Consider the following 82,919-nt stretch of genomic DNA (forward strand, 5'->3'; position numbering starts at 1 on the left):
GCGGCGGGCGGCGTCGCGGAGGAGCTGGACATAGCCGCTGTCCGGGGGCGTGTGGCCATCGCCCACGAACGCCTCGACAGTGACTTCACCTGCGGCTTCGAGGTCCTCTTCGAGTGCGCGGCGGATGAGTATGTCCATCCGGACAGTGTGCCCGAAGGGCGGGCGGAGGCGGCGGGCAGGGTGCCGTACAGGCGGTCGGGAAGAATCGGGGCCGCAGGGTGGTTGGGGCCGGGGTGATCATCAGGCCCGTCGCCGTGATCGGGCCTGCCGCGGCCGGGGCCGCCGGTGCTCGGCAGTTCACGGCCAATCAGGAAACCGAGCAGGCCGAAGCCGCCGATGGAGCCGATCAGGCCGAGGGAGGTCGCAAGGGTCTCGGAGGTCATGATCTCCACCCTCGTCCGAGCGGGCCGGCGTCACGAGTGGCAGGGAAGGCCGATTGCATCGAAATCCTGCCAACGGCATGCTGGGGGCCATGCTGAAGAACGTCGCCGCGGTGGTGCTGGAGCCGGTCCATCCGTTCGAACTCGGCGTGGCCAGCGAGATCTTCGGCCTCGACCGGGCCGAGGACGGCCTGCCGGTGTACGACTTCGCCCTCGCGGCCGACCGTCCCGGACGGCTGGCCACCCACGCCGGCTTCGACCTGGACGTCCCGTACGGTCCCGAACGGCTGGCCGAGGCGGACCTGGTGGTGGTCACCGCGGTCGGACGGCGCAGCGAGTACCCGTCCGAGCTGGTGGAGGTCCTGCGCGCCGCCGTCGCGCGCGGGGCGCGTGCACTGTCGATCTGCAGCGGCAGCTTTCTGCTCGGTGCGGCCGGACTGCTGGACGGCCGCCGCTCAACCACGCACTGGAAGCACACCGAGGAGCTGGCCCGGCGCTTCCCGCTCACCACCGTCGAACCCGATGTGCTCTACGTGGACGAGGACCCGGTGATCACCTCCGCCGGGACGGCCGCCGGGATCGACGCATGTCTGCACCTGGTCCGCAAGATGCAGGGCGCGGAGGTGGCGAGGGCGATCGCCCGGCGGATGGTGGTCGCCCCGCACCGGGAGGGTGGCCAGGCGCAGTTCGTCGACCGGCCGATGCCGGTGTGCGACGCGGACTCGCTCGGGGGCCTGCTCGACTGGCTGCGGCGCCACCTCGACCGGGAGCTGACGGTCGATCAACTGGCGGCCCGCGCCCATATGTCACCCCGCACCTTCGCCCGCCGCTTCCAGCAGGAGACCGGTACCACCCCGCACCGCTGGCTCACCAACCAGCGCCTGCTGCTGGCCCAGCGCCTGCTGGAGGGCACCAACGAGCCGGTGGACGCGGTCGCCGCCCGCTGCGGCTTCGGTAACGCGGCCACCCTCCGGCACCACTTCGGCCGCTGGCTGGGCACCACGCCGCAGGCGTACCGGCGGGCCTTCGCGGGCAGTTGGCCGAGCTCCGAGCCGACGGCCCGGGTCTGATCGGTGTACCACCAGGGGCGCGAGGCCGTGGTGGTGCACCGGTCAGGCCAGGTGGGAGACCGAGTTCCAGTGTTCTGCGTGGAGTCGGCCGGAGTGGGAGCGCCAGAGGCTGGTCGAGCAGTTGCGTACCGCCTGGAGTTCCAGCAACTGGGGCTCGGTGAGCCGGTCCAGCACATAGCGGAGCATCAGCACCGTGCAGTCGTGGGCCACCACCAGTACCGGCCGGCCCGCCTCCTCCTCGCAGAGGTCGCGCAGCAGGCCGCGCATCCGCAGTGCGACGTCCAGGGGCGATTCGCCACCGGGCGGCCGGTAGTACAACTCGCCCATCTTGCGCCGCCGGGCGGCCTCGGCGGGGTGCTCCTTCTCGATCGCGGCCGCGGTCAGCATCTCCAGGACACCGAGCTCTCTGTCCCGCAGCCGTTCGTCGTACCGGACGGGGAGTCCGACCGGTACCGTGCCGATGCCGGCGGCCTGGGCGAGCGCGATCCTGGCGGTCTCGGCGGTGCGGACGTACGGGGAGCACCAGACGGCCCGGGGGCGGTCGGCCGCGGGCAGCCCGGCCCACCACCGGCCGAGGTCGTGGGCCTGGCTGCGGCCGTGCGGGGAGAGCGGTATGTCGGCGTCCCGGCTGGTGATGGGGACGGTCAGTGCCCCGGTCTCGGCGGCGAGCTGGAACTCGACGTTGGCGATGCTCTCGCCGTGCCGGGTGGCGATCAGGACGGAGGGCAGTGGCCGCCCGGGCGCTGCGAGGCGGTGTCCGTTCAGGATGCTGGTGAGCTCTGCCATGGCTGGTTCTCCCCGTTGGTGTCCGTGACTCGGGCGGGCCGCGCAGACCAAGCGCACTCCCATGGTCGCGCCCCCGGGTGATTGCGCCGCCTGTGATCGCGCCGCCACCCCAGTGTTGACCGAGGTGACGGCGCGATCACAGGGCGCACGAGTCGGCGACGAATGCGCCCGCGGGGGTCAGTGCGCCGCCATGGGCTCCGGAGCGTCCTCCAGGGCCTTGTCCCCGGCCTCGGCGCTGTAGTCCGCCCGGCTGGTCTCGTCGACGCCGTCGGGGGCCTTGACGGCCCGCAGGACGAGGGTCAGCACCACGGACACCAGCAGGTTGAGCACAAAGGCGGTGAGGCCGATGTACCCGATCTCGCCGATGCCCGGGATCGCCGCCGAGCTGCCGCCGAAGTGCTTGGTGGCGGGGGAGGCGACCTGGTACGCCTCCCAGGTGCCGTACACCATGCCGACCGCCCAGCCGGCCAGCAGTGCCCAGCGGTGGAACCAGCGGGTGAAGAGCCCGCCGACGATGGAGACGAAGGTCTGCAGGATCCACAGGCCGCCGAGCAGCTGCAGGTTGATCGCGAACTGCTTGTCCATCAGCAGGACGAAGGCCAGCGCGCCGACCTTCACCAGCAGTGAGGCGAATTTGGCGACCTGGGTCTCCTGCGCGGCCGTCGCGTCCGGCTTCAGGAACTCCTTGTAGACGTTGCGGGTGAACAGGTTGGCCGCCGCGATCGACATGATCGCCGCCGGGACGAGCGCGCCGATGCCGATCGCCGCGAAGGCGACACCGGTGAACCAGTCAGGGAACATGTCGGCGAACAGCTGCGGCACCGCGAGCTGTGCGTTGTAGCCCTTGACGCCCTTGCCGACGCCCGCCGCGATCGCCATGAAGCCGAGCAGCGCCAGCAGCCCCAGCATCAGCGAGTACGCGGGCATGATCGCCATGTTGCGGCGCACCGTGTTGCGGGACTTGGAGGCCAGCACCCCCGTCACCGAGTGCGGGTACATGAACAGCGCCATCGCCGAGCCGAGCGCCAGCGTGGCAAACGTCCACTGGGCGTTCTCGCCCGTCACCAGCGAGCCGGCCGGTTTGCCGGTGGCCGGGTTGACGGTGGAGAACTTGTGCGCCGCCGAGTCGAAGATGTGCCCGTAGCCGCCCAGCCGCATCGGGATGTAGATCACCGCGACGATGATCACGATGTAGACCAGGGTGTCCTTGACGAACGCGATCAGCGCCGGGGCCCGCAGGCCCGAGGAGTAGGTGTAGGCGGCGAGCACCGCGAAGGCCACGAAGAGCGGCAGGTCCTTGACGAACCAGTTGCTGTCGGCGCCACCGCCCACACCCAGCACGTCCAGCACCGCCTGGATGCCGACCAGTTGGAGCGCGATGTACGGCATGGTGGCCAGGATCCCGGTCAGCGCCACCGCCAGCGACAGCCCCTTGGAGCCGTACCGGCCGCGCACGAAGTCCGCCGGGGTCACATAGCCGTGCACCCGGGAGACCGACCAGAGCCGGGGCAGGAAGAGGAAGACCAGCGGGTACGCGATGATCGTGTACGGCACCGCGAAGAAGCCCGCCGCGCCCACGCCGTAGATCAGCGCGGGGACGGCGACGAAGGTGTACGCGGTGTACAGGTCGCCGCCGAGCAGGAACCAGGTCACCCAGGTGCCGAAGCTGCGGCCGCCCAGGCCCCACTCGTCCAGGTGCTGGGCGTTGTCCGCCCGGCGCCAGCGCGAGGCCAGGAAGCCCATCACGGTGACCAGGACGAAGAACAGAATGAAGATCGTCAGAGCGGGGACGTTCACACCGTGGCTCATGCCTGCCCACCGTCCTGCACGGCCGCCCTGCGGGCCTTCTCGTCGCGCTGGAGCAGCAGGTAGGCCGCGACCGTGAAGACGGCCGAGACGGGCACCCAGAGCAGCTGGTACCAGTAGAAGAACGGCATCCCGCCGGCCTCGGGGGCCACCTTGGCGTACGAGGAGACCCAGAGCATCGCGACGATCGGGACGAGCAGGGAGATCCCGGCCAGCACCCGCTCGGGGGTGACGACCGGGACGGTACCCGGGGATGCGCCGGTATCGGGCTTGGAGGCTTCGGACGACGACATGTGTGCTCCGGCTGATGAGGGCTCACCTCGTCGGCGCCGCAGCGCACGGGGGACGTGCGCCCGCCGAGCAGCACCTGCGGTGATCGGCAGTCAGTACGGCAGCGAAATCTAGGCCCTGGAGTGACCTGTGTCACTACCCCGGACCGAAGATCCCGGATATCGGACGCACAACCGGATACCTCGTCAAGTCGAGCCACGGGAAGCTGTGCGCCGGCTGTGCACCGCCTCGCTGGGGAACCGTGCGCCAGCCATGCAGTGCCTCGGGGCCCCGCGCCCCTGGGTGGCCCGGGCGGACCGGGTGCCCCACGCCCCCGGTGCTATGCCGGGCGCTTGAGGCGGGTGATGAACTTGTAGCGGTCGCCGCGGTAGATGGAGCGGACCCACTCGACCGGGGCACCGTCGGCGTCGAAGGAGTGACGGGAGAGCTGGAGCATCGGCAGGCCCAGGTCGGAGCCGAGCAGTCCGGCCTCGCGCGGGTTGGCCAGGGTGGTCTCGATGGTCTCCTCGGCCTCGGCCACCGTGACCCCGTACACCTCGCGCAGCGCCGTGTAGAGAGAGGTGTGCTTGGCCAGGTTGCGCCGCAGGGCGGGGAACCGCTTGGCGGACAGGTGGGCCACCTCGATCGCCATCGGGTCGCCGTTGGCCAGGCGCAGGCGTTCGATCCGCAGCACCCGGCTGCCGGGCTTGATGTCCAGCAGTGGGGCGAGGTGCTCGTCCGCGCCGATGTAGCCGATCTCGATCAGCCGGGAGGTCGGCTCCAGGCCCTGGGCCCGCATGTCCTCGGTGTAGGAGGTGAGTTGGAGCGCCTGGGCGACCTTGGGCTTGGCGACGAAGGTGCCCTTGCCCTGGATGCGCTCCAGGCGGCCCTCGACCACCAGCTCCTGGAGGGCCTGGCGCACGGTGGTGCGGGAGGTGTCGAACTGTGCCGCGAGCGCCCGCTCCGGCGGGACCGGGGTGCCGGCCGGCTGGGTCTCGGTGAGCTGGAGCAGGTGGCGCTTCAGGCCGTAGTACTTGGGGACGCGGGCGGTCGGGTCGGCCGCTACCTGCGTCGGCAGGCTCTTCGCCTGGGGGTTGTTCACCTGGGCAGTGCTGCCCCCGTCGCTGGTCATCGGCCGTCTCTCCTGCTACTCGCGGGGTCGTCCCTGACCCTGCCGCCTCGTTAACGGCACACATCGTTGCACGTATGTCCTGTCAACGGGGACCTCATCACACGATGAACGATGGGCGGTGTCGGCTTGATAACGGGTGGTCCGGATTGCTCCGGCTACCGTTGACACGCCCATTGGTCTAGGCCAAGCTCCAGGCATCTGGTCTACACCACTGCAGACCACCCATGAATTCCAAACCCCGTCCCATGGGTTTGCGACACCAGTTCCTGCCGATATATGCCGGTCTGTCGCTGCCACCGTGGGGGCACCCGGGCATCCCTCAGGAGGATGGCGTGAAGCGTCAGCTCATCGCGGCGGTCGGCGTCGCAGCTATGGCCGTCGGCCTCGCGGCTTGTGGTTCGGACGCCAAGACGGACGGTGGCAACAGCGCTGCCCCCACCAGCCTCACCGTCTGGCTCACCGTCGACGCCCAGCAGAACTGGCCTGATCTGGTCAAGTCCGCCGACGACCAGCTGACCGCCAAGTACCCGGGCATCAAGATCAACCACGAGTACTACGGGTGGAAGGACAAGAACCCGAAGCTGGACTCGGTTCTCGCCACCAACCAGGTGCCGGACGTGGTCGAGATGGGCAACACCGAGATGCTGCCCTACATGATCAAGGGTGCGCTGGCTCCGCTGGACACCTCGAAGTTCGAGAACAGCGGTGCCTGGCTGGACGGCCTCAAGGCCTCGGTCACCTACAACGACAAGGTCTTCGGCGTGCCGTACTACGCCGGTGCCCGCGTCGCGACCTGGCGCAAGGACGTCGCCGCCGACGCCGGCGTGACCGCCACCCCGAAGACCTACGCCGAGCTGACCGCCGACCTGGACAAGATCCAGGCCAAGCAGGGCGACAAGTTCTCCGCCTGGTACCAGCCGTCGCGCGACTGGTACACCGCGATGTCCTTCGTGGCCGACGCCGGCGGCTCGATCGCCACGCAGGACGGCGGCAAGTGGAAGGCCAGCCTGGAGAGCCCGGAGGCGATCAAGGGCCTGACCGCCTGGAAGGACGCCCTCGGCAAGTACATGAAGGGCGACCTGACCAAGGACGACGCCGACCGCTACATCGTCTACGGCCTGGGCCAGTCCGGCATGATCTACGGCGCCGGCTGGGAGGGCGGCTCCGCCGCCGACCCGAAGTTCGACAAGACCGGCGGCAAGCTGAAGGACAACCTGGTCTCCTTCGTGATGCCCGGCCCGTCCGGCAAGAACCTGAGCACCTTCCTCGGCGGCTCCGACCTGGCCGTCCCGGTCAAGTCGAAGGCCAAGGACGTCGCCTCGGAGTGGATCAACTTCTTCACCAACTCCAAGGCCCAGGACGCCCTGGTCAAGGCAGGCAACCTGCCGAACAACAAGACCCAGCTGGCCCCGCTGAAGAGCGACCCGAAGGTCGGCGCCTCGGCCGAGGCCGCCGAGCTCAGCTGGTTCGTCCCGACCGCGCCGGGCTGGCTGCAGGTCGAGAAGGCGAACATCCTGCAGAACGCCCTGCAGGACATCGCCCAGGGCAAGAAGACCGTCGAGGCCGCTGCGAAGGACGCCGACACGGCCATCGACGCCGTCATCAACAACGCCTGACGGACGGTCGGCAGCCCGCCGGTCCCCTCCACGCCGAGGGGGCCGGCGGGCCCAGGCCGTGAGGCCACTTGAGAACCTGCAAGCGCCAGGCGTAGCTGAGGAGCACGTGATGAGTGCCGAGACATCCACCGTGAAGGTGCCGCCGCAGCGGCCCTCGTCATCCACGGGGGCGCCGGCTCCCAGAGCCGAGCGCCCGGCGAGGAAGAGCGGCCGGTTCTCGGGTCAGGCCGCGCCCTGGCTGCTGCTCGCGCCGACCCTGGTCGTCCTGGCCGTGGTCCTCGGCTACCCGCTGGTGCGCCTGGCCACCCTCTCCTTCCAGAAGTTCGGCCAGTCCCAGCTCTGGGGCTTCCAGCCCACCGAGTGGGTCGGCTTCCAGAACTTCACCACCGTGCTCGGCGACAGCGTCTTCTGGGACGTCGTGGTGCGCACCATCCTCTTCGCCGTCGGCGCGGTCGTGTTCACCATGGTGATCGGCATGGCCCTCGCGATGCTGCTGATGCGGGTCTCCGGCTGGGTGAAGACGCTCATCAACGTCGCCCTGGTGGCGAGCTGGGCGATGCCGATCGTGGTCGCCGTCACCGTCTTCAAGTGGATGTTCGACTCCGACTACGGCGTCGTCAACTGGCTGCTGAGCCGTATCCCGGGCCTGGACTTCGACCGCCACAACTGGTTCATCGACTCCACCCAGGGCTTCACCATCATCATGGCGCTGGTGGTCTGGGGCGCCGTGCCGTTCGTCGCGATCACCCTGCACGCAGGTCTCACCCAGGTGCCCAAGGAGCTGGAGGAGGCCGCGCGGATGGACGGCGCCGGAGCCGTCAAGGTCTTCCGCTACGTCACCCTGCCGGTGCTCAAGCCCATCATCGTCATGCTGGCCACCCTCTCGGTCATCTGGGACATGGGCGTCTTCCCCCAGGTCTTCCTGATGCGCGGCGGTCACCCCGAGCCCGAGTACCAGCTGCTCACCACGTACTCGTACGACAAGGCGTTCGTGGTCAACGACTACTCCATGGGTTCGGCCATCGCCCTGCTCACCGTGCTGCTGCTGCTCGGCGTGATCGCCGTGTACATGCGGCAGATGCTGAAGATCGGAGAGGTCGAGTGACGACCGAAGTGAAGCAGCCGCGTCCCAAGGGCCGCGCGGTCTACAACCTGATCGGCCTGCTGGTCGCCGCGGTCATGGGCTTCCCGGTGTACTGGATGATCAACACCGCGCTGAAGCCGGCCAAGGACTCCATCTCGCCGACGCCGAAGTTCCTGCCCTTCCCGCTGTCGCTGGAGAACTTCCACCGGGCGCTGCAGATCTCCGACTTCTGGGGCCCGGTCACCCGCAGCCTGATCATCGCGGGCTCCACCGTGGGCATCGGCCTGGTGGTCGGCCTGCTGGCCGCGCTGGCGATCTCGCGCTTCGCCTTCCGCGGCCGCAAGGTGGTCATCGTGGGCATTCTGACGGTGCAGATGGTGCCGCTGGTCGCGATGATCATCCCGGTCTTCCTGCTGCTCAACGACCTCGGCCAGTACAACAAGCTGACCGGCATCATCCTGACCTACCTGACCTTCGTGCTCCCCTTCACGGTGTGGACCCTGCGTGGCTTCATCGTGAACATCCCCAAGGAGCTGGAGGAGTCCGCGATGGTCGACGGCTGTACCCGTACCGGGGCCTTCGTCCGCGTGGTCTTCCCGCTGCTCGCGCCCGGCCTGGTCGCCACCGCGATCTACGGCTTCATCCAGGCGTGGAACGAGTACCTGTACGCCCTCCAGCTGCTCAGTCAGCAGAACACCACCGCCACCGTCTGGCTCGGCAACTTCACCACCACCCGTGGCACCGAGTACGCGCCGATGATGGCCGGCTCGACCATGATGGCGATCCCCGTGGTGATCTTCTTCCTGCTGGTCCAGCGCCGTATCGCCTCCGGCCTAACGGCCGGTGCCGTGAAGGGGTGACCCGAGCCGTGAGTATTCTCGTTCCGGCGGTCGCGGACAGCGACCAGCTGCACCGCGACGCCCTGACGGTCCTTCAGCCGGGCTTCGTCGGCACCGCTCCGCCCGAGTGGCTGCGCCGCCACCTGGCGGCCGGTCTCGGCTCGGTCGCCCTGTTCGGACGGAACGTCACCGACCCGGAGCAGCTGGCCGCGCTCACCGCGGCGCTGCGCTCGGAGAACCCGGACGTGCTGGTCGCCATCGACGAGGAGGGCGGCGACGTCACCCGTCTGGAGGCCGGCTCGGGGTCCTCCTGGCCGGGCAACCTCGCCCTCGGCGCGATCGACGATCCGGCACTGACCCGCGATGTCGCCCGTGAGCTCGGCCGGGCGCTGGCCGCCTGCGGCGTCAACTACAACTGGGCGCCCTCGGCCGACGTCAACTCCAACCCGCGCAATCCGGTGATCGGGGTCCGCTCCTTCGGCGCCGACCCCGGGCTGTGCGCCCGGCACACCGCGGCCTGGGTGGAGGGCCTGCAGTCGGTCGGTGTGGCCGCCTGTGCCAAGCACTTCCCCGGCCACGGTGACACCGCCGTGGACTCCCACCTCGGCCTGCCCGTGGTGGACGTGGACGTGGACCTGCTGCGCTCGCGCGACCTGGTCCCGTTCATGGCCGCGATCGAGGCCGGCGCCAAGGCCGTGATGACCGCTCACATCATGATCCCGGCGCTGGACCCGACGTTGCCCGCCACCCTCAGCCGGGCCGTGCTCAGCGACCTGCTGCGCGGCTCGCTGGGGTACCAGGGCCTGATCGTCACCGACGGCATCGAGATGGGCGCGATCGCCGACACCTACGGCACCGGCGAGGGCACCGTCCTGGCCCTGATCGCCGGAGCCGACGCGATCTGTGTCGGCGGCGGTCTGGCCGACGAGGAGACGGTGCTGCACCTGCGCGACGCCATCGTGGAGGCGGTCCGCGCCCGCCGGCTGAGCGAGGAGCGCCTGGCCGACGCGGCCCAGCGGGTCCGCGGTCTCGGCAACTGGGCCCGGATCGAGGCCCAGGGCGAACTGGCCGAGCCGGACCTGGCGATCGGCCTGCGGGCCGCCCGCCGGGCACTGCGCGTGGTCCGGGCGCCGGGTGCGGCCGTCGCCCCGGTGACCGAGCGCCCGTACGTGGCCTCGTTCTCCCCGCAGGCGAACATCGCGGTGGGCGACGAAACGCCGTGGGGCGTGGCCGGGATGCTGGCGGCCCGCTTCCCCGGGACGCGAACCGCGAGGTTCGGCCCGGACATCGAGCTGGACGAGGTGGAGGCCGGGGTGCTCGCCGGGGCAGCCGGCCGCCGCCTCGTCCTGGTGGTCAGGGACGCCCATCGGCACACCTGGATGTCCGCGGCCCTGGACCGGCTGGTGACGGCCCGTCCGGACGCCCTGGTGGTCGAGATGGGTGTACCGCAGGCCGTCCCGGTCGGGGCGCTGCACGTCGCCACCCATGGCGCGGCCAGGGTCTGCGGACTGGCCGCCGTCGAGGTGCTGACCGGGCAACAGGTCTGAGTCGCGCTCATGGCCCGGGGCCCGCTGGAGAGTCAACTCCGGCGGGCCCCGGGCCTTTTGTGACCATGTTCCCGAACGGCAAGCCGCTGCCCTCCTTCATCGGCGGCTCGGACCTGGCGGTGACCGCCGAGTCGCCCGTCGCCGAGCCGGCCAAGGACTGGATCCGGATGGTCACCAGCACCGGGTCCGAGCAGACCCTCGCCGACAAGGGCACCCTCCCGAACAACCTGACCCAGCTGGAGCCGCCGAAGACCAGCCCACCACGGCCGCCGCCAACGCCGTGCCGGATGCCTGGTTCACCCTGCCGGCGCCCGGCTGGAGTGCGGTCGAGAAGCAGAACGTGCTGGTCGACATGCTGAACGGCATCCCGGGCGGCAAGGCGGTGGACGCCGCGACCAAGGACGCGGACGCGGTGATCGACAAGCTGATCAACAACCCGTCCCGAGACCGGCCCCGGTGCGCCGTTCCCGGTCCGGACGGCGCACCGGGTGTGCTCCACCCGGGCTGTCCCCGTAGGATCGTCACAGGGCGCCGACCATCCCACCGGCGCCCGCAGCGAGTGTGCGGACTCGCCGCCGTAGAGGTCCCCGTCAGGCATCCGTCCGACCGGGGTATCACCATCTCATCGGAGGCACATTCAGATGTCCGACCCGCAGACCACTTCCGTCCCCGGCCGGATCATGGCGGCGGAGATGGCCGAGCAGCCGGCCGTCCTGCAGCGCATCCTCGACGAGGGCGCCCCGAAGATCCGCGAGATCGCGTCCCAGATCGCCGCCCGCAACCCGCGCTTCGTCCTGCTGACGGCGCGCGGCACGTCCGACAACGCGGCGCTGTATGCGAAGTACCTGATCGAGGTACTGCTGGGCAAGCCGGCCGGCCTCACCTCGATGTCCACCACCACGGCGTACGGCGCCAAGCCGGACCTCACCGACGTGCTGGTCATCACCGTCAGCCAGTCCGGCGGCTCGCCCGACCTGGTGGCCTCCACCAAGGCCGCCCGCGAGGCCGGTGCGATCACGCTGGCCGTCACCAACAACGCCGACTCGCCGCTGGCCGAGGTCTCCGAGTTCCACATCGACGTCCTGGCGGGCCCGGAGAAGGCTCTGCCGGCCACCAAGACCTACACCGCCGAGCTGCTCGCCCTCTACCTGCTGATCGAGGGCCTGCGCGGCAGCGACGGTGCGGCCGCCAAGGTGCTGCCCGAGCTGGCCGCACAGATCCTGGCCCGCCAGAGCGAGGTGAAGGCCCTGGCCGAGCGCTACCGTTTCGCCCAGCGCCTGGTCATCACCTCGCGCGGCTACGGCTACCCCACCGCCCGCGAGGCGGCGCTGAAGCTGATGGAGACCACCTACATCCCGGCCTCCCCGTTCTCCGGCGCCGACCTGCTGCACGGCCCGCTGGCCATGGTGGACAACGTCTCCCCGGTCATCGCGATCGTCCCGGACGGCAAGGGCGGCGAGGCCCTGCAGCCGGTCCTGGACCGACTGCGCGGCCGTGGCGCGGACCTGGTGGTCGTCGGCCAGCGGGACCAGGTGGAGGCCGCCTCCGCAGGCTTCGCCCTGCCCGCCGGGGTGCCCGAGGAGGTCCAGCCGATCCTGGAGATCCTCCCGCTCCAGCTGCTGGCGTACGAGGTCACCATCGCCCGCGGCCAGGACCCGGACGCCCCCCGCGCGCTCGCCAAGGTCACCGAGACCCACTGACGCAGACGCCAGGATGCCCCCGGCCGTCCAGAGGACAGCCGGGGGCATCCCCACACCCGGGCACCCCGACAAGGGGCACGGGGGTCGTCGGTGGGCACCGAGATCACCTGCGCCCCTGTCGGGGCACCCAGTTGCCCGATGTGCCGGACGGCATAAAAGCACTACGGGCCACGGCGCCGACACAGGACCCTCAACCCGTGCGGCACCGCAGCCCGGAGCTGTCGTCGGGCGCCTGTGCCGACCGATGGCTGTGCGGGGCCCTCGGGCGTCGGCGTCCGACCGAGGAGCTGCCTCGCGCGGTCAGGGCAGTTGCGCGGGGGCGGCTCCTTGGTGCTTCTTCATTGTGGACTAGACCAATCTGGCTTGTCCAGGGAGGGCCCAAAATTGGTCTGGACAACTTGGAGCGGGTGGTTGCCGGAGCCGGTGCGGCCTCCTCCGGTTACGCTCACAATGTGCCCTCGCTGAACGAACTCGTCCGCCGCCACACCACGCTGACCGGTGCCGATGTGGAATGGCTCCACATGCTGGTCTCGGAGTGGCAGCTGCTCTCCGACCTCTCCTTCGCCGACCTGGTGCTCTGGATCCCCACCTGGGACGGCATCCGGTACGTCTCGGTCGCCCAGATGCGCCCCAACACCGGGCCGACCTCCTACCAGGACGACATGGTCGGCCACCTGGTCCCGCGTGGCCGCCGCCCGCTGCTGGACGCCGCCTTCGACGAGGGGCGGATCGTGCGCGAGGGCGATCCGGAGTGGCGCGAGGAGGTGCCGGTACGGGTCGAGTCGATCCCGGTCCGGCGCGAGGGCCGGGTACTCGGGGTGATCGCCCGCAACACCAACCTGCTGACCGTCCGCACGCCCAGCCGGCTGGAGCTCACCTATCTGCAGAGCGCCTCCGACCTGGCCCAGATGATCGCCGCAGGAACGTTTCCGTACCCCGCCGAGCAGACCGATATGGACGCCGCCCCCCGGGTCGGCGACGGTCTGATCCGCCTGGACGCCGACGGCATCGTCACCTACGCCAGCCCCAACGCGCTCTCCGCCTACCACCGTCTCGGGCTCACCACTGACCTGGTCGGCAGTCATCTCGGCTCCACCACCGCCGAGTTGGTCCCTCCGTCGCGCGGCGCGGTGCACGAGGCACTGGTCAAGCTGGCCAGCGGCTGGGCCCCCCGGCAGACCGAGGTCGAGGTCCAGGGGGGAGTGGTCACCCTGCGGGCCATCCCGCTGAAGCCCAAGGGGGTGCTCACCGGCTCGCTGGTGCTCTGCCGCGACGTCACCGAACTGCGCCGCCGCGACCGCGAGCTGATGACCAAGGACGCCACCATCCGGGAGATCCACCACCGGGTGAAGAACAACCTGCAGACGGTGGCGGCCCTGCTGCGCTTGCAGGCCCGCCGGATGGACTCGGAGACCGGGCGGGCCGCGCTGGACGAGGCCGTCCGCCGGGTCGGCTCGATCGCCATCGTGCACGAGACGCTCTCGCAGGCCCTGGACGAGAAGGTGGCCTTCGACGAGATCGCCGACCGGGTGCTCGCGATGGTCAAGGAGCTGTCCCAGGACGGCAGGGTGGCGACCAGGCGCACCGGCAGTTTCGGCATCCTCTCCGCCGAGGTCGCCACTCCGCTGGCGATGGTGCTCACCGAACTGCTGCAGAACGCCCTCGAGCACGCCTTCGGCACGAAGTCCGAGGGAAACCTGGAGGTCAGCGCGTTGCGCGGCCGGGCACCCGCCAGCGGCAAGGGCTGGTCGGACAGCTGGAACGGCGGTGCGAAGCCGGCCGAGTACCTGCTGATCACGGTGCAGGACGACGGCAAGGGCATGCCCGAGGGCTTCGACCCGCAGCAGGCGGGCAACCTGGGTCTGCAGATCGTCCGTACGCTCTGCACCAATGAGCTGGGTGGCACCTTCGACATGGTCGCCGCACCGGACGGCGGCACGAAGGTGATCCTGGAGATCCCGGTTCGCTAGCTCCTCGCGAGCCGAGGAGCGTCGGCACCGGCTCAGAGTGCCCGGTGGCGAGCGAGGGGTCAGAAAAGAGAAACGAGGCCCTGTCGACCGGGGGGGTGGGTCGACAGGGCCTCTCAACCCGTTCCGGCCGTCGGGGGGAGTCGGCCGGAACGGGGGCTCTTTGGTGGTGCGACGCCGGGCCCGTGTGTTGCACACGGTGAGCGGCTCAGGTCCACAGTATTGCTCTAAGTGAGCAGTAGCAAGTGGCCTGGCCGCTCGGCGTGGTCCGGGTCTCGCCGAAGCGTGGCCCGTTCTGCGGAAGGCTCGGCCGGTGCTGCGACAGTCGTCGCGGGGGCGGAGCCCTTGATCATGGGTTGATCAGGTCCAGCTGAGTGTGTGTCAGGCGGTGCGGGCGCGGTTGCGGGCGGCACGGCGCTTCATCGCGCGACGCTCGTCCTCGCTCATCCCGCCCCAGACACCGGCGTCCTGCCCGGTCTCCAGCGCCCACTGCAGGCACTGCTCCATGACGGGACAGCGGCGGCACACGGCCTTGGCTTCCTCGATCTGCAGCAGAGCGGGACCGGTGTTCCCGATCGGGAAGAAGAGCTCCGGGTCCTCTTCGCGGCAGACAGCGCGGTGGCGCCAGTCCATGTTCGTCCAACTCCTCCGGTCGGTGGGCGGGGGCCCGGCCGACACACTCGATGGTGGCTTGTGAATGTGAACGCTTTCACGAATCCCACAACAGCAAAAGAGACCAAAGGCCCGCCGGGGCCCGGGTGGTCTGTGCTGGGGTGGGGTTCGGGCGGATCAAGGGAGCCGTCGCGCGCCACGCCCGTCAGGGCTGAACCTGCGGGGTTGCTGCGACGTGTCCCGATCGCCATGTAGAGGTTCGCAAACCTCGGGCTGGGATACAACCCCCTTCGGGTAGGAATTTTTGATTCTTCGGTGTCGCCTAGCTCACAGCCCGTACTTCTATGGGGTGAAGGGGGCTTGTGCGTTCGAGAAGAAGGGGGAAACCCCCTTCTGGTCACACAATCACACGCAGTGCCCGCCGAACGCCTGTGAAACTGACGCGACTCCTGTCTCCAAGGTGGTCCCCATCGACCTGAAATGGGGCCGGTTCCTGTGAAACCAAGGTGAAGTGTCTGACGTCGTGATAGGTGACGACGTACTTTCCGCGTGGGCCAACGGGTCCCGCAGGGCCATTCGCAGGAGTGTGCGAGCGCAGAATCTGACGGACCGTTCGAGCCGTTCCGAACGCCGTCATTCGAGTGATGCCGAAAACATCAAGATCAGTATCGAAGGACGCGGAGGGCGAAGGCACCACCGGGCGATTACCCAGGAAGGTCCATGGTGAGGTGTTGGACACTATCGCCATCACCAGCCCCGGCACCGTCTCCTGGCCATTGATCTCCAGGGAGATCGGGCCCTTTCGGCGATGATCACGCTCCGTGATGTAGTGCCTGAGTGCCTGGTTGATGTAGAGCGCGTGCGTGGACCGGCGGCCCGACTTGCGCTGCTCCTCCACCCGGCCGACCACACCGGCGTCGAAACCCAGGCCCGCGGTGAAGGTGAACCAGCGGTCGGGCAGGCCCTCGGTCATCGCCTTGCCCAGGCCGATCGCCTTCTCCCGGCCGGACTCCACCGCGTCCAGCAGTACGCTCGTCGCCTCCACCGGGTCGTTCGGCAGACCCAGTGCGCGGGCGAAGACATTGGTACTGCCCCCCGGGACCACCGCCAGCCGGGGCAGGCGCTCGGACGGGCCGTTCGCCAGCAGTCCGTTCACCACCTCGTTGACGGTGCCGTCGCCGCCCAGCGCCACCACGAGGTCCACCCCGTCGTCGACGGCCGCCTGGCCGGCCAGATCGCGGGCGTGCCCCCGGTACTCGGTCTCCACCACATCCAGCTTGAGATCGCTGCGCAGAGCATGGATGAGTACATCGCGGGTGCGTCCACTGGTGGTGGTGGCCTTGGGGTTCACGACCAGGAGAGCGCGCATGTCGATCAGCCTACGGGGCCGTACGGATAAGGCGGCGGTTACCCTGCTGGAGTGACCGCAGAAACCATCGCCCAGACCCCCGCCAGGCCCACCCTGCTGCTCCTCGGCGCGGCGATCACCGCGCTCGAAGGCGCAGCACTGGCCGGCTGGGGCAGCTACGACATGATCTCCGGACTGACCGGTGACTCGGCGGCGCTCGGCCGGAGCGAGGCCGGCGGTTTGGTGCTGCTGCTGATGGGGCTCTTCCCGCTGCTGGCCGGCTGGGCCCTGCTGCGGCTGCGCCGCTGGGGCCGCAGCCCGGCGGTGCTGACCAACTCGATCTGCCTGCCGGTGGCCTACTACATGTGGCAGGGCGGCGGCGCGATGAAGGGCGTCGCGGTGGTGGTGGCCCTGCTCGGACTGGTCGCCATCGGCTCGCTGCTCAACCCGAAGGTCACCGCACTGCTGTACCGGTCGCAGGGCGACTGACGCCGACTCGGGTCGCCGGCGCCACGGGGACGGCACAGGGCGGGAAAACGTACGGCCGGAGAGCTGAGCTCTCCGGCCGTCGGCGTTCGGCGCCCGTCACTCCTCGACGAGCAGCTTCTCCCGCAGCTGGGCGAGCGTCCTGGCGAGCAGCCGGGACACGTGCATCTGCGAGATGCCCACCTCGGCGGCGATCTGGGACTGCGTCATGTTCCGGAAGAAGCGCAGCACCAGGATCTTCTGCTCGCGGGGCGGCAGTTGGGCGAGCAGCGGCTTGAGCGACTCCCGGTACTCGACGCCCTCCAGCGCCTCGTCGGTCGCTCCCAGGGTGTCCGCCACCGCCGGCGACTCGTCGTCGCTGTCGGGTACGTCCAGGGAGAGGGTGGAGTACGCGTTGGCGGACTCCAGGCCCTCCAGCACGTCCTCCTCGGAGATGCCGAGATGCTCCGCCAGCTCGTGCACCGTGGGGGAGCGGCCGTGCCGCTGGGAGAGCTCGCTGGTCGCCGTGGTGAGCGAGAGCCGCAGCTCCTGCAGGCGGCGCGGCACCCGGACCGCCCAGCCCTTGTCGCGGAAGTGCCGCTTGATCTCGCCGACGATGGTCGGCGTGGCGTAGGTGGAGAACTCCACCCCGCGCTCGTGGTCGAAGCGGTCCACCGACTTGATCAGACCGATGGTGGCGACCTGGGTGAGGTCGTCCAGCGGCTCCCCGCGGTTGCGGAACCGCCGGGCCAGGTGCTCGACCAGCGGGATGTGCATCCGGACCAGCTGGTTGCGCAGCTCGACCCGCTCCGGCGACCCCTCGGGCAGGGCCGCCAGCCGGACGAAGAGCGCTCGGGCGGCCTCCCGGTCCGGTGCGCCGGAGCGGTGCCGGTCCTGCGCGGGCACCGCGCTGCGGACCGCCTCGGCGGCGGCCTTGAGCTCCTCCGCCGTCAGCTCCTCATCGGCATCGTCCTCGGCCGGTCCTTGGCTGGTCGGCGCCTGGGCGTCCGGCTGCTGCTCCGGCGTCGGGTCGGTCGGCTGGCTCATCCGATGGTTGTCCTTCGGGTGCACGTCGGCTGCGGCGGTTCGGTCGCCTGCGGCGGTTCGGGAGTGGTACGGGGCGGCGGTGCTCGCCTGGGGCGGCACGGCCACGTCGGCGGTGGCGGCCGGGGTGCCGGCAACACCTGTGCGGTCCAGATCACTCATGGCGATCACCCGTTCCGTTCCGGGAGCACTTCACATTGGTTGTACCGCAGTGCGGTACGGGGGAGCCGTACGCGCGGCAGACCGCGCGTACGGCTTCACGTCCGGCGCTTGCCGGCCGGTACTGGCGCGCCCTTCGGCTCGCTGTCACACCGCAGCGGGTGCACCGCCACGCTTCTTGTGCAGGCTGATCGAGACCGTGTTGTCCGCCCCGACCGAGGATTCCACCTCTCCGGCCAGTGCGGAGAGCACCGTCCAGGCGAAGGTGTCCCGTTCGGGCGCCTTGCCGTCGGTGGTCGGCGCGGCGACGGTGACCCTGAGCGAGTCCCCGACCAACCGGAACTCGCAGCTCAGGACGGAGCCCGGCACAGCCTGCTGGAGCAGGATGGCGCAGGCTTCGTCCACCGCGATCCGGAGATCCTCGATCTCGTCCAGGGTGAAGTCCAGCCGGGCCGCGAGGCCGGCGGTGGCCGTTCGCAGCACCGAGAGGTAGGCCCCGGCCGCGGGCAGCCTGACCTCCACGAAGTCCTTCACTCCGGGCTCGCCGTCGATCTGGGACACCCTCACCTCCTGGGTGACGCGCGGTGCTTGCGGCCCTGCGGCCGCGGCACTTCCTGTTGCTTGGCTCAACTGCTTCGCCCCAACTGTCCAGAGGGGTGGTGCGGTACGTACCGGTCATACCCACCCGGGAGAGGCCGGAACGCCGCGCATCCGCCCGAGACGTTACCGCGAGAGGTGGGCCCATGTCGCGATCCGGGCCCGCCGTCACGGGAACGAGCGAACGTACAAGATCAGCTGCCGAGTTCCCGGAGGGCGTCGTCGGTGAGCCGGAAGACCGTCCACTCGTCCATCGGTACGGCCCCCAGCGACTTGTAGAAGCCGATCGAGGGCTCGTTCCAGTCCAGCACCGACCATTCGAGCCGGGAGTAGCCGCGCTCCACGCAGATCCGCGCCAGCTCGGCCAGCAGGGCCTTGCCGTGGCCGCCACCGCGCTCGGTCGGGCGGACGTACAGGTCCTCCAGGTAGATGCCGTGGGTGCCGCGCCAGGTCGAGAAGTTGCGGAACCACAGTGCGAAACCGACCGGCTCGCCGCCTGCGTCGTCCTCGGCGATCAGGCCGAAGACGGCCGGGTTCTCGCCGAACAGGGCGTCGCGCAGTTGCTCCTCGGTCGCCTTCGCCTCGTCCAGGGCCTTCTCGTACTCGGCCAGCTCGCGGATCATGGCGTGGATGACGGGGACGTCGGTGATGACAGCGCTGCGGATCATATGGCGAGCGTACTCGCGGACCGGGTGCCGACGGGATGGTGTTTTCGCGGCGTGAGACGGCTCGCCGGACCGGGCCTGGGCGGGATGCCGACCGGGGACGCCCGAGGGCCCGGCCGCTGAACCAGGGGAACAGCGGCCGGGCCCTCCAGGGTGCCGATCGTGATCAGGCAGCCTTCTTGGTCTCCCAGAAGATCGCGTCGATGTCGGCGATCAGGTCGAGCAGCGCCTGGCCGGTGGCCGGGTCGGTCGACGCCTTGGCGGCCGAGGCGGCCTTGCCGGCGCGGTTGAACAGGTCGTGCAGCTGCGGGTACTTCTCGAAGTGCGGGGCCTTGAAGTAGTCGGTGTGCAGCACCGAGAGGTGGTGCTTGACCAGCTCGGCGCGCTCCTCCTTGATGACGATGGCGCGCGCCCGGAAGTGCGCGTCCTCGTTGGCCTGGTACTTCTCCTGAGTGGCCTTCACGGACTCGGCCTCGATGCGGGCCTGGGCCGGGTCGTACACACCGCAGGGCAGGTCGCAGTGGGCGTGGGCGGTGGCGCGAGGTGCAAACAGACGAGAGAACATGGGAGTCCTTCCTTAGATCGTCTTCCCGCGCCTGAGATTACCCCGCCACCGGTCCTGTTTCTCGGCTGGGCCGGGGGCCTAGGGCAAAAGAAGGAGGTCCAACCGGTCGATATCGGACGGGCCCGGGCCCCTCGCCCGATCGGAGGGAGGCCGAGGGCGTCGCACCGGGACAGGGGAGAGTACATGACGGAGAGTAGGGCGGGCGGGCAGCCGCCGTTCGGGATGATCGACGTGGCCGGTCCGTCGATGCGCCCCACCCTGCTGGAGGGCGACCAGGTGCTGGTCCGGTACGGCGCGCGGATCAGACCGGGTGCGGTGGTGCTGTTCCGTCACCCGCTGCGGCAGGACCTGCTGGTGGTCAAGCGGGCGGCCGGACGGCGGCGCGGCGGGTGGTGGCTGCTGTCCGACAACCCGCTGGTGCTGACGGACAGCCGGGAGTACGGCGCGGTACCGGACGAACTGGTGCTCGGCCGGGTGCTGCTGCGCCTTCGCCCGCGCCCGGCCTGGCTGGCGCCGTCGGCCGCGCTGGAGCGGGCCCTGACGTACGGTCCGCTGGCCCGCTTCGGGTGGCTGGCGGCCCGGTGCGGGGTCTACCGGCCGGTCAGCTTCGAGCTGTGAGTGCGGCGACGGCTACCCGGCGAGCGCGACCCGCTGGGCCTCCTCGCGCTTGCGGGCCCGGTAGGCGGCGACGTTGGCGCGGGTGGCGCAGCGGTCGGAGCAGTAGCGGCGCGAGCGGTTGGTCGAGGTGTCCAGGTAGGCGTTGCGGCAGGGCGCGGCCTGGCAGATGCCGAGCCGGTCGACGCCCATCTCGGTCAGATGGATGGCCAGGCCCATGCACGCGACGGCGGTGAAGTTGGCCGCGGCGGTGGGCGCGTTGTCGGCCAGGTGCAGGTGCCAGCGCGGCTGCCCGGCCTCGTTCAGGTCGTCGTGCCCGGAGATCAGCGGGCTGACCGGGTACTCGACCATCAGGCTGTTCAGCAGGTCCACCGCCCGGACCTGGTCGCCCTCGGCGGCCGACTCGAAGACCCCGCGCAGCCGGACTCGGACGCCCCGCAGCCGGGGCAGGTCGCTCTCGTCCGCCAGCGCGGAAGCCCGCGAGGGCGAACCGAACAGGGCGCGGACGGCATCCACCGAGGTCAGCGCGTCGGTGCCGCGGTCCGGCTCCTCGCTGTTCACCAGCCGGACTGCATAGTCGGCGTACGAGGCGAGCTCCACGGTGGTCCTTCCAGGGCCGGTAACGGGCGAGCTGCGTCCAGGGTATTACCTGGCGGCGGAACGCGTCAGCGCCCGGCAGGAACGGAACCTGCCGGGCGCCGGACGGTGGAGGTCAGAGCACCTTGGAGAGGAATGCCTTGGTGCGCTCGTGCTGCGGGTCGGTGAGGACGTCGCGGGGGTGGCCGGACTCGACCACGACGCCGCCGTCCATGAAGACCAGCGCGTCGCCGACCTCGCGGGCGAAGCCCATCTCATGGGTGACGACGATCATCGTCATGCCCTCCTCGGCGAGGCCGCGCATGACGTCCAGGACGTCGCCGACCAGCTCGGGGTCGAGCGCCGAGGTGGGTTCGTCGAAGAGCATCAGCTTGGGCTTCATGGCCAGCGCGCGGGCGATCGCGACGCGCTGCTGCTGGCCGCCGGAGAGCTGGGTGGGGTAGTTGCCCGCCTTGTCGGCCAGGCCGACCCGCTCGAGCAGGGCCATCGCCCGCTCCTTGGCGTCGGTCCTGTTCTCCTTCTTGACCTGGACGGGCGCCTCGATGACGTTCTCCAGGGCCGTCATGTGCGGGAACAGGTTGAACCGCTGGAAGACCATCCCGATGTCGCGGCGCTTGAGCGCGACCTCGCGGTCCTTGAGCTCGTGGAGCTTGTCGCCCTTCATCCGGTAGCCGACCAGCTCGCCGTCGACGGACAGGAAGCCGCCGTTGATCTTCTCCAGGTGGTTGATGCACCGCAGGAAGGTCGACTTGCCGGAGCCGGAGGGGCCGATCAGGCAGAACACCTCGTTCCGCCTGACCTCCAGGTCGATGCCCTTGAGCACCTCGACCAGGCCGTAGGACTTGCGGACTCCCTCGGCCTTGACCATCGGCTGGTCGGAGGTCGGGGGCTGCACCAGGCCGGTCATACGTGACCACCTCCCTCAAGGCCGGGGACGACGTCGGACTTGCCGCTCGGCACCGGCTTCCCGGTGAACAGGTTGCGCAGCCGCCCCAGCGGAGTGGGTGGGAGAGTCCGGTTCGCACCACGAGCGTAGTACCGCTCGATGTAGTACTGGCCGATGGTCAGGATCGAGGTCAGCAGCAGGTACCAGATGCTCACCGCGATCAGCACCGGAATGGTCTGGAAGGTCCGCGAGAAGATGTTGTGCCCGGCCTGGTAGAGCTCCTCCAGTGCGATGACGCTCGCCAGCGAGGAGGTCTTCAGCATCGAGATGGTCTCGTTGCCGGTCGGCGGGATGATCACGCGCATGGCCTGCGGCAGCACGATCCGGCGCAGCGTGGCGGCGCGGCTCATGCCGAGGGCGTGCGCTGCCTCGGTCTGTCCCTCGTCCACCGACTGGAGACCGCCGCGGACGATCTCCGCCATGTAGGCGGCCTCGTTGAGGCCGAGGCCGAGCAGCGCCGCGACGAAGACCGGGATCAGCGTGTTGGTCGAGGTGGAGACGAACTCCGGGCCGAACGGGATGCCGATCGACAGCTTGGCCCAGATCGCGGCCAGGAAGTTCCAGAACACCAGCTGCACAAGGACCGGGGTGCCGCGGAAGACCCAGATGTAGAACCAGGCGGTGCCGGACAGCAGTGGGTTGGGGGACAGCCGCATCACCGCGAGGATGATGCCGCCGAGCACGCCCATCACCATGGCCAGCGCGGTCAGTTCCAGGGTGACCACGAGGCCGTGCAGGATCTGCGAGTCGAAGAGGGTGTCGCCGACGACGTTCCATTCGAAGGCGGGGTTGTAGATCAGGGCGTGCAGCAGCATCAGTGCGAGCACGATGACGACGAGGGCTCCGGCCCATCGTCCGGGGTGGCGGACCGGGACGGCCTTGATGTTCTCGTGCCGTCCCGGCGTCACCTCCCCGCGATCGGAAGAGTTCACGGTGAGTCGCCTCAGTGGGTCTCGTTCGGCGGGGGTCAGCTCTTGGCGGCGTTGATTTCGGCCTTGTCGATGGCCCCGGCCTCGACGCCCCACTTCTGCAGGATCTGCTTGTAGGTGCCGTCGTCCATCAGGGACTGGACGGCGCCCTGGACGGCCTTGGCGAGGGCGGAGCCCTTCGCCACCACGACGCCGTACGGGGCGCTGTCGGTGGTCGGGCCGAGCTTCTCCAGCTGGCCGTTGGTCTGCTTGAGCGCGTAGTCGACGACCGGGGAGTCGGCCAGCATGACCTGGTCGCGGCCGGCCACCAGCGACTGGGTGACGTCCGTCTGGAGGGAGAACTTGTCACCGTCGTTCGGGATGGCGGGCTTGCCCGCCTTGATGCAGGCCGGGCTCAGGGTGTCCTTGACCAGGCCGGCCTGGGTGGTGCCGGTCTGGACGGCGACCTTCTTGCCGCACAGGTCGTCGGCGGCGATCTTGTCCGGGTTGCCCTTCTTGACCGCCATCGCGGTGCCCGCAGTGAAGTAGCTGATCATGTCGACCGTCTTCTCGCGCTCCTTGGTGTCGGTGAAGGAGCTCATGCCCAGCTGGTACTTCTTCGCGTCGATGCCCGGGATGATCGAGGTGAAGTCGGCATTCTGCACATCGGCGGTCAGGCCCAGCTTCTGTGCGATGGCCTTGGCCAGATCGACGTCCATGCCGACGATGTTGCCCTTGTCGTCCTTGAACTCGTTCGGCGCGTAGGAGGCGTCGGCACCGACCACGAGCTTGCCGCTCGACTTCACGTCGGCGGGGACGAGCGCGGCCAGCGACGGGTCGGCGGAGACGGCCTTGGCCGTGGCGCTCGGAGCGCCGCCGGAGGAAGAGCTGGTGCTGCTGCCGCAGGCGGTCAGGGCCAGGGTGGCGGTCGCGAGGACGGCGCCGGCGGCGAGGAGGCGGGAGCGCGAGGTGCGGACGATCATGGGGGGAGAACTCCTCCTGTGCGAGAGGTCGGGTGGAGGTCGTGCCAGAGGTCCTGTCTGTCGCCACCCTCCGCCGGGATCGACGAGTGATCGAACAGCCTCGACGAGGGTGACTCCTCCCAGCTGCCAGGCCGGGGTGGGCAGTTGCGATCCGAGTTGGGGGAATCCTGCCACCCGGTGTAGCTGATCGGGTCCATATTCAGATCAAAATCGGATAACGGGGACTCGACATGTCCGCTATTCGGACGAATTCCGCGCTCCTGTCACCCTGCGTATGAGTATGCAGACCTTGAGGCACAAATCCGGGTAATCCGACCTCTCCCTGACCAGGCGTCAGAATCCCCCGTTGATCACCGCGTTCTGTGCCGCACCGGCCGAAACGTTCCACTTGGCGAGAATCTTGTCGTACGCGCCGCTGCGGATCACCCGGTCGAGCGCCTTGGCCAGCAGGTCCCGCAGCGCACTGTCGGACTTTCGCAGCGCGATTCCGTACGGACCCGGCTGAAGCTGCGCGCTGGCGACCTGGAACTGACCGGCATTGGTCGTCGCGGCATATGCGGCCACCGGGAAGTCGTTCAGGTCTGCGGTCGCCTTGCCCGAGGAGACTTCCGCCAGTGCCTGCTCGTCGGTGTCCACCTGGTGCACGGTCAGCGGCTTCTTCAGCTTGGTACAGGAACCGGTCTGCCGGTCGGCGACCGCCGCCTGGGTGGTGCCGCGCTGGAGTGCGACGGTGTGACCGCACAGATCGTCCAGGGCCCTGATGCCCTTCGGGTTGTCCTTCTGGACGAGGATCGAGGTGCCGGCGATGAAGTAGTCGACGAAGTCGACCCCGGGAGCGACCGCCTTGCCGCTGTCGTCGGTGCCGTCCCGGCGCTGGCGGTCGTCGCTCAGCGCGGACATCGCCACGTCGAAGTCCTTGGCCTGCAGGGCGTTGAACAGCTTGTCGAAGGAGGTGTCCACGAACTCCACCTTGAGCCCGAGCTCCTTGCCCACCGCCTCGGCGATGTCCGGGTCGAGCCCGGTCGCCTCGCCGTTCTGGCCCTTGAACTCCACCGGCGCGTAGTTGAGGTCCGAGCCGATCCTCAGAACCCCGGCGGACTTGACGGAGTCGGGGAGCTTTCCGTGCAGGTCCTCGCTGCCCGCCTTGGGCGACGGCGAACCGCCGCCGCACGCCGTGAGCAGCAGTGACCCGGCCGCCAGGGCCACGCAGGCCCGTGCGGCGCGGCTCGAGGTCAGTGGCGTCGTTCGGTGCATGCTGGCTCCTCCTGTTGGGAGAGGTCGTGCTGTGCCACCGGGCGCGCGCGGTGTACGGATGGACCGGGGGCCGTGTCCCGCAAGGGTCACGGCCCGGGACCGACCGGTGGCCGAAAGTGGGATCCTCCCATCCCGGCCTGCCGGGCCAGAGGGCGGGTGTGTCAGAATCTGGTATCGGGTGACCCCCGAACAGAACGCAGACCGCCGGGCCCACTCCGTCGATAGGGCGGGGAAGACCCGGGGTGCGCAGGACCGGAAGTCGAAGACGCCGACTCTGGATCCGAGGCGCCGACTCCCCTCCGTGTCTGTGTTCACCCGTGCGGGTGCGCGTGCTCAGTCGCCGTTGTCGACACCGGCCGCCAGGTTCTTCCGAAACCGGTGGCTGTCAAGTGGTGATCAAGCGATGACGAGCACGTTAAGAGGACAAAAAGGCATAGGTGCGATGCCTTGGTCCGACCTAGGCTCGACGTCCGGCCATGGCCGGACGACGCTCTGGCAGACCGGAAGCACAGCGTAGAAAACCCATACCCTCACCCAGAGGGCGCGCCCGACGGCCGCGCCCCGACCCGGCTCCGGGCACGCTCTCGTGTACCCGGGGTTCCCGCTTCCCCTCCCGGGAGGCGGCAGGGTCGAGAGCCCGTCGGCCGAGCGCCCTCGCCGATCATGACGAAGAGGTCATCGTGGCAGCGGAGATCATCCACCCGAACACCCAGGACACCGACGACCCCGTCGACGCCGTCTTCGCGCTGCATCGCGGCGGCAAGATGGAGGTGCGCGCCACGGTGCCGGTGCGCGACGCGGACGACCTGTCCCTCGCCTACACGCCGGGTGTGGCCCGGGTCTGCACGGCCATCGCCGAGCAGCCCGAGCTGGTCAACGACTACACCTGGAAGTCCAACGTGGTCGCGGTCGTCACCGACGGCACCGCCGTGCTGGGTCTCGGTGACATCGGCCCCGAGGCGTCGCTGCCCGTGATGGAGGGCAAGGCGATCCTGTTCAAGCAGTTCGGTGGCGTGGACGCGGTCCCGATCGCGCTGAACTGCACCGGAGTCGACGAAATCGTGGAGACCGTCGTCCGGCTCGCCCCGTCCTTCGGCGGCGTCAACCTGGAGGACATCTCCGCTCCGCGCTGCTTCGAGATCGAGCGCCGGCTCCAGGAAGCCCTGGACATCCCGATCTTCCACGACGACCAGCACGGCACCGCGATCGTCAGCACCGCCGCCCTGTGGAACGCCGCCAAGGTGACCAACCGTGAGATCGGCGACCTGCGCGCCGTCATCTCGGGTGCGGGCGCGGCGGGTATCGCCATCGCCAAGATGCTGGTCGCGGCCGGTATCGGCGACGTGGCGGTCTGCGACCGGAACGGCGTGGTCCACCAGGGCCGCGAGGACCTGACCGACGTCAAGGCCGAGATCGCCGCCCTGACCAACAGGACCGGGCTCAAGGGCTCGCTGGCCGAGGCGCTCGCGGGCGCCGACGTCTTCATCGGCGTCTCCGGCGGCACGGTGCCCGAGGAGGTCGTGGCCACCATGGCCGAGGGCTGCTTCATCTTCGCGATGGCCAACCCCAACCCCGAGATCCACCCCGAGATCGCGCACAAGTACGCGGCCGTGGTGGCCACCGGGCGCAGCGACTTCCCCAACCAGATCAACAACGTGCTGGCCTTCCCCGGGATCTTCGCCGGTGCGCTCCAGGTGCGGGCCAGCCGGATCACCGAGGGCATGAAGCTGGCCGCCGCCAAGGCGCTGGCCGCCGTCGTCGCCGACGAGTTGACGCCGCAGAAGGTCATCCCCTCGCCCTTCGACGAGCGGGTCGCCCCGGCGGTCACCAAGGCCGTCGCCGAGGCCGCCCGCAGCGAGGGCGTCGCCCGGCGGTAACGGCAGCAGGGCCGTCAGGGGCGCGGGCGTCGCGCGATGGTGACGGCCACAGGCTGTCAGGGGCGCGGGGCTCTGCCTGATCGACTGCGTGCGCGAAGCGGAAGGCGACTCCGTGCAGCCGGGGGCGGTGGGCAGGTTGCACGTGGTGGCCTCCCGGTGGGGCGGTGCAACTTGTCCACCGGAGGTCCGTGCGGCCCGAGGCCTTCCGCGGCGCGCAGTTCCCCGCGCCCCTGGGGTTGCCCCTTGCTGCTGGGGGTTGCCCCTTTGCGCCTGGGCCTCTTCTGCGTCCGGGGGTGCCTGTCCGTCCTGGGCCGGCCGGCGGAGCCGGGGACACGCGGTGGAGGTCACATCCGCGCGTGGTTCCGAGCCACGGCCGGCGCGGCTATCGTCCGGGACATGTTCGCTGCCTACGCCGCACGTACCGACGCCGACGATCCGCTGAGCGCACTGGAGTTGGGTGAGCTCCCCGAGCCGCAGGCCCGCCCCGGCTGGAGCGTGGTGACGGTCAGAGCCGCCACCCTCAACCACCACGACCTCTGGTCGCTGCGCGGTGTGGGACTCCCCGCCGAGCGGCTGCCGATGATCCTCGGCTGCGACGCCGCCGGGGTGGACGAGCACGGCAACGAGGTCGTCATCCACTCCGTGATCGGCCAGAGCGGCCACGGCGTCGGGCCGGACGAGCCGCGCTCTCTGCTGACCGAGCGCTACCAGGGCACCTTCGCCCAGCGCGTCGCCGTACCGACCTGGAACCTGCTGCCCAAGCCCGCCGGGCTCTCCTTCGAACAGGCCGCCTGCCTGCCCACCGCTTGGCTGACGGCCTATCGGATGCTCTTCACCAAGGCGGGCGTGAAGCCCGGTGACACCGTCCTGGTCCAGGGTGCCGGGGGCGGGGTGGCCACCGCACTGGTGGTGCTCGCCAAGGCCGCCGGACTGCGGGTCTGGGTGACCGGACGGAACGAGGCCAAGCGTGCCCGGGCCGTCGAACTGGGCGCGGACGCGGCCTTCGAGAGCGGCGCCCGGCTGCCCGAGCGGGTGGACGCCGTCATGGAAACCGTCGGCGCGGCCACCTGGTCCCACTCGGTCAAGGCGCTCAAGCCCGGCGGCACCATCGTCATCTCCGGCGCCACCTCGGGCTACCACCCGCCCGCGACCGAGCTCAACCGGATCTTCTTCCTGGAACTCAACGTGCTCGGCTCGACCATGGGTACCAAGGACGAACTGGCCGGACTGCTCTCGCTCTGCGCCAATACCGGCGTCCGGCCGGTGATCGACAGCGTGCTGCCACTGACCGAGGCGCGGGAGGCCTTCGCCCGACTCGCCAAGGGCGACGTCTTCGGCAAGATCGTCCTGACCCCCTGACCCCCTGACCCCCTGACCCCCTGACGCACTCGGCCAGCCACCAGGACTGTGCGCAACCGGGCAGAGCTCCACGCCCCTGATGAGCTACCCCGTTCTCCTGAGCGGCCCTCCCGTCACTTGCCCAGAAGGCGCCGCAGGCGTTCCGCTGCGGTGGCCAACGTGCTGCGGGCACCGGCCAGTTGGGCGGGTGTCACCCCGGTGTCCCGGGCGGTGTCCCTGACCTGGTCGCGGAAGCGGTCCAGCAGGCGCTCCAGCTCGCGGGCCGGGTCCGCCGCGGGGTCGGTCTCCGTCCACGACGGCAGGTCCGCCGCAGGCTCCGCGGTGCCGGGCTGCGCCGCGGCCTCGCCGCCGTCCTTGTCCAGGTCGATCCTGGTGACCCGGACCTCCTCCTCGGGCGCCGGGGGCTGGCCCCACTTGGCCGCGTCGGCCAGTCCGGCCAGGCCCCTGGTCAGCTCGGAGAGCCCTTCGGCGAGACCGGTCGACCAGTCGCCGCGCGCCGCGGCCTCGCGGACCTGCTGCTCGACCCGGCGCTTGATCCGCAGCGCCTCCTGCTGCGCGGCCGACCTGGCGGCCCTGGACTGCTCGCGCAGCTTGCGGGCCTCCTCCTCGGCCGCCTTGGCCTGCGCCTTGGCAGCCCGCTCCTGCTCCTTGGCCCGCTTGGCCTGCTCCTTGGCCTGCGCCTTGAACTGGGCGAACTCCTCCTTGGCCCGTTGCCAGGACTCCTTGTCGCCCCATGGGCCCTCCCACGGGCTGCCGCCCTCGGCCTGCGGCCTGGGTGCCTGCTTCGCCGCACCCCAGAGCTCCTCGCGCAGGTCCTTGGCGCTGTCCCGGACGTCCTCACGGATCGCCCCGGCCAGCTGGGCCACCGACTCGCGGATCTCCACCTCGAGCTCGGCCAGCTCGTCCTGGCGGAGTGCCAGCTCGCTGCGTCCGGCGTCGGTGAGCCGGAAGACCTTGCGGCCGCCCTCGGTGCTGTGGGTGACCAGGCCCTCCTTCTCCAGCTTCGCGAGTCGGGGGTAGACGGTGCCGGCCGAGGGCGCGTAGAGGCCCTGGAAGCGCTCCTCCAGCAGGCGGATCACTTCGTAGCCGTGACGCGGGGCCTCGTCCAGCAGCTTCAGCAGGTACAGGCGAAGTCGGCCGTGGCCGAAGACCGGGGCCATCTCAGGCGTCCTCACTCTTGTCGGTCGGGGTGGGGGCGGCGGGCAGTTCCTTCACCAGGCTGGTCCGGTCGTCCGCGTCCGGGCGGCGGAGTACCGTCACCGCGCCGGACACCGTGGTGACCTGGAGCTTGCCGCTCCCGCTGCCCAGCTGGCCGGAGAGCTTCTTGGCGCCCCAGGTGCCGCCGAGCTTGAGTTCGTCGAAGGTGCTGGTGAGATCGCCGCTGGTGGTGCCGGCCTCGACCTTGGTGTCGGCCAGCGAAGGCAGGCGGACGCCGACCGGGCCGCTGACCGTGGCGACGCGGATGTCGGCGGCGGTCTCGACGTCCAGGTCCAGGGTGACGGCGCCGCCGACGGAGTTGGCCTGCACCTTGTCGGCGGTGCCGGCGATCAGCGTCAGATGTCCGGAGACGGTGTTGACCCGCAGCTCACCGGCCACCGACTGGGCGTTCACATTGCCCGAGACGGTGTTGGCGTCCGTCCGGCCGGAGAGGCCGACCAGGGTGGTCTCGCCGCTCGCGCCGTTCACCGAGACCTTGCTGTTGATCCCGGAGACCGTGACATCGGCCGAGACCGTGCCGACCCTGACCTCGGCCGTCGCCGGGACGGCCAGCGAGACCACGGCCCGGCGCTTGCGGCGCAGCGAGGCGAAGAAGTACTTGACCGACTGGACGGACTTCACGGACTCGCCGAACTCGTTCCAGCTGAGGTCCTTGTACGCGACGGTGAGAACTCCGTCCTCCAGGGTGACGAGCAGCGGCTCGCCCTCCAGCTCGGTGACCTCCAGCCGGGCCGGGCCCTCGGTGGCGACGACATTGGCCGCGCCGCCGACGATGCGCACGTGCAGGGTGTCGACCTGCTGTCCGTCGAAGCTGATCTTCTCCGGCTCGCTGACCGTCCACTGGCTCATGGTGCTGCCTCCCGTTGTGGTTCGCGATGTATCGCGTCTCCCTTGCTAAAGACGATATATCGCGTGCTGGCGAAGTCAAGCACCCCGCGACCCTGGCCTTTCCCGTAGGGGTGTTCCCGTACCGACCGCTCTTCGGGCCGCCGAAGGCGACTCGTCCTTCTGTGCTGCCGAAGGCGACTCGTTCCTTTCTGCCGCCGAAGGCGACTCGATTCCTTTCTGCCGCCGAAGGCGGACATGCAAAAGGGCCCGGTGGGCGGTCGCCTCCCGGGCCCTGGGCGGTGCTGCTCAGTCCTCGTCCTCGTCGTCCAGCCTGGCCAGCCAGGTGGCCAGCCGCTCGACCGGGATCTCGAAGTCGGGGTTGAGGTCGACGAACTCCCGCAGTCGCTCGGCCAGCCACTCGAAGGTGACCTCCTCGTCGCCGCGCCGGCTCTCCAGCTCCTCGATGCCTCGGTCGGTGAAGTACACGGTTCTGCGCTCCGCTGAGATGGGGGATTGACCTGGTCAGGATAGACGCGGCCCGGCCCCCGCCGAAGCGGGGACCGGGCCGTCGGTGCCTTACCGGCGCACCTGCGTCAGAGGCTGAAGACCTCGTCGAGGAGGGCCTGCTGCTCGGCGGCGTGGCGCTTGGCCGAGCCGACCGCAGGGGCCGAGGAGGCCGAGCGGGCGACGCGGCGCAGGCGCGAGTCGCCCCCGCTGCGGCCGATGACGACCTGCAGGTGGTCGACCAGGTTCATGGCGATGAACGGCCAGGCACCCTGGTTGGCCGGCTCCTCCTGCGCCCAGATGAACTGGACGTCCGAGCCGTAGCGACCCAGCTCCTCCTGGAGCTCGGCCACCGGCAGCGGGTAGAGCCGCTCGACCCGGACGATCGCGGTGTCGGTGACGCCGCGCTCGGTGCGGGCCGCCTCCAGGTCGTAGTAGAACTTGCCGGCCGTGATGACCACCTTGCGGACGTTCGCCGGGTCCACGGTGGTGTCGCCGATGACCGGGCGGAACGAGCCGGAGAGGAACTCGGAGGTGGCCGAGGCCGCAGCCTTCAGACGCAGCATCGACTTCGGGGTGAAGACGACCAGCGGCTTGTGGTGCGGGTTGTGCGCCTGCCAGCGCAGCAGGTGGAAGTAGTTCGACGGCAGGGTCGGCATGGCCACCGTCATGTTGTTCTGCGCGCACAGCTGGAGGAAACGCTCCGGGCGCGAGGACGAGTGGTCCGGGCCCTGGCCCTCGTAGCCGTGCGGCAGCAGCAGGGTGACGCCGGAGTGCTGGCCCCACTTCTGCTCGGCGGAGGCGATGTACTCGTCCACCACGGTCTGCGCGCCGTTGACGAAGTCGCCGAACTGCGCCTCCCACATGACCAGCGAGTTCGGGCGGGTCAGCGAGTAGCCGTACTCGAAGCCCATCGCCGCGTACTCGGACAGCAGGCTGTCGTAGACGGTGTAGCGGGCCTGGTCCTCGGTCAGGTACAGCAGCGGGGTGTAGTCCTCGCCGCTGACCCGGTCGATCAGGACCGCGTGGCGCTGGCCGAAGGTGCCGCGACGGCTGTCCTGGCCGGCCAGGCGGACGGGGTGGCCCTCCATCAGCAGCGAGCCGATGGCCAGGGTCTCGCCCATCGCCCAGTCGATGGTGTTGTCCTCGACCGAGGCGGCGCGGCGCTGCAGCTGCGGCAGCAGACGCGGGTGCACGGTCAGCCAGTCGGGCAGGTTGACCTGCGAGGCGGCGATCCGCTTCACCATCTCCTCGGAGATGCCGGTCTGGATGTTGACCGGGAAGTCGGCGACCGGCTTGCCGCTGGCGGCGGGCGCCGGGGCGGTGGCGGCCGCGCGGACCTCGGAGAAGACCTTCTCCAGCTGGCCCTGGAAGTCCTGGAGCGCCTGCTCCGCCTCTTCCATGGTGATGTCGCCACGGCCGATCAGGCCCTCGGTGTACAGCTTGCGCACCGAGCGCTTCTTGTCGATCAGGTCGTACATCAGCGGCTGGGTGAACGACGGGTTGTCGGCCTCGTTGTGACCGCGGCGGCGGTAGCAGATGAGGTCGATCACGACGTCCTTGTGGAACGTCTGGCGGAACTCGAAGGCGAGCCGCGCGACGCGGACCACGGCCTCCGGGTCGTCGCCGTTCACGTGGAAGATCGGGGCCTCGATCATGCGGGCCACGTCGGTGCAGTACATCGAGGAGCGGCTGCTCGCCGGGGCGGCGGTGAAGCCGACCTGGTTGTTGACCACGACGTGCACGGTGCCGCCGGTGCGGTAGCCGCGCAGCTGCGACATGTTCAGGGTCTCCGCGACGACGCCCTGGCCGGCGAAGGCCGCGTCACCGTGGATCTGGATCGGCAGCACCGGGAAGGAGGTGCCGCCCTGGTCCAGGATGTCCTGCTTGGCGCGGGCGATGCCCTCGACGACCGGGTCCACGGCCTCCAGGTGGGAGGGGTTCGCGGCGAGCGAGACCTTGATGGTCTCGCCGTCCAGGCCGGTGAAGGTGCCCTCGGAGCCCAGGTGGTACTTGACGTCGCCGGAGCCGTGCATCGACTTCGGGTCGAGGTTGCCCTCGAACTCGCCGAAGATCTTGCCGTACGGCTTGCCGACGATGTTGGCCAGCACGTTCAGGCGGCCGCGGTGGGCCATGCCGATGACGGCCTCGTCCAGGCGGTGCTCGGCGGCGGCGTCGATGGTCGCGTCCAGCAGCGGGATCAGCGACTCACCGCCCTCCAGCGAGAAACGCTTCTGCCCGACGTACTTGGTCTGCAGGAACGTCTCGAACGCCTCGGCCGAGTTCAGCCGGCGCAGGATGCGCAGCTGCTCCTCGCGCTCGGGCTTGGTGTACGGCTTCTCCAGGCGCTCCTGCAGCCACTTGCGCTGCTTCGGGTCCTGGATGTGCATGTACTCGATGCCGACGGTGCGGCAGTAGGTGTTGCGCAGCAGGCCGAGGATGTCGCGGAGCTTCATCATCTTCTGGCCGCCGAAGCCGCCGACCGCGAACTCGCGCTCCAGGTCCCACAGGGTGAGGCCGTGCGAGACCACGTCCAGGTCGGGGTGCTTGCGCTGCTTGTACTCCAGCGGGTCGGTGTCAGCCATCAGGTGGCCGCGGACCCGGTAGGAGTGGATCAGCTCCATGACGCGGGCGGTCTTGTTGACCTCGTCGTCGTGGGTGGTGGCGACGTCGGTCGCCCAGCGGACCGGCTCGTACGGGATCCGCAGGGACTCGAAGACCTCGTCGTAGAACCCGTGCTCGCCCAGCAGCAGCTGGTGGATGGTGCGCAGGAACTCGCCGGACGCCGCGCCCTGGATGACCCGGTGGTCGTAGGTCGAGGTGAGCGTCATGATCTTGGAGATGCCCAGCTTGGCCAGGGTGTCCGGGGAGGAGCCCTGGAACTCGGCCGGGTACTCCATGGCGCCGACGCCGACGATGGTGCCCTGGTTCTGCATCAGGCGCGGCACGGAGTGCACGGTGCCGATGCCGCCGGGGTTGGTCAGCGAGACGGTGACGCCGGTGAAGTCGTCCATCGTCAGCTTGTTGGCACGGGCCCGGCGGACGATGTCCTCGTAGGCCTGCCAGAAGCCGAAGAAGTCGAGCGTCTCGGCCTTCTTGATGGCCGCGACGACGAGCTGGCGGTCGCCGTTCGGCTTCACCAGGTCGATGGCCAGGCCGAGGTTCACGTGCTCGGGCTTCACCAGGTAGGACTTGCCGTCCTTGACCTGGTAGCTGTGGTTCATCCCCGGGCTGGCCTTGATGGCCTGGACGAGGGCGTAGCCGATCAGGTGGGTGAAGGAGACCTTGCCACCACGGGCGCGCTGCAGGTGGTTGTTGATGACAATGCGGTTGTCGATCAGCAGCTTGGCCGGCACGGCGCGGACCGAGGTCGCGGTCGGCACCTCCAGCGAGGCGTCCATGTTGGTCGCGACGGCCTTGGCCGGGCCACGCAGCACGACCAGCTCGGGGCCCTCGGCAGCCGGCGCGGGCGCGGCCGGGGCAGCGGCCTTGGGCGCGGGCGGCGCGGCAGGAGCTGCGGCGAGCGGCGCGGCCACGGCCGGCGCGGCCACGGCCGGTGCCGGCGGGGCCGGAGCGGCCGGTGCAGCGGGCGCGGGCGCCACCACAGCAGCAGGGGCGGCAGGAGCAGCAACGGTGGTCGGCGTGGGGCCGGCCTGGGTTGCGGCCTGGGTCACTGGAGTCACCTCGGTACCGGGCTTGTAGTCGGCGAAAAAGTCCCACCAGGCTCGGTCGACCGAGTTGGGATCCTGGAGGTACTGCTGGTAGATCTCGTCGACGAGCCACTCGTTGGGGCCGAAGCCAGTGGAGCTTGCCGAGCTGACGGGGGTTTCAGGGTGTGGCGACACGGGGCAACCGCCCTCTTCCGCTTCCTTTTGGGATGGTGGACAGCGGGGATTAAGGCTACGCCTCCGAGCAGTGATCGCGCAGTCCTCAGCCGGTCGGCGTCGTCCAGATCACAGTGCCGACCTGCAATATGGCCGAAAACGTGCGTTAGAAATGTCGACCGGCGGGTACACGGGTGCCTGCCCGTTCGGTCGATATCCCCACAAAATCGGACAATACTGCAGGTCGGCGCTCAGTGAGACATGACCTGACACATGCTCGGATTCTTTGTGTCCCAGTTCTGTGACAGATCGGGGCAACTAGGCCGGAGCTGGTGCGGTGTCCTCCTCGACCGCTCCGGTGCCCGGCAGGGCGACCTCGATCAGGCAGCCCTCGGCCGCCTCGGCCACCGTGATCCGGCCACCGTGCAGGTCAACCGCCCAGCGGGCGATGGCGAGGCCGAGGCCGGTACCGCCGTCGCTGCCGGGTCCCTGGGCGGTCGCCGTACCGCTGCGGCCGAAGCGCTCGAACACCTGGCTGCGGTCCTGCACCGGGATGCCGGGGCCCTGGTCCTCGACCTCCAGCAACAGCGCACCGGGTTGCTCCCCGGCCCTGGCGCGGACGGTCACGGTGCCGCCGGTGGGGGAGTGCTTGCAGGCGTTGTCCACCAGGTTGGCGACCACCTGGTGCAGCCGCTCGGTGTCGGCGACCCCGGTCAGTGCGGCCGGCTGGACGTCCAGGCGCAGCGCCACGTCGTCGCGCCGGGCGTAGGCGCCGCCGGCCGTGGCACCGTCCACCGTGACACCGCGCAGCACGCCGTCCAGGAAGGGCCGCACCTCGAAGGGGCGGGCGTCCAGCGGTACCACCCCGTCGTCCAGTTTGGAGAGGTCGAGCAGGTGCGTGACCAGGCGGCCGAGCCGCTCGGTCTGCTCCAGTGCGGCACCCAGGGTCTTCGGGTTGGGCTGGACGACGCCGTCCACCACGTTCTCCAGGACGGCGCGCAGGGCGGCGATCGGTGTGCGCAGCTCGTGCGAGACATTGGCGACCAGCTCGCGGCGGTGCCGGTCGGCGGCCTCCAGATCGGCGGCCATCCGGTTGAAGGTGGCTGCCAGCTCGCCGACCTCGTCCCGGGAGGAGACCTCCACCCGGGCGCTGTAGTCGCCGCTCGCCATGGCCCGGGCGGCGGCGGTCATATCGCGCAGTGGCGCGGTCAGCCCGTGCGCCAGGAACTGCATGAAGAGCAGTGAGGCGATCATCGAGAAGATCATGATGATCCGGATCTGGGTCTCGGACCGGATCGCGACCACCGCCATGCCGGTGGCGAGGAAGACCGAGACGCTGACCAGAAGGGCCAGTTTGCCCTTGATCGAGCGGACCGGATCGAGGGGCCGGATGTCGGCCCAGACACGGCTCGCGGCGCGCGCGGCCAGGCCGCGGCGCGTTCCCGCGGCGGCGCTCGCCTCGGTGAGCCGGGGCGGAGTCACCCCGTTGCGTTGCTGTGGAAAGGTCATGTTGTCCCTGAGTCGTCCCCCCACCTGCCGGACCTGGGCCCCCCGGTGGCCCAAGTGCCGGGAGCTGCTACGAGAGCGGTGCCTCCAGGGCGTACCCGACGCCGTGCACCGTACGGATCCAGCTGGCACCGATCTTGCGGCGCAGCGCCTTCACATGGCTGTCGACCGTGCGGGTGCCGGAGGCGTCCGTCCAGTCCCAGACCTCGGCGAGCAGCTGCTCGCGGGTGAGTACGGCGCGCGGCTGGGCGGCCAGGCAGGCCAGCAGGTCGAACTCGGTCGGGGTGAGGTGAACGTCACCCGAGCCGAGCCGCACCCGGCGCTGGACATGGTCGATCTCCAGCTCGCCGAAGCGCAGGCTGCCGAGCGCGGGCGTCCGCGCCGCCTGCTGGGCGCGTTCCACCCGGCGAAGCAGCACATTGACCCGGGCCGCCAGCTCGCGCATCGAGAACGGCTTTGTCATGTAGTCGTCCGCGCCGACGCCGAGGCCGACCAGCAGGTCCGTCTCGTCGTCGCGGGCGGTCAGCATCAGGACCGGCACCGGGCGCTGGGCCTGGATCCGCCGGCACACCTCAAGGCCGTCGAAGCCGGGCAGCATCACGTCGAGGACCACCAGGTCGGGCTGCCAGGTGTGGAAACCGTCCACCGCGCCCGGCCCGTCATGGGCCACAGCGACCTTGAAGCCCTCGGCGCCGAGCCGGGCCGCGATCGACTCGGCGATCGTCGGCTCGTCCTCGACGACGAGTACCCGTCGTTGTGTGGTCACCGGACTGCCAGTGCCGGTGCTCTCCTGCTGAATTTCTGTCACGGTCACGCCACCGCCCCCAGGGCTGCGGGCCGACTGCCTGTGGGGACAGCGGGCTCCGCTCGTAGTCGTCTTGTTCCGTCATTGGGCCGTGCCCGGCCCGCCGTCTTCCCGAAATGCCGTCCGCCGTCGGCACCGGAAGGAAGACCCGCAGGTGTGGGTCCGCGCGTCTTCCGCGCTTATCGCAGCGTACGGACACTGCGAGCATCCCGGCAGGTGAACCGGACATATCCGGCCTGTGGGCCGGTGCCGGAAAACCGCCCGGGACGGGGCACGGGGCGATACCTTACCCGGCAAAAATATCGCCCGTAACGGTGCGTATGCCCTCGAACGGATGGCAGACTGCACAGCGAAGTGACTACTTGTCCGTAAACAAAGGGATGGTCCGGACCAAGGTGGGGAGGGTGTCACGGCCCATTTCGAAGCGATCTTCACAGGTCTCTCTCAGCGGGCTCTCAGGACCTCGACGTACCGTGGGCACGACAACCGTCACCGACCCGTCGCTGAACCTGGAGTGGAGACGGAATGCCGGACCTGCGAGGCGGTGTGACCGGTGCCGCCCACGGGCGGGGTTCAGGCCTGCTCGCGCTGACCGGACTGCTGGACGTCGTGCGCCGGGCGGTGCCCACGCCGCGCCGCAATCCCTTCGCACTCGGCTATCTGCTGGTGCTGCTCGGCACCACCGTGTTCTCCCACTTCGGCGACCCCGCCCTGGTGCACCGGTTGCAGGCGATCTCCAGCACCGACGGGCACAACCTGCTGCACCGCCCCCTCCTCGCCCTGCTGCTCAGCGGGCTCTGGGTGGCCGGGCCGGTCTGGATGCCGTACCTGTGGGCCTTCGCCTTCACCGTGGCGCCCCTGGAGCGGCGGGTCGGCGGTCGCGGGGCGGCGGCCGTCTTCGCGGCCGGGCACATCCTGGCCACCCTCCTGTCGCAACTGGTCGTCGCGCTCAGCGTGGCCGCCGGACGGCTCGGCCCCGGTGCGCTGGACGACCTCGACATCGGCGTCAGTTACGGCGTGCTCGCCAGCCTCGGCGCGCTCGCCGGACTGCTGCGGCCGGGCGGGCGGGTGCTCGTCCTGGCCGGGGCGAGCGGCATGATCGGCCACCAGATCCTGGCCGACCAGGACCTGGTCACCGGCGTGGGCCATCCTGCGGCCCTGCTGGTCGGCATCTCCCTCTGGCGCTGGCTGCGCCGTGGCCCGGGCCGCCCGCTGCGCCTGCGCCGCCCCTTCCCCGGCAGGGTCGCGCCCTCGGAAGTCTGAGCCGCCGTGCGGCCGGTCGGCCGGGCACGACGCCGCGCCGACCCTCTGTCGGGCAGTTGCACCGGCCCCGCCGGCAGGTCGCGACGCCGCCTTGCGCCGCCCCCTGTGCCCCTGACCAGGTGCTGTCCCCAGACCGCGCCCTGATCGCTCAGGGCGAACATCAGCTCGGGAACATCCGGGGCTCCGCAATCCTTAGTCAGGTCAGCTCAACTTCGCTGACTGGGGAGAGATAATGGCATCGACGTCCGCTTCGCTCACCCTGCCCGTGCTGCCGCTCGACGACGAAGTAGTACTCCCGGGCATGGTGGTCCCGCTGGACCTGTCCGACACCGAGGTGCGTGCCGCCGTCGAGGCGGCCAGGGCGGGTGTCGCCGGTGGGGCGAAGCCGCAGGTTCTGCTGGTGCCCCGACTGGACGGCTCGTACGCGGCCGCCGGCACGCTGGCCACCGTGGAACAGGTCGGCCGGCTGGCTGACGGGGACCCAGCGGCTCTGGTCCGTGCCGTGCGCCGGGTACGGATCGGCGCCGGCACCACCGGCCCCGGCGCCGCGCTCTGGGTGGAGACCAGCCCGTTCCGTGAATCCGACCCCGGGCTGCCGGTGGCCGGTCGCGCCGCCGAGCTGGTCAAGGAGTACAAGGCGCTCTCCACCCAGTGGCTGCGCAAGCGCGGCGCCTGGCAGATCGTCGACCGGGTCGCCCAGATCGAGGACGTCGGCGAGCTCGCCGACAACATCGGGTACGCGCCCTTCGCCACCGCCGAGCAGAAGCTCAAGGTGCTGCTGGAGGCCGACCAGCTGGCCCGACTCGAGTACGCGCTGACGCTGCTGCGCGACCACCTCGCCGAGGAGGAGGTCAACGACACCATCCGCAAGGACGTCGAAGAGGGCGTGGCCAAGCAGCAGAAGGAGTTCCTGCTCCGCCGCCAGCTGGAGGCCGTCCGCAAGGAGCTCGCCGAGCTGAACGGCGACCCGGCCGACGAGGAGGGCGACTACCGCGCCCGGGTCGAGGCCGCCGAGCTGCCCGAGAAGGTCCGCGAGGCCGCTCTCAAGGAGGTCGACAAGCTGGAGCGGGCGAGCGACCAGTCGCCCGAGGGCTCCTGGATCCGCACCTGGCTGGACACCGTCCTGGAGCTGCCGTGGAACGAGCGCAGCGAGGACGCCTACGACATCGCCGGCGCCCGAGCGGTGCTGGACGCGGACCACGCGGGCCTGGCGGACGTGAAGGACCGGATCGTCGAGTACCTGGCCGTGCGCAAGCGCCGGGCCGACCAGGGGCTCGGTCTGGTCGGTGGCCGGCGCGGGGGCGCGGTGCTGGCGCTGGTCGGGCCGCCCGGCGTTGGAAAGACGTCGCTCGGCGAGTCGGTGGCCCGTGCGATGGGCCGGAAGTTCGTCAGGGTCGCGCTCGGCGGCGTCAGGGACGAGGCGGAGATCCGCGGTCACCGGCGCACATATGTCGGAGCACTCCCCGGTCGCGTGGTGCGCGCCATCAAGGAGGCCGGGTCGATGAACCCGGTGGTCCTGCTGGACGAGATCGACAAGGTCGGCTCGGACTACCGGGGCGACCCGGCGGCCGCACTGCTCGAAGTGCTCGACCCGGCGCAGAACCACACCTTCCGCGACCACTACCTGGAGGTCGAGCTGGACCTCTCCGACGTGGTCTTCCTCGCCACCGCCAATGTGCTGGAGGCCATCCCCGAGCCGCTGCTCGACCGGATGGAGCTGGTCCGCCTGGACGGCTACACCGAGGACGAGAAGGTCGTCATTGCCCGCGACCACCTGCTGCCCCGCCAGCTGGAGAAGGCCGGGTTGACGGGCGAGGACGTCTCGGTGGACGAGGCGGCCCTTCGCCTGCTGGCGGGCGAGTACACCCGCGAGGCCGGCGTCCGGAACCTGGAGCGTTCGATCGCCCGCATCCTGCGGAAGATCGCCGCGCAGAGCGAGCTGGGCGGGCGCGAGCTGCCCGCCGCGATCGGTGCGGGGGACTTGCGGTCGCTGATCGGGCGGCCGCACCACACCCCCGAGTCCGCCCAGGAGCCCGCCGAGCGGCGCACCGCAGTCCCCGGCGTGGCCACCGGTCTCGCGGTAACGGGCGCGGGCGGCGACGTCCTGTACATCGAGGCGTCCCTCGCGGACGCCGAGACGGGTGGCACCGGCCTCACCCTCACCGGTCAGCTGGGCGACGTGATGAAGGAGTCCGCGCACATCGCGCTCTCCTTCCTGCGCTCGCGCGGCGCCGAGTTGGAGCTGCCGGTCACCGACCTGCGGGATCGCGGCGTCCACCTCCACGTCCCCGCCGGGGCCGTCCCCAAGGACGGCCCGAGCGCCGGTGTCACCATGACCACCGCGCTGGCCTCGCTGCTCTCCGGCCGCAAGGTCCGCAACGACGTGGCGATGACGGGCGAGGTCTCGCTGACCGGCCGGGTGCTGCCGATCGGCGGGGTGAAGCAGAAGCTGCTCGCCGCCGACCGGGCCGGGATCACCACCGTGATCATCCCCAAGCGGAACGAGCCCGACCTGGACGACGTCCCGGCGGAGGTGCTCGAGCGGCTCACCGTCCACCCGGTGGCCGACGTCCGCGAGGTGCTGAAGCTGGCCCTTGAGTCGGCCGAGGTGCTGGTCGCCGCCGCGTAGGCGCCCTGGGGCGCGGGGCTTTGGTCAACTGCGTGCGCGAACAACCGTGCACCTCCGTGGAGGGCTGGTCGCGCACGCAGTTGATCAGGCTGGGCCCCGCGCCCCGGGTGGTGCATGGCCGATCGTCAGATGCTGTGCCCACAGGGTGAGACGCTCTTGTGAGACGGAGTGTCAGCACGTAAGGATGTCAGTCATGAATCGCCACGCGTATCTGAGCCCTCGGCTGGACGTCGACCTGGCGTACGCGCGTTCAGCGATCTGTCACCGCGCCCACTGAGGAGCGCGGTTGCCCCCGCCCGGCCGTCGGCCCCAGGACCGGCGGCGACTACCTGACCATCGTGGCCCCTCGGCTGTCCAGCGCCGACGGCCTGATCCGCACCGTCCTGCGCAACCCCCTCATCCCCGGCACCGGCGCGACCTCGATCCTGGACCCCTACTACTACGCCGAGGTGGATCCGGAGACCGGCAACGTGGTGCGCACCGAGTACGTCGGGGCGGGTTTCGTCTTCGACACCCTGCAGATGGCCGGCAGCATCGCGGCGGGCCGGGTGGTGCTCCAGGGGACGACGACCGGAGTACTCCGAATCACGGCCGGGTAGCGAGCGCAAGGGGAACCGGGGAGTAATGCCCGGGAGGGTCTTTCGAGTACCGGGGCGAAACTTCGGCATGCGACACTGCCGAAATGCCGTCGCCTACACAGAGGGTTCTGGCCCGGGTTCCGGCCCGACTGCGTCCTTTCCTGGTGCAGCACCGCAAGCTGGTGAAGTTCCTGTTGGTGGGTGGCACCTGCTTCCTGCTCACCATGGCCGTCAACTTCGGGCTGAAGCTCACGGTGCTGCACGCCAAACCGGTGGTCTCGCTCACCATCGCCACGGTGATCGCGACCGTCTTCTCCTACGTCCTCAACCGGCAGTGGTCCTTCAGGACCAACGGCCGGCACCGCGAGGCCGTGCTCTTCTTCGTGGTCAGCGGGCTGGCGATCCTGGTGAACGACGCCCCGCTGGCCGTCTCGCGCTATGTGCTGGACCTGCGCGAGCCGGACGTCAGCTCCTTCACCCAGGAGGTGGCCGACTTCCTCAGCGGGATGATCATCGGCACGCTGTTCGCGATGGTCTTCCGGTACTGGGCGATGAAGCGCTGGGTCTTTCTGCCGGAGCCGCCGCCCGCCGCAGGGGAGGCGTCGCAGCCGCAGCCCGAACACGTCTGACGCGCCAGGACGCTCAGCCCCGGGGATCGAGGTCCGCGAGGGGGCTGAGCGTCCGTCGGCTCTCGGAACGGGTCAGCTGACGGGTTCGCGTCCGTAGCGCGGCTTGCGGATGACCGCGAGCATGGTGACGGCGATGCCGACCACCGCCCAGGCGGACAGGATCAGCAGCGGCAGGCCGATGTTGGTGCCCCCGAAGTAGGCGATCGAGCGGGCTGCGTCCGTACCGGCGCCGTTGGGGATCCAGGAGCCGATGGCCCGCCAGAACGGGGGCAGCAGCGGCGGAGGGTAGACCCCGCCCGCACTCGGGTTGCCGAGGACCACGAAGAGCAGCACCGCCAGCCCGATCCCGATGATGTCGAACAGTGACTGCAGGGCCATGGTGATCGCCCCCACCGCGAACACCACCAGACTGCCGAGTCCGACCAGGCCCCAGCTGGATCCCGGCAGGGCGTTCAGGGCCGGTCCGACGATGATCGTGCCGCCGATCCCGGCCGCGATCGAATAGAACGCGAGGGCGCCGAGGCGGATCAGCGCCCGGTGGCGGTTGGCGGGCCGGGCGCCCGCGCTGATGCCCAGGATCGAGGCGACCAGGTAGCCGCCGACGCACCAGCCGATGACCAGGTAGAAGGAGGACAGGCCCTTGGCGTCACCAGCCGCCAGCGGGACGACGTCCTCGACCTTCACCGTGCGGTGCTGGGACTGCTCCAGCCCGGTGACGATCTTCTCGGCGGCGGTGGCGGCAGCCGCTCCGCGCGCCTCGGCGACCAGCAGGGTGTCCTCGGTGCCGGTCGGGTTGAAGACCAGGGCCGCGTAGACCTTCTGGTCCTTGATCTGGGCGGTCGCCGCCTCCGGGCTCGCGGCCGTGACCGCCCTGACCGCATCGCCTGGGACGGACTCAAGACCGGCCACCAGCTTGGGGCCGACCTGGGGCGGGGCGACGACGGCGATCGACAGCCGGTGCGGGGCGGGGTGGTGCAGTGCACCGACGTACGAGGTGATGAAACCGAGCTGCAGCAGCAGGACGGCGATCACCAGGAGGGCGGCGCGCGGGGTGACCGCGTCCTTCAGTTCTGCGAGAAACCCCCGGTTCGGGCCGGTCATCGACACTCTCCTCTGTTTTGGATCATCGAAAACACGGGCAAAAAGGATACTTCACATCATGAAACAGTTTCCGAACGGGGGAATCGTAACCCTGCGGGATACTGGTCGCCATGAGTGACGAGGCGGCAGCCGAGGAGGCGTTCCTGGCGGTGGAGCGCGAAGTGGCGCTGCTGTTCCGGCGTGGGCGCGCCCGCGCGGCGGACATGTCCAGGCGGGTGCATCCCAGGCTGGAGGGGGTCGCGTACAGCATGCTCGGCTTCATCGAGGAGGCCGGGCGGGTGCGGATGACCGACATCGGGCTGCACTTCGGTGTGGGGAAAGCCACAATCAGCCGGCAGGTCAAGGTGCTTGAGGAGCTCGGGCTGGTGGCGCGCGAGCTCGATCCGCTCGACCGCCGCTCCTCGCTGGTCTCGCTGACCAGCGAGGGCGCGATGCGCTATCTGCGGGCCAGGGGTGGCCGGATGGCGCACTTCAGGGCGTTGATGGCGACCTGGGAGACGGCCGATGTGGCACAGTTCGCCGACCTGCTCCAGCGATTCAACGACCTGACCGACGAGCCGATAGAGGCCTGAGTCCCAGTCGTCGTTCGTACCCCGCCCGCCCTGGCCGGCGGGCTTTACTTTGCCTTGGAGAAGGTTGCCTTATTCAACTATCTGGGATTATGGTTGCCCTAGGCAACAAAACCCCAGCCAGTCGAAGGACCCAGATGAGCGCCTCGCCGACCGAACCCATGAACCATCGCCAAGTACTCGAAGCCCTGTCCGGTCTGCTCCTCGGCCTCTTCGTGGCGGTGCTGTCCTCGACCGTCGTGTCGAACGCCCTGCCCCGGATCCTCAACGACCTCCACGGCGGCCAGTCCGCCTACACCTGGGTGATCACCGCCGCACTGCTCTCGCTCACGGCCTCCACGCCGATCTGGGGCAAGCTCTCCGATCTGGTCAGCAAGAAGCTGCTGGTGCAGGCCGCGCTGGTGATCTACATCGCCTCCTCCGCGCTGGCGGGCCTCTCGCAGAACCCCGGTGAGCTGATCGCCTGCCGCGTGCTCCAGGGCATCGGGGCGGGCGGTGTCACCGCGCTCGGCCAGATCTGCCTGGCCTCGATGGTCTCGCCGCGCGAGCGCGGCCGGTACAGCGGCTACTTCGGCGCGGTCTTCGCGCTGGCCACCATCGGCGGCCCGCTGATCGGCGGCGTCATCGTGGACACCAGCTGGCTCGGCTGGCGCTGGTGCTTCTACGTCGGCATCCCCTTCTCGCTGATCGCCATCGCCGTGCTCCAGCGGACCCTGAAGCTGCCCGTCACCAAGCGCAAGGTGAAGATCGACTACCTGGGCTCCGTGCTGATCGCCGCCGCCGTCAGCCTGCTGATGATCTGGATCAGCCTGGCCGGCCAGAACTACGCCTGGGTGTCCTGGCAGACCTTCGTCATGGTCCCCGGCGGTCTGCTGCTGGCCGCGCTCTTCGTACTGGTCGAGAGCCGGGCGGCCGAGCCGATCATCCCGCTGGGCCTGTTCCGCTACCGCACCGTCACCCTCGCCGCGATCGCCAGCGCCCTGGTCGGTATCGGGATGTACGGCGCGACCACCTTCCTCAGCCAGTACTTCCAGCTGGCCAAGGAGAAGTCGCCGACCATGGCGGGCATCATGACCCTGCCGATGATCCTGGGACTGGCCATCTCCTCCACCGTCGCCGGACGCCTGATCACCAAGTACGGCAAGTGGAAGGCGTACCTGGTCGCCGGCACCTTCCTGCTCGCGGTCGGCTTCGGGCTGCTGGGCACCGTCCGGGACAACACCTCGTACGGGCTGCTCGCCCTCTACATGGCGGCGACCGGCCTCGGCCTCGGACTGACCATGCAGAACCTGGTCCTCGCGGTCCAGAACACCGTCCCGCGCCATGAGCTCGGCGCGGCCAGTTCGGCGGTCACCTTCTTCCGCACCATGGGCGGTGCGATGGGCGTCACGGCGCTCGGGGCGCTGCTCTCCAACCGGGTCACCCACTACCTGACCGACAACCTGACGGCCGCACACATCAACCCGGCGGGCGCGGCTGCGGGCGGTGGCGAGATCCCCGACCTGCACAAGTTGCCCAAGCCGCTGGTCCCGCTGGTCACCGACGCCTTCGGGCACGGTGTGGCGGAGGTCTTCCTGGTGGCCGCGCCGTTCGCGCTGCTGGCCTTCCTGGTGGTGCTGCTGATCCGCGAGGTGCCGCTGCGGAGCGGCCACGAGGAGCCCGCCGCGCAGCCGGAGCCGCAGCTCGTCAAGGGCTGAGAGCCGGATACGGCACCGGAAACCGCCAGGGGCGAGGTGCTCTGCCGGACCAACTGCGTTCGCGAGCGATCCCGTGCCTTCGGGGGCGATGGGCAACCGATCGGCCATGGGCAACCGGTCGGCCATGGGCAACCGATCAGCCATGGGCAACCAAAAGGGGCGCGGGGCTCTGCTTGATCAAGCAGAGCCCCGCGCCCCTGAGCGCTGAGCGCGTCGGGTCAGCCGGCGATCAGCGACAGCCCGTACAGCACGACGCCCGCGCAGGCGGCGAAGCAGACGGAGGCGCCGGCCAGCGCCAGCGTGCCCCTGCCCGATGCCGCGCCTTCGGCGCCGGACCGGCCGGCCTCCAGCGCCGCCTCGCGGCGGGAGAGGGCGAGGACGCCGAGGGCGAAGACCGTGACCACCGCGACGGTGATGACGAAGCTGGCCCCTGCGGTCTGGGCGAGGGCGGCCCACTTGATGCTCATGAGTGACTGCCTTCCGGGCTCAGGCCGCGACGGTGGTCGAGGCCGGGGTCGGGACGGTGGCGGCGGGGGTGCCCGCGGCCGGGGTGACCTCGGTGGTCTCGACCGGGGTGACGTCGTTGACGTTGCCCGCGTGCACCGGCTGGCGGCGGGAGACGAGGTACATCGCGCCCGAACCGGCCACCAGCGCCGTGCCGACCACCGCGACACCCCAGGTGCCCTGGTCCACGATTACGGCCGCGAGACCGGCGACGACGGCCGCCGCAGGCAGGGTCAGGCCCCAGGTGTAGACCATGCGGCGGGCCATGCCCCAGTTCAGCCGGGGGTTACGGCCGCCGAGACCGGCGCCCATGATGCCGCCGGAGCAGACCTGGGTGGTGGAGAGGCCGTAGCCCATGGAGGAGGAGGTCAGGATGACGGTGGCGGCGGCGGTCTCGGAGGCCAGGCCCTGCGGCGGACGGATGTCGGCCAGGCCCGAGCCCATGCTGCGGATGATCCGCCAGCCGCCCATGTAGGTGCCGAGCGCGATGGCCGCACCGGCGCTGGCGATGACCCAGACCGGGGGCGTCGCGCCCTTGTGCAGCGCGCCGGCCGAGACCAGGGCCAGGGTGATGATGCCCATGGTCTTCTGGGCGTCGTTGGTGCCGTGCGCCAGCGAGATCAGCGAGGCGGAGAACATCTGGCCCTTGCGGAAGCCCTTGTCGCTGGTCTTCTCGTCGGTCTTCCTGGTCAGCAGGTACGCCAGCTTGGTGGCGCCCCAGGAGGCCAGTCCGGCGACGATCGGCGAGGCGACGGCCGGGATCACGATCTTGGACAGCACGGTCGCGAAGTTCACGCCGTGCAGGCCGACACCGACCACGGTGGCGCCGATCAGACCGCCGTAGAGCGCGTGCGACGAGCTGGAGGGCAGGCCCCGCAGCCAGGTCAGCAGGTTCCAGAGGATGGCGCCCACCAGCGCCGCGAAGATGATCGACGGTTGGATGCCCGCCTTCTCGTTGACGATGCCGCCCGAAATGGTGCTGGCGACCTTCACGGAGAGGAACGCACCCGCGAAGTTGAGGACTGCCGCGATGGTGACCGCGACCTTGGGCTTGAGGGCTCCCGTGGCGATGGAGGTGGCCATCGCGTTGGCGGTGTCGTGGAAGCCGTTGGTGAAGTCGAAGGCGAGCGCCGTGATGATCACAACGGCCACCAGGAACGTGATGTGTTCCATACCCAAACAATCGTCGTAGTTGCCGAGCTGACGGTGGTGTCATCGTGGACCGTAGGGACGGTTGGTGAACGGAAGGTGAACTACGGCGGGAATCGTGGCTCGGATGATGTCGTGAGGGTTGCGTGAAGGCGACCCCTGCGTGCCGCTTGAGCCCCTGACGTGGCCATTTGTCGGTGATCATCCGGTTTGACGACAGCCCCATGAGACGCGGCTCACAACGGAGCTGAGAATTCATCAGACCCGTTCGGAGAGCCTCTGTCTGTCGCGGCCCCGTCATGGCAGGATCAGCCAGTGACTGGCGGGTAACAGAGGTCCGGCGCGGCCGGACGGGGGAGGGCAGGCCGATGGGGGCTGCACAGCGCGTCGAGGCAACCGGTGTGCGGCCGTGGGTGCGGGCCGCGCTGCGCTGCGGAGCGATGCTGGCGGTCGCCGCCCTGGCGCTCCCGCTGGCCGGCACGGCGTACGCGGCCCCGGAGCCCCGACCCAACGTCAACGTCGCGCCGGGCGCCGATCCGCTCGCCGACGCCAAGGCCACTCTTGCCCCGCTGCTGCAACGCCTGCACCAGCTCTACACGGAGGCCGAGGCCGCCACCGAGCAGTACAACACCACCGCCGACAAGCTCAGGCAGCAGCAGGCCACCGTCGCCGACCTGCACACCCGCCTGGCCCGCCAGCAGACCGCCGTGGACACCGGTACCGACATCGCGGCCCAGCTCGCGGGCGCCCAGTACCGCAACGGCAACGTCTCCGAGTACGCCGACCTGCTGCTCGCCAAGGACCCGTACGAGGCCGTGGTGATCGCCGAGTTGCTCCAGGCCGCCGGGCGCTCGCAGTCGGTCTTCCTGGACAAGCTCAAGGCCGACCGGGCCGAGCTCACCGGGCTCCAGCAGCAGGCCGAGGCCGCCCAGGCCCAGGTCCAGGCGCTGGCCACCCAGCAGGAGCGGACCAAGACGGACACGGCCAAGCGGCTGCAGGCCGTCGAGGACATGGTCGCCTCGCTCACCGGCGCCCAGCGAAGCGAGCTGGAGCAGCTGGAGAAGCAGCAGGCCGACGAGGCCCAGCTGGCCTTCCTCGCCTCCGGTGCGCTCGGCAAGGGCGAGCGCACCCCCTCGGCCGCCGGGCGCCAGGCCGTCGCCTACGCGCTGGCGCAGCTCGGCAAGGACTACCGCTGGGGCGGGGAGGGGCCGGACATGTTCGACTGCTCCGGGCTGACCTCGCAGGCGTGGCTGCACGCCGGCCGTCCGATCCCCAGGACCAGCCAGGAACAGTGGGCGGGGCTCCGGCATGTGGCACTGAACCAGCTGCGCCCCGGTGACCTGGTGATCTACCACGAGGATGCGACGCACGTCGGGATGTACATCGGCGGCGGGCTGGTCGTCCAGGCGCCGCACACCGGCGCGGTGGTGAAGATCTCGCCGGTGGCCATGCTGCCGATCCTCGGCGCGGTGCGGCCCGACCCGGAGGCGGGTGCGGACGAGCAGGGCGGTGCCTGGAAGGTCCCGGACGTCGGCGACACGGTGAACGAGGTCACGCCGATCAAGCCCTCGAAGCCGTCCGAGCTGCCGAAGCCTCCTGCGCCGCCCGAGACGCACCCCCCGACCGGAACCCCGAGCAGCCCGCCGCCGTCCACCCCGCCGTCGACCCCGCCGAGCGCCCCGTCGAGCACCAAGCCGGGTACGCCGTCGGCGACGCCGTCCGGTTCCGGCTCGCCCTCGCCGTCCGCTTCCCTCTCGCCTTCGGGTTCCCCGTCCACCTCGGGCCGGGGCTGACCGGTCCTCAGCGGTCGGCCGCGGCCGGTTCCGGCGCCAGCTGCATCTCGGGGCGGCCGGTGACCAGCAGCCAGGCGGGCAGGGCTGCCACGCAGAGCATCGGGAGCAGCGCGAGGTCCGGGACGATCGCGACCGCGGTGAACAGGCTCATCCAGCCCTGCCTGGTGGTCGCCAGCAGCAGACCGAGGCTCGCGCAGACCACGGCCAGGGCCGGCGGCACCGAGGGAATGAGCGCGCTGACGGCGAAGCCCAGGGCCACCCCGACGAACACCACCGGGAAGATCCGGCCGCCCCGGAACCCGGAGCCGGCGGCGATCAGCATCGCGAGCAGCTTGACCACCGTCATGCCGAGCAGTGCCCAGAAGCCGTGGTCGCCATAGCCGAGGGCGAGTTCCTTGAGCTGGTCGAGGCCCTTGAAGAGGGTCGGCTCGCCACCGAGCGCACCGAGGACGCCCAGTGCCAGACCGCCCGCCGTCAGCATCGCCACCGGGTGGGCGATCTGGTGGAACCCCCGGTGGACGTACGGGAGGGCGTAGACGGCGGCCAGTCCGAACAGGGCGCCCAGGGCACCGATCAGCAGGGCCCAGACGAGGTCGAGCGGCCGGGCGCCGGGGTAGCCGGGCACCTTGGCCACGAAGTCGTTCCCGGCGACCAGCAGTGTGGTGAGCGAGGCTGTGACGGCGGCGACCAGCGGGGCGAACAGCCGGTCCCAGAGTGCTCCGGGGGCGGGCACCTCGGAGAGGATCAGGGCGGCCGCGACGGGGGTGCCGAAGAGCGCGGCGATCGTCCCCGCAGCGGCGAGGCCCAGCCAGAGGGCCGGGCCGCTGTCGGGGAGGAAGCGCCGTCCGATCCAGTAGGCCAGCGCGATGTTGATCATTGCGATCGGGTTCTCGGGGCCGAGACTGACGCCACCGGCCAGCGCCAGCACGGTGGCCACGGCCAGACCCGGCAGTACGTACGGGGGCTGCGGCAGGTCCACCAGGCTCGTGGTGGCCGGGTCCGGACCCGCGTGGCCGGGGGACTTCCAGACCGTCAGGCCGACGGTGGCGCCGGTGGCGGTCAGGACGAGGATGATCCACCACGGGTTGAAGCCGTCGATGCCCAGGCCGTGCGGGATCGCCGTCCAGAGCAGGTACTGCAGGCGCCCCGCGGCCCGGTTGAGGCCCAGCAGGACCAGGGCGCACCCGATGCCCACCAGGATCGCCGGGGCGATCAGCGGGATCAGCCGGCTCGCCGGGGTGACCGGGCCGCGGGCCGGGCGCTCGGGGTCGTCGGGGTTGCCATGGCCGGCGCTGTCGTGCGGGGCGGCGTCGGCCATGGCGGTACCTCCGGGGTCGGCCCGTGCGGGTGGGTGTCAGATTAGTGGCAAATCAGACATTTCACCCGAACATCCCGACGGGGTGTCACCTGTCGTCGTGTCAGCCGCGGCTCTCGGCCACGGCGGTCGAGGCGGCCGATCCGGCCGGGGTGCTGTCGGCCTCGAAGCGGATCACCACGGCCTTGGAGGTCGGCGTGTTGCTGATGTCCGCCGTCGAGTCCAGCGGGACCAGCACATTGGTCTCCGGGTAGTACGCGGCCGCGCCGCCCCGGGCCACCGGGTAGTGCACCACCTTGAAGTGCGGTGCCCGGCGCTCGACGCCGTCCTGCCACTCGCTCACCAGATCGACGTAACCGCCCTCGACCAGGCCGAGTTCGGTGGCGTCGGCGGGGTTCACCATGACCACCCGGCGGCCGCCGGTGATACCGCGGTAGCGGTCGTCGAGGCCGTAGACGGTGGTGTTGTACTGGTCGTGCGAACGCAGGGTCTGCAGCAGCAGGCGGCCCGCCGGGACCTCGGGGGCGGTCAGCGGGTTGACGCTGAAGTTGGCCTTGCCGGTGGTGGTCGGGAAGGTGCGGCTGTCGCGCGGACCGTGCGGGAGAGCGAAGCCACCGGGGCGGCGCACCTTGGTGTTGTAGTGCTCGAAGCCCGGCACGACCCGGGCGATCCGCTCCCGCAGGGTGTCGTAGTCGGTGGCGAAGTCCTCCCAGGGGAGCGGCTCCTGCGGGCCGAGGGTGGCACGGGCCAGGCGGCAGACGATCGCCACCTCGGAGAGCAGCTCGGGGCTCGGCGGGCGCAGTCCGCCGCGCGAGGAGTGCACCATGCCCATCGAGTCCTCGACGCTGACGAACTGGTTGCCCTTGGCCGTGCGGTCCTTGTCGGTGCGGCCGAGGGTCGGCAGGATCAGCGCGCGGGCACCGGTCACCACGTGCGAGCGGTTGAGCTTGGTGGAGACGTGCACCGTCAGGCGGCAGCGGCGGATCGCCGCCTCGGTCACCTCGGTGTCGGGAGTCGCGGCGACGAAGTTGCCGCCCATGGCGAAGAAGACCTTCACCCGGCCGTCCCGCATCGCCCTGATGGTGTCCACCGAGTCGTAGCCGTGGCGGCGCGGCGGCTCGAAGCCGAACTCCTTGCCGAGGGCGTCCAGGAAGGACTTGGCGGGGCGCTCGAAGATGCCCATCGTCCGGTCGCCCTGCACATTGCTGTGGCCGCGCACAGGGCAGACCCCGGCGCCCGGGCGGCCGACATTGCCGCGCAGCAGAAGGAAGTTGACCACCTCGCGGATGGTCGGCACGGCGTGCTTGTGCTGGGTCAGGCCCATCGCCCAGCAGACGATGATCTTCTCCGAGGCCAGTACGAGGCGGGCCAGCTCCTCGATCTGCTCGTACGGCAGGCCGGTGGCGGCAAGGACCTCCGCGCGGTCGGTGGTCTTCGCCTCGGCCGCGAACTCCTCGAAGCCGAGGGTGTGTTCGGCGATGAACTCCTCGTCGACGGCGCCCTCGGTGCCGAGCAGGATCTGGTTGAGGGCGCGGAAGAGCGCGAGATCGCCGCCGAGGCGGATCTGCAGGAAGAGGTCGGTCAGCTTGGTGCCGTGGCCGATCAGGCCGCGCGCGTTCTGCGGGTTCTTGAAGCGCTCCAGCCCCGCCTCCGGCAGCGGGTTGACGCTGACGATCTTCGCTCCGGCCCGCTTGGCCCGCTCCAGTGCGGAGAGCATCCGGGGGTGGTTGGTGCCCGGGTTCTGACCGGCCACGATGATCAGGTCGGCCTGGTAGAGGTCCTTGAGGTGGACGCTTCCCTTGCCGACACCCAAGGTCTCGGTGAGAGCCGACCCCGAGGACTCGTGGCACATGTTGGAGCAGTCGGGCAGGTTGTTGGTGCCGAGTCGGCGGGCGAACAGCTGGTAGGCGAAGGCGGCCTCGTTGCTGGTCCGTCCCGAGGTGTAGAAGGCGGCGCCGTCCGGGGTGTCGAGGGCCTTGAGCTCGTCGGCGACGATCGAGAAGGCGCGGTCCCAGGAGACCGGGACGTAGTGGGTGGCACCCTCGTCCAGCAGCATCGGCTGGGTCAGGCGGCCCTGCTGGCCCAGCCAGTAGCCGGAGCGCTCGGCGAGCTCGGCGACCGGATGTGCGGCGAAGAACTCGGTGGTGATCCGGCGCTCGGTGGCCTCCTCGGCGACCGCCTTGGCACCGTTCTCGCAGAACTCGGCGCTATGGGTCTTGCCCGGCTCGGGCCACGCACAGCCCGGGCAGTCGAAGCCGTCCGGCTGGTTCATCTTGCGCAGGGTGGCCAGCGTACGGCGGGCGCCCATCTGGTCACCCGCTTTGCGCAGGGTGTGGCCGATCGCGGGCAGGCCGGCTGCGGCGTGCTGCGGCGGCGAGACCTGGGGCGCGTCCTGCGCCGGGTCACTCTGCGGGGCCTGCTTGGCCATGACTGCCCACCTCCTGCTCCTCGGGCCCGCCATCATTGCCGACCCCTGCATCAATCCTTTCACTGCCCCGGGGCAACCGGGCAGCACCCCAGGAGCCCGGGGCCCCGGGGCACTCGGGGGCCTTGATCGGTTACTCGAGTGCCCCGGGGTCCCCGGTCGGTTTCCCGGTTGCCCACGGGTTCCGGGGGTTGGGCCAGGGCGTGGAGGAGGGCGCGGGCGGTGGCGTCGTTCTGGCGGAAGGCGGGGGCGTTGGTGCGCGGGCGCGCGAACGCGGCGTACGAGCGGCCGTTGGTGTGCGGGCCGAGGGCGGTGCGGCGGGGGTGCGGTGCGCCGCCGAGGCCGGGGTCGAGGATGCGGCCGTCGGCGGGGGCGGTGCTGAGCAGACCGGAGCGGTGGGTGTGGGTGTCGTCCGCCACGACCTCCTCCAGGATCCGGCCGCTGTGGTGCAGGGCGCGCAGCACGGGGTCGTCGGTGCGGGCCAGGGCGTGTCTGGGCAGGTAGCCCTCGATGAGGGCGGTGCCCCGGACGGTGTGGCCGGGGACGGTCGGGCTGGTGGCGAGGAAGGTGCCGGTGGACTCGTCCGGTTCGACCCGCAGGTCCGCGCCGAGGAAGCGCAGGATGCCCGCCTCGGAGAGGGCGAGCAGCTGGCGGAGCCGGAAGCCGGGCGGTCCCGAGGCGAGGAAGCCGAAGAACCCGGACCACCAGCCGTCCAGCTCCTCGGCCACCGACCGGGCCGTCAGCCGGCCGGCGGCCACCAGCCGGGGCAGGTGGGCGTAGAGCGAGAGCAGGCCGAGGAAGGCGCCGAGGTCGGCGCTGTGGGCGGGGTCGGCGCGGCGGTCGGCGTCGGCGGCGATGTAGGCGCGCAGGTGCCGCTGGAGCTCCTCCGGGTCGGCGGGCCGCAGGCCGGTCAGTGGGCGGTCGAGGGCTTCGAAGTCGAGCCGGTCGGCGGGGTCGGGGACGGACTCCCGGATCAGTTCGGCGAGTTCGGGGTCGTACCAGCCGTGCCGGTCGTAGCGGTCCAGGAAGCCGGCCCAGGGCAGTGCGGTGCGCTCGGGGTGGGCGTGGAACAGCTCGTGGTAGTGGCCGAAGCCGATCTCCTTGGCCATCAACGGCCAGACGTCGCGCCTGAGTTCGAGCTGCCCTGGACGTTCGAGCAGGCCGTCCACGGCGGCGGTGTCGAAGTAGCGGGGCAGTGGCGCCGGCGGGCCCTGGAGCCGGTAGCCGGTCTTGGAGTGGTACGGGACGCCGCGGCGCGAGCCGGCGTGGATCACCGGCTCCCGGCCCGAGGGGTGGTAGCGCAGGCCGTCGGCGGTCTCCTCGTAGCGGCCGCCGCGTCCTTCGGTGAGCAGGGCGACCAGGTCGACGAAGGCCAGCCCGAGGCCGCGCAGGATCAGTTGCTCACCGGGAGCGATGCCGGAGAGGTCCACGTCGGAGGAGAAGGCGGGCGCCAGGTGGAAGCGGCCGTGCCGGGCGGCGAAGGCGGCGCTCGCGCGGTGCCGGGGCTCGGGCGTCGACCCGAGGTGCCCGAGGGTGAGCACCACCTGGTCGGCGGTCAGGACGCCGTCGGAGAGCCGCACCAGCTGTGGGCCGTCGGCCGGTCCGGTGACCGAGCGGGCGGTTTCGCGGTGCACGGTGACGGTGATGTGCGGGGGCAGCTCGGCCACGGCCCGGCGGAAGGTCCAGTCCAGGTAGGCGCTCTGGGCCCGCCGGGTGGGGAAGTCGGTCGGTGTCAGGGAGCGCAGCTCCTGCCGTACGGCCGGGTCGGGGACCGGGGCGTACGGTGCGAACTCCTCGGGCTGCCTGGCCCATTCGGCGAGCGAGGGGCCCGGGCGGACGGGTCCTTCGATGGTCGAGGACTCGTCGGTGAACATGGTGACGTCCTCGGCCATCGAGTTCATCCGCAGCAGCGGCGACTGCTCGTACCGCCAGATCCGGCCGCCGCCGGGCGGGTGGGGGTCGACCAGGTGGATGTCCAGGGGCCGGTCGGCGGGCAGCAGTTCGGCGGCGTTGGCGGCGATGCGCTCCAGTAGTCCGGTGCCGCGCGGGCCCGCGCCGATGATCACCAGGGTGCTCAACTCCGGTCACCCGCCGGCGAGGTGAGGGCGGCGCGGGCGCGTTGCAGCGGGGTCGGCGGCCGGAGCGTGAGGACCAGGCCGTTCACGATGGCGGTGGTGGTGAAGTACTGGCCCACCACGTCCCACTGGAACGCCTGGTTGCGCACCACGGAGTTGAGGGCCAGCGCGAGCAGCAGCAGGGCGAGGGCGGAGGTGACCAGCCGCCCCGGGCGGCGGCGCGTGACGATGGGCGCTCCGGTCTCGGCCACGGGGGCGAGTGGCGGCGCGGGGGCGGGCAGGACGTCGTGCGTGGTGGCCATCAGAGGGGCTCCAGAGCGGGGGCGGGCAGACCGGACGGCGGTCGTCACACGCGCAGGCCGCGCCCCTCAACGCGACCGGAGCCACCGCGACTTGGCGGGCTCCTCAGTGCACACTCACTCCGGACAGGATCGTACGTGTGCCCGAGCCTCGGCTGTCAAGGGCGATTCCCGGCCCGTGGCCGGCCACGCGAGTGCTCGCGCTCCGAGACCGACCGGCCCTGATGGCTCCGGATCCGGGCGGTGGTTGACGAACTGCAAGGTTCACTGCTCAACTTGACGGCATGAACGCCGAGCAGCCCCTGGTCACGCGCGGCCACATCGACTTCGGTCGGGTGTGGTCCGCAGCGTGTTGCGGCTGACCCGGCAGCGGGCCGTCTGACCGGCCCTTTCTCTCCTTCGGAGACCTCCCTCGGTCGCCCCGTAGCGGGCCGGGAGCCCGTCTGCCCAGACGGAGCACAGGCGCACGCTGCCGCCTCCTCTCACTCCAGCTGATGCACCGTCACGCGCCGCTCTCCCCATGCCAGTCCGGCTCAGCCTGCCCGGCCTCGCTGCGCCCTGCCCGCGCACCTCCCAGGACGGCACTACCGAAAGGCCCTTCGCCATGCCCGTCGAGTTCCTCGGCATCGCCGCCACCGGCGACGGCTCGGAGACCAACGTCCGTACCACCCCCGCCTTCGACCGCGACTACACCCTGCGCCTGGCCCGAGCCCATGAGGAGTACGGCTGGGACCGCGTCCTCTTCGCCTACGGCTCGGGGTCGCCCGACCCGGCGCCCGGCGCCGCGTACCTCGCCGCCAAGCTGGACACGCTGCAGATCCTGCTGGCCCACCGGCCCAACGTCTCGTACCCCACCTTCGCGGCCAAGACCTTCGCCACCCTGGACCGGATCAGCAACGGCCGGCTGACCGTGCACTTCATCACCGGCGGAAACGACCACGAGCAGCAGCGCGAGGGCGACTTCCTGACCAAGGACCAGCGCTACGCCCGCACCCGTGAGTACATCGAGATCGTCAAGAAGATCTGGACCAGCCACGAGCCCTTCGACCACGAGGGCGAGTACTACCGCTTCAACGACTTCGTCGCCGATGTCTTCCCCGTCCAGAAGCCCCGGCCCGACGTCTCCTTCGGCGGTTCCTCCCCGGCGGCGTACGCGGCCGGTGGCGCCGAGGCGGACATCTACTGCCTGTGGGGCGAACCGCTGGCGCAGACCGCCGAGCAGATCGAGAAGGTCAGGGAGGCCGCCCTGGCGGCGGGCCGGACCGACACCCCGAGGATCCAGGTCGCGTTCCGGCCGGTCATCGCGCCGACCGAGGAGCTCGCCTGGGAGAAGGCGCACCGGACGGTGGACGCGATCAAGGCCCGCAAGGCGGACGGACCGGCCCGGCACCGCCGGCCGGGCAACGGCCGGCCCGGGGCCTGGACACCTGAGAACGCCGGTTCGCAGCGTCTGATCGAGATCGCCGAGGCCGGTGAGCGCTACGACCGCGCCCTGTGGACCCCGACCGCCGCCGCGACCGGCGGAGGCGGCAACTCCAACGCCCTGGTCGGCACCCCCGAGACCGTCGCCCAGGCCCTGCTCGACTACTACGACCTCGGCGTGGAAATCCTCTCCGCCCGGGGCTACGACCTGCTCGACGACGCGATCGACTTCGGCCGGTACGTCATCCCGATCGTCCGCGAGGAGGTCGCCAAGCGCGACGCGGAGCGGGTCGCCGCACAGGCGGCCGAGGAGGCCGAACGCGAGCGCGACCGGCAGCAGCTGATCGCGGTCCAGGCATGACACTGCTCGTCGAGGTCCGCCGGGTCACCCTGGACGACCCGCTCGCCGAACCGCTGGTGCGCGAGCTCACCCACGAGTACGTCAGCCGCTACGGCCCGTCCGCACAGCAGGAGATGACCCGCTTCCCGGCCGCCGAGTTCGCGCCGCCGGACGGCCTGGGCCCCGGTCCGCGGCGGCCTCGGCCTGCTGCCGGTGTCCCCCGGGGGCTGGGTGGTTGCCGGGTGGCGGACGGCAGCGCAGGCTGGAAGTACCGATGGCCCGGGCGGCCGGGCCGGGAGGCGAGGCTTCCGATGAGCAGGCTCGAAGAACAGATCAACGTTGATGTCCCGGCGCAGGAGGTCTGGGCGCAGCTGCACCGCATCGACGAGTACCCGATGTTCGTGGACGGGGTGAAGAGTGCCTTTGCGCACGGCAGAAGCGGCGCCCATCTGGATATCGAGACCGGCGGTGGCGACCAGGCGTTCGAGACCCAGCTGACCGATCGCGGCAATGACCAGGTGATGGCCTGGCGGACGTTGGACGCCCCGGAGCTGAAGGGCACCTTCGCCGTGAACCCGCTGGACGACGAGCACACCCAGTTGCAGATCCGGCTGGAGTACGACCCGGACGCCGTCCGGGCGGCCTTCGGCGGCCCGAAGGGATTCGCCCAGGTCCGCGCGATCGAGGAGACGGTCCGGGCCGACCTGGAGCACTTCAAGGACCTGGTGGAGAGGCGGAAGTAGTCACGGACGCCCCGGTCGCGCTCGGCCGACGGCCGTCGCGCTCGGTCACAGAGCCGGCAACCGACCTCGTGGTCCCGGGTGCCGTCGCGGGGGCCTGTACGACGATTCCCGCCGGGCGGGAATCGTCGTACAGGCCCTAGTCTGAACTTCGTTCGATTCGGCGGCACCCGGGTGTCGGCGGTGGGGGAGCGATGCGGGCCGGGACGTACTGGACGGCAGGTACCAGCTGATCTGGACGGCAGGTACCAGCTGATCGGCGAGCTGGGCCGGGGCGGCTTCGGGGTGGTCTTCCGGGCGTACGACCAGCAGTTGGCGCGTGAGGTCGCGGTCAAGCTGCTCGCGGACCGGTACGCCGCCGATCCGCGCGATCTGCGGCGCTTCCGGGACGAGGCGATCGCGGTGGCCAGGCTCAACCACCGGAGCATCGTCACCCTGTACGACTTCCCGAGGTCGCCGCCCGAGCCCTACATGGTGATGGAGCTGGTCACCGGGCGCTCGCTGTCCCGAGGCGGGTACGCCCGACCTGGCCGTCGCACTCGGCTGGCGACCGGCCTCGACGGCCCGCTCGGCGAGGCCGCCGCCCGCGACCTCGACCGGTTCGAGCGGGCCCTGGCGCCTGCGACGGGCGTGCCGGTCGGCCAGCTCGCGGACCTGGTGGCCGGCTGGGCAGGGGCATGCCTCCGGCGGTCCTCTGCACTGCCGGAGGCATGCGCAGCTCTGCCGCACCTTGTCAACCGTATGGGCACCTGATTCGTCACCTCGGCCGCTTGGATGGATTGATAGGAATTCGCCGAGATCGCACCTCTGGTTCGTTGGTGGTGGCGTTGATATACCTCTCATGCATATGACGGGAGAGGTGTGCGGCCTCCCCGGTGACATGCGACGAACCAGGTGGTGATGGGCAATGAAGCTCCTCCGTGTGGGTCCCCCGGGTGCCGAGCGCCCGGTGGTACTGGGCCGGGACGGCGCCGCGTACGACCTCTCCGGGCGGACTCCGGACATCGACGGGCCGTTCCTCGCCGGGCTGGACCCGGCCGAGCTGGACCGGGCCGTCTCGGCGGGTGAACTGCCGCTGACGGACATCGACGGCCTGCGGGTCGGCGCCCCGGTGGTCCGGCCCGGCAAGGTGGTCGGGATCGGTCTCAACTACTCCTGCCACGCCGCGGAGGCGGGCGCCCAGGAGCCTGCCGAGCCGGTGATCTTCCTCAAGCCGAGCAGCACCGTCGTCGGTCCGAACGACGAGGTCCTGGTGCCGCGCGGCAGCGAGAAGACCGACTACGAGGTCGAGCTCGCGATCGTGATCGGCCGCACCGCCCGCTACCTGGCGGGCCAGGAGGAGGCGGCGGCCGTGATCGCGGGGTACGCGACGGCCAACGACGTCACCGAGCGCGCGTTCCAGACGGAACGCGGCGGTCAGTGGGACAAGGGCAAGTCCGCCGAGACCTTCACGCCGCTGGGGCCCTGGCTGGTGACCGCAGACGAGGTCGGCGACCCGCAGAAGCTCAGCCTGAGGCTCTGGGTCAACGGGCAGCTGCGGCAGGACGGCACCACGGCGGTGATGATCTTCCCGGTGTTGGAGATCGTCCGCTATGTCAGCCAGTTCACGGTGCTGGAGCCGGGCGATGTGATCATCACCGGTACGCCCGCGGGTGTCACCCTCGGCCACCCGGGCACGCCGTTCCTGCGTCCCGCCGACGTCGTCGAGCTCGAGGTCGAGCGCCTCGGCCGCCAGCGTCAGGTGCTCGGCCGGGCGTAGCGGCCCCGAAGCGCCTCATGGCACGCCCGACCCTTGGCACGGGGGTCGGGAGCCCGAGCGAACTCCGCCGCCGACTACGAGCGAGCGCCGCCGAGTGCTACCGCCGGGCCGTCGGGGGCCCGACCCGCAGCCTGCCCAGCCGCACCACCATTGCCGCCGCAGGACCGTCCGCGGACTCCAGCGCCAGCAGCCCCGCCAGTACCTCGGCGGTCTGCCCGTCGTGCACGGCCGTCGCCGCGCTCATCGCCACGAACTCGTCCACCAGCCAGGCGCAGAGCGACTCCTTCGGGATCTGCCGCCCCTCGTCCAGCCAGCTCAGTGCGGACGCCTCCACGACCGAGATCCACGAGCGCACCAGTAGCGTCAGCCTCGGTCCCGCCTCCCGTACGCCGAGATGGCGCAGCGTCCGGCGGAGCGCCACCCGCCGCACCTCGTCCACGATTGCCGAGGTCCGCGCGGTCTCGACCACCGAACCACCGCGCAGCAACGCGCCGTAGCCGGTGCCGTGTTCGGCGACGAAGCCGAAGTACCGGTCCAGCACCGAGGACAGCTGCTCGGTGGGGGTGCCTTCGGCGGGCAGCGAGAAGCTGTTGGTCAGATCCTCGGCCGCACTGCGCAGCGCGGCCTCGTACAACTGCTGTTTGCCGCCGCTGAAGTAGCGATAGACGAGCGGTCGGGACGCGCCGGCCGCTTCGGCCACGTCGTCCAGGCCGACCTCCTCCGGTGGGCGGGTGCTGAACAGCTCCAGTGCGACGGCGATCAGCTGCTCGCGTCGCTGCTGTACCGGCAGCCGCCGGTACCCCGAGCGCCGAGCCCGAGGTTCAGCGCTCGCGCTGTCCGCCGAGCCCCCGGCGCGCGTCGTATTGTCCGCGCCTGCCCGGCTGACCGCACCACCTGTATGTGCTGCCGCACCACCGCCCGCCGTTGGCATCGTCGTCGGGCCGAGGGCCGGACGGGGAGCGTCGGCCTCGGCCGCGGAGTCGGGAGTGATCGCTGAGCTGGCTGCCATGCGCGCCAGCGTAATGGCCGTCACGTCGATCGACTCCTGGCCGGTGTGCACGGCCCGGTCTCCTCCTCGGCGGCTTCTTCCGGCAAACCGTCAGGTATCACCCATTGCAGGGCGGAAGGGCCCGGCGGCACCCCGATCTCGCGGCGAACCCGGCGGTCCCGGCGGACCTTTAGGACCCTGCGGCGGTCGGCTGGTCAAGCATCGTCCAAAACAGGCTTGAAAACCGGTTCAGCTGCGAAAAGATGGCCGGATGGTTGCAGAACTGATCAACTCCCATGCAGACGGCGCCACTCCCCGTCGCATCGCCGACGCCTACGTTCACGCCCTCGCGGAGCTCGACCCGCTGATCGGCGTCGAACTCGGGCTCAACCCGGAGGACGACCGGCTTCCCGATCTCTCCCCGGCCGGTCACGAGGAACAGGCCGACCTCGCCCGTCGCACCCTTGCCCGGCTGGACGCCGCCGAGGCCGCAGCCGAGTCCTCCGGGACCGCCCTGGACGAGGCCGAGCGCCGCTGCGCCCGGCTGCTGCGCGAGCGGCTCACCGCCGAACTCGCCGTCCACGATGCGGGCGAGAACTTCCGCGCCGTCCGCAACCTCGGCTCGCCGCTGCACAATGTGCGCGACGTCTTCACCCTGATGAGCACCGACACCGACGAGCAGTGGGAGATCGTCGGCCGTCGTCTGGCCCGTATCCCGCTGGCGGTCCGGCAGTACCGCGAGCTGCTCACCGAGGGTATGGCCCGTGACCTGCTGGCGGGCCCGCGCCAGGTCACCACGATGGTCGGCCAGATCGCCGAGTGGCTGGAGGGCGACGTCCCCGGCGGCTGGTTCGGCACCTTCGTCCAGGACGCCCCCGAGGCGCAGCGCGACGCCATGGCCGCCACCGCCGTCGAGGCGTCCGCCGCCATCGCCGAGTTCCGCGACTGGCTGCGCGACGTCTACGGGCCGGCCGCCGCACGGACCACCGACGCCGTCGGCCGTGAGCGGTACACCCGGTGGGTCCGCTACTGGACGGGTGCCCAGCTGGACCTGGACGAGGCGTACCGCTGGGGCTGGAGCCAGTTCCACGAGCTGGACGCGCAGATGCGCGCCGAGGCCGAGAAGGTCCAGCCCGGTGCCACCCCGATGCAGGCCATGAAGTGGCTGGAGACCGACGGGCCGGCGATCAAGGGCGAGGAGAACGTCCGCGACTACCTCCAGGGCCTGATGGACCAGGCGATCAACGACCTCCAGGGCGCCCACTTCGACCTGGCGGACCCGCTGCTCAAGGTCGAGTCGCGCCTCGCGCCGGTCGGCGGCGCCGCCGCGCCGTACTACACCGCGCCCTCGCTGGACTTCTCCCGCCCGGGCCGCACCTGGCTGCCCACCCTCGGCCGGGAGAGCTTCCCGGTCTGGGACCTGGTGTCCACCTGGTACCACGAGGGTGTGCCCGGCCACCACCTCCAGCTCGCGCAGTGGGCGTACATGGCCGACCGGCTCTCCACCTACCAGGTCACCGTCGGCGGCGTCAGCGCCAACCTGGAGGGCTGGGCGCTGTATGCCGAGCGCCTGATGGACGAGCTCGGCTACCTCACCGACCCCGGCCACCGCCTCGGCTACCTCAACGCGCAGATGATGCGCGCGCTGCGGGTGATCGTGGACATCGGCATGCACGCGGGCCTGGACTTCCCGGCCGACTCCCCGTATCTGCCGGGCGAGCCGATGCTGCCGGACAGCGCCCGCGAGTTCTTCGGGCAGTACTGCGGGCTCTCCGCCGACTTCCTGGACAGCGAGCTGGTCCGCTACCTCGGCATGCCCGGCCAGGCGATCGGCTACAAGCTGGGCGAGCGCGCCTGGCTTCAGGGGCGTGCCGAGGCCAGGCGCCGTGCCGAGGCCCGTGGCGAGGAGTTCGACCTCAAGGCCTGGCACATGGCGGCCCTCTCCCAGGGTTCGCTCGGTCTCGACGACCTGGTCGAGGAGCTCAGCGCGCTCTGATCCCGTGCTCGTCCCGTACCCGAGATCGGGCCCGGCGCACGCCGTCGGTCCCGGTCTCGGTGGGAACCGACGGACTCGGCCTCCGGACTCAACCACCGGGCGGGACCAGGGCCGTAGTCCCAAAATCCATACAAACTCACCGGCGTTTCCTTGCCGATCGCGGATCCGCGAGCTTCCCTTGAGAGAGCGCTGCTGAGACGGCGCTGCGCACGCCACGTCCACTCCCTCGACGGAAGGCGGCCCACGGTGCCATCCCTACAGGTTCCGCATACTCCCGACGGTTCGGCGGACCAACGCCGATGGTGGACCTTGGCGGTGATCGCCATCGCCCAGCTGATGATCGTGCTCGACGCGACCATCGTGAACATCGCGCTCCCATCGGCCCAGCGGGACCTGGGCATCTCCGACGGCAACCGGCAGTGGGTGATCACCGCCTACACCCTCGCCTTCGGCGGTCTGCTGCTCCTCGGCGGCCGGATCGGCGACCTCTTCGGCCGCAAGCGGACCTTCACCGTCGGTCTGCTCGGCTTCGCGCTCGCCTCCGCGATCGGCGGCGCCGCGGTCGACCCCGGCATGCTCTTCGCGGCCCGCGCCCTCCAGGGCGCCTTCGGCGCGGTCCTCGCCCCTTCGGCCCTGTCCCTGCTCTCCAACACCTTCGCCGACCCCAGGGAACGCAGCACCGCCTTCGGCATCTACGGCGCCATCGCGGGCGGCGGCGCCGCGATCGGCCTGATCTCCGGCGGCCTGCTCACCGAGTACCTCGACTGGCGCTGGTGCCTGTACGTCAACGTCCCGATCGCCGTCGCCGCCGCGCTCGCCGCCTTCTACCTGCTGCGGCGCGACCACATCGAGAAGAGCCACCGGGTGAAGCTGGACCTGCGCGGCGCCGTCCTCGGCTGCGGCGGACTGCTCACCATCGTGTACGGCACCTCGGAGGCATCCTCGCGCGGCTGGAGCGACTCGCTGGTGCTCGGCTGCCTCCTGGGCGGCGCCGCCCTGCTCACCCTCTTCGCCCTGGTCGAGCGGCGCACCGCCCACGCCCTGCTGCCCACCCACATCGTCGGCAACCGCAACCGGGGCGGCGCCGCCCTCTCCGTCGGCCTCGCGGTGATCGGCATGTTCGGCCTGTTCCTCTTCCTGACCTACTACCTACAGGTGGTCAAGCACTACTCGCCGGTGAGGGCCGGGGTCTCCTTCCTCCCGATGACCGCCGCCATCGTGCTGAGCTCCACCGGGATCGCCGCCCGCCTGATGACCAGAGTGCCGACCAGGAACCTGATCGTCCCCGGGCTGCTGCTGGCCGCCTGCGGCATGGCCTGGCTGACGCAGATGAAGGTCGACAGTCCGTGGGCGGGCATGGTGCTGCCCGCCGAGATCCTGCTCGGCGCCGGCATGGGCCTGGTCTTCATGCCCTCGATGAGCCTGGCCACCCTGGGGGTCGCCCGGCACGAGGTCGGTGCGGCCTCCGCCACCCTCAACACCGCCCAGCAGGTGGGCGGTTCGATCGGCACCGCCCTCCTCAACACCATCGCCGCCAGTGCCACCACCGCCTACCTGGTCACCCGCAACGCCGCCGACCCGTTCATCCGGGCCCGGGGCGCGGTGCACGGCTACGCGGTCGCGACCACCGTCGCCGTCGGAATCCTGCTGCTCGCCGCGGTGATCGCCTTCCTGGTGGTCGACCACCGGCCCGGGCCGGGCGGGGCAGCCGACGCGGAGGGCGCCGAATCCACCGCCCGGGCGATCGCCTGACCCGGAGGGTGTTGGACCCGCCGATTGCCGGAGGGTCACAACCGGGGCAATCCCTTGCGGAAAGCTCCCGCAAGTGATTGCCCTGTCCGCCGCTCCGCTGATTGACTCTCCCCGTGATTGACTCTCCCCGGACCGACAGGCCGGGGAGGGCTGAGTGCACGAGTACGACATCCTGGTCGTCGGGGGAGCGGGCGTCGACACCGTCCTCCGCGTCGAGAGACTGGAGATCCCCGACGCCGACTCCGTCGGTGTCGCACCCGTACGCGACTACGTCGCCCACACCGGCAACGGCGTCGCCCTCGGCTGCCACCACCTCGGGTTGCGCACCAGGTTCATCGACTTCCTCGGCGAGGACCCGCAGGCGGAGCTCATCCTGGCCGAGTACGCCAGGCACGGCCTGGCCTTCAGCCACCTCGTCTCCCCGGCGGGCACCCACACCGAGTTCATCTCGGCCGAGGCCCTGAGGGAGTACCGGGACCTCGTCCGGCCGGAGCCGGACCGGTGATTCTCACATCATTCCCAGCATAGGATCACAGGATTTCCAGTTGATCAGCTCATAGTCGGAACATGCGCGCAGTACCGAGCGTGTGGCGAACCGTATGCTGGGCAGGAGTGACCTACTTGATGAGCCGTCATCGAAGGACAGGCCGGCGCATGAACCGTCGCCCCTTGGCGCTGACCACCCTCCTCGTCCTCGTCCTCGGCACGGCTGCTGCCATAGCGGGCGCCACCAGCCTCACCAGCGAGACCACCGCCTTCGGTCACCGCATCCTGGCCGACCCGTCCCACAGTGCCGCGCCCCGGGCCGCCGCCCCCGCGGCCCGTACGCCGTCGGCGTCGGCGAGCAGCAGTCCCGACAAGTCCGCCACCCCTGCTGCGGCCGGCACGCCGTCCGCGTCCGCGTCCGCGAGCAGTCCTGATCCGTCGGCCTCGGCATCGGCCTCCGCATCGCCGTCCGCCCCGGACACGCCGTCCGCATCCGCCGACAGCCAGGACGACGTCTCGTCGCTCGGTCCCGCCCCCGGGACCACCACCGTCGCCCCCATCAGCGACGAGTCGTCCAGGGTCGGCGCCCTCTACAGCGGCTCGGCCCCCGCAGGCAACCACTTCTGCAGCGCCAGCGTGGTGCACAGCAACAGCAAGAACCTGCTGCTCACCGCCGCCCACTGCGTCGGCAACACCGACAACCTCTACTTCGCACCCGGCTACCGCGACGGCAAGACCCCGTTCGGTACCTGGCAGGTCACCAAGCTCTACAACACCAGCGGGTGGAGCCAGAACGGTTCGGTGGACGAGGACTTCGCAATCCTCCAGGTCGCCCAGAACAACGGCCGTGACATCGAGGACGTCGTCGGTGCCAACACCATCGGCCTCGGCACCGACTTCGGTGTGCAGGTACGCCTCTACGGCTACCCCGCCAACACCGAGGAACCCATCCTCTGCACCAACGCCACCACCCGTCAGGACGACCACCAGCGCCGCATCAACTGCCCCTCGTTCCCCGGCGGCACCAGCGGCGGCCCGTGGATCGACACCGACACCAACGAGGTGATCGGCGTCATCGGCGGCTACCAGCAGGGTGGAGACACCGACGACATCTCCTACAGCGCCACCTTCGACCAGCAGACCATAGGAGCGCTCTACCAGCGGGCCGTCGCCGACAACTCCTGACGGCAGCCCCGGCCCACCGGCCGGCCCCGGCATCACCAGATGCCGGGAACCAGCCGGTGGGTCCGGGCCGCGTAGGAGGTGTACGCCTCGCCGAGGGCCAGGGAGAGCACCCGCTCCTCCACCCGGATCCGGTAGCCGACGGCCAGGCCGAGGCCCCCGGTCACCAGCAGCCACGAAGCCGCGTTGCCGAACGTCGCCGCAGCCGCCGTCCCGGCGAGCAGCGCCCCGGTGTAGGCGGGGTGCCGCACCAGGCGGTACGGGCCCCAGTCGACCACCCGGTGGCCCTCCTGGATGTGCACGGTGCCCCGGAAGTACCGCCCCAGGGTGCGGATCGACCACAGCCGCAGGCCGATCCCCGCCCAGGTGAGCACCAGCATGACCGCCGCCAGGACCCCGCCCACTGGGTAGGACAGGGCTGGCACCGCCCGCCCGAGCGGTCCGGCCAGGACCGCCACCCCGGCCCCCAGGACGACGAAGACCAGCAGACTCCGCCACTCGGTGCTCTTCGTCCGCCCGCTGTGCCGCAGTTGGCGGGCCTGTAGCAGCACCTCCGCGGCCAGCCACACCCACAGCGTGACAGTGAAGGCCGATCGCACCCAGTCCACCATGACCGAACCCCTCTCCGGAGCTGGGACGCCCATCAGGGCGAGTGCTTCGAAGGTCTCACCGAGGCCGGGTGGAGGGGCTCCACGCGGGGGTGGATTTCACGGTGGAGCGGGGGCCCGCCGGTGCGGCCGGCCCACGCCCGGTCTCAGGCCGCCCCATTGCCGGAGGGTCTCAGTCGCGGACCTTGTGCAGCCAGAGCCCGACGCCGACGCCGTTGCCGGTCAGCACGCAGACCCAGTGGTCGTACCGGCCGCCGCTGGAACTCACCCGGCCAGGACCGGCGTTGTTGCAGTTCTCGTACGTCCAGTACCAGGTCTGGTACTCCCAGCACGGGACGGTGTTGTTGTTGTCGTTGCAGCTGGGTGAGGGATCGGTGTCCATCGGCCCGGCCGGAGCCCTGACCGCGGCAGGGGCGGACGGTGCCGCCACCGCGTCGGTGACGCCGAAGCCGCCCACGGCGGCGGTGACGGCCAGCGCGGCGACGGCCCTGCGGATGGGAGAGCGCATGGGATCTTCCTTCCTGGTTCCCGACGGCGGATCTCGCCGATGCTCGGTGCTCCAGACCTAGCCGACTCCCGCTGCGCTCACACGGGTTGACCGTTTCCCATCGGCAGAGTCAACCCGGGGCGACCGGGAAACGCCGCCGCCCGAGCCCGAAGGGGAAACGGCGTGGGAAATGACGAAGGCCCAGATCAGCGGACCAACTCCGCTTATCTGGGCCTGTCTTGCACTTCTTGCGAAGTGCCCCCGGCAGGATTCGAACCTGCGCACCCGCCTCCGGAGGGCGGTGCTCTATCCCCTGAGCTACGGGGGCCTGCTTGGTGCCGCTGCCCGCCTGTTGCGACTTGCCTGCTGTGCCTTGCTTGCTGCGACGAAGAGAACACTACCAGGCCGGGCGCGTGGTCCGTGCACGGGTTTCGACACGGGGTGGCGACGGGGTGGCGGGCGGTGGGCGGGCGGGGTGGTGCAAGTCCGGAAAAGGGCGGACGGGCAGGTGCGTGCGCGGCTACCCTCGGTGAGGTGTCCGGGACGTCCGGGCGGGTCCTCGTGGTGGATGACAGCGAGGTGATCCGCCAGCTGATCAGAGTCAACCTGGAGCTCGAGGGCTTCCAGGTGGTGACCGCCGCCGACGGGGCCGAGTGTCTGGAAGTGGTCCGCCGGGTGAAGCCGGACGTCGTGACACTGGACGTGGTCATGCCCAGACTGGACGGGCTCCGTACGGCGGCCCGGCTCCGGGCGGCCCCGGCCACCAGCCGGCTGCCGATCGCGATCGTCAGCGCCTGCACCCCGGCCGACCTGGACCGGGGGGAGTCGGTGGGGGTGGACGGCTATCTCGGCAAGCCCTTCGACCCGGCCGATCTGGTGGCGCTGGTGCGGCGGTTGATGGCGCTGCGTGACGCCGGAGGCTCGGGCGGTCCCGGCGGTTTCGCGTACGGCTTCGGCGAGAGCGCAGGGCAGTTTCGCTCCAGGCGAACAGACCTCCCGTGAGTGGCGACGGGAAGGTCAGGCAGAGGCACCGAACGGGCCCGCGGGTGCGACGCGGCCGTCTCAAACGGTAAACCCGGTACGGGGCCGCGGCCCCTCTCGCCTACGCTTGGCGTCGTGACCCCCGCAGAGCTTTCCCAGGCAGTCCAGGCCGCAGTGAGCGCCGCCGTCGAGGCGGGCGAGCTGGCCGTCGCCGTGCCCGAGCACGTGACGGTCGAGCGGCCCAAGAACAGGGACCACGGCGACTACGCGACCAACGTGGCCCTCCAACTCGCGAAGCCGGCCGGCAGGCCGCCGCGAGCCGTGGCCGAACTGCTGGCCGCCCGCCTGCGAGAGTTCACCGGCATCGCGAAGGTCGACATCGCCGGGCCCGGCTTCCTGAACATCACTCTGGACGCGGCCTCCGCCGGCGAGCTGGCCCGTACCGTCGTCGACGCGGGCGAGGCGTACGGCCGAAACGAGGCGCTCAAGGGCCTGAAGATCAACCTGGAGTTCGTCTCGGCGAACCCGACGGGTCCGATCCACATCGGGGGCGTCCGTTGGGCGGCCGTCGGCGACTCCCTGGCGCGCATCCTCAGGGCCACCGGCGCCGAGGTCACCACGGAGTACTACCTCAACGACGCGGGCGTGCAGATCAGCAAGTTCGCCGCCTCGCTCCAGGCCGCGGCCAACGGCAGGCCCGTCCCGGCCGACGGCTACGTCGGCGAGTACATCGTGGACATCGCCAAGGCGATCACCGACGCCGTCCCCGGTGTGCTCGACCTTCCGGCGGACGAGCAGCTCCAGGTCTTCCGCGAGCAGGGCCTCAAGCTGATGGTCGCCGAGATCAAGCGCTCGATGGACGAGTTCGGCACGCACTTCGACGTGTGGTTCTCGGAGAAGTCGCTGCACGACTCCGGCGCCATCGAGAAGGCGATCGACCGGCTGCGCGAGCAGGGCCACGTCTTCGAGCAGGACGGTGCGATCTGGCTGCGCACCACCGACTTCGGCGACGACAAGGACCGGGTCCTGGTCAAGGCCGACGGCGACATCACCTACTTCGCCGCCGACTCCGCGTACTACCTGAGCAAGCGGGACCGGGGCAGCGAGGTCTCGGTCTACATGCTCGGCGCCGACCACCACGGTTACGTCAACCGCCTCAAGGCCATCGCGGCCTGCGCGGGCGACGACATGAACCGCAACATCGAGGTGAAGATCGGCCAGTTCGTGAAGATGCTTCGCGACGGCGAAGAGGTCCGCATGTCCAAGCGGGCCGGCAACATCATCACCATCGACGACGTGGTCGACTGGATCGGCGTGGACGCCGCCCGGTACACCCTGGCGCGCTCCTCCACGGACTCCACGATCACCCTCGACGTCAACGTGCTGACCAGCCAGACCAGCGAGAACCCGGTCTTCTACATCCAGTACGCGCACACCCGGATGTGCGGCGTGCAGCGCAAGGCCGAGAGCATGGGCATCACCAAGGGCTCGGCCGAGGACTTCAAGCCGGAGCTGCTCGCCACCGAGTGGGAGTCCGAACTGCTGGGCGCCCTCGCCGACTTCCCACGGGTCGTCGCCAAGGCGGGCGAGCTGCGCGAGCCGCACCACGTGGCGCGGTACCTGGAGGACGACGTGGCCCGCAAGTACCACCGCTTCTACGACAACTGCCAGATCCTGCCCAAGGGCGACGAGGAGGTCACGGACCTCACGCGCGCCCGGCTCTGGCTGGCCGACGCCACGCGAACGGTGGTGGCCAACGGACTGGCCCTGCTCGGCGTATCCGCGCCCGAGCGGATGTAGCCGAGACCCTCGCACGGCACGGGGGCGGTGACAGTCCGGTCGGGCTGTCACCGCCCCTTTCCATAAGCAGACGTGGTCGACCAAGCCGGCAGAACCAAGCAAGTCCCAGGAAGAGAAGCCGAGATGAGCCGCTCCGCACACCCCGCAGGTCCGCGCCACGGCGACGTGCTGCCCGAGGGCCACTACCAGGCCCCGCCGAGCGATCTGAACGCCCTCGACCCCAAGGTCTGGTCCCGCACCGTGGCCCGCGACGCCGGGGGCGTGGCCACCGTCGGCGGCCTCGATGTGAAGGCGCTCGCGGCCGAGTTCGGCACCCCGGTGTACGTCATGGACGAGGAGGACTTCCGCGCCCGCGCCCGCGCCTGGCGGGAGGCCTTCGGCGAGCAGGCGGACGTGTACTACGCGGGCAAGGCCTTTCTCTCCAAGGCGGTTGTCCGCTGGCTGCACGAGGAGGGACTCAACGTCGACGTGTGCAGCGGCGGCGAGCTGGCCGTGGCGCTGGCCGCCGGGATGCCGGGGCACCGGATCGCGCTGCACGGCAACAACAAGTCGCCGTACGAGCTGGAGCAGGCCGTCAAGGCGGGCGTCGGGCACATCGTGGTCGACTCCTACCAGGAGATCGAGCGCCTCGCCCGGGTCGCCGAGCTGAACGGCGTGCGGCAGCCGGTGCTGATCCGGGTGACGGTCGGGGTCGAGGCGCACACCCACGAGTTCATCGCGACGGCGCACGAGGACCAGAAGTTCGGGCTCTCACTGGCCGGTGGCGCAGCCGCCGAGGCCGTCCGCCGGGTACTGGCGCGGCCGAGCCTGGAGCTGCGCGGCATCCACTCGCACATCGGCTCGCAGATCTTCGACATGGCCGGTTTCGAGGTGGCCGCCCGCCGGGTGGTCGGTCTGCTGGCCCAGGTCAGGGACGAGCACGGGGTCGAGCTGCCGGAGATCGACCTCGGCGGCGGCCTCGGCATCGCGTACACCAGCGAGGACGACCCGCGCGAGCCCGCCGAGATCGCCGCCGCGCTGGCCGAGATCGTCCGCCGCGAGTGCCGGGCCGCCGAGCTGGGCGTCCCCCGGCTCAGTGTGGAGCCGGGCCGGGCGATCGTCGGCCCGACGGCGTTCACGCTGTACGAGGTCGGCACGGTCAAGCCGCTGGCGGGCCTGCGGACGTACGTCAGCGTGGACGGCGGGATGTCGGACAACATCCGCACCGCGCTCTACGACGCCGAGTACTCCGTTGCGCTGGTCTCGCGCACCAGCGAGGCCGAGCCGATGCTGGTCCGGGTGGTGGGCAAGCACTGCGAGTCCGGTGACATCGTGGTCAAGGACGCCTTCCTGCCCGCCGACGTGGCGCCGGGCGACCTGCTCGCGGTGCCGGCCACCGGGGCGTACTGCCGCTCGATGGCCAGCAACTACAACCACACACTCAAGCCCCCCGTGGTGGCCGTCAAGGACGGTGCGGCCCGGGTGATCGTCCGCCGGGAGACGGAGGAGGATCTCCTGCGTCTCGATATCGGCTGACGAAATTCTTGTCTCAGATCATGGACTTGCCGTAGATCGGTGCGGAAAGTCCCGGAGACTGGTAATGACCGAATACCGTCGGGCGCCGGGAACAGCCCGGCGGAGACCGAGAATGCAGAGCGGAGTCGGATGATGCGTACGCGCCCGCTGAAGGTGGCGTTGCTGGGCTGTGGTGTGGTGGGCTCCGAGGTGGCGCGCATCATGACGACGACGGCCGACGACCTCGCCGCGCGGATCGGCGCGCCGGTCGAGCTGGCCGGTATCGCCGTTCGCCGCGCTGGGCGGCAGCGTCCCGGTGTGCCCGAGCACCTGATCACCACCGACGCCGAGGCCCTGGTCAACCGGGGCGACATCGACGTCGTCGTCGAGGTGGTGGGCGGCATCGAGCCGTCCAAACACCTGATCCTGTCGGCCTTCGGCAATGGCGCCTCGGTGGTCAGCGCCAACAAGGCGCTGCTGGCCAAGGACGGTGCCGAGCTGCACCAGGCCGCCGCCGAGGCAGGGGTGGACCTGTACTACGAGGCCGCCGTGGCCGGGGCGATCCCGCTGATCCGCCCGCTGCGCGAGTCGCTCGCCGGTGACAAGGTCAACCGGGTGCTGGGCATCGTCAACGGCACCACCAACTTCATCCTCGACAAGATGGACTCCACCGGCGCCGGGTACTCCGAGGCACTGGAGGAGGCCACCGCGCTCGGTTACGCCGAGGCCGACCCGACCGCAGACGTGGAGGGCTTCGACGCCGCCGCCAAGGCGGCCATCCTGGCCGGGATCGCCTTCCACACCCGGGTGACCGCCGCCGAGGTCTACCGCGAGGGCATCACCGAGGTCACCGCCGCCGACATCGCCTCCGCCAAGGCGATGGGCTGCGTGGTCAAGCTGCTCGCGATCTGCGAGCGCGCGGCGGACGGTGAGTCCGTCACCGCCCGGGTCCACCCGGCGATGATCCCGCTCAGCCACCCGCTGGCCTCCGTCCGCGAGGCGTACAACGCGGTGTTCGTTGAAGCTGAGGCGGCCGGGCGCCTCATGTTCTACGGTCCCGGCGCCGGTGGCTCGCCGACCGCCTCGGCGGTGCTCGGCGACCTGGTGGCGGTCTGCCGTAACAAGCTCAACCGTGCCACCGGTCCCGGCGACTCGGTGTACACCAAGCTGCCGGCCAAGCCGATGGACGAGGTCGTCACCCGCTACCACGTCAGCCTGGACGTGGACGACCGCGCGGGTGTGCTCGCCCAGGTGGCGTCCGTCTTCGCCGATCACGGCGTCTCCATCGACACCGTCCGTCAGCAGGGCCGCGACGGCGACGCCTCGCTCGTCGTGGTCACCCACCGCGCCACCGACGCCGCGCTGTCGGCGACGGTCGACAAGCTCCGCGCGCTGGACAGCGTGCGCGATGTGGCCAGCATCATGCGGGTTGAAGGGGAGTAGGAAGCACCATGAACGCAGTGATCGCCCGAGGCGCCCACACCCACCAGTGGCGTGGCCTCATCGAGGAGTACCGCGACCGCCTGCCGGTGAGCGACACCACCCCCGTGGTCACCCTGCTGGAGGGCGGCACGCCGCTCGTCCCCGCCCAGGTGCTCTCCGAGCGCACCGGCTGCGAGGTCTACCTCAAGGTCGAGGGGGCCAACCCGACCGGGTCCTTCAAGGACCGCGGTATGACGATGGCCATCTCCAAGGCCAAGGAGGACGGCGCCCGGGCCGTCATCTGCGCCTCCACCGGCAACACCTCGGCCTCCGCGGCCGCGTACGCGGTGCGCGCCGGCATGGTCTCGGCCGTGCTGGTGCCGCAGGGCAAGATCGCGCTCGGCAAGATGGGCCAGGCCCTGGTGCACGGCGCGAGGATCCTCCAGGTCGACGGGAACTTCGACGACTGCCTCACCCTTGCGCGTGAACTGTCCGAGAAGTACCCGGTGGCGCTGGTCAACTCGGTGAACCCGGTGCGTATCGAGGGTCAGAAGACCGCCGCCTTCGAGATCGTGGACATGCTGGGCGACGCCCCCGACATCCACGTCCTGCCGGTCGGCAACGCGGGCAACATCACCGCGTACTGGAAGGGCTACCGCGAGTACGCCGAGGACGGCCTCGCCACCCGGCGCCCGCGCATGTGGGGCTTCCAGGCGGCCGGGTCGGCCCCGATCGTGGACGGCCACCCGGTGCTGAACCCGCAGACCATCGCCACCGCGATCAGGATCGGCAACCCGGCCTCCTGGGACTTCGCGCTCGCCGCCAGGGACGAGTCCGGCGGACTCATCGACAAGGTGACCGACCGTCAGATCCTCTCCGCCTACCGTCTGTTGGCCTCGCAGGAGGGCGTCTTCGTGGAGCCCGCCTCGGCCGCCGGTGTGGCCGGTCTGCTCGCCAAGGCGGAGGCCGGACTGGTCGACCGCGGCCAGCGGATCGTCTGCACCGTGACCGGCAACGGCCTGAAGGACCCGGACTGGGCGGTGGCCGGTGCGCCGCAGCCGCAGACCGTCCCGGTCGACCCGGAGGCCGCCGCGCAGCGCCTCGGGCTGCTGGGCTGACGACGGCCGCACGGCAGGGCAGCTGACAGTATGTCAACAGTGGGCCGACCTTTTCGAGGGTCGGCCCACTTGGCGTCGTCCTCTGGCACCTTTTGTGTCAATTGACCGGGTCTTTTCGCCTCCTATTCCGTGCACTTTCCGGCCAGAACCGGCAACACGGCAGATCGGAGGGGTGCGGGGTGTACCGCTGTGGAACCTCTCTTCGATAGTCTGGACCCGGCGGGCCGCGCCATGACGTGACCGCCCGCCCCGCCGGGGCTTTGTCGCACCGACCCCGCCCAGGTAACCCCACCCGCGCCGGCCCCTACGCAACCGGGCCGCCCGCTACCGACCACCACTTGGGACGCGCCGCGCCTCGTGCGGCAACGCCCGCTTCCCCCAGGAGAGTCCGAGCACATGGCTGGTCCTGCGTTCCGTGCCGCCGCCGTCCGGGTCCGAGTCCCGGCCTCCAGCGCCAACCTCGGCCCCGGCTTCGACGCCTTCGGACTCGCTCTGGGGCTCTATGACGACGTGGTGGTCCGGGTCGCCGACTCCGGCCTCGCCGTGGACATCGCCGGAGAGGGCGCCGAGACGCTGCCCCGCGACGAGAGCCACCTGCTGATCCGCTCGATGCGGGCCGCCTTCGACCGGCTCGGCGGCCAGCCGCGCGGCCTCGAAGTGGTCTGTGCCAATCGCATACCGCACGGCCGTGGCCTGGGCTCCTCCTCGGCCGCGATCTGCGCCGGTATCGTCGCGGCCCGCGCCGTCACCATCGGCGGCCCGTCCGTCCTGGACGACGACGCGGCGCTGGCCCTGGCCTCCGAGTTGGAGGGGCACCCCGACAACGTCGCCGCCTGTCTGCGCGGTGGCTTCACCATCGCGTGGACTGACGAGGAGTCGGCCAGGACGGTCCGCCTGGAGCCGTCCGAGCAGGTCGTACCGGTCGTCTTCATCCCGTCCACCGAGGTGCTCACCGAGACGGCGCGCGGCCTGCTGCCCAGGACCGTCCCGCTCGCCGACGCCGCCGCCAACGCCGGGCGCTCCGCGCTGCTGGTCGAGGCCCTCACCCGGCGCCCCGAGCTGCTGCTCGCCGCCACCGAGGACCGGCTGCACCAGGACTACCGCGCCTCCGCCATGCCGGACAGCGCCGCCCTGGTCGCCGCACTGCGCGCCGAGGGCATCCCGGCCGTCATCTCCGGCGCCGGACCGACCGTGCTCGCCCTGTCCGACGAGGCGGGCGCCGACAAGCTGCTGCAGTTCGCCGGGTCGCGGAGCGAGCCCGGCGACCGACGGCACGGCGCGGGGCCTGCGTTCGCCGCGCACCGGCTGCAGCTCGACCGTGCCGGAGCCTCGGTGCTGCCGCTCGGCCTGTGACACGTTCCCTGTGTGTGACGCGTTGATCAGCGGGAATGCCGCAATTCAAGGAACACGGGGGCACGATTCGTGAGACAGACACGATTGACGAGAACAGGGCTGGGGAATGTGTCAGGGGGTCGGTAGTGTTAATCTCATTGCTGCACCAGATGCCCTCCGGGGCCCGGTGCGCTGCGTCCCGATCCCGATACCGCACTCAGACGGCCCAGACCGCCCAGGTGAGGTGTGGAAGTACGGGACCACGATTCTCCGGGAGCCCGCCACAGCGCGTACGCAGCCTGCCTGCGCGATTGCGGCCGCATCCCGAAGCCGTGACGGCACCTGACCCCCTCCTCCGGCCTCGTCCCCAGTGACACGGCCGGGCGGGGCCCGTGGTACCGCCACGCGACGGGGGCCGGGGTATCGCAGGCAGCGGGGTCGGCACGAGACCGGCCCGCCGCGCACTTCGCACCACAGTGCACCGCACATCGCAGCTCTCCCCGGACTGGCTCCGCCATTCAGGGGATCACCGCCTCGGACCGACGCAGTCGAGCGTTGGTCAGGACAGCACAACCGGTCGCCGAGCCAGACAGGCCGACGTCCGCTCCAGGGAAGGACCCTTAGTGAGCGACACCACCGATCTGATGGGCGCGCGCCCGGACGCCGAGGCGTCGGCCGCAGCCGCCGCCCCCGCGGCCCCGGCGCGACGCCGTCGCACCGCCGCCGCCGGCCTGGACGGCCTGGTCCTGGCCGAGCTGCAGAAGCTCGCCTCGACCCTTGGAATCAGCGGTACCGGACGCATGCGCAAGAGCCAGCTGATCGAGGCCATCAAGGAGAAGAGCGGCGGAGACCCGCTGCTCGCCGGTGCCGCGGCCCCGGCCGCGCCGGCTGCCAAGCGTGCCGCCAAGGCCGCGCCCGCCGCCGAGGCCGCTCCCGCCGAGGAGGCCAAGCCGGCCCGCCGCACGCGTGCCGCTGCCGTCGTCGCCGAGCCGACCGCCCAGATCGAGATCCCGGTCCAGGCCGCCGCCGAGACCGCCACCGCCCCGGCCCGTGCCGAGCGCACCCGCCGTCGGGCGACCTCCGCGGCCGGCGCCCCGACCGCCGAGGCCGCCGCCGAGGCGACCACGGCCGTGGCCGCCGAGCCGAAGGCCGACACCCGGGCTGAGGCCCGTACCGAGGGCAAGGCCGCCGAGGCCCGTACCTTCGACGCGGAGGCCCGTACCGAGACCCGTCGCGACCGCCGTGAGCGCCGCGAGCGCCGTGACGGCGAGCGCCCGGAGGCCGGGGAGACCCAGGCCGCGCAGGACGGCGACGGCCGCGAGTCGCGCCGTGAGCGCCGCAGCCGCCGGGACCGCCGCGACGGTGGCCAGCAGGGCCAGCAGCAGCAGGCTCCGCAGACCGTGCAGGACCGGCAGGACAGCGGTCAGGGCCGTCAGCAGACCGCCCAGCCGGCCGGTGGCGGTTTCGAGGACGACGAGTTCGGCGACGGCCGGCGCGGCCGCCGCGGGCGCTACCGCGACCGCCGTGGCCGCGGCCGCCGCGAGGGCTTCGAGGGCGCTACCGTCGAGCCGCAGATCGGCGACGACGACGTCCTGATCCCGGTCGCGGGCATTCTGGACATCCTCGACAACTACGCGTTCGTCCGGACCTCGGGCTACCTGCCCGGCCAGAACGACGTCTACGTCTCGCTCGCCCAGGTCCGCAAGCACGGCCTGCGCAAGGGTGACGCCATCACCGGTGCCGTGCGCCAGCCGCGCGACGGTGAGCGCCGGGAGAAGTTCAACGCCATGGTGCGGCTGGACTCCGTCAACGGCATGGACCCGGACAGCGGCCGCAACCGCCCCGAGTTCGGCAAGCTGACGCCGCTGTACCCGCAGGAGCGCCTGCGTCTGGAGACCGACCCGGGCGTCCTGACCACCCGCATCATCGACCTGGTGTCGCCGATCGGTAAGGGCCAGCGCGGTCTGATCGTCGCCCCGCCGAAGACCGGCAAGACGATGATCATGCAGGCGATCGCCAATGCGATCACCCACAACAACCCCGAGTGCCACCTGATGGTCGTCCTGGTCGACGAGCGTCCGGAAGAGGTCACCGACATGCAGCGGTCGGTCAAGGGCGAGGTCATCTCCTCGACCTTCGACCGCCCGGCCGAGGACCACACCACCGTCGCCGAGCTCGCCATCGAGCGTGCCAAGCGCCTGGTGGAGCTGGGCCACGACGTGGTGATCCTGCTGGACTCGATCACCCGCCTGGGCCGTGCCTACAACCTGGCGGCGCCGGCCTCCGGCCGCATCCTGTCCGGTGGTGTCGACTCGACCGCGCTGTACCCGCCGAAGAAGTTCTTCGGTGCCGCGCGCAACATCGAGAACGGCGGCTCGCTGACCATCCTCGCCACGGCCCTCGTGGAGACCGGCTCCCGCGCCGACGAGGTGGTCTTCGAGGAGTTCAAGGGCACCGGCAACATGGAGCTCAAGCTCGACCGCAAGCTCTCGGACAAGCGCATCTTCCCGGCCGTCGACGTCGACGCGTCCTCCACCCGTAAGGAGGAGATCCTGCTGGGCAGCGAGGAGTTGGCCATCACCTGGAAGCTCCGCCGGGTGCTGCACGCGCTGGACTCGCAGCAGGCGATCGAGCTGCTGCTGGACAAGATGAAGCAGACCAAGAGCAACGCCGAGTTCCTGATGCAGATCGCCAAGACCACGCCGGGCTCCGGCGACTGACGATCCGTCGCACAGGAAAGCCCCGGACCGATATTCGGTCCGGGGCTTTCCCGCATTGTAAGGAGAACTTAAGAGAAGGGCTTATGGCTATCCGGTTCGCTTATGCTCGAAATGACCTGCAGGCGACGAACGGGGCGACATGGCCGAGCACCGGAGGAATCGAAGGCGACGCAGCAGGTGGCTGCGGATCGCCGTCTTCACGCTGGCCGGGGTGATCGTGCTGGCCGGCGGGGTCGCCGGGTATGCGTACTGGAAACTCAACGACAACATCAAGAGCGTGGACATCAACTCCCAGCTCGGCACCGCCCGGCCGCCCGCCGCGACCGACGGCTCGTTCAACGTGCTGGTGCTGGGCTCGGATTCGCGCAGTGGCAACAACGGGAACCTGGCCGGTGGTGCCGCCGACGGCACCGCCCGCTCGGACACCGCGATGGTGGTCCACATCAACCAGGACCACACCAGGGCCAGTGTGGTGAGCATTCCGCGCGACACCCTGGTGCCCCGTCCCGAATGTCTCACCAGCAGCGGCAAGACGGTGCCGGCGGCGAAGAGCGTGATGTACAACTCCGCTTTCGAGACCGGAGGTCCGGCCTGTGCGGTGAAGACCACCGAGCAGCTCACCGGCTTGCGGATGGACCACTTTGCGGAGATCGACTTCTCCGGTTTCGCGAATTTCATAGACGCGATCGGCGGGGTGAACGTAACCACCACCGTGAATATCAAGGACAAGGACAGCGGTCTCGACCTCCAGGCCGGCGACCACCACCTGGGCGGTGACCAGGCGCTCGCCTTCGTCCGTACCCGGCACGGTGTCGGCGACGGCAGCGACCTGGGCCGGATCGAGCTGCAGAAGCAGATGGTGAAGTCGATCACGGCGCAGATCGGCAGTATCGGGCTGACCTCCAACCCGACCAAGCTCTGGTCGGTGGCCGACCGTCTCACCAGGAGCATCACCACCGACTCCGACCTGGCCTCGGTCAACTCGCTGGTGGGCATGGCCGACACGCTCAAGAAGATAGGACCGAACGATCTGACGATGGTCACGCTGCCCGTGGGCACCGCGCCCGCCGATCCGAACCGGGTGGTCCAGCAGCAGCCGCAGGCCGACCGGCTGTGGGCCGCGATCAAGGCGGACCAGGCCGTACCGCACTCCGTGGTGAGCGCCCAGCCCGTCAATCCGGCCGATTCCAGCCCCACCGCCGTGCCGAGCAGCAAGGCCGGCTGAGCCCCGGAATAACCGGGACGGCAACCCGGTTTGGGAAGAAGCGGTCAGTCCTGGCAGACTGGTCCGTCGGTCCCGGTTCACGAGCAGCTCCCTGCTGCCGACCCGGTGCCCTCCCGAACACTAGGAGAACCCCTTGAAGCCCAACGTTCACCCCGAGTACGTGCTCACCAAGGTGACCTGCACCTGCGGCGCCGAGTTCACCACCCGGTCGACCGAGACCAGCGGCGAGATCCGCGCCGAGGTCTGCTCGCAGTGCCACCCGTTCTACACCGGCAAGCAGAAGATCCTCGACACCGGTGGCCGCGTGGCCCGCTTCGAGGCTCGCTTCGGCAAGCAGCACAGCGCGAAGGCCTAGCGCTCACACGGCGCCGGTCTCTGGCGTCCCCGTACACGGCGGGGGCGTCCGGGGTCGGCGCCGTTCGTGTCTCTCCTCCGCGCCCGTCACCCGCGCATCACCCACGACGATGCGTCTCTCACGGAAGTAGGCCGATCCCATGTTCGAGGCAGTCGAAGAGCTCCTCGTCGAGCACGCCGCCCTCGAAGAGCGGCTGGCCGACCCGTCCGTCCACGCCGACCAGGCGAACGCCCGCAAGCTGGCCAAGCGCTACGCCGAGCTGACCCCGATCACCCGGACCTACCTGTCCTGGCGGCAGGCGGGGGAGGACATCGAGGCCGCTCGCGAACTCGCCGCGGAGGACTCGGACTTCATCGCCGAGATGAAGGCGTCCGAGGCCCGCCGCGACGAACTGACCGAGGAACTGCGGCTGCTGCTCGTCCCGCGCGACCCCAACGACGAGAAGGACGTCATCCTGGAGGTCAAGGCGGGCGAGGGCGGCGAGGAGTCCGCGCTGTTCGCCGGTGACCTGCTGCGGATGTACCTGCGCTTCGCGGAGCGGGTCGGCTGGAAGACCGAGCTGATCGACGCGAACGAGTCCGACCTCGGCGGCTACAAGGACGTCTCGGTCGCGGTGAAGACCAGGGGCAACACCGAGCCGGGACAGGGTGTCTGGGCCCGGCTGAAGTACGAGGGCGGCGTGCACCGCGTGCAGCGCGTGCCGGCCACCGAGTCGCAGGGCCGCATCCACACCTCGGCGGCGGGCGTGCTGGTCACGCCCGAGGCGGAGGAGGTCGAGGTCGAGGTCCACGCGAACGACCTGCGGATCGACGTCTACCGCTCCTCGGGACCCGGCGGCCAGTCCGTCAACACCACCGACTCGGCGGTCCGGATCACCCACCTGCCGACCGGTATCGTGGCCTCCTGCCAGAACGAGAAGAGCCAGCTGCAGAACAAGGAGCAGGCGATGCGCATCCTGCGTTCGCGGCTGCTGGCCGCCGCGCAGGAGGAGGCCGAGCGGGAGGCCTCCGACGCGCGCCGCAGCCAGGTCCGCACGGTGGACCGCTCGGAGCGGATCCGGACGTACAACTTCCCGGAGAACCGCATCTCGGACCACCGCACGGGCTTCAAGTCGTACAACCTGGACCAGGTCCTGGACGGCGACCTCAATGCGGTGATCCAGTCCTGCGTGGACGCCGACGCTGCGGCCAAGCTGGCCGCCGCCCAGGAGAACTGAGCACAAAGGGGACGGACGGATGAACCTGCTGCTCGCCGAGGTGGCCCAGGCCACCCAGCGGTTGGCCGCGGCCGGTGTGCCGTCGCCGCGCTTCGACGCGGAGGAGCTCGCGGCGTACATCCACAACGTCAAGCGCAGCCAGCTGCACACCGTGGCGGACGCCGACTTCGACGCCCGCTACTGGGAGGCGATCTCGCGCCGCGAGGCGCGCGAACCCCTGCAGCACATCACCGGGCGGGCGTTCTTCCGCTACCTGGAACTCGAGGTCGGCCCGGGGGTGTTCGTGCCCCGCCCGGAGACCGAGACGGTCGTCGAGTGGGCCATAAACGCCGTCCGCGACATGGACGTCGCCGAGCCACTGATCGTGGACCTGTGCACCGGCTCCGGCGCGATCGCCCTGGCTCTCGCGCAGGAACTGCCGCGCTCCACCGTGCACGCCTTCGAGCTGGACGAGCGCGCGCTGGAGTACACCCGCCGCAACATCGCCGCCAGCGGCGACCGGGCCAGAGTGACCCTGCACGCCGGGGACGCCACCCGCGCCTTCGAGGACGACCGCTCCTGGGACGGCCGTTTCGACCTGGTGATCAGCAATCCGCCGTACATCCCGCTCACCGAGTGGGAGTACGTCGCACCCGAGGCCCGCGACCACGACCCGCAACTGGCCCTGTTCTCCGGCGAGGACGGACTGGACACCATCCGCGGCATCGAACGGGTCGCGGCCCGGCTGCTGCGGCCCGGCGGTGCGGTCGTCATCGAGCACGCCGACACCCAGGGCGGGCAGGTGCCGTGGATCTTCAACGAGGAGGGCGGCTGGACGGACGCAGCCGACCACCGCGACCTCAACAACCGGCCGCGTTTCACAACCGCCCGAAGGGCGTCGTTGTGAACGATCGGGCAGAGCACGACCGCCCGAAGGGCGTCGTTGTGAACGATCGGGCAGAGCACGACCGCCCGAGGGGCGTCGTTGTGAACGATCGGGCAGAGCACGACCGCCCGAAGGGCTTCGCTGTGAACCACGTTGTCCGGACTGACCTGAGCCATCTCGGAAGGGGAGCGCACCGATGAGCCGCCGATACGACTGTGCCGATACCGGGGACCGCGCCACGGGCCTGCGCGAGGCCGCCTCGGCGATCCGCCGCGGCGAGCTGGTCGTGCTGCCTACGGACACCCTGTACGGGATCGGCGCGGACGCCTTCAGCCCCGAGGCCGTGGGCGGTCTGCTGGCCGCCAAGGGCCGGGGCCGCAACATGCCCTCGCCGGTGCTGGTCGGCTCGCCGACCACGCTGCACGGCCTGGTCACCGACTTCTCCGAGCAGGCCTGGGAACTGGTCGACGCCTTCTGGCCGGGTGGCCTGACGCTGGTCGCCAAGCACCAGCCCTCGCTCCGCTGGGACCTCGGCGAGACCCGCGGCACCGTGGCGGTCCGGATGCCGCTGCACCCGGTCGCCATCGAGCTGCTCAACAGCACGGGACCGCTGGCCGTCTCCAGTGCCAACAAGAGCGGCAGCCCGGCGCCCGCCACCTGCGACGACGCCTTCGCCCAGCTCGGCGAGTCGGTCGCGGTCTACCTGGACGGCGGCACGGCCGACCATGCCACCGCCTCCACCATCGTGGACGTCACGGGCAAGGTCCCGGTCCTGCTGCGGGCCGGCGCGGTCAGCGTCGAGCAGCTGAGGGAGGTCGTACCGGACCTGGAGGCCGGCAGTTGAGAGCGGCCTCGCTGCACGGTGCCGGTCCGGCCTCCGGCATACCCGGGTACCCCGGGTACCTGGCCATCGCACCCCGGCCGGTGGACACCTTCCGGATCCTGTTCGTCTGCACCGGCAACATCTGCCGATCGCCGATCGCCGAGCGGCTGACCCGGCACGAGCTGGACGTCCGGCTGCGCGGTGCGGCCGCAGGCCGGATCGTGGTCGAGAGCGCCGGTACCTGGGGCCACGAGGGCGCGCCGATGGAGGCGCACGCGGCGACGGTCCTGGACGAGTACGGCGCGGACAGCGCGGACTTCGTCGGACGTGAGCTGCTGGACGAACACGTGGTCGAGGCCGACCTGGTGCTCACCGCGACCCTCGACCACCGCGCCCAGGTCATCTCGATGGGCCACACGGCCGGGCTGCGCACCTTCACGCTCAAGGAGTTCACCCGCCTGGTACAGCGGATCGACCCGAGCACCCTGCCGGATCCGCGCGGTGGCACGCAGGTCACCCAGCGGGCCCGTGCGCTGGTCCGCTCGGCGGCCGCCCTGCGCGGCTGGCTGCTGGCAGCCTCCCCGGAGGCGGACGAGGTGCACGACCCGTACGGCGCGCCGATCGGGATGTTCCGCAACTGCGGCGAAGAGATATTCGACGCGCTCGACCCGGTGGTGACGGCGCTGACCGGCGTCCCGGGCCACTGCGGCGGTTTTTAGTTCCCCGCGCCCCTGACGAGCCCACCGTTGCCCGTGGAACCGCCGTGGTTCCCCGGGCCCCTGTAAGGCCGGCCTCTGCCGCTGGGGCCGCTGTGGTTCCCCGGGCCCCTGTAAGGCCGGCCTCTGCCGCTGGGGCCGCTGTGGTTCCCCGGGCCCCTGTAAGGCCGGCCTCTGCCGCTGGGGCCGC

General features: G+C 70.6%; 70 protein-coding genes, 1 tRNA gene and 2 pseudogenes (1 of these 73 only partly in view). 40 read left to right on the forward strand and 33 right to left on the reverse strand.

Going from position 1 to position 82,919, the window contains the following annotated elements; translation table 11 throughout:
- Positions 1 to 138, reverse strand: the start of a protein-coding gene (locus tag P3T39_RS01235) for an N-acetyltransferase (protein ID WP_280695327.1). It extends 357 nt beyond the left edge of the window; only the first 138 of its 495 coding nucleotides appear in the window; the start codon lies at positions 136 to 138; its stop codon lies off the left edge, out of view.
- Between the two features lie 334 nt (positions 139 to 472).
- Between P3T39_RS01235 and P3T39_RS01240 the strand changes: the two genes are divergently transcribed.
- Entirely contained in the window at positions 473 to 1,450 is a 978-nt protein-coding gene (locus tag P3T39_RS01240; protein ID WP_280695328.1) for a helix-turn-helix domain-containing protein, read from the forward strand.
- 42 nt (positions 1,451 to 1,492) lie between these two features.
- Here P3T39_RS01240 and P3T39_RS01245 read toward each other — a convergent pair whose 3' ends face one another.
- The 4 genes from P3T39_RS01245 to P3T39_RS01260 all read right to left on the reverse strand — a co-directional run bounded on the left by P3T39_RS01245 (position 1,493) and on the right by P3T39_RS01260 (position 5,444).
- The gene (locus P3T39_RS01245; RefSeq protein WP_280695330.1) at positions 1,493 to 2,236 is read right to left on the reverse strand and encodes a histidine phosphatase family protein; all 744 of its coding nucleotides are present in this window, start codon (positions 2,234 to 2,236) and stop codon (positions 1,493 to 1,495) included.
- A 177-nt stretch (positions 2,237 to 2,413) separates the two neighbouring features.
- Positions 2,414 to 4,045, reverse strand: coding sequence for a sodium:solute symporter (locus tag P3T39_RS01250; protein ID WP_280695332.1), 1,632 nt, complete (start codon positions 4,043 to 4,045; stop codon positions 2,414 to 2,416).
- Complete coding sequence (locus P3T39_RS01255) at positions 4,042 to 4,335, reverse strand: DUF3311 domain-containing protein (RefSeq protein ID WP_280695333.1); 294 nt, start codon at positions 4,333 to 4,335, stop codon at positions 4,042 to 4,044. The genes P3T39_RS01250 and P3T39_RS01255 overlap by 4 nt, the downstream gene beginning before the upstream one ends.
- 317 nt (positions 4,336 to 4,652) lie before the next feature.
- Complete coding sequence (locus P3T39_RS01260) at positions 4,653 to 5,444, reverse strand: GntR family transcriptional regulator (protein WP_280695334.1); 792 nt, start codon at positions 5,442 to 5,444, stop codon at positions 4,653 to 4,655.
- A gap of 332 nt (positions 5,445 to 5,776) precedes the next feature.
- Between P3T39_RS01260 and P3T39_RS01265 the strand changes: the two genes are divergently transcribed.
- From P3T39_RS01265 to P3T39_RS01295, 7 genes are all read left to right on the forward strand, one after another.
- Positions 5,777 to 7,060 (forward strand): extracellular solute-binding protein, encoded by a 1,284-nt coding sequence (locus P3T39_RS01265; RefSeq protein WP_280695335.1) that lies wholly within the window; start codon positions 5,777 to 5,779, stop codon positions 7,058 to 7,060.
- A gap of 109 nt (positions 7,061 to 7,169) precedes the next feature.
- Positions 7,170 to 8,165 carry a sugar ABC transporter permease gene (locus P3T39_RS01270; RefSeq protein ID WP_280695336.1) on the forward strand — a complete coding sequence of 332 codons (996 nt, stop codon included), beginning with the start codon at positions 7,170 to 7,172 and terminating at the stop codon, positions 8,163 to 8,165.
- Positions 8,162 to 9,004 carry a carbohydrate ABC transporter permease gene (locus P3T39_RS01275; RefSeq protein ID WP_280695337.1) on the forward strand — a complete coding sequence of 281 codons (843 nt, stop codon included), beginning with the start codon at positions 8,162 to 8,164 and terminating at the stop codon, positions 9,002 to 9,004. Before P3T39_RS01270 ends, P3T39_RS01275 begins: the two co-directional genes overlap by 4 nt.
- 8 nt (positions 9,005 to 9,012) lie before the next feature.
- Entirely contained in the window at positions 9,013 to 10,530 is a 1,518-nt protein-coding gene (locus P3T39_RS01280) for a glycoside hydrolase family 3 protein (RefSeq protein ID WP_280695338.1), read from the forward strand.
- A 59-nt stretch (positions 10,531 to 10,589) separates the two neighbouring features.
- On the forward strand, positions 10,590 to 10,889 hold the full coding sequence (locus P3T39_RS01285) for a hypothetical protein (protein ID WP_280695339.1): 300 nt from the start codon (positions 10,590 to 10,592) through the stop codon (positions 10,887 to 10,889).
- Between the two features lie 282 nt (positions 10,890 to 11,171).
- Positions 11,172 to 12,230 (forward strand): SIS domain-containing protein, encoded by a 1,059-nt coding sequence (locus tag P3T39_RS01290; protein ID WP_280695341.1) that lies wholly within the window; start codon positions 11,172 to 11,174, stop codon positions 12,228 to 12,230.
- Positions 12,231 to 12,682: 452 nt separating this feature from the next.
- The gene (locus tag P3T39_RS01295; protein WP_280695342.1) at positions 12,683 to 14,200 is read left to right on the forward strand and encodes a PAS domain-containing sensor histidine kinase; all 1,518 of its coding nucleotides are present in this window, start codon (positions 12,683 to 12,685) and stop codon (positions 14,198 to 14,200) included.
- A 378-nt stretch (positions 14,201 to 14,578) separates the two neighbouring features.
- Here P3T39_RS01295 and P3T39_RS01300 read toward each other — a convergent pair whose 3' ends face one another.
- Together P3T39_RS01300 and P3T39_RS01305 are read right to left on the reverse strand one after the other, a co-directional pair.
- A complete protein-coding gene (locus P3T39_RS01300; protein ID WP_014138019.1) occupies positions 14,579 to 14,830 on the reverse strand; it encodes a WhiB family transcriptional regulator in 252 nt (83 codons plus the stop codon).
- 376 nt (positions 14,831 to 15,206) lie between these two features.
- Entirely contained in the window at positions 15,207 to 16,178 is a 972-nt protein-coding gene (locus P3T39_RS01305; protein ID WP_280695343.1) for a diacylglycerol kinase family protein, read from the reverse strand.
- Between the two features lie 51 nt (positions 16,179 to 16,229).
- On the opposite strand from P3T39_RS01305, the gene P3T39_RS01310 reads away from it, so the two are divergent.
- Positions 16,230 to 16,646 carry a hypothetical protein gene (locus P3T39_RS01310; RefSeq protein WP_280695344.1) on the forward strand — a complete coding sequence of 139 codons (417 nt, stop codon included), beginning with the start codon at positions 16,230 to 16,232 and terminating at the stop codon, positions 16,644 to 16,646.
- A 96-nt stretch (positions 16,647 to 16,742) separates the two neighbouring features.
- On the opposite strand, the gene P3T39_RS01315 is transcribed toward P3T39_RS01310, so the two are convergent.
- From P3T39_RS01315 to sodN, 4 genes are all read right to left on the reverse strand, one after another.
- Entirely contained in the window at positions 16,743 to 17,828 is a 1,086-nt protein-coding gene (locus P3T39_RS01315) for an RNA polymerase sigma factor SigF (protein ID WP_280695345.1), read from the reverse strand.
- 144 nt (positions 17,829 to 17,972) lie between these two features.
- A complete protein-coding gene (locus P3T39_RS01320) occupies positions 17,973 to 18,386 on the reverse strand; it encodes an anti-sigma regulatory factor (RefSeq protein ID WP_280695346.1) in 414 nt (137 codons plus the stop codon).
- Between the two features lie 230 nt (positions 18,387 to 18,616).
- Positions 18,617 to 19,090, reverse strand: coding sequence for a GNAT family N-acetyltransferase (locus P3T39_RS01325; RefSeq protein ID WP_280695347.1), 474 nt, complete (start codon positions 19,088 to 19,090; stop codon positions 18,617 to 18,619).
- Between the two features lie 163 nt (positions 19,091 to 19,253).
- Positions 19,254 to 19,652, reverse strand: a complete 399-nt coding sequence (gene sodN, locus P3T39_RS01330; RefSeq protein ID WP_280695348.1) for a superoxide dismutase, Ni — start codon at positions 19,650 to 19,652, stop codon at positions 19,254 to 19,256.
- Between the two features lie 183 nt (positions 19,653 to 19,835).
- Here sodN and sodX point away from each other — a divergent pair, with 183 nt between their 5' ends.
- Complete coding sequence (gene sodX / locus P3T39_RS01335; RefSeq protein ID WP_280695349.1) at positions 19,836 to 20,270, forward strand: nickel-type superoxide dismutase maturation protease; 435 nt, start codon at positions 19,836 to 19,838, stop codon at positions 20,268 to 20,270.
- Between the two features lie 12 nt (positions 20,271 to 20,282).
- Here sodX and P3T39_RS01340 read toward each other — a convergent pair whose 3' ends face one another.
- The 5 genes from P3T39_RS01340 to P3T39_RS01360 all read right to left on the reverse strand — a co-directional run bounded on the left by P3T39_RS01340 (position 20,283) and on the right by P3T39_RS01360 (position 24,955).
- Positions 20,283 to 20,867 carry a CGNR zinc finger domain-containing protein gene (locus tag P3T39_RS01340; RefSeq protein WP_280695350.1) on the reverse strand — a complete coding sequence of 195 codons (585 nt, stop codon included), beginning with the start codon at positions 20,865 to 20,867 and terminating at the stop codon, positions 20,283 to 20,285.
- 112 nt (positions 20,868 to 20,979) lie between these two features.
- Positions 20,980 to 21,771, reverse strand: coding sequence for an amino acid ABC transporter ATP-binding protein (locus P3T39_RS01345; protein WP_280695351.1), 792 nt, complete (start codon positions 21,769 to 21,771; stop codon positions 20,980 to 20,982).
- Positions 21,768 to 22,742: an amino acid ABC transporter permease gene (locus P3T39_RS01350; protein WP_280695352.1), complete on the reverse strand. Its 975-nt coding sequence runs from the start codon at positions 22,740 to 22,742 to the stop codon at positions 21,768 to 21,770. The genes P3T39_RS01345 and P3T39_RS01350 overlap by 4 nt, the downstream gene beginning before the upstream one ends.
- 35 nt (positions 22,743 to 22,777) lie before the next feature.
- Positions 22,778 to 23,701 carry an ABC transporter substrate-binding protein gene (locus P3T39_RS01355; protein ID WP_280695353.1) on the reverse strand — a complete coding sequence of 308 codons (924 nt, stop codon included), beginning with the start codon at positions 23,699 to 23,701 and terminating at the stop codon, positions 22,778 to 22,780.
- Positions 23,702 to 24,034: 333 nt separating this feature from the next.
- Entirely contained in the window at positions 24,035 to 24,955 is a 921-nt protein-coding gene (locus P3T39_RS01360) for an ABC transporter substrate-binding protein (protein ID WP_280695354.1), read from the reverse strand.
- A 740-nt stretch (positions 24,956 to 25,695) separates the two neighbouring features.
- On the opposite strand from P3T39_RS01360, the pseudogene P3T39_RS01365 reads away from it, so the two are divergent.
- Both P3T39_RS01365 and P3T39_RS01370 read left to right on the forward strand, forming a co-directional pair.
- A pseudogene (locus P3T39_RS01365) lies at positions 25,696 to 26,832 on the forward strand (NADP-dependent malic enzyme); the annotation flags it as partial.
- Positions 26,833 to 27,228: 396 nt separating this feature from the next.
- On the forward strand, positions 27,229 to 28,191 hold the full coding sequence (locus tag P3T39_RS01370; protein ID WP_280695356.1) for a zinc-binding dehydrogenase: 963 nt from the start codon (positions 27,229 to 27,231) through the stop codon (positions 28,189 to 28,191).
- A 113-nt stretch (positions 28,192 to 28,304) separates the two neighbouring features.
- Here the strand turns inward: P3T39_RS01370 and P3T39_RS01375 are convergent, their stop codons facing one another.
- The 6 genes from P3T39_RS01375 to P3T39_RS01400 form a co-directional block, all read right to left on the reverse strand.
- Positions 28,305 to 29,351, reverse strand: coding sequence for a PadR family transcriptional regulator (locus P3T39_RS01375; protein WP_280695357.1), 1,047 nt, complete (start codon positions 29,349 to 29,351; stop codon positions 28,305 to 28,307).
- Between the two features lies 1 nt (position 29,352).
- Positions 29,353 to 30,258, reverse strand: coding sequence for a DUF4097 family beta strand repeat-containing protein (locus P3T39_RS01380; RefSeq protein ID WP_280695358.1), 906 nt, complete (start codon positions 30,256 to 30,258; stop codon positions 29,353 to 29,355).
- 285 nt (positions 30,259 to 30,543) lie between these two features.
- Entirely contained in the window at positions 30,544 to 30,723 is a 180-nt protein-coding gene (locus P3T39_RS01385) for a DUF6104 family protein (protein ID WP_030267971.1), read from the reverse strand.
- Between the two features lie 107 nt (positions 30,724 to 30,830).
- Positions 30,831 to 34,586, reverse strand: a complete 3,756-nt coding sequence (locus P3T39_RS01390; protein ID WP_280695359.1) for a multifunctional oxoglutarate decarboxylase/oxoglutarate dehydrogenase thiamine pyrophosphate-binding subunit/dihydrolipoyllysine-residue succinyltransferase subunit — start codon at positions 34,584 to 34,586, stop codon at positions 30,831 to 30,833.
- 297 nt (positions 34,587 to 34,883) lie between these two features.
- Complete coding sequence (locus tag P3T39_RS01395; protein WP_280695360.1) at positions 34,884 to 36,074, reverse strand: ATP-binding protein; 1,191 nt, start codon at positions 36,072 to 36,074, stop codon at positions 34,884 to 34,886.
- 67 nt (positions 36,075 to 36,141) lie between these two features.
- Positions 36,142 to 36,879, reverse strand: coding sequence for a response regulator transcription factor (locus P3T39_RS01400; RefSeq protein WP_280695361.1), 738 nt, complete (start codon positions 36,877 to 36,879; stop codon positions 36,142 to 36,144).
- A gap of 522 nt (positions 36,880 to 37,401) precedes the next feature.
- On the opposite strand from P3T39_RS01400, the gene P3T39_RS01405 reads away from it, so the two are divergent.
- From P3T39_RS01405 to P3T39_RS01420, 4 genes and pseudogenes are all read left to right on the forward strand, one after another.
- A complete protein-coding gene (locus P3T39_RS01405; protein ID WP_280695362.1) occupies positions 37,402 to 38,139 on the forward strand; it encodes a rhomboid-like protein in 738 nt (245 codons plus the stop codon).
- 232 nt (positions 38,140 to 38,371) lie between these two features.
- Positions 38,372 to 40,768 carry an endopeptidase La gene (gene lon / locus P3T39_RS01410; RefSeq protein ID WP_280695363.1) on the forward strand — a complete coding sequence of 799 codons (2,397 nt, stop codon included), beginning with the start codon at positions 38,372 to 38,374 and terminating at the stop codon, positions 40,766 to 40,768.
- A 344-nt stretch (positions 40,769 to 41,112) separates the two neighbouring features.
- A pseudogene (locus tag P3T39_RS01415) lies at positions 41,113 to 41,367 on the forward strand (hypothetical protein); the annotation flags it as partial.
- 83 nt (positions 41,368 to 41,450) lie between these two features.
- Positions 41,451 to 41,975 carry a GtrA family protein gene (locus tag P3T39_RS01420; RefSeq protein WP_280695364.1) on the forward strand — a complete coding sequence of 175 codons (525 nt, stop codon included), beginning with the start codon at positions 41,451 to 41,453 and terminating at the stop codon, positions 41,973 to 41,975.
- A gap of 72 nt (positions 41,976 to 42,047) precedes the next feature.
- Here the strand turns inward: P3T39_RS01420 and P3T39_RS01425 are convergent, their stop codons facing one another.
- Positions 42,048 to 43,076 (reverse strand): DUF3533 domain-containing protein, encoded by a 1,029-nt coding sequence (locus P3T39_RS01425; RefSeq protein ID WP_280695365.1) that lies wholly within the window; start codon positions 43,074 to 43,076, stop codon positions 42,048 to 42,050.
- 110 nt (positions 43,077 to 43,186) lie between these two features.
- Between P3T39_RS01425 and P3T39_RS01430 the strand changes: the two genes are divergently transcribed.
- Both P3T39_RS01430 and P3T39_RS01435 read left to right on the forward strand, forming a co-directional pair.
- Positions 43,187 to 43,648: a MarR family transcriptional regulator gene (locus P3T39_RS01430; protein WP_280695366.1), complete on the forward strand. Its 462-nt coding sequence runs from the start codon at positions 43,187 to 43,189 to the stop codon at positions 43,646 to 43,648.
- Between the two features lie 134 nt (positions 43,649 to 43,782).
- Positions 43,783 to 45,342: an MDR family MFS transporter gene (locus P3T39_RS01435; protein ID WP_348534293.1), complete on the forward strand. Its 1,560-nt coding sequence runs from the start codon at positions 43,783 to 43,785 to the stop codon at positions 45,340 to 45,342.
- A 218-nt stretch (positions 45,343 to 45,560) separates the two neighbouring features.
- Here P3T39_RS01435 and P3T39_RS01440 read toward each other — a convergent pair whose 3' ends face one another.
- Positions 45,561 to 45,809, reverse strand: coding sequence for a hypothetical protein (locus tag P3T39_RS01440; protein WP_280695367.1), 249 nt, complete (start codon positions 45,807 to 45,809; stop codon positions 45,561 to 45,563).
- 19 nt (positions 45,810 to 45,828) lie between these two features.
- The gene (locus tag P3T39_RS01445; RefSeq protein ID WP_280695368.1) at positions 45,829 to 47,019 is read right to left on the reverse strand and encodes an inorganic phosphate transporter; all 1,191 of its coding nucleotides are present in this window, start codon (positions 47,017 to 47,019) and stop codon (positions 45,829 to 45,831) included.
- 344 nt (positions 47,020 to 47,363) lie between these two features.
- Here P3T39_RS01445 and P3T39_RS01450 point away from each other — a divergent pair, with 344 nt between their 5' ends.
- Positions 47,364 to 48,788: an NlpC/P60 family protein gene (locus P3T39_RS01450; protein WP_280695369.1), complete on the forward strand. Its 1,425-nt coding sequence runs from the start codon at positions 47,364 to 47,366 to the stop codon at positions 48,786 to 48,788.
- Positions 48,789 to 48,795: 7 nt separating this feature from the next.
- On the opposite strand, the gene P3T39_RS01455 is transcribed toward P3T39_RS01450, so the two are convergent.
- The 4 genes from P3T39_RS01455 to P3T39_RS01470 form a co-directional block, all read right to left on the reverse strand.
- Positions 48,796 to 50,106: an ion channel protein gene (locus P3T39_RS01455; RefSeq protein WP_280695371.1), complete on the reverse strand. Its 1,311-nt coding sequence runs from the start codon at positions 50,104 to 50,106 to the stop codon at positions 48,796 to 48,798.
- Positions 50,107 to 50,206: 100 nt separating this feature from the next.
- Entirely contained in the window at positions 50,207 to 52,531 is a 2,325-nt protein-coding gene (locus P3T39_RS01460; protein ID WP_280695372.1) for an FdhF/YdeP family oxidoreductase, read from the reverse strand.
- Positions 52,532 to 52,590: 59 nt separating this feature from the next.
- Positions 52,591 to 54,606, reverse strand: a complete 2,016-nt coding sequence (locus P3T39_RS01465) for an FAD/NAD(P)-binding protein (RefSeq protein WP_280695373.1) — start codon at positions 54,604 to 54,606, stop codon at positions 52,591 to 52,593.
- The gene (locus tag P3T39_RS01470; protein ID WP_348534294.1) at positions 54,603 to 54,905 is read right to left on the reverse strand and encodes a hypothetical protein; all 303 of its coding nucleotides are present in this window, start codon (positions 54,903 to 54,905) and stop codon (positions 54,603 to 54,605) included. The genes P3T39_RS01465 and P3T39_RS01470 overlap by 4 nt, the downstream gene beginning before the upstream one ends.
- Before the next feature lie 601 nt (positions 54,906 to 55,506).
- Here P3T39_RS01470 and P3T39_RS01475 point away from each other — a divergent pair.
- From P3T39_RS01475 to P3T39_RS01490, 4 genes are all read left to right on the forward strand, one after another.
- Positions 55,507 to 56,685, forward strand: coding sequence for an LLM class flavin-dependent oxidoreductase (locus P3T39_RS01475; RefSeq protein WP_280695414.1), 1,179 nt, complete (start codon positions 55,507 to 55,509; stop codon positions 56,683 to 56,685).
- A complete protein-coding gene (locus P3T39_RS01480; protein WP_280695374.1) occupies positions 56,682 to 57,407 on the forward strand; it encodes an SRPBCC family protein in 726 nt (241 codons plus the stop codon). The genes P3T39_RS01475 and P3T39_RS01480 overlap by 4 nt, the downstream gene beginning before the upstream one ends.
- A 180-nt stretch (positions 57,408 to 57,587) precedes the next feature.
- Positions 57,588 to 58,157, forward strand: coding sequence for a protein kinase (locus tag P3T39_RS01485; RefSeq protein WP_280695375.1), 570 nt, complete (start codon positions 57,588 to 57,590; stop codon positions 58,155 to 58,157).
- A 154-nt stretch (positions 58,158 to 58,311) separates the two neighbouring features.
- The gene (locus P3T39_RS01490) at positions 58,312 to 59,163 is read left to right on the forward strand and encodes a fumarylacetoacetate hydrolase family protein (RefSeq protein WP_280695376.1); all 852 of its coding nucleotides are present in this window, start codon (positions 58,312 to 58,314) and stop codon (positions 59,161 to 59,163) included.
- Positions 59,164 to 59,260: 97 nt separating this feature from the next.
- Here P3T39_RS01490 and P3T39_RS01495 read toward each other — a convergent pair whose 3' ends face one another.
- The gene (locus P3T39_RS01495) at positions 59,261 to 60,172 is read right to left on the reverse strand and encodes a TetR/AcrR family transcriptional regulator (RefSeq protein WP_280695377.1); all 912 of its coding nucleotides are present in this window, start codon (positions 60,170 to 60,172) and stop codon (positions 59,261 to 59,263) included.
- A gap of 250 nt (positions 60,173 to 60,422) precedes the next feature.
- Here P3T39_RS01495 and P3T39_RS01500 point away from each other — a divergent pair, with 250 nt between their 5' ends.
- The 4 genes from P3T39_RS01500 to P3T39_RS01515 all read left to right on the forward strand — a co-directional run bounded on the left by P3T39_RS01500 (position 60,423) and on the right by P3T39_RS01515 (position 65,570).
- Positions 60,423 to 62,147 carry a DUF885 domain-containing protein gene (locus P3T39_RS01500; RefSeq protein ID WP_280695378.1) on the forward strand — a complete coding sequence of 575 codons (1,725 nt, stop codon included), beginning with the start codon at positions 60,423 to 60,425 and terminating at the stop codon, positions 62,145 to 62,147.
- A gap of 309 nt (positions 62,148 to 62,456) precedes the next feature.
- Positions 62,457 to 63,899, forward strand: a complete 1,443-nt coding sequence (locus P3T39_RS01505; RefSeq protein ID WP_280695379.1) for an MFS transporter — start codon at positions 62,457 to 62,459, stop codon at positions 63,897 to 63,899.
- A gap of 154 nt (positions 63,900 to 64,053) precedes the next feature.
- Complete coding sequence (locus P3T39_RS01510) at positions 64,054 to 64,404, forward strand: hypothetical protein (RefSeq protein ID WP_348534295.1); 351 nt, start codon at positions 64,054 to 64,056, stop codon at positions 64,402 to 64,404.
- A 149-nt stretch (positions 64,405 to 64,553) separates the two neighbouring features.
- Positions 64,554 to 65,570: a serine protease gene (locus P3T39_RS01515; protein ID WP_280695380.1), complete on the forward strand. Its 1,017-nt coding sequence runs from the start codon at positions 64,554 to 64,556 to the stop codon at positions 65,568 to 65,570.
- A 32-nt stretch (positions 65,571 to 65,602) separates the two neighbouring features.
- On the opposite strand, the gene P3T39_RS01520 is transcribed toward P3T39_RS01515, so the two are convergent.
- From P3T39_RS01520 to P3T39_RS01530, 3 genes are all read right to left on the reverse strand, one after another.
- Complete coding sequence (locus tag P3T39_RS01520) at positions 65,603 to 66,178, reverse strand: isoprenylcysteine carboxylmethyltransferase family protein (RefSeq protein ID WP_280695381.1); 576 nt, start codon at positions 66,176 to 66,178, stop codon at positions 65,603 to 65,605.
- A gap of 169 nt (positions 66,179 to 66,347) precedes the next feature.
- Positions 66,348 to 66,683 (reverse strand): hypothetical protein, encoded by a 336-nt coding sequence (locus P3T39_RS01525; protein WP_280695382.1) that lies wholly within the window; start codon positions 66,681 to 66,683, stop codon positions 66,348 to 66,350.
- Between the two features lie 235 nt (positions 66,684 to 66,918).
- Positions 66,919 to 66,990, reverse strand: a tRNA-Arg gene (locus P3T39_RS01530).
- 206 nt (positions 66,991 to 67,196) lie between these two features.
- Between P3T39_RS01530 and P3T39_RS01535 the strand changes: the two genes are divergently transcribed.
- The 13 genes from P3T39_RS01535 (at position 67,197) to P3T39_RS01595 (ending at position 82,732) form a co-directional block, all read left to right on the forward strand.
- A complete protein-coding gene (locus tag P3T39_RS01535) occupies positions 67,197 to 67,664 on the forward strand; it encodes a response regulator (protein WP_280695383.1) in 468 nt (155 codons plus the stop codon).
- A 114-nt stretch (positions 67,665 to 67,778) separates the two neighbouring features.
- Positions 67,779 to 69,443 carry an arginine--tRNA ligase gene (argS, locus tag P3T39_RS01540; RefSeq protein WP_280695384.1) on the forward strand — a complete coding sequence of 555 codons (1,665 nt, stop codon included), beginning with the start codon at positions 67,779 to 67,781 and terminating at the stop codon, positions 69,441 to 69,443.
- A 123-nt stretch (positions 69,444 to 69,566) separates the two neighbouring features.
- A complete protein-coding gene (gene lysA, locus P3T39_RS01545) occupies positions 69,567 to 70,958 on the forward strand; it encodes a diaminopimelate decarboxylase (RefSeq protein WP_280695385.1) in 1,392 nt (463 codons plus the stop codon).
- Between the two features lie 129 nt (positions 70,959 to 71,087).
- A complete protein-coding gene (locus P3T39_RS01550) occupies positions 71,088 to 72,380 on the forward strand; it encodes a homoserine dehydrogenase (RefSeq protein WP_280695386.1) in 1,293 nt (430 codons plus the stop codon).
- Positions 72,381 to 72,388: 8 nt separating this feature from the next.
- Positions 72,389 to 73,477, forward strand: a complete 1,089-nt coding sequence (thrC, locus tag P3T39_RS01555; RefSeq protein ID WP_280695387.1) for a threonine synthase — start codon at positions 72,389 to 72,391, stop codon at positions 73,475 to 73,477.
- A gap of 396 nt (positions 73,478 to 73,873) precedes the next feature.
- On the forward strand, positions 73,874 to 74,830 hold the full coding sequence (gene thrB / locus P3T39_RS01560; protein ID WP_280695388.1) for a homoserine kinase: 957 nt from the start codon (positions 73,874 to 73,876) through the stop codon (positions 74,828 to 74,830).
- A 602-nt stretch (positions 74,831 to 75,432) separates the two neighbouring features.
- A complete protein-coding gene (rho, locus tag P3T39_RS01565) occupies positions 75,433 to 77,529 on the forward strand; it encodes a transcription termination factor Rho (protein ID WP_280695389.1) in 2,097 nt (698 codons plus the stop codon).
- 139 nt (positions 77,530 to 77,668) lie between these two features.
- Positions 77,669 to 78,754, forward strand: coding sequence for an LCP family protein (locus P3T39_RS01570; RefSeq protein WP_280695390.1), 1,086 nt, complete (start codon positions 77,669 to 77,671; stop codon positions 78,752 to 78,754).
- Between the two features lie 133 nt (positions 78,755 to 78,887).
- Positions 78,888 to 79,109, forward strand: a complete 222-nt coding sequence (gene rpmE / locus P3T39_RS01575; protein ID WP_045298777.1) for a 50S ribosomal protein L31 — start codon at positions 78,888 to 78,890, stop codon at positions 79,107 to 79,109.
- A gap of 139 nt (positions 79,110 to 79,248) precedes the next feature.
- Positions 79,249 to 80,325: a peptide chain release factor 1 gene (gene prfA / locus P3T39_RS01580; protein WP_280695391.1), complete on the forward strand. Its 1,077-nt coding sequence runs from the start codon at positions 79,249 to 79,251 to the stop codon at positions 80,323 to 80,325.
- 19 nt (positions 80,326 to 80,344) lie between these two features.
- Complete coding sequence (prmC, locus tag P3T39_RS01585; RefSeq protein ID WP_280695392.1) at positions 80,345 to 81,211, forward strand: peptide chain release factor N(5)-glutamine methyltransferase; 867 nt, start codon at positions 80,345 to 80,347, stop codon at positions 81,209 to 81,211.
- A gap of 175 nt (positions 81,212 to 81,386) precedes the next feature.
- The gene (locus P3T39_RS01590; protein WP_280695393.1) at positions 81,387 to 82,034 is read left to right on the forward strand and encodes an L-threonylcarbamoyladenylate synthase; all 648 of its coding nucleotides are present in this window, start codon (positions 81,387 to 81,389) and stop codon (positions 82,032 to 82,034) included.
- Between the two features lie 38 nt (positions 82,035 to 82,072).
- Positions 82,073 to 82,732, forward strand: coding sequence for a protein-tyrosine-phosphatase (locus tag P3T39_RS01595; protein ID WP_280695415.1), 660 nt, complete (start codon positions 82,073 to 82,075; stop codon positions 82,730 to 82,732).
- The last annotated feature ends 187 nt before the right edge of the window (positions 82,733 to 82,919 follow it).

This window comes from Kitasatospora sp. GP82 (assembly GCF_029892105.1).
GTDB lineage: Bacteria > Actinomycetota > Actinomycetes > Streptomycetales > Streptomycetaceae > Kitasatospora.

Excerpts from the sequence above, each read along its gene's own strand:
- P3T39_RS01380 (WP_280695358.1), bottom strand. The coding sequence starts at position 30,258 with ATGAGCCAGTGGACGGTCAGCGAGCCGGAGAAGATCAGCTTCGACGGA.
- prfA (WP_280695391.1), top strand. The coding sequence starts at position 79,249 with ATGTTCGAGGCAGTCGAAGAGCTCCTCGTCGAGCACGCCGCCCTCGAA.
- P3T39_RS01425 (WP_280695365.1), bottom strand. The coding sequence starts at position 43,076 with ATGACCGGCCCGAACCGGGGGTTTCTCGCAGAACTGAAGGACGCGGTC.
- P3T39_RS01470 (WP_348534294.1), bottom strand. The coding sequence starts at position 54,905 with ATGGCCACCACGCACGACGTCCTGCCCGCCCCCGCGCCGCCACTCGCC.
- P3T39_RS01455 (WP_280695371.1), bottom strand. The coding sequence starts at position 50,106 with ATGGCCGACGCCGCCCCGCACGACAGCGCCGGCCATGGCAACCCCGAC.
- P3T39_RS01300 (WP_014138019.1), bottom strand. The coding sequence starts at position 14,830 with ATGGACTGGCGCCACCGCGCTGTCTGCCGCGAAGAGGACCCGGAGCTC.
- sodN (WP_280695348.1), bottom strand. The coding sequence starts at position 19,652 with ATGTTCTCTCGTCTGTTTGCACCTCGCGCCACCGCCCACGCCCACTGC.
- P3T39_RS01450 (WP_280695369.1), top strand. The coding sequence starts at position 47,364 with ATGGGGGCTGCACAGCGCGTCGAGGCAACCGGTGTGCGGCCGTGGGTG.
- thrC (WP_280695387.1), top strand. The coding sequence starts at position 72,389 with ATGAACGCAGTGATCGCCCGAGGCGCCCACACCCACCAGTGGCGTGGC.
- sodX (WP_280695349.1), top strand. The coding sequence starts at position 19,836 with ATGACGGAGAGTAGGGCGGGCGGGCAGCCGCCGTTCGGGATGATCGAC.
- prmC (WP_280695392.1), top strand. The coding sequence starts at position 80,345 with ATGAACCTGCTGCTCGCCGAGGTGGCCCAGGCCACCCAGCGGTTGGCC.
- P3T39_RS01270 (WP_280695336.1), top strand. The coding sequence starts at position 7,170 with ATGAGTGCCGAGACATCCACCGTGAAGGTGCCGCCGCAGCGGCCCTCG.
- P3T39_RS01260 (WP_280695334.1), bottom strand. The coding sequence starts at position 5,444 with ATGACCAGCGACGGGGGCAGCACTGCCCAGGTGAACAACCCCCAGGCG.
- P3T39_RS01440 (WP_280695367.1), bottom strand. The coding sequence starts at position 45,809 with ATGAGCATCAAGTGGGCCGCCCTCGCCCAGACCGCAGGGGCCAGCTTC.
- P3T39_RS01480 (WP_280695374.1), top strand. The coding sequence starts at position 56,682 with ATGACACTGCTCGTCGAGGTCCGCCGGGTCACCCTGGACGACCCGCTC.
- P3T39_RS01325 (WP_280695347.1), bottom strand. The coding sequence starts at position 19,090 with ATGATCCGCAGCGCTGTCATCACCGACGTCCCCGTCATCCACGCCATG.
- P3T39_RS01515 (WP_280695380.1), top strand. The coding sequence starts at position 64,554 with ATGAACCGTCGCCCCTTGGCGCTGACCACCCTCCTCGTCCTCGTCCTC.
- P3T39_RS01500 (WP_280695378.1), top strand. The coding sequence starts at position 60,423 with ATGGTTGCAGAACTGATCAACTCCCATGCAGACGGCGCCACTCCCCGT.
- P3T39_RS01375 (WP_280695357.1), bottom strand. The coding sequence starts at position 29,351 with ATGGCCCCGGTCTTCGGCCACGGCCGACTTCGCCTGTACCTGCTGAAG.
- P3T39_RS01420 (WP_280695364.1), top strand. The coding sequence starts at position 41,451 with ATGCCGTCGCCTACACAGAGGGTTCTGGCCCGGGTTCCGGCCCGACTG.
- P3T39_RS01395 (WP_280695360.1), bottom strand. The coding sequence starts at position 36,074 with ATGACCTTTCCACAGCAACGCAACGGGGTGACTCCGCCCCGGCTCACC.
- P3T39_RS01305 (WP_280695343.1), bottom strand. The coding sequence starts at position 16,178 with ATGCGCGCTCTCCTGGTCGTGAACCCCAAGGCCACCACCACCAGTGGA.
- P3T39_RS01355 (WP_280695353.1), bottom strand. The coding sequence starts at position 23,701 with ATGATCGTCCGCACCTCGCGCTCCCGCCTCCTCGCCGCCGGCGCCGTC.
- P3T39_RS01590 (WP_280695393.1), top strand. The coding sequence starts at position 81,387 with ATGAGCCGCCGATACGACTGTGCCGATACCGGGGACCGCGCCACGGGC.
- lon (WP_280695363.1), top strand. The coding sequence starts at position 38,372 with ATGGCATCGACGTCCGCTTCGCTCACCCTGCCCGTGCTGCCGCTCGAC.
- P3T39_RS01460 (WP_280695372.1), bottom strand. The coding sequence starts at position 52,531 with ATGGCCAAGCAGGCCCCGCAGAGTGACCCGGCGCAGGACGCGCCCCAG.
- P3T39_RS01250 (WP_280695332.1), bottom strand. The coding sequence starts at position 4,045 with ATGAGCCACGGTGTGAACGTCCCCGCTCTGACGATCTTCATTCTGTTC.
- P3T39_RS01525 (WP_280695382.1), bottom strand. The coding sequence starts at position 66,683 with ATGCGCTCTCCCATCCGCAGGGCCGTCGCCGCGCTGGCCGTCACCGCC.
- P3T39_RS01245 (WP_280695330.1), bottom strand. The coding sequence starts at position 2,236 with ATGGCAGAGCTCACCAGCATCCTGAACGGACACCGCCTCGCAGCGCCC.
- lysA (WP_280695385.1), top strand. The coding sequence starts at position 69,567 with ATGAGCCGCTCCGCACACCCCGCAGGTCCGCGCCACGGCGACGTGCTG.
- P3T39_RS01445 (WP_280695368.1), bottom strand. The coding sequence starts at position 47,019 with ATGGAACACATCACGTTCCTGGTGGCCGTTGTGATCATCACGGCGCTC.
- P3T39_RS01490 (WP_280695376.1), top strand. The coding sequence starts at position 58,312 with ATGAAGCTCCTCCGTGTGGGTCCCCCGGGTGCCGAGCGCCCGGTGGTA.
- P3T39_RS01240 (WP_280695328.1), top strand. The coding sequence starts at position 473 with ATGCTGAAGAACGTCGCCGCGGTGGTGCTGGAGCCGGTCCATCCGTTC.
- thrB (WP_280695388.1), top strand. The coding sequence starts at position 73,874 with ATGGCTGGTCCTGCGTTCCGTGCCGCCGCCGTCCGGGTCCGAGTCCCG.
- P3T39_RS01430 (WP_280695366.1), top strand. The coding sequence starts at position 43,187 with ATGAGTGACGAGGCGGCAGCCGAGGAGGCGTTCCTGGCGGTGGAGCGC.
- P3T39_RS01345 (WP_280695351.1), bottom strand. The coding sequence starts at position 21,771 with ATGACCGGCCTGGTGCAGCCCCCGACCTCCGACCAGCCGATGGTCAAG.
- P3T39_RS01550 (WP_280695386.1), top strand. The coding sequence starts at position 71,088 with ATGATGCGTACGCGCCCGCTGAAGGTGGCGTTGCTGGGCTGTGGTGTG.
- P3T39_RS01435 (WP_348534293.1), top strand. The coding sequence starts at position 43,783 with ATGAGCGCCTCGCCGACCGAACCCATGAACCATCGCCAAGTACTCGAA.
- P3T39_RS01520 (WP_280695381.1), bottom strand. The coding sequence starts at position 66,178 with ATGGTGGACTGGGTGCGATCGGCCTTCACTGTCACGCTGTGGGTGTGG.
- P3T39_RS01370 (WP_280695356.1), top strand. The coding sequence starts at position 27,229 with ATGTTCGCTGCCTACGCCGCACGTACCGACGCCGACGATCCGCTGAGC.
- P3T39_RS01255 (WP_280695333.1), bottom strand. The coding sequence starts at position 4,335 with ATGTCGTCGTCCGAAGCCTCCAAGCCCGATACCGGCGCATCCCCGGGT.
- P3T39_RS01315 (WP_280695345.1), bottom strand. The coding sequence starts at position 17,828 with ATGAGTGATCTGGACCGCACAGGTGTTGCCGGCACCCCGGCCGCCACC.
- P3T39_RS01475 (WP_280695414.1), top strand. The coding sequence starts at position 55,507 with ATGCCCGTCGAGTTCCTCGGCATCGCCGCCACCGGCGACGGCTCGGAG.
- P3T39_RS01290 (WP_280695341.1), top strand. The coding sequence starts at position 11,172 with ATGTCCGACCCGCAGACCACTTCCGTCCCCGGCCGGATCATGGCGGCG.
- P3T39_RS01405 (WP_280695362.1), top strand. The coding sequence starts at position 37,402 with ATGCCGGACCTGCGAGGCGGTGTGACCGGTGCCGCCCACGGGCGGGGT.
- P3T39_RS01570 (WP_280695390.1), top strand. The coding sequence starts at position 77,669 with ATGGCCGAGCACCGGAGGAATCGAAGGCGACGCAGCAGGTGGCTGCGG.
- P3T39_RS01495 (WP_280695377.1), bottom strand. The coding sequence starts at position 60,172 with ATGGCAGCCAGCTCAGCGATCACTCCCGACTCCGCGGCCGAGGCCGAC.
- P3T39_RS01360 (WP_280695354.1), bottom strand. The coding sequence starts at position 24,955 with ATGCACCGAACGACGCCACTGACCTCGAGCCGCGCCGCACGGGCCTGC.